The sequence below is a fragment of the Ligilactobacillus murinus genome, from assembly GCF_003288115.1.
Taxonomy (GTDB): domain Bacteria; phylum Bacillota; class Bacilli; order Lactobacillales; family Lactobacillaceae; genus Ligilactobacillus; species Ligilactobacillus murinus.
Genome location: NZ_CP023565.1, coordinates 1310172 through 1407500, shown reverse-complemented (window position 1 = coordinate 1407500; position 97329 = coordinate 1310172). Strand labels below are relative to the sequence as shown.

The 97329-nt window shown below is 40.3% G+C and carries 87 protein-coding genes, 3 tRNA genes, 2 pseudogenes, 1 riboswitch and 1 other annotated feature (2 of these 94 running past the window's edge); of the genes and pseudogenes, 53 read left to right on the top strand and 39 right to left on the bottom strand.

Going from position 1 to position 97329, the window contains the following annotated elements; translation table 11 throughout:
- The 6 genes from CPS94_RS07065 to CPS94_RS07040 all read left to right on the top strand — a co-directional run.
- On the top strand, positions 1 to 962 hold the 3' portion of the coding sequence (locus CPS94_RS07065) for a peptide MFS transporter (protein WP_112194332.1). It extends 508 nt beyond the left edge of the window; 962 of the gene's 1470 nt are visible here — the last part of the coding sequence; its start codon lies beyond the left edge, outside the window; the stop codon is at positions 960 to 962.
- 191 nt (positions 963 to 1153) lie between these two features.
- A tRNA-Tyr gene (locus tag CPS94_RS07060) sits at positions 1154 to 1239 on the top strand.
- Positions 1240 to 1242: 3 nt separating this feature from the next.
- Positions 1243 to 1314: transfer RNA gene (locus CPS94_RS07055), tRNA-Gln, on the top strand.
- Positions 1315 to 1379: 65 nt separating this feature from the next.
- Entirely contained in the window at positions 1380 to 2180 is an 801-nt protein-coding gene (proC, locus tag CPS94_RS07050) for a pyrroline-5-carboxylate reductase (protein WP_004051821.1), read from the top strand.
- A gap of 74 nt (positions 2181 to 2254) precedes the next feature.
- Positions 2255 to 3391 carry an N-acetylglucosamine-6-phosphate deacetylase gene (gene nagA / locus CPS94_RS07045; RefSeq protein WP_112194334.1) on the top strand — a complete coding sequence of 379 codons (1137 nt, stop codon included), beginning with the start codon at positions 2255 to 2257 and terminating at the stop codon, positions 3389 to 3391.
- Between the two features lie 24 nt (positions 3392 to 3415).
- Positions 3416 to 4114 (top strand): GntR family transcriptional regulator, encoded by a 699-nt coding sequence (locus tag CPS94_RS07040; protein WP_112194336.1) that lies wholly within the window; start codon positions 3416 to 3418, stop codon positions 4112 to 4114.
- 42 nt (positions 4115 to 4156) lie between these two features.
- Here CPS94_RS07040 and CPS94_RS07035 read toward each other — a convergent pair whose 3' ends face one another.
- From CPS94_RS07035 to CPS94_RS07025, 3 genes are all read right to left on the bottom strand, one after another.
- Positions 4157 to 4711, bottom strand: a complete 555-nt coding sequence (locus CPS94_RS07035; protein ID WP_112194339.1) for an ECF transporter S component — start codon at positions 4709 to 4711, stop codon at positions 4157 to 4159.
- A complete protein-coding gene (locus CPS94_RS07030) occupies positions 4711 to 5703 on the bottom strand; it encodes a nucleoside hydrolase (protein ID WP_112194341.1) in 993 nt (330 codons plus the stop codon). The genes CPS94_RS07035 and CPS94_RS07030 overlap by 1 nt, the downstream gene beginning before the upstream one ends.
- An 18-nt stretch (positions 5704 to 5721) precedes the next feature.
- Positions 5722 to 5766, bottom strand: a riboswitch (PreQ1 riboswitch).
- Positions 5767 to 5844: 78 nt separating this feature from the next.
- The gene (locus CPS94_RS07025; RefSeq protein ID WP_112194343.1) at positions 5845 to 6579 is read right to left on the bottom strand and encodes a WecB/TagA/CpsF family glycosyltransferase; all 735 of its coding nucleotides are present in this window, start codon (positions 6577 to 6579) and stop codon (positions 5845 to 5847) included.
- 145 nt (positions 6580 to 6724) lie between these two features.
- Here CPS94_RS07025 and CPS94_RS07020 point away from each other — a divergent pair, with 145 nt between their 5' ends.
- A complete protein-coding gene (locus CPS94_RS07020) occupies positions 6725 to 8194 on the top strand; it encodes a nicotinate phosphoribosyltransferase (protein WP_112194345.1) in 1470 nt (489 codons plus the stop codon).
- Between the two features lie 14 nt (positions 8195 to 8208).
- Positions 8209 to 9036, top strand: a complete 828-nt coding sequence (gene nadE / locus CPS94_RS07015; protein ID WP_112194347.1) for an ammonia-dependent NAD(+) synthetase — start codon at positions 8209 to 8211, stop codon at positions 9034 to 9036.
- 107 nt (positions 9037 to 9143) lie between these two features.
- Here nadE and recQ read toward each other — a convergent pair whose 3' ends face one another.
- A complete protein-coding gene (gene recQ, locus CPS94_RS07010; RefSeq protein WP_112194349.1) occupies positions 9144 to 10919 on the bottom strand; it encodes a DNA helicase RecQ in 1776 nt (591 codons plus the stop codon).
- A 126-nt stretch (positions 10920 to 11045) separates the two neighbouring features.
- Here recQ and CPS94_RS07005 point away from each other — a divergent pair, with 126 nt between their 5' ends.
- From CPS94_RS07005 to CPS94_RS06980, 6 genes are all read left to right on the top strand, one after another.
- The gene (locus CPS94_RS07005) at positions 11046 to 13229 is read left to right on the top strand and encodes a Tex family protein (protein ID WP_112194351.1); all 2184 of its coding nucleotides are present in this window, start codon (positions 11046 to 11048) and stop codon (positions 13227 to 13229) included.
- Positions 13222 to 13665 (top strand): SprT family protein, encoded by a 444-nt coding sequence (locus tag CPS94_RS07000; RefSeq protein ID WP_112194354.1) that lies wholly within the window; start codon positions 13222 to 13224, stop codon positions 13663 to 13665. The genes CPS94_RS07005 and CPS94_RS07000 overlap by 8 nt, the downstream gene beginning before the upstream one ends.
- 50 nt (positions 13666 to 13715) lie before the next feature.
- A tRNA-Leu gene (locus tag CPS94_RS06995) sits at positions 13716 to 13801 on the top strand.
- A 132-nt stretch (positions 13802 to 13933) separates the two neighbouring features.
- A complete protein-coding gene (locus CPS94_RS06990; RefSeq protein WP_112194356.1) occupies positions 13934 to 14914 on the top strand; it encodes a beta-ketoacyl-ACP synthase III in 981 nt (326 codons plus the stop codon).
- 182 nt (positions 14915 to 15096) lie between these two features.
- Positions 15097 to 16305, top strand: coding sequence for a CHAP domain-containing protein (locus CPS94_RS06985; protein WP_407936380.1), 1209 nt, complete (start codon positions 15097 to 15099; stop codon positions 16303 to 16305).
- Positions 16306 to 16859: 554 nt separating this feature from the next.
- Positions 16860 to 17822 carry an IS30 family transposase gene (locus CPS94_RS06980; RefSeq protein WP_004048827.1) on the top strand — a complete coding sequence of 321 codons (963 nt, stop codon included), beginning with the start codon at positions 16860 to 16862 and terminating at the stop codon, positions 17820 to 17822.
- Between the two features lie 21 nt (positions 17823 to 17843).
- Here CPS94_RS06980 and CPS94_RS06975 read toward each other — a convergent pair whose 3' ends face one another.
- On the bottom strand, positions 17844 to 18971 hold the full coding sequence (locus CPS94_RS06975; RefSeq protein WP_112194360.1) for an LCP family glycopolymer transferase: 1128 nt from the start codon (positions 18969 to 18971) through the stop codon (positions 17844 to 17846).
- Between the two features lie 228 nt (positions 18972 to 19199).
- On the opposite strand from CPS94_RS06975, the gene CPS94_RS06970 reads away from it, so the two are divergent.
- From CPS94_RS06970 to CPS94_RS06955, 4 genes are all read left to right on the top strand, one after another.
- Positions 19200 to 20570, top strand: a complete 1371-nt coding sequence (locus CPS94_RS06970) for a threonine/serine exporter family protein (protein WP_112194361.1) — start codon at positions 19200 to 19202, stop codon at positions 20568 to 20570.
- 97 nt (positions 20571 to 20667) lie between these two features.
- Positions 20668 to 21339 (top strand): 2,3-bisphosphoglycerate-dependent phosphoglycerate mutase, encoded by a 672-nt coding sequence (locus CPS94_RS06965; protein WP_112194363.1) that lies wholly within the window; start codon positions 20668 to 20670, stop codon positions 21337 to 21339.
- A gap of 82 nt (positions 21340 to 21421) precedes the next feature.
- Positions 21422 to 21949, top strand: coding sequence for a helix-turn-helix domain-containing protein (locus CPS94_RS06960; RefSeq protein WP_112286448.1), 528 nt, complete (start codon positions 21422 to 21424; stop codon positions 21947 to 21949).
- Positions 21874 to 22809 carry an IS3 family transposase gene (locus CPS94_RS06955; protein WP_112193146.1) on the top strand — a complete coding sequence of 312 codons (936 nt, stop codon included), beginning with the start codon at positions 21874 to 21876 and terminating at the stop codon, positions 22807 to 22809. Before CPS94_RS06960 ends, CPS94_RS06955 begins: the two co-directional genes overlap by 76 nt.
- Before the next feature lie 50 nt (positions 22810 to 22859).
- Here CPS94_RS06955 and CPS94_RS06950 read toward each other — a convergent pair whose 3' ends face one another.
- The 3 genes from CPS94_RS06950 to CPS94_RS06940 all read right to left on the bottom strand — a co-directional run bounded on the left by CPS94_RS06950 (position 22860) and on the right by CPS94_RS06940 (position 25329).
- Positions 22860 to 24194, bottom strand: coding sequence for a C1 family peptidase (locus tag CPS94_RS06950; RefSeq protein WP_112194367.1), 1335 nt, complete (start codon positions 24192 to 24194; stop codon positions 22860 to 22862).
- 136 nt (positions 24195 to 24330) lie between these two features.
- Positions 24331 to 25017, bottom strand: coding sequence for a ribose-5-phosphate isomerase RpiA (gene rpiA, locus CPS94_RS06945; RefSeq protein WP_004051776.1), 687 nt, complete (start codon positions 25015 to 25017; stop codon positions 24331 to 24333).
- 24 nt (positions 25018 to 25041) lie between these two features.
- Entirely contained in the window at positions 25042 to 25329 is a 288-nt protein-coding gene (locus CPS94_RS06940; RefSeq protein WP_112194371.1) for a GNAT family N-acetyltransferase, read from the bottom strand.
- Between the two features lie 136 nt (positions 25330 to 25465).
- Here CPS94_RS06940 and CPS94_RS06935 point away from each other — a divergent pair, with 136 nt between their 5' ends.
- The 8 genes from CPS94_RS06935 to CPS94_RS06900 all read left to right on the top strand — a co-directional run bounded on the left by CPS94_RS06935 (position 25466) and on the right by CPS94_RS06900 (position 33714).
- Complete coding sequence (locus CPS94_RS06935; RefSeq protein WP_004051774.1) at positions 25466 to 26002, top strand: dCTP deaminase/dUTPase family protein; 537 nt, start codon at positions 25466 to 25468, stop codon at positions 26000 to 26002.
- 76 nt (positions 26003 to 26078) lie between these two features.
- Positions 26079 to 27449 (top strand): DNA repair protein RadA, encoded by a 1371-nt coding sequence (gene radA / locus CPS94_RS06930; RefSeq protein ID WP_004051773.1) that lies wholly within the window; start codon positions 26079 to 26081, stop codon positions 27447 to 27449.
- An 18-nt stretch (positions 27450 to 27467) separates the two neighbouring features.
- On the top strand, positions 27468 to 28577 hold the full coding sequence (locus tag CPS94_RS06925) for a PIN/TRAM domain-containing protein (RefSeq protein ID WP_056960045.1): 1110 nt from the start codon (positions 27468 to 27470) through the stop codon (positions 28575 to 28577).
- A gap of 88 nt (positions 28578 to 28665) precedes the next feature.
- Entirely contained in the window at positions 28666 to 30156 is a 1491-nt protein-coding gene (gene gltX / locus CPS94_RS06920) for a glutamate--tRNA ligase (RefSeq protein ID WP_056960043.1), read from the top strand.
- A gap of 487 nt (positions 30157 to 30643) precedes the next feature.
- Complete coding sequence (gene cysS, locus CPS94_RS06915) at positions 30644 to 32053, top strand: cysteine--tRNA ligase (RefSeq protein ID WP_112286447.1); 1410 nt, start codon at positions 30644 to 30646, stop codon at positions 32051 to 32053.
- 1 nt (position 32054) lies between these two features.
- The gene (locus CPS94_RS06910) at positions 32055 to 32450 is read left to right on the top strand and encodes a Mini-ribonuclease 3 (RefSeq protein ID WP_004051767.1); all 396 of its coding nucleotides are present in this window, start codon (positions 32055 to 32057) and stop codon (positions 32448 to 32450) included.
- Entirely contained in the window at positions 32450 to 33190 is a 741-nt protein-coding gene (gene rlmB / locus CPS94_RS06905; protein ID WP_004051765.1) for a 23S rRNA (guanosine(2251)-2'-O)-methyltransferase RlmB, read from the top strand. Before CPS94_RS06910 ends, rlmB begins: the two co-directional genes overlap by 1 nt.
- A gap of 2 nt (positions 33191 to 33192) precedes the next feature.
- The gene (locus CPS94_RS06900; protein WP_076148975.1) at positions 33193 to 33714 is read left to right on the top strand and encodes an NYN domain-containing protein; all 522 of its coding nucleotides are present in this window, start codon (positions 33193 to 33195) and stop codon (positions 33712 to 33714) included.
- A 57-nt stretch (positions 33715 to 33771) separates the two neighbouring features.
- On the opposite strand, the gene CPS94_RS06895 is transcribed toward CPS94_RS06900, so the two are convergent.
- Positions 33772 to 34959: a YSIRK-targeted surface antigen transcriptional regulator gene (locus CPS94_RS06895; RefSeq protein ID WP_004051760.1), complete on the bottom strand. Its 1188-nt coding sequence runs from the start codon at positions 34957 to 34959 to the stop codon at positions 33772 to 33774.
- Between the two features lie 271 nt (positions 34960 to 35230).
- Here CPS94_RS06895 and CPS94_RS06890 point away from each other — a divergent pair, with 271 nt between their 5' ends.
- The 18 genes and pseudogenes from CPS94_RS06890 to mprF all read left to right on the top strand — a co-directional run bounded on the left by CPS94_RS06890 (position 35231) and on the right by mprF (position 61496).
- Positions 35231 to 44131, top strand: a complete 8901-nt coding sequence (locus tag CPS94_RS06890; RefSeq protein WP_112194375.1) for a MucBP domain-containing protein — start codon at positions 35231 to 35233, stop codon at positions 44129 to 44131.
- A 169-nt stretch (positions 44132 to 44300) separates the two neighbouring features.
- Positions 44301 to 44432, top strand: a complete 132-nt coding sequence (locus CPS94_RS11715) for a hypothetical protein (protein WP_255201211.1) — start codon at positions 44301 to 44303, stop codon at positions 44430 to 44432.
- Positions 44374 to 45735 carry an FAD-dependent oxidoreductase gene (locus CPS94_RS06885; protein ID WP_112286446.1) on the top strand — a complete coding sequence of 454 codons (1362 nt, stop codon included), beginning with the start codon at positions 44374 to 44376 and terminating at the stop codon, positions 45733 to 45735. Before CPS94_RS11715 ends, CPS94_RS06885 begins: the two co-directional genes overlap by 59 nt.
- Positions 45725 to 46426, top strand: coding sequence for an enhanced serine sensitivity protein SseB C-terminal domain-containing protein (locus tag CPS94_RS06880; RefSeq protein ID WP_112286445.1), 702 nt, complete (start codon positions 45725 to 45727; stop codon positions 46424 to 46426). The genes CPS94_RS06885 and CPS94_RS06880 overlap by 11 nt, the downstream gene beginning before the upstream one ends.
- 17 nt (positions 46427 to 46443) lie before the next feature.
- Entirely contained in the window at positions 46444 to 47109 is a 666-nt protein-coding gene (locus CPS94_RS06875) for a class A sortase (protein ID WP_112286444.1), read from the top strand.
- 59 nt (positions 47110 to 47168) lie between these two features.
- Positions 47169 to 47318 carry a 50S ribosomal protein L33 gene (rpmG, locus tag CPS94_RS06870; protein WP_005918839.1) on the top strand — a complete coding sequence of 50 codons (150 nt, stop codon included), beginning with the start codon at positions 47169 to 47171 and terminating at the stop codon, positions 47316 to 47318.
- 21 nt (positions 47319 to 47339) lie between these two features.
- Positions 47340 to 47507: a preprotein translocase subunit SecE gene (gene secE / locus CPS94_RS06865; RefSeq protein WP_004051387.1), complete on the top strand. Its 168-nt coding sequence runs from the start codon at positions 47340 to 47342 to the stop codon at positions 47505 to 47507.
- A gap of 122 nt (positions 47508 to 47629) precedes the next feature.
- Positions 47630 to 48181: a transcription termination/antitermination protein NusG gene (gene nusG, locus CPS94_RS06860; RefSeq protein ID WP_112194382.1), complete on the top strand. Its 552-nt coding sequence runs from the start codon at positions 47630 to 47632 to the stop codon at positions 48179 to 48181.
- A 54-nt stretch (positions 48182 to 48235) separates the two neighbouring features.
- The gene (locus tag CPS94_RS06855) at positions 48236 to 49114 is read left to right on the top strand and encodes an alpha/beta fold hydrolase (RefSeq protein ID WP_112286443.1); all 879 of its coding nucleotides are present in this window, start codon (positions 48236 to 48238) and stop codon (positions 49112 to 49114) included.
- A 146-nt stretch (positions 49115 to 49260) separates the two neighbouring features.
- Positions 49261 to 49686, top strand: coding sequence for a 50S ribosomal protein L11 (gene rplK / locus CPS94_RS06850; protein WP_004051392.1), 426 nt, complete (start codon positions 49261 to 49263; stop codon positions 49684 to 49686).
- Between the two features lie 102 nt (positions 49687 to 49788).
- A complete protein-coding gene (gene rplA, locus CPS94_RS06845) occupies positions 49789 to 50481 on the top strand; it encodes a 50S ribosomal protein L1 (protein WP_004051393.1) in 693 nt (230 codons plus the stop codon).
- A 119-nt stretch (positions 50482 to 50600) separates the two neighbouring features.
- Positions 50601 to 50720, top strand: a sequence feature (ribosomal protein L10 leader region).
- Positions 50721 to 50753: 33 nt separating this feature from the next.
- Positions 50754 to 51257, top strand: a complete 504-nt coding sequence (gene rplJ / locus CPS94_RS06840) for a 50S ribosomal protein L10 (RefSeq protein WP_056958288.1) — start codon at positions 50754 to 50756, stop codon at positions 51255 to 51257.
- A 64-nt stretch (positions 51258 to 51321) separates the two neighbouring features.
- A complete protein-coding gene (rplL, locus tag CPS94_RS06835; protein WP_004051402.1) occupies positions 51322 to 51687 on the top strand; it encodes a 50S ribosomal protein L7/L12 in 366 nt (121 codons plus the stop codon).
- Between the two features lie 258 nt (positions 51688 to 51945).
- Positions 51946 to 56658, top strand: a complete 4713-nt coding sequence (locus CPS94_RS06830) for a DEAD/DEAH box helicase (protein ID WP_112286442.1) — start codon at positions 51946 to 51948, stop codon at positions 56656 to 56658.
- Positions 56659 to 56967: 309 nt separating this feature from the next.
- Complete coding sequence (locus CPS94_RS11590) at positions 56968 to 57165, top strand: SDR family oxidoreductase (RefSeq protein ID WP_238145330.1); 198 nt, start codon at positions 56968 to 56970, stop codon at positions 57163 to 57165.
- A 32-nt stretch (positions 57166 to 57197) separates the two neighbouring features.
- Positions 57198 to 57796, top strand: a pseudogene (locus tag CPS94_RS11580) (SDR family NAD(P)-dependent oxidoreductase).
- Positions 57797 to 57865: 69 nt separating this feature from the next.
- The gene (locus tag CPS94_RS06820) at positions 57866 to 58819 is read left to right on the top strand and encodes a glutathione S-transferase family protein (protein WP_004051406.1); all 954 of its coding nucleotides are present in this window, start codon (positions 57866 to 57868) and stop codon (positions 58817 to 58819) included.
- Between the two features lie 91 nt (positions 58820 to 58910).
- Positions 58911 to 61496 (top strand): bifunctional lysylphosphatidylglycerol flippase/synthetase MprF, encoded by a 2586-nt coding sequence (gene mprF / locus CPS94_RS06815; protein ID WP_112286441.1) that lies wholly within the window; start codon positions 58911 to 58913, stop codon positions 61494 to 61496.
- Between the two features lie 132 nt (positions 61497 to 61628).
- Here the strand turns inward: mprF and nrdF are convergent, their stop codons facing one another.
- From nrdF to apf, 5 genes are all read right to left on the bottom strand, one after another.
- Positions 61629 to 62579: a class 1b ribonucleoside-diphosphate reductase subunit beta gene (nrdF, locus tag CPS94_RS06810; protein ID WP_089135273.1), complete on the bottom strand. Its 951-nt coding sequence runs from the start codon at positions 62577 to 62579 to the stop codon at positions 61629 to 61631.
- Positions 62580 to 62594: 15 nt separating this feature from the next.
- Entirely contained in the window at positions 62595 to 64766 is a 2172-nt protein-coding gene (gene nrdE, locus CPS94_RS06805; RefSeq protein ID WP_112286440.1) for a class 1b ribonucleoside-diphosphate reductase subunit alpha, read from the bottom strand.
- The gene (gene nrdI / locus CPS94_RS06800) at positions 64756 to 65130 is read right to left on the bottom strand and encodes a class Ib ribonucleoside-diphosphate reductase assembly flavoprotein NrdI (protein ID WP_004051412.1); all 375 of its coding nucleotides are present in this window, start codon (positions 65128 to 65130) and stop codon (positions 64756 to 64758) included. Before nrdI ends, nrdE begins: the two co-directional genes overlap by 11 nt.
- Entirely contained in the window at positions 65127 to 65357 is a 231-nt protein-coding gene (gene nrdH, locus CPS94_RS06795) for a glutaredoxin-like protein NrdH (RefSeq protein WP_004051414.1), read from the bottom strand. The genes nrdI and nrdH overlap by 4 nt, the downstream gene beginning before the upstream one ends.
- 168 nt (positions 65358 to 65525) lie before the next feature.
- Positions 65526 to 66116 carry an aggregation-promoting factor gene (gene apf, locus CPS94_RS06790; protein WP_089135271.1) on the bottom strand — a complete coding sequence of 197 codons (591 nt, stop codon included), beginning with the start codon at positions 66114 to 66116 and terminating at the stop codon, positions 65526 to 65528.
- A gap of 239 nt (positions 66117 to 66355) precedes the next feature.
- On the opposite strand from apf, the gene CPS94_RS06785 reads away from it, so the two are divergent.
- Complete coding sequence (locus CPS94_RS06785; RefSeq protein ID WP_112286439.1) at positions 66356 to 67531, top strand: acetate/propionate family kinase; 1176 nt, start codon at positions 66356 to 66358, stop codon at positions 67529 to 67531.
- A 534-nt stretch (positions 67532 to 68065) separates the two neighbouring features.
- Here CPS94_RS06785 and CPS94_RS06780 read toward each other — a convergent pair.
- The 20 genes and pseudogenes from CPS94_RS06780 to CPS94_RS06705 all read right to left on the bottom strand — a co-directional run bounded on the left by CPS94_RS06780 (position 68066) and on the right by CPS94_RS06705 (position 77881).
- The gene (locus CPS94_RS06780) at positions 68066 to 68260 is read right to left on the bottom strand and encodes a hypothetical protein (protein ID WP_112286438.1); all 195 of its coding nucleotides are present in this window, start codon (positions 68258 to 68260) and stop codon (positions 68066 to 68068) included.
- A gap of 620 nt (positions 68261 to 68880) precedes the next feature.
- The gene (locus CPS94_RS11710) at positions 68881 to 69015 is read right to left on the bottom strand and encodes a hypothetical protein (protein ID WP_010689400.1); all 135 of its coding nucleotides are present in this window, start codon (positions 69013 to 69015) and stop codon (positions 68881 to 68883) included.
- Between the two features lie 172 nt (positions 69016 to 69187).
- The gene (locus CPS94_RS06775) at positions 69188 to 69616 is read right to left on the bottom strand and encodes an ArpU family phage packaging/lysis transcriptional regulator (RefSeq protein WP_238145328.1); all 429 of its coding nucleotides are present in this window, start codon (positions 69614 to 69616) and stop codon (positions 69188 to 69190) included.
- Positions 69617 to 70211: 595 nt separating this feature from the next.
- The gene (locus CPS94_RS06770) at positions 70212 to 70400 is read right to left on the bottom strand and encodes a hypothetical protein (protein WP_025088098.1); all 189 of its coding nucleotides are present in this window, start codon (positions 70398 to 70400) and stop codon (positions 70212 to 70214) included.
- Positions 70401 to 70412: 12 nt separating this feature from the next.
- Positions 70413 to 70538 carry a hypothetical protein gene (locus CPS94_RS11705; protein WP_268870045.1) on the bottom strand — a complete coding sequence of 42 codons (126 nt, stop codon included), beginning with the start codon at positions 70536 to 70538 and terminating at the stop codon, positions 70413 to 70415.
- A 66-nt stretch (positions 70539 to 70604) separates the two neighbouring features.
- Complete coding sequence (locus tag CPS94_RS11340; protein ID WP_162626415.1) at positions 70605 to 70751, bottom strand: hypothetical protein; 147 nt, start codon at positions 70749 to 70751, stop codon at positions 70605 to 70607.
- A 1265-nt stretch (positions 70752 to 72016) separates the two neighbouring features.
- Positions 72017 to 72562: a hypothetical protein gene (locus CPS94_RS06765; protein ID WP_112286437.1), complete on the bottom strand. Its 546-nt coding sequence runs from the start codon at positions 72560 to 72562 to the stop codon at positions 72017 to 72019.
- Between the two features lie 24 nt (positions 72563 to 72586).
- Positions 72587 to 73096 carry a hypothetical protein gene (locus CPS94_RS06760; protein ID WP_112286436.1) on the bottom strand — a complete coding sequence of 170 codons (510 nt, stop codon included), beginning with the start codon at positions 73094 to 73096 and terminating at the stop codon, positions 72587 to 72589.
- A gap of 33 nt (positions 73097 to 73129) precedes the next feature.
- On the bottom strand, positions 73130 to 74047 hold the full coding sequence (locus tag CPS94_RS06755; protein ID WP_112286435.1) for a hypothetical protein: 918 nt from the start codon (positions 74045 to 74047) through the stop codon (positions 73130 to 73132).
- 13 nt (positions 74048 to 74060) lie between these two features.
- A complete protein-coding gene (locus CPS94_RS11575) occupies positions 74061 to 74408 on the bottom strand; it encodes a DNA replication protein (RefSeq protein ID WP_238145421.1) in 348 nt (115 codons plus the stop codon).
- Between the two features lie 147 nt (positions 74409 to 74555).
- A pseudogene (locus CPS94_RS11570) lies at positions 74556 to 74696 on the bottom strand (bifunctional DNA primase/polymerase); the annotation flags it as partial.
- Positions 74693 to 75055, bottom strand: coding sequence for a hypothetical protein (locus tag CPS94_RS06745; protein ID WP_112286433.1), 363 nt, complete (start codon positions 75053 to 75055; stop codon positions 74693 to 74695). The gene CPS94_RS06745 and the pseudogene CPS94_RS11570, both read right to left, overlap by 4 nt.
- Positions 75056 to 75075: 20 nt before the next feature.
- Entirely contained in the window at positions 75076 to 75330 is a 255-nt protein-coding gene (locus CPS94_RS06740) for a hypothetical protein (RefSeq protein WP_112286432.1), read from the bottom strand.
- Complete coding sequence (locus tag CPS94_RS06735; RefSeq protein ID WP_238145327.1) at positions 75330 to 75740, bottom strand: hypothetical protein; 411 nt, start codon at positions 75738 to 75740, stop codon at positions 75330 to 75332. Before CPS94_RS06735 ends, CPS94_RS06740 begins: the two co-directional genes overlap by 1 nt.
- Positions 75741 to 75806: 66 nt before the next feature.
- The gene (locus CPS94_RS06730; protein WP_112286430.1) at positions 75807 to 76091 is read right to left on the bottom strand and encodes a hypothetical protein; all 285 of its coding nucleotides are present in this window, start codon (positions 76089 to 76091) and stop codon (positions 75807 to 75809) included.
- Positions 76084 to 76440, bottom strand: a complete 357-nt coding sequence (locus tag CPS94_RS06725) for a hypothetical protein (protein ID WP_112286429.1) — start codon at positions 76438 to 76440, stop codon at positions 76084 to 76086. The genes CPS94_RS06730 and CPS94_RS06725 overlap by 8 nt, the downstream gene beginning before the upstream one ends.
- Positions 76440 to 76676: a hypothetical protein gene (locus tag CPS94_RS06720; RefSeq protein WP_112286428.1), complete on the bottom strand. Its 237-nt coding sequence runs from the start codon at positions 76674 to 76676 to the stop codon at positions 76440 to 76442. The genes CPS94_RS06725 and CPS94_RS06720 overlap by 1 nt, the downstream gene beginning before the upstream one ends.
- Positions 76677 to 76690: 14 nt before the next feature.
- On the bottom strand, positions 76691 to 76921 hold the full coding sequence (locus CPS94_RS06715; protein WP_112286427.1) for a nuclear hormone receptor family protein: 231 nt from the start codon (positions 76919 to 76921) through the stop codon (positions 76691 to 76693).
- 102 nt (positions 76922 to 77023) lie between these two features.
- Positions 77024 to 77680, bottom strand: coding sequence for a Rha family transcriptional regulator (locus CPS94_RS06710; protein ID WP_112286426.1), 657 nt, complete (start codon positions 77678 to 77680; stop codon positions 77024 to 77026).
- Positions 77681 to 77695: 15 nt separating this feature from the next.
- Positions 77696 to 77881: a helix-turn-helix domain-containing protein gene (locus CPS94_RS06705; protein WP_112286425.1), complete on the bottom strand. Its 186-nt coding sequence runs from the start codon at positions 77879 to 77881 to the stop codon at positions 77696 to 77698.
- A gap of 160 nt (positions 77882 to 78041) precedes the next feature.
- Between CPS94_RS06705 and CPS94_RS06700 the strand changes: the two genes are divergently transcribed.
- The 3 genes from CPS94_RS06700 (at position 78042) to CPS94_RS06685 (ending at position 81229) form a co-directional block, all read left to right on the top strand.
- Entirely contained in the window at positions 78042 to 78623 is a 582-nt protein-coding gene (locus CPS94_RS06700; RefSeq protein WP_112286424.1) for a helix-turn-helix domain-containing protein, read from the top strand.
- A 341-nt stretch (positions 78624 to 78964) separates the two neighbouring features.
- Complete coding sequence (locus tag CPS94_RS06690) at positions 78965 to 80101, top strand: site-specific integrase (protein ID WP_112286422.1); 1137 nt, start codon at positions 78965 to 78967, stop codon at positions 80099 to 80101.
- A 156-nt stretch (positions 80102 to 80257) separates the two neighbouring features.
- A complete protein-coding gene (locus tag CPS94_RS06685; RefSeq protein ID WP_056958266.1) occupies positions 80258 to 81229 on the top strand; it encodes a ribose-phosphate diphosphokinase in 972 nt (323 codons plus the stop codon).
- Positions 81230 to 81276: 47 nt separating this feature from the next.
- Here CPS94_RS06685 and CPS94_RS06680 read toward each other — a convergent pair whose 3' ends face one another.
- Complete coding sequence (locus tag CPS94_RS06680; RefSeq protein WP_039936034.1) at positions 81277 to 82152, bottom strand: IS3 family transposase; 876 nt, start codon at positions 82150 to 82152, stop codon at positions 81277 to 81279.
- On the bottom strand, positions 82137 to 82664 hold the full coding sequence (locus CPS94_RS06675) for a helix-turn-helix domain-containing protein (protein ID WP_112286318.1): 528 nt from the start codon (positions 82662 to 82664) through the stop codon (positions 82137 to 82139). The genes CPS94_RS06680 and CPS94_RS06675 overlap by 16 nt, the downstream gene beginning before the upstream one ends.
- A 126-nt stretch (positions 82665 to 82790) precedes the next feature.
- Between CPS94_RS06675 and CPS94_RS06670 the strand changes: the two genes are divergently transcribed.
- Together CPS94_RS06670 and addA are read left to right on the top strand one after the other, a co-directional pair.
- Complete coding sequence (locus CPS94_RS06670; RefSeq protein WP_112286421.1) at positions 82791 to 86324, top strand: PD-(D/E)XK nuclease family protein; 3534 nt, start codon at positions 82791 to 82793, stop codon at positions 86322 to 86324.
- Entirely contained in the window at positions 86324 to 90067 is a 3744-nt protein-coding gene (gene addA, locus CPS94_RS06665; protein ID WP_112286420.1) for a helicase-exonuclease AddAB subunit AddA, read from the top strand. The genes CPS94_RS06670 and addA overlap by 1 nt, the downstream gene beginning before the upstream one ends.
- 231 nt (positions 90068 to 90298) lie before the next feature.
- Here the strand turns inward: addA and CPS94_RS06660 are convergent, their stop codons facing one another.
- Both CPS94_RS06660 and CPS94_RS11430 read right to left on the bottom strand, forming a co-directional pair.
- Positions 90299 to 92953 (bottom strand): cation-translocating P-type ATPase, encoded by a 2655-nt coding sequence (locus CPS94_RS06660; protein ID WP_112286419.1) that lies wholly within the window; start codon positions 92951 to 92953, stop codon positions 90299 to 90301.
- 285 nt (positions 92954 to 93238) lie between these two features.
- Positions 93239 to 93379, bottom strand: a complete 141-nt coding sequence (locus CPS94_RS11430; protein WP_004051430.1) for a hypothetical protein — start codon at positions 93377 to 93379, stop codon at positions 93239 to 93241.
- 145 nt (positions 93380 to 93524) lie between these two features.
- Here CPS94_RS11430 and CPS94_RS06655 point away from each other — a divergent pair, with 145 nt between their 5' ends.
- Together CPS94_RS06655 and CPS94_RS06650 are read left to right on the top strand one after the other, a co-directional pair.
- Entirely contained in the window at positions 93525 to 95069 is a 1545-nt protein-coding gene (locus tag CPS94_RS06655) for an ABC-F family ATP-binding cassette domain-containing protein (protein ID WP_112194404.1), read from the top strand.
- 74 nt (positions 95070 to 95143) lie between these two features.
- Positions 95144 to 95878: a L,D-transpeptidase gene (locus CPS94_RS06650; protein ID WP_112194406.1), complete on the top strand. Its 735-nt coding sequence runs from the start codon at positions 95144 to 95146 to the stop codon at positions 95876 to 95878.
- 86 nt (positions 95879 to 95964) lie between these two features.
- Here CPS94_RS06650 and CPS94_RS06645 read toward each other — a convergent pair whose 3' ends face one another.
- Positions 95965 to 96633, bottom strand: a complete 669-nt coding sequence (locus CPS94_RS06645; RefSeq protein ID WP_112194408.1) for a L,D-transpeptidase — start codon at positions 96631 to 96633, stop codon at positions 95965 to 95967.
- A 130-nt stretch (positions 96634 to 96763) separates the two neighbouring features.
- On the opposite strand from CPS94_RS06645, the gene CPS94_RS06640 reads away from it, so the two are divergent.
- Positions 96764 to 97329, top strand: the 5' portion of a protein-coding gene (locus CPS94_RS06640) for a C69 family dipeptidase (protein WP_004051440.1). It continues 853 nt past the right edge of the window; only the first 566 of its 1419 coding nucleotides appear in the window; it begins with the start codon at positions 96764 to 96766; its stop codon lies off the right edge, out of view.

Genomic DNA, 97329 nt, shown 5'->3' with positions numbered 1-97329 from the left:
GGTTAGGTCAACAAGTCAACTTCCACCTTGGCTTTTCACTAGCAGCGATCGGGATGTTCTTTGGTTTGATCCAATACTTGATCGATGGTCGGAAGTATCTTTCTAAAGAAAGCTTATATCCAACTGATCCACTTGAACCAGATGAAATGAAGAGTTTGGGTAGAAAGACTGCTGTTTGGAGCGTCTTGATCGCCTTGATCATTGCCTTGATGTTGCTCTTTAATATGTTTACGATCATGAACATCATCAACTTATTGACGATCTTTGCGGTATGTATTCCGGTTTATTACTTCGTTAAGATCTTGGCAAGTAACAAGATCGATAAAGTTGAACGTTCACGTGTATTAGCCTATATCCCATTGTTCATCGCATCTGTGCTTTTCTGGTCGATCGAAGAACAAGGCTCAGTTGTTTTAGCATTATTTGCCAACGAACAAACACGGTTATCATTATTTGGCTTTAACTTCCCATCAAGCTGGTTCCAAAGTATGAACCCACTTTTCATCATGCTGTATGTTCCATTCTTTGCCAAATTATGGACTAAATTAGGGAAGAAACAACCATCATCACCAATGAAGTTCTCCTTTGGTCTGTTCTTTGCTGGGGTTTCCTTTATCTGGATGATGTTACCAGGGCTTTTATTTGGAACCGATACTAAAGTCAGTCCATTATGGTTGGTCATGAGTTGGGCTTTAGTTATCATCGGGGAAATGTTGATCTCACCGATCGGCCTTTCTGTGACGACTAAATTAGCTCCTAAAGCTTTCCAAGCTCAAATGATGAGTATTTGGTTCTTAGGTGACGCGGTGGCCCAAGCCTTCAATGCACAGATCGTACGTCTCTACAATGATGGAACTGAAGTAGTATACTTTGGAACGATCGGGATCGTTACCGTAGTCTTTGGTGGATTACTTTTAGTTTTAACACCACGTATCAAAAAACTAATGGAAAACGTTAATTAACATTTGACTGTATCGCAGATCACTTCAGATCAGCGGTACAGTTTTTTTATTGGAGATTAGTTTAAAGTTTTAAAAAGGGTCAGAAAAAAATTATTTAAAAAAGTTTTCAAAAAGTGTTGCATTTTGATCCTAAACAGGGTATTATAATTAAGTCGGATGCGTTAAGTCATCTGATATGAGATATGGAATACGGAAGGGTAGCGAAGTCTGGCTAAACGCGGCGGACTGTAAATCCGCTCCTTCGGGTTCGGTGGTTCGAATCCACTCCCTTCCACCATATTGGGCTATAGCCAAGCGGTAAGGCAACGGTTTTTGGTACCGTCATGCGCTGGTTCGAATCCAGCTAGCCCAATGACTGATAGGTCACGACTTAATTAGGTCGTGACCTTTTTTTAATTTAAAAAAGCAGGTGAGCAAATGAAATTAGGATTTATCGGTGCTGGAAATATGGCACGGGCAATTATCAATGGCTGGTCAAGTCAAGGGCAAAAAGCTGAGATCTATCTCCACAGCGCCCATAAAGCAAGCTATGAACCATATGCTAAAGAACATGGACTACACGCTTGTACTAGCAATACAGAGGTCGTTTCAAAGGCAGACATTATTTTCTTAGCAGTCAAACCGCTTGTGTTAGCTGAGGTCTTACACGAGATCAAAGAAACCGTCCAAGCCAAAAAGCCAGTCGTCGTTTCGATGGTGACGGGAGTATCTATCGCAGAGATCGCAGATTTGTTAGAGCTGACACCTAAAGAGCTAGAGGTCATTAGGATCATGCCAAATGTCAATGCAGAGATCGCAGCAGGAATGACAGCTTTGAATGCAAGTCCTGCTGTGACTGAGACTAATTTTTTACGCGTCAAAGGACTCTTTGAAATGATCGGCCAAACTGAGATCTTACCCGAAAAAGATTTTAGTACCTTTGTAGCTTTAGCGGGTAGTTCGCCAGCTTATGTTTACTTTTTCATTGATGCGATGTCACGAGCTGGAGTCAAATATGGCTTGAAAAAAGACCAAGCGACCAAGATCGCAGCCCAAGCTGTTTTAGGGAGTGCACAAAAAGTTTTAGCTGATCAAAAGACACCGATGCAACTAGTTGATGATGTTTGTTCACCTGGTGGGACGACGATCGCTGGCTTACTTGCCATGGAAGAAGCGGGCTTTATGACAGCTGTGATCAAGGGCATGGATGCGACGATCAATAAAGATCAAGGAAAATAAGCGTTTGTGCTTGTAATTTTGGTCTATACCTATTACTATTAAGATGTAATTAAAATAAGAAAGCGGGTCCAATTATGAGCAAAGTTATCAAGCATGCTGTTGTTTACACTGGGGAAGATAAGATAGATGACGCCTATATTCGATTTGATGAGCAGATCGAGGCGATCGGTCCAATGAGTGAGTATCGAGTTTCACCAGCTGATCAAGAGGTGATCGATGTTGAAGGTAAGCTCATCGTGCCGGGTTTTATCGATGTACATAGTCACGGTGGCTATAATTTTGATGCCATGGATGGTAATGCAAAAGAATTGAGTGAAATGGTCGATGATATGGTCTATGAAGGTGTCACGACTTATTTTCCAACGACAATGACCCAATCACCAGAAAATATTGCCCATGCGATGACAGCGATCAAAGAAGCGGCGGCTAAGAATCCAGTTATTCAAGGTATCCACTTAGAAGGTCCTTTTGTTTCACCAGTTTTTAAGGGAGCCCAACCAGAAGAATATATCCAAGCTCCAGATACAAAATTATTTGATCATTGGAACGAATTATCCGGTAATATGATCAAATTAGTGACCTATGCACCTGAGCATGAAACTTCGCCGGAATTTGAGCAATACTGTTTAGAACATGGGATCGTTCCTTCTGTTGGACACAGTAATGCGACTCGAGAACAGATGAAGCATTCTCGTGCCAGTCACGTAACGCATTTGTATAACGCACAACGCGAATTCAAACATCGTGAACCTGGTGTGACAGGTCACGCTTTGCTCGAAGATAATATCTATTGTGAATTGATCGCTGATGGTTTCCATGTGTGCCCTGATATGATCAAATTAGCGTATGAATTGAAGGGACCAGATAAGATCGAATTAGTAACTGATTCGATGCGAGCTAAGGGCATGCCAGAAGGAGTCTCTGAATTAGGTGGTCAAAAAGTTATCGTTAAAGACAAACAAGCTCGCCTTGAGAGTGGTAATTTGGCCGGAAGTGTTTTACAATATAAGGACGCTTTTGTAAATATTATGAAGTTTACTGGGTGTTCACTAGAAGATGCGATCAAGATGTCTTCCTTAAATCAAGCCAAAGAGTTTGGTTTGACTCAAAAAGGTGTGTTAGCAGTGGGAAAAGATGCTGATTTTAACGTCTTTGATCATGAGCTTGATCTAGTCGAAACATATAGTTTTGGACGCCGATTCAAAAAATAATTCCAAATATGGAAGGTGGTAGTCATGGGTTCACCAATTTACATTCAGATCCATAACAAAATCAAACAAGAGATCGAAGCCAATCACTGGGCAGTCGGTGATCGGATCCCCTCAGAGCGCGATCTAGCGGTGCAGTTTGGTGTCAGTCGAATGACCTTGCGTCAAGCGATCCAGACTTTAGTTGAAGAAGGGATCTTGGAGCGCCATATCGGGTCAGGCACTTATGTAGCGCGCAAAAAGGTCCAAGAAAAGATGTCTGGAGTCACGAGTTTTACGGAGTTGACAGAAGCGCAAGGAAAGACGCCTTCCAGTAAGACGGTCTCTTATTTGGTGACTGCCCCTTCGCTTAGTGAAAGTGAGCATTTAAAGTTAAAGCCTGGTCAAAAAGTCTTGCGAATGGAGCGAATCAGATATGCCGATGAAGTTCCGATCTGTTTTGAAGTGGCGACTTTGCCATATGATCTGATCAAAGATTATGCAAGAAAACAGATCACTAACTCACTTTACGGAACGCTACAAGAAAATGGTTTGACGATCGGCCATGCGCAACAAACGGTCAGCTCGATGTTGGCTTCTGAAAAGATCGCCGAATATCTTGACTTAAAACGTGGTTCAGCGATCTTGCGGTTGCGTCAGATCACTAGATTAGGGGATGGACGTCCCTTTGAATATGTTCGGACCCAGTATGCTGGTGAGCGGTTTGAATTTTATTTAGAAAAATAAAAAAGCGACGTACAGGCTAAGCTTGTACGTCGTTTAATTTTTTTAGGCAGTAAAAAGTTGGCGCTTTTTGAGCGCTGAAACGATCAGTAAGACCAAGTAAAAAGTCAACAGCCGGTCTAAATAATCAGTTCCTAGCTGAACTAAAAAGATCGCTAAAGCTTTTTGTAGTCCCAAACCACTTAAGAGTTGGACCAACATGCTAGAACCTGAACTAGTGATACCGTTAAATAAGAAGTAAGTGATCGCGGTACTCGTCAAAGTTCCAGGTAAAGAGATCACACCAGCTACGCTTAAGATCTGCCATTTTTTAGGGGAACGGAGATATTTGAAAAGCAGACCAACGATCGCCCCGATCAATAATTGGATCGGCGAATAATACAAGGAAAAGACATCAGTAGTCAGGCCAACAAAAAGGGCGGTACTTGCGCCAACAAGCATGCCTAAGAGTGGGCCAAGCAAAGCGGCACAAAGCATTGTTCCTAGGGTATCAAGGTAAAGTGGTAGATGTAAAAATAAGGCTAGATTACTACCAACGATATTTAAAGCGATCCCGAAAGCACAGAGCGTCAATGTTTTTGGTGTCATTTTTTTAAGCATTATTTTCCCTCCAGACTTGTGATCTGTGGTAAGACCTGGGCTAACATTTCAGGATCTAACCCACAAGTGCGTGCTAAAAAGAGTTGCATCGCTTTTAAGGCGTCGACTTTTACTAAGACGTGACTGTTAGGAGAACGGTGCCAAAAATTTTTCTCATCAACGATGCTTTGCCCAAGTGCGATCCCTGAAGTAACGATCTGAGTATTAGCATCAAAGCCAGCACAAAGCTCAGGAAAGATCGCATAGAGGACAGCTAAAGGATCATTTATGACACAACCGATGACTTTTTCATATTGCCAATGAAAATCAAAATAAAAGCGCGTGATTTTTTGAATGAATTCAGCTTCCTTAGGTGCATTTTGGTAGATCAATTCAAGTATGTTGGGGGTAAAAAGCATTTTGCGAGTAACGTCAAGGCCGATCATTTCGAGCTTGACAGGTAAGTGCTCAAAACAATAAGCTGCTGCCTCAGGATCACACCAATAATTGTATTCAGCTACGGGAGAACAATTGCCAAAGCTTTTAAAATTTCCCCCCATGGACACGAACCGCGTGCAATTTTGCCAAGCTTTAGGGTCTTTTTGGTGGGCTAAAGCGATATTGGTCAAAGGACCAAGTGCAATGAGCGTTACATCTTGCTCTTTTCTAAGCGTTTCATTGATAAATTCACAAGCATTTGAGTGATAGTTTTTATGTATTTCAGGCAGTTTGCTTTGACCTAAACCATCATTTCCATGGGTATCCTGGGCACTGACATAGTCACGCTTTAAAGGTCGATCTGCACCACGATAAACGGGGATCTTTAATTGATGACAATGAGCTAAAATTTTGAGTGCATTTTTAGCACCTAGATCTGAAGGGACATTACCAGCGACTGTGGTGATCCCGAGAACATCAAGTTCAGGCGATGCGAGCGCTAGCATCAAAGCTAGGCTATCATCGATACCAGGGTCACAGTCGATAATGACTTTTTTGCGAAGAGTTGCATTCATATTTCCTACCTCCTTATGAGATTCTTGGTTTTTTATCCTGGGAAGTTTACGAACCAGTCCAAGTTATCCTTGATTTTTATAAATGCATTTTCCATTATATAAAAAAATAAGCCGTTAAACAACAGCTAACGGCTCTAAAGCTCAATACTTAAGATATTTTTTGCGATAGACTAATAAGAGATATTTAGGCAAAGCCAACATGCGAAAAAAACGGCTCGGTTCTTTTAATAAACGATAAGCCCATTCGAGATGGTGATCGATCCACCATTTAGGCGCGCGCTTAGTTTGACCAGATAAAACATCAAAGCTTCCCCCCACGCCCATCCAGATCGCAGAAGCAAGGTCTTGGTATTTAGCGATAAAGAACTCTTGTTTAGGAAAACCTAAAGCGACAAAAACAAAGTCAGGCTCAGCTTGTTTGATCTGCTCAGCAACTTTGGCTTCATCTTTAAAGTAGCCATCACAACTTCCAGAGATCACTAGATTTGGATAGTTGGTAGCTACTTTAGTTAAAACTTGTTGTAAGACAGCTGGCCTAGCACCTAAGAAAAAGACGCGTTTTTGATGTTTGTTGGCAAAAGAAAGTAAGGCGACCAGCGTATCATAGCCAGTCACACGCTCAGGTAAAGGATCACCTAAGATCTTAGCTCCTTTGATGATCCCGATCCCATCAGCTGTGACATAATCGGCACTACGAATAGTTTTAGCGTAGGCAAGATCAGCTTTAGATGCTAAGACGATCTCAGGGTTAGCAGTCACGATAAAACGGTTAGCTTTAGTTTGGCTATCGCGTTTTAGTTGTTCCAAAAATTCAGTTTGGGTGGCTTTGATAAAATCAAGCCCCAAAACATTTACAGTCTCAAAATTATTTTGCATGATATACCTCATTTAACTCTAAGGATCTGTTATTATTATAGCAGTTAGATTGGTGTTTTGGCTCAAAAGTGATAAAATTAGACTCATATAGTCAAATCCGCTAAAAAATTTTCGGAAAAACAATTGATTAATGAAGAGGAAAGAAATGGTTAAATTATATCCAGACGACAGTTATACATTGCATACTGATGCTTATCAGATCAATATGATGCAGACATATTGGCGCCAGGGTCTGGCAGAGCGTAAGGCAATTTTTGAAGTTTATTTTCGTAAGCTGCCGTTTCAAAATGGGTATGCGATTTTTGCAGGCTTAGAGCGTATTGTTGATTATATTCAAAATTTGCGCTTTACAAAACATGATCTCGCCTACTTAAAAGAGATCGGCGACTATCCGGATGATTTTATCGAATATCTCCGCAATTTTAAATTTAAAGCGACGATCCGTTCAGTTGTTGAAGGGGAAGTCGTCTTCAACAATGAACCTTTGCTCCAAGTGGAAGGCCCATTGGTAGATTGCCAATTAGTCGAAACAGCGATCTTGAATATCGTTAATTATCAAACTTTGATCGCAACCAAAGCAGCCCGTGTCCGTTCAGCTTGTGGGGAGGATGCCTTGCTTGAATTTGGAACACGGCGCGCACAAGAATTTGATGCAGCTTTGTGGGGGACGCGGGCAGCCTATATTGGAGGCTTTGATGCGACCAGCAATGTACGGGCAGCTAAGATCTTTGGGATCCCAGCTAGTGGAACACATGCTCATGCCTTAGTGCAAGCTTACCGCAATGATTATGATGCTTTTATGGCATATGCTAAAACGCATAAAGATTGTGTCTTTTTAGTTGATACTTATGACACTTTGCGTTCAGGTGTGCCAAATGCGATCAAAGTAGCTAAAGAACTAGGCGATCAGATCAATTTCTTAGGGGTCCGGATCGATTCTGGCGATATGGCTTATATTTCAAAACGTGTTCGGGAACAACTAGATGAAGCAGGTTTTCCTAATGCTAAGATCTATGCGTCAAACGATCTAGATGAAAAGACGATCACCAACTTGAAGATGCAAGGGGCTAAGATCGACGTTTGGGGTGTGGGCACTAAGCTTATCACGGCCTATGATCAACCTGCTTTAGGTGCGGTCTACAAGATGGTAGCGATCGAGGACGAAAATGGTGTGTTAGAAGATACGATCAAGATCTCAAGTAATGCCGAAAAAGTATCGACTCCAGGACGTAAGCAAGTCTGGCGGATCACTAAAAAGACCGATGGTAAATCTGAAGGTGATTACATTACGATCGGGGATGAAGATCCGCGCAAGGAAAAATCACTGTATATGTTCCATCCACAATATACCTATATCAATAAAGATGTGACTGATTTTAATGCACGACCTTTATTGCGTGATATTTTCAAAGCAGGTGAGTTAGTCTATGAGCTGCCGACTTTAGAGAAGATCAAAGAATATTCCAAATTGCATTTAGATAGTCTTTGGGAAGAATATAAGCGCGATCTAAACCCGCAAGATTATCCAGTCGACCTTTCACAGAAATGTTACGACAATAAGATGAAGATCATTAAAGCGGTTCGTGAAAGTATCAATCAAAAACTTGAAAAGTAAGAAGGTCAAAGTTAATGAGAACATTACAACAAGAGATCATTACTGAATTAAAAGTCCAACCAACGATCGATCCTGAAGTTGAGATCAGACGCTCGATCGATTTTATAAAAGCTTACCTGTGCAAGCATCCATTTTTAAAGACCCTTGTATTAGGGATCTCTGGGGGCCAAGATTCAACGTTATGTGGCAAGTTATGTCAAATGGCGATCACTGAATTGCGTGAAAAGACAGGTGATGACAGTTATAAATTTATCGCTGTGCGCTTACCTTATGGGACCCAGGCCGATGAAAGTGATGCTTTGGATGCGATCGAATTTATGCAAGCTGATGAAATGATGCGAGTCAACATCAAAGAAGCTGCCGATGCAATGGTAGTAGCAGTTCAAGCTAATGATGTGACGGTAAGTGACTTTAACAAGGGTAATATCAAGGCACGCCAACGCATGATCGCCCAATATGCGATCGCAGGTGCAAACAGTGGGGCGGTTGTAGGTACTGACCACGCTGCTGAAGCGATCACTGGCTTTTACACCAAATTTGGGGATGGCGGTGCTGATATCATGCCATTATGGCGGTTAAACAAACGCCAAGGTAGAGCAATGCTAGAAGTCTTAGGTGCGCCTGAACATCTTTATCAAAAGACACCGACAGCTGATCTAGAAGAAGATCGTCCAGCTTTACCAGATGAAGTAGCCTTAGGTGTGACCTATGATGACATCGATGACTATTTAGAGGGTAAAGAAGTGCGTGCTGATGCGGCTGAAAAGATCGAAAATTGGTTTGTCAAGACAAAACATAAACGCCATTTGCCGATCACGGTCTACGATACATTTTGGAAATGAGCTTAAATAAATATGCGCAGACAAAAAAGACTGTGATATTTAGCAGATAACAAAAATCCATCGAGATGCAAAAAACATCTTGATGGATTTTTGTTATTTGTACGAAATTACTCGAGCTGTTTGTCATGCTTATATTCTTTGATGGCGTCTAAAAAGATCGTCCCGTATTTTTCAAGTTTACTATGCCCGACACCTTTGACTTCTAAGAATTCCATCTCATTTGACGGTAAGAGCACACACATGTCTTGTAAGGCCTGATCGGAGAAGATGACAAATGGTGGTACATGTTGGGCTTCAGCCAGCTGACGGCGCAACTTACGGAGATGTTCAAATAAGCCACTTTCCACTCGTTGTTTGCTGTTGCGCTCAGCTTTTTCGCTGCGTGCGTAAACTTTTGCTTGGTTGCGTAAGACGGCTAGCCCTGTTTGGGTCACATGGAGCGTGGGGAATTGCCCACTGCTTGTTTTGAGATAACCACTGGCAGTCAAAAAGTCGATCAAAGTTTCGATCTCTTTAGTTTTTTGGTGCATGATACCATAAGTTGAAAGCTGATCGAAATTTAATTCAAGGATCCGTTTAGCCTTAGAACCGGCTAAAACTTGGGCAACGATCTTTTTGCCAAAGCGCGATTGCATCCGCACGATACACGACATGATCATCTGAGCTTCTTTAGTGATGTCTTGTTTTTCACGGGTATCAGTACAGTTTGTACATTTTTGACAATCAGGACAATCTTGGCCGAAGTATTGGACTAAGAAGCGTTGTAAACATTCTTCGGTATTAGCGTAGCGGGTCAAGGCTTGGAGTTTTTGGTAATCAAATTCACGGTGTTGTTCGTCGGCTTGGGAATTGTCGATAAAGAAACGTTGGACTTGCAAGTCAGCATCTTTGTAAAATAAGATCGCTTCGCTTGGTAGTCCGTCACGTCCGGCGCGACCAGCTTCTTGATAATAGGCCTCTAGACTACCGGGAACTTGGGCATGGATCACAAAGCGTACGTTACTTTTATCGATCCCCATTCCAAAAGCATTGGTAGCGACCATGATGGGGGTACGATCGTAAAGAAAATCTTCTTGGCTTTCACGCCGTTGTAATTCACTTAAGCCCGCATGGTAAATGCCCGCTTTGATCCCCATTTTATTTAACATGATGCCTAACTGTTCGACTTTTTTGCGAGTCGAGGCGTAGATGATACCAGAATCATTGGGATTTTGTTTGAGATAGCTGAGAAGATAATGTTCAAAATCAGTGCCTTTGATAAGCTTGAAGGTCAAATTATCGCGGGCAAAGCTCGTTTTGACTTCATTTTCAGCGGGGATCATAAGTAATTCTTTGATATCTTGGGCAACTTGTGGGGTAGCGGTAGCGGTCAAGGCAACTAGCGTAGGAGAGACCGGCAGTTGAGCTAATAAAGCTGGTAATTTTAAATAACTGGGACGAAAATCATGGCCCCATTGAGAGATACAGTGTGCTTCATCAACTGCGACTAAAGAAACCGGTAAGGTCTGTAGTAACTCTAAGAAAAATTGATTTTCTAAGCGCTCAGGAGCGATATAGAGCAATTTTAATTCATGCCGGCGGGCTCTTGTTAAGACCGCTTTAGCAGTTTCAAATTCCTGGGAACTGTTGATAAAGGCGGCGGGGATCCCATTTTGTTGTAAACTATCGACTTGGTCTTTCATCAGTGAGATCAAAGGTGAGATGACTAAGGTCAAACCATCTTCTAAGAGTGCCGGGATCTGATAGCACAGAGATTTCCCGCCCCCAGTTGGTAAGAGTGCAAGAGTATTTTTATGTTCTAAGAGTAAGTCGATCACTTTTTTTTGGCCGGCTTTAAATTCGGTATAACCAAAGTAATGTTTAAGTGCTGCTTTCGGTGTCAAAAAATGCTGCCCCCTTAAAATAGTGTCACGTATGATTTTAGTCTTTTATTGACCGAAGCGCAAACTTGTTCATTTATCAAAAAATCACTATAATCTAGTTAAATCATAGAATGTGAGGGGAAAAATGTGGAAGCAGATTACTTACAATTAGTTGAGCAACAGTTAGCCTATCGTCCTGATCAGATCAAGCAAGTTCTAAAATTAGTTGAAGAGGGCAATACGATCCCATTTATCGCCCGTTATCGTAAAGAAGCAACGGGAAGCTTAGATGAAGTTCAATTGCGTGAGATCACCGCGACTTACCAGCAAGTTGAAAAACTTGAAAAAAGACGAGCTGATGTTACAGCTAAAATAGCTGAGCAAAAGAAATTAACACCTAAACTAGAGCAACAGTTAGCTCAAGCCAAAACATTACAACATCTCGAAGACCTTTACCTACCGTTCAAGCAAAAACGGCAGACAAAAGCTCAGATCGCACGTCAACGAGGCTTAGAAGGTCTAGCTAAATTTTTACTGACAGATAGCCCAGAAGATGTTATTAGCCAAGCTCAAAAATATGTCGATCCCAAAAAAGGGCTCAAGACGCCAAAAGAAGCTTTGGCAGGTGCGCATGAGATCTTAGCTGAAGCTTTTGGTGAGGATGCAAGTCTACGGGCTTGGGTCAGAAAGCATGCTCAAACTAAAGGAAAGTTAGTAGCAAAAGTCAAAGATGAAAGTTTAGATGAAAAGGGAATCTATCAGGACTATTATAGTTTTGAAGAAGGGCTCAAAACGATCTTAGACCATCGGATCTTGGCCCTTGACCGGGGAGAAAAGGAAAAGATCTTACAAGTCAAAGTCAAACTCGATGATGAGTATGTACTGCGCTATTTTCATGCACGGATCATCGGGCAAAAGTCAGGGCCAAGTATGCAATACGTGGAACAAGCGTATACCGATGCCTATCGCCGCTTTATCCGGCCAGCGATCGAACGCGAATTGCGTAAAGAACTAACAGCGCGGGCGGCGGCTAGTGCGATCGCAGTCTTTGGTGATAATCTTTACCACTTATTGATGCAAGCGCCTTTGAAAGGCAAGACTGTTTTAGGACTTGATCCTGCTTTTAGAACAGGGTGTAAATTAGCTATCGTTGATCCAACTGGAAAATTTTTAGCTAAAGCAGTGATCTATCCCCATGAAAAAGCTAAAGGCAAGCGCCCAGATCCTAAAAAACGAGCTCAAGCAAAGCAAATTTTGCTTGAATTACTTGAAAAATATCAAGTTGAAATGATCGCGATCGGTAATGGGACAGCGAGTCGGGAATCGGAAAGTTTTGTGGCCGAAGTTTTAAGCGAGCTAAAGCACAAGCAAGTCTATTATGTGATCGTCAACGAAGCTGGAGCATCAGTTTATTCTGCCAGTGCCCAAGCGCGTGAAGAATTTCCTGACTTTAATGTCGAAGAGCGTTCAGCGGTAAGTATTGCTCGGCGGTTACAAGATCCGTTAGCGGAATTGATCAAGATCGATCCTAAAGCGATCGGGGTCGGCCAATATCAACACGATCTGCCCGAAAAAGAATTAGATGATAAACTCCAAACGGTGATCGAAACTGGGGTCAATCAAGCCGGGGTCAATTTGAATACCGCTAGTGCCGCTTTATTGCAACATATTTCGGGACTAAATAAGACGACTGCCAAAAATATCGTCGCTTATCGGGATGAAAATGGGCGCTTTACCACGCGGACCCAGCTCAAAAAAGTTGCCCGATTAGGCCAAAAAGCCTACGAGCAAGCTGCTGGTTTCTTGCGGATCATTGGGGGAAAAAATGTTTTTGATAACACTGATATTCACCCGGAAAGCTATCCTTTAGCGAAAGCGATCTTAGCTAAAGTAAAGATCGACCCAGCTCAGATTGGGACTACTTGGGCGGAAGAAAAGTTAGCACATTTTGATGCTAAAGCTTTTGCTAAAGCCAATCAAGCGGGACTAGCCACGGTCAAAGATATCGTAGCAAGCTTAAAGAAACCGGGCCGTACCTTACGTGATTCCATGCCAGCACCACTACTAAAAGCCGATGTCTTACACTTAGAAGATCTTAAGGTAGGGATGAATTTACAGGGGACGGTGCGTAATGTGGTCGATTTTGGCGCTTTTGTAGATATTGGGGTCAAGCAAGATGGTTTAGTTCACGTCTCTAAGATGAGTCAAAAATTTATCAAACATCCAAGTCAAGTCGTCGCTGTCGGTGATATCGTTGATGTTTATGTGACGGATGTCGATCTTAAGCGTGGGCGCATCCAGTTGAGCATGTTAGCACCAGCTGATGAATGATCAACAACTTCAAGCATTAGTCGAAGAGCTCTCATTGCGGTATTTCAAACGTCCTTTTATCCACCGCGCTTACTTCAATCGACGTTTGAAAACCACTGGGGGCCGTTATTTATTGATGAGTCATGACATCGAGATCAATGAAAAGATGTTGACTAAACATGGCAAAGCTACCCTTATCGGAACGATCAAGCATGAGCTTTGTCACTACCATCTACATTTAACAGGACAGGGATATCGGCATCGTGATCAGGATTTTAAACAATTATTGCGTCAGGTCGGAGGTTTACGGTATGCCCCAGCTAGTAGTAAGAATTACCGATACACTTACTGTTGTCAAAAGTGCGGGCAAAGTTATCTACGCCAACGTCAAATCGATATCAAACGTTTTGTCTGTAGTCGCTGTCACGGAAAGTTGCGCCTTTTGAAAAAAGTCTAAAAAAATGGTTGCAGGGGTCTGGTTTGTCTGCTATAATTAACTCTGTTGTCGCGGGTATGGCGGAATTGGCAGACGCGTCAGACTAAGGATCTGGTGAGCAATTGAGCTCGTGATGGTTCGAATCCATTTACCCGCATCACTAAGCAGGGCTGTGAATATTCACAGTCCTGCTTTTTCATTTGTGGATAAAAGCTAAAGAGGTAGTTTATCCACAAAGCGATATGTTATCATAAAGCTAATGATAAATCTTTTGAAAAGAGGGCCTACTATGACAGCCGTAAAAATTACCGCAAGTGCGGGATATCTTCCTGAAAAGGTAGTGACTAATGATGAATTGAGTCAGTTGATGGATACGTCCGATGAATGGATCGTGTCCCATACTGGGATCAAAAAACGGCACTATGCGATCGCTGAAAATACGTCAGATCTAGCTACAAAGGTCGCCCAAAAGTTATTACAGCAAGCTAAGTTAGCTGCGACAAAAATCGATCTGATCATCGTATCAACGATCACCCCCGATGCTTTAACACCCGCGACAGCTGCGATCGTCCAAAAAAATATCCAAGCTAGCAATGCTTTTGCGTATGACTTATCCGCCGCATGTGCGGGCTTTATCTTTGCGCTGGCAACTGCTGAAAAATTTATCCACAGTGGGATGTATCAGCGGGCAATGGTCATCAGTGCGGAAACTAATTCCAAGATGATGGACTTTACCGATCGGACCTCAGCAGTCTTTTTTGGAGATGGTGCTGCGGGGGTGATCTTAGAAAAAAGTGCCGGCAATACAGCGTATTTAGCGGAAAAGATCGCCACCCAAGGTAACACTGAAGTTATCCACAGTGGACGGGTGGCCCCGCTACAAAAAGTGGCTGCCGATAATTATCCACAATTGGATGCATTTTACCAAGATGGACGGGCAGTTTACAATTTTGTAACAAATGACGTTAATGCTCATATCGCTGAATTTTTGGCAGATAATGGTGTCAAACCAACTGACCTTGATCTTGTGATCACGCACCAAGCTAATTTGCGGTTGATCGAAAATATCGCGCAACATTTGGCTTTGGATATCGACAAGTTTGCGATCAATGTCACGGAAGCGGGAAACACTTCATCAGTAGGGATCCCGTTAGCTTTGGCACAAGCTTTAGAGCAAGGAAAACGACCGAAAAAAGTCTTGTTGACCGGTTTTGGTGCCGGGTTAGCCTATGGTAGTATTTTGTTAGATCTAAGTGAATTTGGAAAATAAAATATAATTTGTCCCGTGGATGTAAGTGTTACAAACACGGGTTTTTTCGTATTTCTAAGTAACATACCTAGATAAATAAGTACAAATATGTAATTTAAGAGTAACATTTTTGTAATCTTACTAGTGTATACTATGAAAAGTAAATAAATCGACGAGGTATCCAAATTATGTTTTTAAAGAAAATGATCACAAGTACAGTCGCACTTAGTATGTTGGCTGTATCTGTTTTAAATACAACAACAGCAGTGAGTGCAGATGCTGTGTCTGATACTCAAAATGCGATCAATACTAATAAAAGTGAAACAGATAAATTATTAAAAGATATCGCCTCAGCAAACGCTGATAACATTAAATTACAAGAACAAATTTCTGATAACACTGAAAAGATCGAAAAATTGAAGACTGATATCGACCAATCAAATGAAAAAATCGACAAGTTAAATGGGCAGATCGAAGGTGCTAAGGTCGAAGTTGAAAAACGCACCGAAGCACTTAAGGGGCAATTAGTTGCTCTACAAAAGAAATCTGGTGATACAGTTAGTGGTAACATCTACCTTGATTTCGTGATCAACTCAGAAAACTTCTCTGACTTGGTCTCACGTACTTTTACGGTCAATAAGTTGAACCAAGCTAATAAAGAAGCTTTGAATGATGTTAAAGAAGCTAAAGATCAATATACATCATTATTGAATGAACAAGAAAAGACAAAAGCTAACTTGCAATCAGATAAATCTGAGCTTGAAACAAAGCAAAATGATTTAAAATCAATGAAAGAAAAATCAGATCAACAACAAGCTGATCTGAACAAGAAGATCGAAGATAATAAGGCTACTTTAGTTGCTTTACAATCTCAATATGAAGAAGCTGCAAATGCAGTTAAACTTGCTCAAGATAAAGCAAATGCAACTGCACAAGTTGCTGACGCTAAGAAAGAGAACAAAAATGATAATAAAGCTACTGAAAACAAAACAAGATCAGAAGACACAAGCTCTTCTAACGCTGGTAGCATCAGCCAAGGTGATGGTAGCGCACATGGTATCGTAGCAGGTAACACATATCCATGGGGTCAATGTACATGGTACGTAAAACAAGTTGCTCCTTGGGCTGGTAATAACTGGGGTAATGGTGGCCAATGGGGTTCCTCTGCAGCAGCTGCTGGCTTTAGAGTAGACCATTCACCAGCTGCGGGTTCGATCATCGTCTTCTTACCAGGTCAATCCGTTGGTGGTCAATGGACAGCTGATGGTGCTTACGGACACGTTGCTTATGTTGAATCTGTTAATGGCAACTCTGTAACGATCAGCCAAGGCGGTATGGGCTTTAGCAATCCAGCTGGTCCTAACACCCAAACTATTTCTGGTGCAGGTAGCTACATCTACATCCATCGTTAAGATAAGTTTCAAAAGCTCATTGAAGATGACAAGTTCATTTTTTCAATGAGCTTTTTTATTTTGAGAATAATAGTACTGATCCAGAATGTGTCTTACAGCATAAAAGCTTGTATGCAGATGGCTATCATTTTAAAAACATATAAAAAAGACATGCCAATTAAGGAAAGAAACTTATCAACTGATCACTAGTTAATAACGCTTCTCCAACGAAAAATGTAGAAATCCGACAAGCATCCGCGCAAAGACTTGAAACTATGAGAAATGATATTGATAAAGCTCACCACAAGGGAAGATCTCTTAGGCGAAGTTACAACACTTGAGCCGATAGCCCAAAAAGCCACGTTTAGTAAGTTCACCAGCAAATTTTAAATTTACTCCGTTTTAATACTGAAATAAACCCCCTAAGTTAGCTTCTTTTGTCCAACTTAGGGGGTACTTTAGTAATTTAGCGTGTCTTTATTATATCGCAGTTTGTAAAATTAAGTTAGAAAAATAAAAAGCCATTTGTGATAGACTTTTGAGTACCAACAAACAAAAGTAAAGGAAAATCACAAATGACCTATAATCATCTTACCATAAGCGAACTGTCCTTCATACAAAATTTTTGGAATCAAGGTGTTAAAGCCTATATTGTAGCTAAAACCTTAAAACGTAGTGCTGAAACTATTTATCGAGTATATCGTTTTTTAGATGCTGGGAATTCGATCTCTGAATACTATGAAAACTATCGGGCTAATAAATCTAAATCCGGCCGTAAACTCATCGTATTACCTAATGATGAGCTTGAGTACATCAAGGAAAAAGTTAGTCTAGGTTGGACTCCTGATACGATCATCGGACGTAATGAAAAACATATCAGTTGCTCAATGCGTACGCTTTATCGCATCTTCAAGCGTTCTAACGTTTTAGATGTGACCTCGCTCCCAATGAAAGGAAAAAGACATCCAAATGGTTACGTTGAACGCCGTGGAAAAGCTGGACGACTAGGTCGGGCTCTTTCAGAGCGGCATCAGGACTATCCCAACTACCATAATGAATTTGGACATCTTGAAGCTGATACGATCCAAGGTAAAAAACATCGTGGTGCAGTAATGACATTAGTTGAACGAAAGTCTAAGGCTGTCATCATTTTGAATACACGCCATAAGACGGATAAAGCTATCTTTGAGAAACTTGATGCTTTACTTTCTGTTACTCCTAAAGGACTCTTTAAATCGATCACTTTTGATAATGGTAAGGAATTTTCTAAGTGGAAAGATATCGCTAATAAGCATGATATCAGTACCTACTTTGCCGATGTAGGTGCTCCTAACCAACGTGCACTAAATGAACATACGAATGGATTACTTAGGAAAGACGGACTAGGAAAAGATATGAATCTCAGTGATCTCCCCACTGACTATGTCCAACAAGTAGCTAGCTATAGAAACAATATTCCACGTAAAAGTTTAAACTACAAAACCCCACTAGAAGTATTCATGAAGTACATTACAAATGAGCATGTAGTTTTTTTCTAACTTAATTTGACAATTCAGGTATTAATAAGCATAATTTCCAGTATGATCGGAAGTGCCGTCATAGTCAGGAGTATAGGTATTTGTTTTATCATCAGTGGTCTGATAAGTAGAGCCACCAGTTGGATCAGTGAGTGACGAGTCATCGTCAAAGCTCTTAGTTGAAGCATCTAAGCCAAGTTGCTTACGGATCGCATCTGAGACTTTTTTCTTTTCAGAAGCAGATGCGACTTGGTATGAAAGCCCATCTAGCAAAGTATCTTGTCCTTGTAGCACGTTAGATTCGATCGTTTGCCCAGCATCTTTGTAGCTAGTTGCGATCGTGATCATATCACCATAAGTTAGGTCGGTCTGCATGTTGCTTCCGATCGATTTAAGTAATTTTTGATAGTTAGAAACTGCAGAAACAGAAAGTGATTTATTAACGATCGCTTCGATAACTTGCTTTTGCCGTTTTTGCCGACCGTAATCGCCTTCTGGATCATCATAACGCATTCGTGAGTAGGATAAGGCTTGCTTTCCATTCATCGTTACGGTTTTGTCTTTAGTCACATCGGCATCTTCGTACTTGAAGGTAAGTAGCGGTTTGATCGTGATTCCCCCCACAGCATCAACTATCTGTGTTAAACCACGCATATTGACTAGCACGTAGTAATCGATCGGAATATCAAGTGTATCTTGGATCGTTTCGATCGCAGTTGAGACACCACCGATCGTATAGGCTGAGTTGACTTTATCATATGAATTGACCGAGTCTGGAACTTTGACTTTAGTATCGCGTGGGATACTTGTTAGCGTAGTTGTCTTAGTTTCTGGATTTAAAGTGGCGACAATGATCGTATCGGTTCGCCCAGTATCATCGCGCCCTAGATCACCTGTATCGGTCCCAAGCAGTAAGATCGAGATCGGACGCTTATCTTTTAGGACGGAGGAAACGTTGCGACTCTTAGTTATATTTGAACCGTTGTAGGTCTTGTCTAACGTATCTTTAGCTGAATTTAGAATGTGATGTATGTACGTTCCAACTCCCCAAAAAACGATCAAGGTGAGTGCCAGTAAAGTCCAACAGATGCGTTTGCGTAATTTGGGGTCACGCTTTTTGACATGCGAGGGCGAACTTTTTCTTGATCGCGGTTCATTTTCATTATTCATATATGGTGCTCCTTATTTTTATGCTCTCTTATTGAATTATACACGTTTGGACATGAAATATAAGGTTTAGGAAGGAATTTTAATTTAAATTAAGATTTAAGTCAAATATTTCTTTTCGTAAAAAGCCCGAAAATACAGGGATTTTGTGCTATAATCGGTAATGTTACATATTGTTTACAAAACCGTAAAAATAACACGGTAATTTATATTGATAGTTTGGAGGCAAAAATGGAACAGCAGAAAAATTTTAGTAAGAAAGCTACTAAAAGAAAACGTGCGCCATTATCCAAGCATCACCATATGACTATCCGATGGGACGAATTTATCGGAGATGCCGGCGATGAATTGGCAATTGATGCAAGTTTAAAGGAGCGAGCAGCGATCGTTGGACGGATCGGGATCTTGATGCTTGCCTGTGGAACTGGAGCTTGGCGCGTTAGAAATTCAATGAATAGTATTGCCCGAGTTCTAGGCTTGACCTGTACGGCTGATGTTGGGTTAGTCTCGATCGAATACACTTGTGTCGAACTTGATGAAAGTTACACCCAAACTTTGGCATTAGCGACTTCAGGGGTCAATACGAGTAAGTTGACTGATCTTGAGTGGTTTGTGCGCGAATTTGAACGCCACGGCCGGCAGATGACGATCTCAGATATCCATTATTTGATCGATCAGATCCGAGCTAAATCAGGCTTATATAAACCGCCTGTTTTAGGTTTAGCAGCTGCCCTTGCTTGCAGTGCTTTTGTTTTTTTGCTCGGTGGTGGTTTGATCGAAATGATCTGTGCCTTTATAGGGGCGGGCTTTGGTAATTATGTGCGCGCTAAGATGAATCAGCACAAGATCACATTATTTGCAGGGATCTTCGTCAGTGTGGCGGTAGCCTGTTTGATGTATATGGTCTCTTTTCGGGGACTCGAAGCATTATTTTTGGTTTCTAGTCGACACGAAGCAGGCTATATAGGGGCGATGCTATTTGTGATCCCAGGTTTTCCATTTATCACGAGTGGATTAGATATCGCTAAACTTGATATGCGTTCAGGATTGGAACGCATGGCACATGCCTTGACGATCATCATCGTTGCTACTATGGTCGGCTGGTTGACTGCGATGAGCATCAACTTCAAGCCTGAAGATTTTATCCCCTTACAACTGACTTCTTGGCAGTTGCTTGCTTTAAGGTTACCAGCTAGTTTTTGTGGTGTCTTTGGCTTTTCTTTGATGTTCAATAGCTCACCTAAACTAGCTTCAACAGCAGGAGTTATCGGTGCTTTGGCAAATACGTTACGTTTGGAATTGGTCGATTTTACCAATGTTCCCCCTGTAGCCGCCGCGTTTGTTGGCGCCTTGTTGGCGGGGTTATTGGCTTCGATCTTAGGGAGAAAAGCCGGTTACCCCCGCATTTCTTTGACAGTACCTGCGATCGTGATCATGGTTCCTGGGCTTTATATGTATCGGGCGGTGTACAACATTGGTTTAAATTCTATCAGTGTGGGGGCATATTGGTTGACCCAAGCAACATTGATCGTCTTGGCTTTACCTTTGGGCTTGATCGCAGCTCGGATCTTGACGGATCCAAAATGGCGGTATAGTGATTGATATTTTAATAAAAAAGAAGCGACAGACCTTTTTTGACGCTTCTTTTTTCGTTATAGTAGTAGAAGTAAGAGCAATTGGAAAGGAAACGAAACGACGGATGACAAAGTTAGTATTGATCCGGCACGGCCAAAGTTTAGCTAATCAAGAAAATGAATATACTGGCTGGTCGGATTCGCCTTTGACCGCTCAGGGTATCAGAGAAGCTAAAATAGCTGGTGAAAAATTACGTCAAACAGGGATCGTGTTTGAGCACGTACATACATCAGTTTTGCAACGTGCGATCAAAACAGCCGATATCGTGTTAGCTGAGTTAGGGCAAGAGTATTTACCGCTCATCAAAACTTGGCGGTTAAATGAACGACATTATGGCGCATTGCGGGGACTAAATAAAGACTATACCCGTAAACTTTATGGTAAAAAGCAAGTGGCTTTGTGGCGCCGGTCATTTGAAGCCGTCCCACCTTTGTTGGAAAAACCACAAAGCGATCGCCGTTATCAAAAGTATCCTAAAACGATCGTTCCACGAGCCGAGAGCTTAAAACAGGCTTCAGCTCGGATCATCCCTTACTGGGTCGATCAGGTCGCTCCAAAAGTACTGCAAGGAAAAGCGCAGTTGATCGTAGCTCATGGTAGTACTTTACGGGCGTTGATCAAATACTTAGAAGCGATCTCAGATACAGGGATCGATGGGGTCGAAGTTGCTAATGCAGCGCCGATCATCTATGAATTAGACGAGAAATTACAGATCATCTCTAAAACAACATTATAAAAAAATCTCACTGAAGTTATCAAACCTCAGTGAAGTGAACCCCCTAAGTTGGACAAAGGAATCTAACTTAGGGGGTTTTACTATGACTAAATTTTCTTTTGAGGATAAGTTGCAGGCTGTAAATATGTATCTAAGAGGCTATGGAAGTAACACAGTAGCTAAAGTTTATAAAGTGAAGAATCACTCAAATATCCTTATGTGGGTCAAACGATATCAAAAATATGGTATTGATGGGTTAAAAGTTCGCCGCCCTAAATACGATTACGATGGAAATTTTAAGCTCAACGTTTTAAACTGGAGAAAAAGGCATAAGGCTTCCTATCCGGAAACAGCACTTCAGTTTGATATAAGTAATCCTGGGACGATCGCGACTTGGCAACGTAAATTGGATACTAAAGGTGTTGATGTCTTATTTACTAGAAGAGGACGGGCTAAACACATGACGACCAACAATAATAAACAAGCAGAAAAATCAGAATTATCTGAATTAGAACGTTTACGAGCTGAGAATCGTGCTTTACGGGTTGAAAATGAATACTTAAAAAAACTCGATGCCTTGGTTCAGAAGCGCGGACATCGCAAGAAAAATATCAAATCATCCAAGAATTAAGGCAAAAATTTAAATATACATTGGATGAAATACTACCTTACACTAGTCTTAAACGTAGTACATTTTACTATCAAGCCCAACGAATAAACAGGCGAAAAAATAAAGATGAGGAGCTATTAAAGCTTATAAAGGAGGTCAAATCAAAGCACCCGTGTTTTGGTTATCGTACAGTAACACTGAAATTACGATCTCAAGGCATAAAAGTAAATCATAAGCGTGTTAGTCGCATCATGCGAGAAAATGATCTATCAGCGCATATGTATAATAAACAAAGGCGAAAATATAATTCTGCCCTTGGACCACAAGGTAAGAAAGCTAAGAACTTATTACATCGACGTTTTGATACACATTTACCATTTCAAAAAATGGTGACCGACGTAAGTGAATTTAGGTATGGAAATAAGACACAAGAAGAACGTGTCTATCTTTCACCTATCAAAGATCTATGTACAGATGAAATAGTAAGCTATAGTATCAGTAAGCATCCAACAACAGACTTCGTGGTAAAACCGTTGGATGCATTGATAAAACTTAGACCTAAATTAAACTATCGTATGACTCTCCATAGCGATCAAGGTGTCCAATATCAGAGTGTCCAATGGCGAAAGAAGCTAAAAGAAAATAGGATCTTTCAAAGCATGTCTCGTAGGGCAACGTGCTTAGATAATGCACCCATGGAAAGTTTTTTCCACACAATGAAAGTAGAGCTATATCACAATAAAGAATATACAACACAAGAAGAGTTGGTCAAAGCAATGATCAGCTGGATCAGCTATTACAATAACGAACGGATAAAGGTCAAACTAAAAGGCAAGACACCGGTAGAATACCGACATCTTGCCTTAAGAAATATAGTCTAAATAGAGTGTCCAACTTTATGGGTTCACTTCAAGTGAGATTTTTTATGATGTCAAGCTAACGAACCCATAGGATCCCAAGGTGCTAGGACTTTAGGTTCTTCTTTTAGAACTTCTTTTAATTCATCAGGTAAGAAGTTCTTGTTGATAACGATCTGGTAGCAGTATTCATTCATCCAGTCATCTGTCATCACAAAGAAGCCCTTTGTCCCGACTTTATCACCCCAAGAGTTTTCAACTTTCCATTTCGTAGGTTGCCCGTCAAGAAGATCGACCCCGGTCAAGACCATGGCATGTGTCATCAAGCTTTCGCCGTAATCTAAGCGTTCTGCTTTTGACATTGAAAGATCAACATCAAAGAGTTGATCGCGGTGATAGAGTTCAGTATCCATGATCCCTTGTTTGCGGTCAGAAGCTTGGCCAACATCACACCCAAACCAAACGCTTTCGCCCGCTTCTAATTGCTTGATAGCTAATTTTTTGAAGGTGTCCATATCAACGTTTAGATGTCGAACTTCACGCCCACCAACGACATTGCCTAACATATCAACTGTATACATGTGGTTGAAAGGCTTATCATCTGTTGGGCCGTTGATCACGGAGATGTAATCCTTGGTTTCCCAACCGAGATATTTATCGAAGAATTCTTTTGGTGTCAAGTTACGATCAAGGTGATAATTGTTAGCTTGATCACGATATTCAAAATCAAATGTTGCCGGTGGTTCACCAAAGCTGTAAGCTGCCATGCGATAAACTTCAGCTAACATTTTTTCTTTTTTGGCTTCGATCTGAGCTTTGGTTGCCTTATTTTGAACTAATTCGCGCAACAAAACGGCATCTTTACGCAATTTAAGGTTCAAAAGTGAGTTGAATTCACTTGAAGCTGAGGAGTTGTGGGTCTCTGGCATAGCCGACTTAGGCACAACGCCATATTTTTCGATCAAGCCCATGATCATATCCCATTGTCCACCATCTTGTTGTGGAGTTGCTAACAACCATGAAACTTTCCGGTCAGAAGTTGGGAAGTCAGCTGTTTGTAAGATGTTTTCATAAAAATAATTTGCTTTTTCGAGTTTATCCCAGAAGAATGTAAAGTTTTGTGATAACTCAAACTCATCTGGTAGATTTAAGCGATTGCGTAGATCGTGACGCAAAGTATTCAAGGCTGCAAACATCCAGCAACGCCCGGATCGTTTTTGGTCAGCGACCTTACCTGTATCAAGATCGATCGAGAAAACAGGTGTTGTGTTTACTTTTGCACGATAGTCACAGCTGGAAGCTAAGATCCCATTTTGGGTCACAGTCCGTTCAAGAACACGGTGATCATTACGTTTTTCAAGTAAATTTTTAAAATTTTTGAGTTGTGCAGTGCTGATTGATTTAGTCACTGAAAATCATCCCCCTTTAATGAACTACTAATAGTGTAGTCCTCTTTTAGCTATAAGTAAATAATGAATTAGTTTTAAATTATTAAATCTATTTTTTTAAATATTAGTCTATGGTGATAAAAGTTACAAGTTTTGGCTAATTACGAGCATGTAAGACTACAGGCCCAACTTGTTTGCCGACGATCACATCGTTTACCATGTCTAAGAAAAGACCGTGTTCAACGACTCCGACTTGGTGGATGAGATATTCGGCTAAAGCATGTGGATCATCGATCTGTTCGAGGTGAAGATCGATGATGTAATTATCTGAGTCGGTCAATAAGAGACTACCATTTTCTTGTTTGCGGAAAGTGGGATTTAAGCCCTTAGCGGCAAAACGGTCAAATAATTTCTGGCTACCATATGGGATGACCTCAACTGGTAATGGGAAAGCGCCTAATTTATCGACCATCTTGCTTTCATCCACGATCCAGAGAACTTTAGTGGAGTTGACGGCAACGATCTTTTCAAATAAAAGAGCAGCGCCACCACCCTTGATACCTTGAAAATCGCTTGAGATCTCATCGGCACCGTCGATCACGATATCGATATGATCAGCCTCATCGACTGAGATCAAAGGAATGCCTAACGCTTCAGCCTGTTTAGCCGTAACACTTGAAGTAGTTACGCCAGTTATTTGGAGATCTTCTTCAGCGATCCGGCGTCCCAAAGCATCGACCATATAGCGGACTGTCGAGCCGGTACCTAAGCCGACGATCATCCCATTTTTGACCCATTCAACTGATTTTTCGCCTACCAGACGTTTTAGTTCATTTTGATTCATGTAAAAGACCCTTTCAGATTTAACTTATTTATTTTGCTTGAATAATAAGTGTTCAAGTTCAGGATTGGCTGCAAAATATTTTTGCGTGTAAGAGCACAGAGGCAGGATCGTCTTATTTTGCGCCTTTGCGTGCTCTAAAAAGAAGACGGTCATCTTTTTTGCAAGTCCTTGGCCGCGTGCTTGTTCAGCGACAAAAGTACGTTCGATAACATAAGTTTGGTCATCATTGATCATTTTAAAGCCAATATTACCGAGCATTTCTTGCTGCTCGTTTTGACAAATTAGCTGGTCGTCTTGCCAGATGAAATCCATATCTATCACCCCAAATTAAATAATTATCAGCGGTAAAAAACATAACATTAAATAATGTGAAATGCTGTTTGCCTTCAAAATTAATGGTATCATAAATATAGTACTGACAACTACTAAAATGAATGGGGTTTGAGAAATGAAAAGAGGATTTGAGATCGTTTCAAAATATCAAGGTGAGGACTTGACGTTGCCAGTTAGAGCAACACAAAATGCAGCGGGCTATGATTTTTGTGCCGCTAAAGATTTTGTCTTGCCAAGTATTTGGAAGCGTAACTTTTTGCAGATCTTACATGCATTACGTAAACAAAAAGAGCACACAGCTAAAGAGTTAGTAGCTGCTAATAAGGTCTTAAAACCATACCTTGTACCGACGGGGATCAAGGCTTATATGCAACCGGATGAGTTCTTGATGCTGGCTAACCGTTCTAGCAATCCGCTAAAACACGGCTTGATCTTACCAAATGGGGTCGGGATCGTTGATGCTGATTATTATGGAAATGATAATAATGAAGGTGAGATCTTTTTCCAATTGGTCAATTTTGGGCTAACGGACAAAGTGATCAAAAAAGGTGAAAGATTAGGCCAAGGCATCTTTTTACCATACCTTTTGGCTGATGATGAAGCCACGCCTCTAGCTAAGAGAACCGGTGGTTTTGGCTCATCAGGACGTTAGGAATTTAAAGATATCTTATAAAATTTTTTAATAATTTTCGGGTATACTTATATTTTATAAGTAGAGGGGGGCAATTATGGCAAAAGTCAAAACTAGATATGTATGTCAAAATTGTGGCTATGTATCACCACGTTATTTGGGGCGGTGTCCTAACTGTAGCGAATGGAACACTTTAGTTGAAGAAGTTGAACAAAAAAGTGCAGCGGTTAAAGCTACCCCACGCGTTACTTTGACAGGAACAACGAATGCCCCACAAAAGATCGATACGATCAAGATCTCACAAACACCTAGAGTCGATACGAAAAATGGTGAATTGAATCGGGTCTTAGGTGGGGGCGTTGTTCCTGGTTCAATGGTCTTGATCGGGGGCGATCCTGGGATCGGTAAATCAACGTTACTTTTACAAGTTTCGGGAAGTTTATCAGATCAAGGGGGAAAGTTGCTCTACGTTTCGGGTGAAGAAAGTGCAAACCAGATCAAGATGCGGGCCCAACGCTTGGGAGTCTCAGGCAGTGAATTTTACCTTTACCCTGAGACCGATATGGGCAGTATTTTACAAAATATCGAAGACTTAAAACCAGACTATGTCATCATTGACTCAGTTCAAACGATGCAGATGCCAGAAGTTACTTCGGCGGTCGGAAGTGTGGCGCAGATCCGCGAGGTGACTGCTGCTTTGATGCAAGTTGCTAAGACCAATGGGATCACGATCTTTATCGTTGGTCATGTGACCAAAGGTGGCGCGATCGCTGGGCCCAAGATCTTAGAGCATATGGTCGATACGGTGTTGTACTTTGAAGGTGACATGCATCGCACCTACCGGATCTTACGTGCAGTCAAAAATCGTTTTGGTTCGACCAATGAGATCGGCGTGTTTGAGATGCGAGATGGCGGGCTAGTTGAAGTTCCTAATCCATCTGAGATCTTCTTAGAAGAGCGTTTAAGTGGTGCGACCGGTTCGGCTGTCGTGGTCTCAATGGAAGGAACACGGCCGATCTTAGCAGAGATCCAAGCTTTAGTCACTCCAACAGCCTTTGGCAACGCTAAGCGGACCACGACAGGACTAGATCACAATCGGGTCTCGTTGATCATGGCAGTGCTCGAAAAGCGGGCGGGGCTACTTTTACAAAATCAAGATGCTTACTTAAAAGCCGCTGGGGGCGTTAAATTAGATGAACCAGCGATCGATCTAGCGATCGCGATGAGTTTGGTATCGAGTTATCGTGACCAACAGACCGCACCAGATGACTGTTTTATTGGTGAATTAGGTTTGACCGGTGAGATCAGACGGGTGACTCGGATCGACCAAAGAATAGCTGAAGCAGCTAAATTAGGCTTTAAACGGGTCTTTATCCCCCAAAATAATTTAAATGGTCTGGAATTGCCAACTAATATCGATGTAGTTGGCGTTAAGACGATCAGTGAAGCTTTACGGCATGTTTTTTAAGAAAGGGGTCATTAATACATGCGCAAACGAATAATCCAATTGATCTTTGCGTTCCTTGGTATCGGGGCGGGGTATTCCTTTTTACCCGGTCTGTGGAACCTATTAAATATCCAATTACAAGTTTTATATAATCCGATCGTAAATATGTTTATCGGGTTAATTTTAATGATGCTATGCTCATTTATTTTAGCGGAACCACTTGAAGGTGCGCTAAAAAAAGTCGAAGAGACACTGGCTAAACAAAAGACCGAAGCGATCATTTCTGAGAGTATTGCAATTATTGTATCACTTGTGATCGCAGTCTTGATCTCAACGCTTTTCTGGCAATCACCACTGTTCTTTATCAATACGATCTTGCCAGTGATCGTGATGATCTTATTTGCCTATCTCGGCTGGTTCGTAGGCCGGACGCGTTTGGGGGATCTGCCTAAGTTATTTTCGGCACGGTCTAAGAAAAAAGAAGTCGAAGAAAATAATGTTTTAGAACGTAAAGTAGGCGACAATTTCTATAAATATAAATTGTTAGATACTAACATTTTGATCGATGGACGGATCTATGATCTCGCCAAGACTGGCTTTTTAGAAGGGACCTTAGTCGTACCTAACTTTGTCTTATATGAATTGCAATATATCGCTGATTCAGGTGATAGTATCAAACGTGTTCGCGGGCGCCGTGGGCTGGATATTTTGAATAAGTTGCAAAATGAAAATATCGTACCAGTTGAGATGTATGAAGGCGATTTTGATGACATCCAAGAAGTTGATTCAAAATTGATCAAGCTCGCTAAGATGTTAGATGCAGTGATCGTAACTAATGACTATAATTTGAATAAAGTCAGCGAATTTCAAAATGTGAAGGTCTTAAACGTCAATGCTTTGGCTAAATCCCTCAAGCCTCGAGTGATCCCTGGTGAACGCTTGAACGTCATGGTGATCAAGAACGGGACTGAGCGGCAACAAGGGGTCGCTTATCTTGATGATGGCACGATGATCGTGGTTGAAGATGGACGTTATTACATGAATAAGACGCTCGAAGTTGAAGTTACTTCAGCGATCCAGACCGATGCGGGGCGGATGATTTTTGCGAAACCCTATCATTCTAAGAAGAAGTTACGGGAAAAAAACTAAGGAATTAGCCTAGAGTAGTTTATTTTTTACCTTATTCATTGTAAAATTGTAGGGTATGTAAAGTAATAACAAGAAAGAGGCGCTTAAATTGGCAAAAGATAAGATTCGCGTTCGTTATGCACCAAGTCCAACGGGGCATTTGCATATCGGTAATGCACGAACCGCGTTATTTAACTATTTATTTGCACGTCACAATAAAGGGACATTCGTTTTACGAATTGAAGATACGGATACTAAACGTAATATTGCAGACGGCGAAAAAAGCCAGCTCGACAACCTTAAATGGTTAGGGATCGACTGGGATGAAGGTCCAGATAAACCAGGTAAATATGGTCCTTACCGTCAATCTGAACGTAAAGATATCTACCAACCATTGATCCAAGAATTATTGGACAAGGGTCTAGCGTATGAATCTTATATGACAGAAGAAGAATTACAAGCGCAACGTGAAGAACAAAAAGCTAACGGTGAAGCACCACGTTATATCTACGAATACGAAGGTATGACAGCTGATCAGATCAAGGCTTCACAAGAAGAAGCTAAAGCAAAAGGCTTAAAACCAGTTATCCGGATCCGTTTACCACATGATAAGGTCTACGAATGGGATGATATCGTTAAAGGTAAAGTTAGCTTCAATTCCGACACTATCGGGGGCGACTTTGTGATCCAAAAACGCGATGGGATGCCAACTTACAATTTTGCGGTAGTTGTAGATGATCATTTGATGAACATCACACACGTTTTACGTGGGGATGATCACGTGGCTAACACACCAAAACAATTGGCGGTTTACGATGCTTTTGGCTGGGAAGCGCCAGTCTTTGGGCATATGTCACTTATCATCAACTCCGAAACAGGTAAGAAGCTTTCCAAGCGTGATGAATCTGTCTTGCAATTTATCGAACAATATCGTTCATTAGGTTACTTGCCAGAAGCAATGTTTAACTTCATCACCCTGCTTGGCTGGTCTCCAGTGGGTGAATCTGAGATCTTCTCACAAAAAGACTTTGTCAAGATGTTTGATCCAAAACGTTTAAGTAAATCACCAGCAGCTTTTGATGGTAAGAAACTTGAATGGATCAACAACCAATATGTCAAATCAGCTGATAGCGATGAGATCACAGATTCATCTTTGAAGCAATTGATCAAAGCAGGCAAGATCAAAGCAGATCCAGATACGCTGAAGATCCAATGGGTCCGCCAATTAGTTAACTTGTATAAGCGTCAAATGTCTTATACGGGTCAATTAGCTGAAATGGCTGAGATCTTCTTCACTGAACCACCAATGCTAGATGAAGAAGCTAAAGCCGAATTAGCAGATGAGTCAGCAACGATCGTGCTAGAAGAATTTGCTAAGCAAGCAAAGCAATTACCGATTTTTGATGCTGTCTCGATCCAAAACATGATCCGTCAGATCCAAAAAGATACTGGTGTGCGTGGGCGTAAGCTTTACATGCCTATCCGGATCGCAACGACGCGTGAAATGCACGGACCAGAATTAGCTCCTTCGATCGAGCTTTTAGGTCGCCAAAAAGTTTTGGAACATTTGGATAAGACTTTAGCTGAAATGAAAGCTTAGAATATAATAACAAGCTGCGATAAAAAGACATTAGTCTGCGCAAAGGCAGCTTAATCAGGGCTGTGACAAAAGTTGCAGCCCTTTTGTTTACATCCTTTGCGCCTAATAACGTGTTACGCAAGTTTAAGGCTAGTGAATAACTGCGCTTTAAGCCAGATGCAAAAAGCGCATCAGCCTTAAAGCGCAGTTATTCATACGCCTTAACCCAACTTGCTCCACACTCAAGATAACGTGTTGCGCAAGTTTAAGGCTAGTGAATAACAGTGCTTCAAGTCAGATACAAAAAGCGCATCAGCCTTAAAGCGCAGTTATTCATACGCCTTAACCCAACTTGCTCCACACTCAAGATAACGTGTTGCGCAAGTTTAAGGCTAGTGAATAACAGTGCTTCAAGTCAGATGCAAAAAGCGCATCAGCCTTAAAGCGCAGTTGTTCATACGCCTTAGCCCAACTTGCTCCACACTCAAGATAAAAGGGGGTTTACAAGATGATCCAGATCTATAATACTTTAACAAAAGAAAAAGAAGCATTTGAACCGCTTGTTGCAGGTAAAGTCAGCATGTATGTCTGCGGGCCAACTGTCTATAATTATATTCATATCGGTAATGCCCGCTCAGCGATCGCTTTTGATACTGTTCGACGCTACCTTGAATATCGAGGATATGAAGTAAATTATGTTTCTAACTTTACCGATGTTGATGATAAGATCATCAAAGCTAGTCAAGAAACGGGGCTGTCGGTTCAAGAAGTAACAACTAAATTTATTGCGGCTTTTTATGAAGATATTGCTGCATTGAACATCAAAAAGGCAAGCAAAAATCCGCGAGTCATGGAAAATATGCCAGAGATAATCGATTTTATCGCTACTTTAGTGGATAAAGGCTATGCCTATGAGACGCAAGGTGACGTCTATTATCGTGCCCGCAAATTTAAAGACTACGGAAAACTTTCGGGTCAATCGATCGATGCCTTAGAACAAGGGGCCAGTGAACGTGTCCAAGCAAGTGATCAAGGCAAAAAAGAAGATCCATTAGATTTTGCCCTTTGGAAGAGTGCTAAGCCTGGGGAGATCGCCTGGGATTCTCCTTGGGGCAAAGGGCGTCCCGGGTGGCATATCGAATGTTCCGTGATGGCTGGTAAATATCTCGGTAAGACGATCGATATTCACGCTGGCGGTCAAGACCTGGAATTTCCCCACCATGAAAATGAGATCGCTCAAAGTGAGGCTAAAAATGGTCAAAAATTTGCCAACTATTGGATGCACAATGGCTTTGTGACGATCGGTCAAGACGATGAAAAGATGAGTAAGTCACTAGGCAATTTCGTAACAGTCCATGAATTAGTCAAAAAACTCGATCCACAGATCGTCCGCTTTTTGATGGCAACGACACAATACCGCCATCCGATCCGCTATAGCCAAGCTAATTTAGATGATGCTAAGACTAACTTGAACAAACTAAAGACAGCGGCGCAAAATGTGCGCTATCGCTTGGAAGATGCTGGGGAGGGTGCGCTCGAAACTTGGGTCCAAACCAAGGTCGAAGCATTAGTGGCGAAATTCAAAGTAGCGATGGATGATGACTTCAATACGCAAAATGGGATCACGGTGGTCTATGAATTAGCACGTGAATTAAATGTTTATGCAGCTAGAGAAGAGGTCAACCGTGCAACTTTGGAATATCTTTTACAAAATTTTGCAACTTTAGTCGAAATTTTTGGGATCGAATTTGAAAATGAAGAGCTCGGTGATGAAAAAATCGAAGCATTGATCAAAAAACGTGATGAAGCACGAGCAAACCGTGATTTTGCCACAAGTGATGAGATCAGAGATACTTTGAAAGATCAAGGTATCATTTTAGAAGATACCCCACAAGGGACACGATGGAAGAGAGGCTAAAATGGCAGATTACAAACAAGTAAATGGGATCGCACTTGCTTATATGGGAGATGCGATCTATGAAGTCTATATCAGAAAGCATTTATTAGATGAAGGGATGACCAAACCAACACGTTTGCATCATCGCGCAACGCATTATGTGTCGGCTAAAGCCCAAGCAATGCTCATCAAGAAAATGGAAGAACAAGAACTGTTGACCCCAGAAGAACAAGAGTATTTCCGCCGCGGGAGAAATGCGAAGAGTTATACTTCGGCTAAGAACACTTCCGTTGTGACTTATCGGATCTCGACTGGTTTTGAAGCTTTGTTTGGTTATCTTTATCTAAGTGGACAGACAAAGCGTCTAGATGAATTAGCAGCTTGGTGTATCAAAACAGTTGAAGCGGAGGGGAAATAATGGCAACAAATGAAGATTTTGTGATCGGACGCCACCCAGCTGTGGCAGCTTTGAAGAGCAAACAAGCGGTCAATAAAGTATTTTTGCAAGCAGGTTTAAAAGCTGATGCCTTAAAAGAAGTGGCTAGTTTGGCCAAGAAAAAAGGTGTGATCGTCAACCAAGTTCCAAAAGCTAAGTTAGATCTATTAGCTGATGGCCAAAACCACCAAGGAGTCGTATTGGCGGTAGCGGCTTATGAATATGCGAGTTTAGATGATCTATTTGCTAAAGCCCAAGCTAAAGCTGAAGATCCATTTTTCATCATCTTAGATGGTATCGAAGACCCGCATAATTTAGGATCGATCATGCGAACGGCTGATGCTGCGGGAGTACATGGGATCATTATTCCTAAGCGACGCGCTGTGCAATTGACTTCGACAGTAGCCAAGACCTCAACTGGTGCGATCGAATATGTGCCAGTATGTCGCGTGACTAATCTCGTGCAAACGGTCGAAGAGCTTAAAAAACGTGGTGTTTGGGTCTTTGGAACTGATATGCATGGGACTGATTTTAGAAAGTGGAGTGCCAAGGGGCCGACTGCTTTGGTGATCGGCAATGAAGGTAAAGGGATCGCACCATTACTTAAGAAAAATTGTGATGAGATGTTGACGATCCCAATGGTCGGACATGTTCAAAGTTTAAATGCTAGTGTTGCCGCAAGTCTTTTGATCTACCAAGGCTTTACTTCACGGGGCAACTAACGATGAAGAAGCGAATTTTGATCGTTGATGCCTACAATATGATCGGGCATTGGCCAGAATTAGAGAAGTTAAAAAAGGCCGATCGTTTAGAAGAAGCCCGTGATAAACTATTATATATTCTCTCAGATTATTATAAGCAAAGTAATGCAGAGATCATCGTAGTTTTTGATGCGATGTATGTGCCAGGATTATCAAAAAGTTATGAACAGTACGGTCTGCAAGTTGTTTGGACTGATGAAGGTCAAACAGCTGATAGTTATATTGAAGCTTTAGCTGGAAAATTACAGACACGTTTGACCCAAGTAGAAGTTGCGACCAGCGATGGGGCTGAACAGTGGACGATCTTTTCCCAAGGTGCTTTGCGCAAGCCCGCTTGGGAATTGTACCAAGATATAAAACGCGCCAAGCGTGAAGTGCACGTGGCCGCAAGACAATATCAAGATCAAGCGTTAGTTAGACGCTCGCCGTTTAGTGATGAGCAGTTGGATGCTTTAGCTAAGTTGCGTGATGATCTTTCTAAATAAGCGTTATACAAGAAGCCCCCTTGAATTTTTTCAAAAAATTCGAGGGGGCTTCTTGTATCAATCGATCAAAGTAGCTGATTGCTGATAGTGTTTTGGTGTCTTGCCCACGATCTTTTTAAAGACCCGTGAGAAGTGGGATGCATCTGCAAAACCAAGAGTATAGGCTGCTTCATTAGTTGTAACGTTTGACTTGAGCATGAGTTTTGCTTCTTCGATTTTACGCTCGATGATATAATCTTGGACTGTTGAGCCTAATTCAGTCTTAAAGAGTGTCCGCAGTTTAGATTCACTGATATTAAAATGACTAGCTAACTCTTTGACTTTCAAAGGGCGATACATATTAGTGTTGATATATTGAATGATCGAAGTTGTCAGTGGTGACAAGTGTAAGGTGATGACCTTATTTACTTCGCTCGTGTAATAAACGATCGCCGAATCTCTGACCTGCAAGATCTCATCTAAAGTATTACTTAGTTCAGTCTTTTTGATAAAAAGATCACGACTACCATAAGCAGTGATGATATCCATGCCTAACTCGATCCCAGCCTGAGATAGTTTTTCAAAAACCACGATCGAATAATTTTTTTCTGAACGTAGGGTATCACCTGTAACCGCAGGGATGACACCATTGCTTAGTTTGAAGACCATATCGCGTAATTTGTTGACATCGCCACTACGGACATAGTCCAATATCTTGTGTTCATAGAGATAGAGATACATATTTGAATCGAAGTTTTGAGAAACCAAATATTCGATCCGTTCATCGGTGATCTCAGTTGAGTATTTCTTTGTTTCAAGGTGGATCTTATCAGACATTAGATCTTTTATTTCACCAGAAAAGAAGTAGTGGACCATGATCAAAATATCACGGAGATCACTAGTTGAAAATAACGGTAGGTCATTTAAATAACTATAGAGGATCTCTTGATCTTTAGCGTTGATCTTTAAAACTTTCATTTCTTTATAGAAGAAAGTTTTGTCAACGATATTGCATTTAAAGGGACCAAATAGGATATGAAAATTCTCAAAATTATAGAGTAAAAACATGTCGTTTAGTTTCCCGCTAATGAAACTGAATAACTCGTGTGAATTCAAAGCTTCATTTAGGATATTTTCATAGTCGTTAAAGAGCACCGGTGTCTGATTAGAACGATACTCTTCGATGATCTCTAGATTTTCGTCAAAGACAATAATGGGAAGTCTAAGGCAAACATGCAGAGATTTTATCATTTTTAGCCTTTTCATATAAATCGTGACCTCTTTACATAATATAAATTAAAATAGATACATGAACTTTTTAATAATTTATCAACTCAATTATCATTATAACTTTTTTCAGTCTAATCTAGTCAAGAGATAGAACACTTTTACAAATTTTATTGAAAAATACAATTATTTATATAAAATTCATAACATTTTTTACAATTTTTGTTGAATTGTCCATTTTTAAAATATTGAACAGTATTTATAATCAATAGAATTCTAAAATTTAAGTTAAAGGAGAGAAACATAGACAATGGTCTCAAGAAATAATCGAGATCTATATTTGCGAAAATCTGCCAATAAAGTTTCCAAATATACGATCAAAAAGCTCAGTGTAGGTGTAACATCGGTTTTAGTAGGTACGGCCTTCTTCCTTGGACAAGCCACAGGTGCTAGTGCAGCTGAACAAAATACTGATACCGATAAGCAACCAGAGATCGCAACTCAAGATGATTCTTCCACAAACATCAATGAGCAAACGGTCAAGTTGAAAGCTGCATCATCAACTTCTTCCACCTCTTCCACTAATGATGATGTGACAACAGCTGATAATACTTCTGAAACAGCAGAAACTAACGAAAATACTCAAACACAAGCATCAGCTTCTACTTCCACCAACGATGCTACAACAGCAATAACTTCCTCCACTAAAGAAGAACAAAATACGCAAGTAGACAACAGTAAACAAGAAAATTCAGTAACAAACGAATCAACAAAAGAATCTACATTATCCAATAATGATGAAACAAAAACAGCTGTAAGTCAAGTAAATGAAGCGGCAGCAGTTGATAAAGCTCAAGGTGTTGAAACAAATCCTGTTTTCCGCGCTGCAACAACAGCCGATGACAACAGTACGTCTATCACTGTCAACAACTGGATGGGGCTTGTCAATGCTTTAAATAGCTCACAATATGATACGATCAACGTTAACGGGACGATCACAGCTGGTTCAGGTTCAGTTTATGCTAACAGACGCAACGTTGTGATCAAAGGGACTAACAATAATTCTGGTATCAACTTTGGTACTAACCCATTAAAAGTAAATGGTAACTTGAACCTTACTTTTGACAATTTGAACTTGATCACTTCAAGTGCAAATGGTGCGGTAACATTTACAGGTAATAACTCAACAGTTACTTTTAAAGATGTAAGACATTCCGGTGCTTCCCTTTACGGTGGTAGCGGAAATGGTGATGTTGTGATCGATGGTGCGACGACATCGACAGTTTCAACTTCAAGCAAACCAACAGTTAACACCTATAAAGCTAACGGTAACGATGCTAACATTTGGGGTGCTAAGTCAGTAACTGTTAAGGATGGGGCTAACTTTACCCTTAACCGTTCTGCGATCGGTGATGGTATCAACTTACCAGACGGTTCCACGGTTCGTGTTGGTGACAATGCTACAATGACGATCAACATGAACACTAACAATGCAACTGATAGTGCTCGTTATCATGATGCCGGGATCTTCATGTTAAATGGTGGTAATTTCTTAACAGGTAAGAACTCCACTGTCAATATGAACACAAGCATCGGTCAAGCTGTTTCGATCGGGGCAACTCGTCCAGCGATCGGGATCACAGATAGAGATCGCTTTGGTGGTTATACGACAGCTCGATCACGTAATGCTGGCCCTACAACCGTAACATTCGGGGATTATTCAAACTTCAATTTCGCCGGTCGTGATGGTTTTATCTTAGGTAACAACGCTAATTTTACTTCCGGTGAATATTCAAATGTTCATTTCCAAAATAAAGGTCGGGGTGTGGCGTTAGATCTAGCAAATAACTCAAACATCTTGATCTCTAAGCATTCCAATACATTGTTTGAATCAAATGGTAAGACTGGGGTATCTGGTAGTTATGATGGTTATAACTATATCGGGGTCAATGAAGGCGGTAATATCACGATCGATGAATACGCTACTTTCCGCGTTATTTTGACCGGTCGTGGAGATAATCCGTGGGATGACGTTATTTCTTTAGATTCACAAAATGCTAACACACATGCAGCCTTTACATCTAAGAAAGGTGCCGTTGTTGATATCCGTGATGACAACACGAACTTCTACGCTGAATTGATCTCATTTCCGTTAGGTGCAGCACAATCGGTGATCGACATTCAAGATCCGTTGTACCTTAACTTGCAACGTTACTCTGCTGGCGGTGCCACAACAGGTTGGATGCCTGTTGGTGGTGTAAGTATCAATACTACAAATGAAAAGTACACGGCTAACTTGATCTACATGGGAGGCACAAAAGGTGTACTTAAGATCGGTGGTACAGATTACGTTGTTTACCAACAGATCAAGTCTGATAGCGCACAGCAAATTTGGTTGAACGTTAACTCAGTAGAATTTGATAAAAATGGATTTGCAGCTAAAAATATTTGGGATAACGGTGCAAATCCTGATTCATCGATCAGTGGTATAGGATTAACAGCTGGTGTTCTTGCAAATGATATCAAGGATAATCAGACTTCTCCAACAGTCAAAGGTGCAAAAGGTACAGCACCATATTATGGTATCTCTACGATGCGTGCTTCCCACCAGATCTGGTTCCCACACTCAACAGAAACACAAGCATCTGGACAACATCAAAATGTGATCAAGTATGTTTATGAAGATGGCACTGAAGCTGCTCCAACAGTTACACAAACAGTTGATGTAACTCGTGATCTCATCCTTGATCTAACGGCTGATCAGATCAATGAAGTTAAGGCTTATGCAGCTAGACACACAGCTGATCAGATTTTAGATTACATCAAAAGCTTATATGTAGTTACTAAAGATTCAGGTTGGAAAGTCGTTAATGGCTCTAACACTAAGACAGCTTATGATGCAGTAGCAACACCAGAGATCGCTGGTTATACTGCAAGTATCAAATCAACTAATGCAAATGGTGTGACAGTCGGGGGTAATGCTGCTTCGATCCACGCTACTTTAGATATGCCAAATGATACTGTCGTTAAAAATGGTAAGTTGACTGAAGCTTTCAAAAATAATAACGGTGTGGCACCAATGCCAGCTAACTACGAAACAGTTATTGTTTATAAGAAGGTAGTTCAACAACAACCTGTAACGATCATTTATCAAGACAAGACAGAAAACAACAAGGTTCTTGAAACTAAAGAACTTAAGGGGACACCAGGTGATTCTTTAGGATATACGACTAAAGATACGATCGCTAGCTATGTTGCTAAGGGTTACAAATTAGTCAGTGATGGTGTACCAGCAAATGCTACATTTGGTGATGCACCAGAAACATACTATGTAACATTAGAACATGATACTGCTCCAGTTGGACCAACAGACCCACATGAACCGGGCACACCGATCAACCCTAATGATCCAGATGGTCCAAAATGGCCTGAAAAAGACAATTATGAAAAGGAATATACTTCAACCGTTGAATTTGTTGATGAACAAGGCAATAAGATGCCTAATATTCCTGATGATAAGCAAATATCTACTTGGACACGTACTTTAAATGTAGATAAAGTTACAGGCGAGATCTTAAATCCAAATGAAGCTTGGACTCCAGATAAGCCAAATTACTCTAAAGTAAACGTTCCAGTAGTTCCAGGGTACTATGCTGACAAGTCAGTTGTTCCTGAAAAGCCAACTGAACAAAAAGATCTGGTCGAAAAAGTTGTTTACAAGCCAATGGGTAAGGTAACACCAGTTGATCCAAAAGGAAATCCAATTCCAGATGCACCAACGCCACAATATCCAAATGATCCAACAGATCCAACCAAGGGTGGAAAAACGCCAGTACCTGATATCCCAGGATGGCATGTCGTGCCAAATCAAGACACACCAGGTTTGACACCAGATGGTAACGCGGTCGTTCCAAATAAACCAGGTGAAGATACACCAGTTAAATACGAAAAAGACGAAGTTGCCAAGTATAGCTTAGTTGAAAAATTTGTTGACGAAGATGGTAAAGAACTAGCACCAAACGTAACAAAGGGTACGGATTATGAAGCAGGATCTGCTTACGATGTAACAGGCGACGCTAAAGTGATCGATGGCTACTACTTGAAGACTGTTTCCGATAACGCTAAAGGGACATTTGGTAAGGACAACGTAACTGTAACGTTCACTTACGCTAAGTTAGGTAAGATCATTCCAGTTGATCCAGAAGGAAATCCAATTCCAGATGCGCCAACGCCACAATATCCAAATGATCCAACAGATCCAACCAAGGGTGGAAAAACGCCAGTACCTGATATCCCAGGATGGCATGTCGTACCAAATCAAGATACACCAGGTTTGACACCAGATGGTAACACGGTCGTTCCAAATAAACCAGGTGAAGATACACCAGTTAAATACGAAAAAGACGAAGTTGCCAAGTATAGCTTAGTTGAAAAATTTGTTGACGAAGATGGTAAAGAACTAGCACCAAACGTAACAAAGGGTACGGATTATGAAGCAGGATCTGCTTACGATGTAACAGGCGATGCTAAAGTGATCGATGGCTACTACTTGAAGACTGTTTCTGATAACGCTAAAGGGACATTTGGTAAGGATAACGTAACTGTAACGTTCACTTACGCTAAGTTAGGCAAGATCATTCCAGTTGATCCAGAAGGAAACCCAATTCCAGATGCGCCAACGCCACAATATCCAAATGATCCAACAGATCCAACCAAGGGTGGAAAAACGCCAGTACCTGATATCCCAGGATGGCATGTCGTGCCAAATCAAGATACACCAGGTTTGACACCAGATGGTAACGCGGTCGTTCCAAATAAACCAGGTGAAGATACACCAGTTAAATACGAAAAAGACGAAGTTGCCAAGTATAGCTTAGTTGAAAAATTTGTTGACGAAGATGGTAAAGAACTAGCACCAAACGTAACAAAGGGTACGGATTATGAAGCAGGATCTGCTTACGATGTAACAGGTGACGCTAAAGTGATCGATGGCTACTACTTGAAGACTGTTTCCGATAACGCTAAAGGGACATTTGGTAAGGATAACGTAACTGTAACGTTCACTTACGCTAAGTTAGGCAAGATCATTCCAGTTGATCCAGAAGGAAACCCAATTCCAGATGCGCCAACGCCACAATATCCAAATGATCCAACAGATCCAAGTAAGACGACACCAGACCAACCAGTACCAGAGATCCCAGGAATGACACCAGAAGTACCAAGTGTCACACCAACAGATCCGGGTAAGGATACAGAGGTCGTTTACAACTATGATGATCAAAAAGCAACGATCAACTATATCGATGAAACGACGGGTCAAACGATCACGTCTGATAATGTGACAGGTAAGAGTTCAACTAAGATCGCTTATTCGACGGCAGCTAAGATCAAAGAATTGACTGACAAGGGTTATGTCTTGGTAAGTGATGGTTTCCCAGCTGATGCAACATTTGATAACGATAAGAACACTGACCAAGTCTTTGACGTTATCTTAAAGCACGGTGAAAAACCAGTTGGTCCAACAGACCCACATGAACCAGACACACCGATCAATCCTAATGATCCAGATGGTCCAAAATGGCCAGCTAAAGATCAATACAGTAAGGATTACACATCAACGATCACATATGTTGATGATAAAGGTAATAAAGTTGCTGATGACAATGTTCAAACATCTACTTGGACACGGACATTGCTTGTTGATACAGTAACTGGTGAAGTTAAGAATCCTAATGAAGCTTGGACAGCGGATAAGGCACAATACGATGCTGTAAAATCACCACTTGTAGATGGTTATTATGCTGATAAGGCAACTGTTGCAGCTAAGGATACAAAACAAGAAAACTTGACTGAAGAAGTTGTTTACCGTCCATTAGGCAAGATCATTCCAGTTGATCCAGAAGGAAATCCAATTCCAGATGCACCAACGCCACAATATCCAAATGATCCAACAGATCCAACCAAGGGTGGAAAAACGCCAGTACCAGAGATCCCAGGATGGCATGTCGTACCAAATCAAGATACACCAGGTTTGACACCAGATGGTAACACGGTCGTTCCAAATAAACCAGGTGAAGATACACCAGTTAAATACGAAAAAGACGAAGTTGCCAAGTATAGCTTAGTTGAAAAATTTGTTGACGAAGATGGTAAAGAACTAGCACCAAACGTAACAAAGGGTACGGATTATGAAGCAGGATCTGCTTACGATGTAACAGGCGACGCTAAAGTGATCGATGGCTACTACTTGAAGACTGTTTCCGATAACGCTAAAGGGACATTTGGTAAGGATAACGTAACTGTAACGTTCACTTACGCTAAGTTAGGTAAGATCATTCCAGTTGATCCAGAAGGAAACCCAATTCCAGATGCGCCAACACCACAGTATCCAAATGATCCAACAGATCCAGGTAAGACGACACCAGATCAACCAGTACCAGAGATCCCAGGCTACCGTCCAGAAGTACCAAGTGTGACACCAACAGATCCAGGTAAAGACACACCAGTCAAATATGTACCGATCGAAAACGCTAAGTACACCTTGACTGAACGTTTCGTAGATGAAGATGGAAACGAGATCTCACCATCAGTCATCAAGGGTACAGACTACGAAGAAGGGTCTGAATACGATGTAACAGGCGACGCTAAAGTGATCGATGGTTACTATTTGAAAGAAACTTCAAATACAACAGGTAAGTTTGGTAAGGGCGACATGACAGCAACGTTCACTTACGCTAAGTTAGGTAAGATCATTCCAGTTGATCCAGAAGGAAACCCAATTCCAGATGCACCAACACCACAGTATCCAAATGATCCAACAGATCCAGGTAAGACGACACCAGATCAACCAGTACCAGAGATCCCAGGCTACCGTCCAGAAGTACCAAGTGTGACACCAACAGATCCAGGTAAAGACACACCAGTCAAATATGTACCGATCGAAAACGCTAAGTACACCTTGACTGAACGTTTCGTAGATGAAGATGGAAACGAGATCTCACCATCAGTCATCAAGGGTACAGACTACGAAGAAGGGTCTGAATACGATGTAACAGGCGACGCTAAAGTGATCGATGGTTACTATTTGAAAGAAACTTCAAATACAACAGGTAAGTTTGGTAAGGGCGACATGACAGCAACGTTCACTTACGCTAAGTTAGGTAAGATCATTCCAGTTGATCCAGAAGGAAACCCAATTCCAGATGCACCAACACCACAGTATCCAAATGATCCAACAGATCCAGGTAAGACGACACCAGATCAACCAGTACCAGAGATCCCAGGCTACCGTCCAGAAGTACCAAGTGTGACACCAACAGATCCAGGTAAAGACACACCAGTCAAATATGTACCGATCGAAAACGCTAAGTACACCTTGACTGAACGTTTCGTAGATGAAGATGGAAACGAGATCTCACCATCAGTCATCAAGGGTACAGACTACGAAGAAGGTTCTGAATATGATGTAACAGGCGACGCTAAAGTGATCGATGGTTACTATTTGAAAGAAACTTCAAATACAACAGGTAAGTTTGGTAAGGGCGACATGACAGCAACGTTCACTTACGCTAAGTTAGGTAAGATCATTCCGGTCGACCCAGAAGGAAACCCAATTCCAGATGCACCAACACCACAGTATCCAAATGATCCAACAGATCCAGGTAAGACGACACCAGATCAACCAGTACCAGAGATCCCAGGCTACCGTCCAGAAGTACCAAGTGTGACACCAACAGATCCAGGTAAAGACACACCAGTCAAATATGTACCGATCGAAAACGCTAAGTACACCTTGACTGAACGTTTCGTAGATGAAGAAGGTAATGAAATTTCACCATCAGTCGTTAAGGGTACAGACTATGAAGAAGGTTCTGAATATGATGTAACAGGCGACGCTAAAGTGATCGACGGTTACTATTTGAAAGAAACTTCAAATACAACAGGTAAGTTTGGTAAGGGCGACATGACAGCAACATTCACTTACGCTAAGTTAGGTAAGATCATTCCGGTCGACCCAGAAGGAAACCCAATTCCAGATGCACCAACACCACAGTATCCAAATGATCCAACAGATCCAGGTAAGACGACACCAGATCAACCAGTACCAGAGATCCCAGGCTACCGTCCAGAAGTACCAAGTGTGACACCAACAGATCCAGGTGAAGATACACCAGTTAAATATGTTCCAGTAACACCTGAAAAGCATGTGCAAACAGCTAAGATCGTTTATGTTGATACTAAGACAGGCACAACGATCGAATCTGATTCCGTGACAGGTAATGTTGGTGACAAGATCGATTACTCGACTACATCTCGGATCACTGAATTGACCAAGAAGGGCTATGTCTTGATCGAAGATGGGTTTACTAATGCTGGTACTCCAGTCTACAATGACAACGGAACAGAACAAGTCTTTGTTGTTAAATTAGGTCATGGTACTGAACCAGTTGGGCCAAATAACCCACATGAACCAGGTACACCGATCAATCCAGATGATCCAAATGGTCCAAAATGGCCAACTAAGGATGATTACACGAAACAATATACTTCAACTGTTCACTTTGTTGACGGTAACGGTAATAAGTTACGTGATGATGACATCCAAACATCTACTTGGACACGCACATTGATCGTTGATAAGGTAACTGGCGAAGTCTTGAATCCAAGTGAACCATGGAAGTCTGATATCGATGACTATGCAACAGTCAAAGTTCCAGTTATCGAAGGCTACTATGCAGATCGTGCAACTGTACCTGGTGAAACTGCACAACAACGTGATCTTGAGACAACAGTGACCTACAACAAGATCGGTAAGATCGTTCCAGTTGATCCAAATGGAAATCCAATTCCAAATGTTCCAACACCTCAATACAGAAACGATCCAAACGATCCAACTAAGGTGATCGTGACAGATACACCTGATATTCCTGGTATGATCCCTGAAACAAGAAGTGTGACACCGGGTGAACCAGGTGTTGATACTCCTGTGGTCTACCACAAGGTCGAAACACCGGAACAAAAACCAGAACAACCAGCGCAACCAGAAGTGACACCAGTGGTCAATAATCCAGTTCAAACCCCAGCAACTGAATTACCACAAACTGGTGATAAGCAAGGCAATGCGTTAGCAGCTGTCGGAGCTTCGATCGTTGCAGGTATGTTAGGTTTGATGGGCTTTACAAAGAAAAAGAAAGATGAAAAAGATTTCTAATCTAGTAAGGTAAAAAAGAAGAGTCGTTAAGGCTCTTCTTTTTTGTATATTTAAAACTTTCGCCAAAGTTAATGTCGGAGAGTTTTTGCGTTGTGCAATGGATTTCTCGGTTCATCTAGTGGTCAGCGTATCTTGATTTTAGTATAATTAGAACATGAGAGAGTGCTCGTTGATCAAAGAAGATCTTAAAGTTGATGGGCGTTTATATTGCGATAAAGATAAATTTGGAAAGGAAAAAGAAAATGTCGTCAGAAAAGATCGTGATCGTGGGAGCAAACCACGCTGGTTTAGCGGTGGCTAGGAATTTGATAGATAGCGGAAAAGAATTTGAGATCACAATGATCGATAAGAGTGATGATCTAGGATATCTCAGCTGTGGTACACCGTTATTATTAGGTAATGAAGTCAATTCATATCGAAATTTTTTCTACATTAAAAATGATGAGTTACGTAAGCAGATCGCAGCGCTACACACTAAAGCGCAAGTCAAATCGATCGATTTTAGAAATAAAAAAGTGATCTTTAGGGATAAACAAGGGTTACAGGGAGTTAAGTATGATAAGCTAGTGTTAGCAACGGGAGCGTCGCAAGTTAGTTTAGGGATCAGTGGTAGTGATCTGCGTGGGATCTATCGTATCAAGAATTTAAATGAAGCCCTTGAAGTAAATCAACGTTTGGATCTAAACAATGTAAAAAATGTTGCGATCATTGGTGGTGGATATATCGGGATCGAAGTGGCTGAAGCGATCCAAAAACGTGGCAAGCATGTAACGATCTACGATGCTAATCCGTATCTGATGTCAGCCCATTATGATGAGCAATTTGGGCATTTGGTAGAAGAGCGTTTACGTGAAAAAGGGATCGACCTTTGTTTGGCAGAAGAAGTTCAAAGTTATGTCGGTAAAGCTGGCAAGATTGCCCAGATCATTACTGATCGAGGCAAATATTTGACAGATATGGTCATTTTAACGATGGGCTTTTTACCAAATACGTCACTGGGACGATTTCATTTAGAGTTATACACTAACGGAGCCTATATCGTAAATGAATATCAACAAACGTCGGACCCTGATGTTTATGCAGTTGGTGATTGTTCAACATCATATTCAAATATTTTAAAAGAATTAGTCGTTAATTTTTCTGTCTCAGATGCGATGCGTGGAGCCTACGTGGCTGCTAAAAATATCGCAGGTGAGACTATTTCATCTAATGGAACGCAGACGTCAAATGCAGTCCAAGTTTTTGGCTTAAATTTATTTTCAACGGGAATAACCGTTAACCAGGCTGAACGGTATAATATTCCATGTGAGTATGTTGATTATGAAACTTGGCAAAGACCAAAGTTCATGCTTAAAAACGATCGCGTAAAGTTGCGCTTGGTGTATCATAAACAAACGCATCGGCTCTTAGGAGCGCAGATAGCAACTGAGTCAGATCAAGCGGGTACGTTACACATGCTTTCATTAGCGATCCAAAAAGAAGTTACGATAGATGAATTGAAGGTTTCGGATTTCTTCTTTTATCCGTATTTCAATCAACCAGAAAACTTTGTGATTGAAGCGACACGCAAAATGAAAAAAGAAAGTGGTGGAAGTGTTGACTGAGCAAAAAACGACAGAATTTTTAGCAGCTTTAGATGATTTTGTAGCTGATATAGCAGATCAAACTAAAGCATTAAGATTCTACACTTGTTTAGGAAATGTCAAACTGTATGTTCTTTTGGAATATGGTTACCCTAAAGTGAAGATAAATGGTGATAAAAAAGAGCTTTTAGTTTATACTTCAGAACCAACTGAGCTACTAAAAGTAGATGGATTAAGTACAGTTGCCCTAGGGCTAGACCGTTTGGCGCAAGAATTAAAAAATTTAGCTGCGAGTGGCTTATTAGTTGATGAAGCGACTCGCAATATAAGTATTCCGGCGGACAACGTTTTTTATGTCCAAAATTTGCAAAAAAAGGCGGCTACTTTTAAGCTGAAAACGCTACCTGAACAAGGGACGCTGATACTAGAAAATGAGATCAGACGGATCGTAAAGGCGCATCCAGAAGTCACTAGTGCTTGGCTTTTAGGAATATTATTGCCAGGAAAAAATAATTATCAATATATGGTCACTTTGGAATATTCTTTGACGGCAACTAATGAAGTCAAGCAAGTAACACCAAAACAAATTGCTGAAAATGTCACGCCGCTGTTAGCGGATGGACAAGAGCTATTTATCGGTACGACAGAAGAATTGGCAGGAAAAAAAGCTAAACAAGAATTTGCTCCATTTTATATCAAGTTGAATTTTTAGTGAGGTGCTAAATACTAATGAAAAAATTTTTAAAGTATTGTCTGATAGTAGTTTTGTTGGTGGTCGGCTTAGCTTTGATCTTTAACCAACAGATCAAAAATGCCTTAGTCGATCATATGACTAATTCAGCTGTCAGCACGACAGTTGTTAAAGCTGATCAAAACTCCAAAAAGGCAAATTTTGATTTTAAAAAGATCAAAGCTGTTGATAGTCAAATGGTTGTTAGTGCAGCCACGAGTGCAAAAAATGCTGCTATCGGGAAAATCGCGATGCCAAGTGTTGGGTTAAAACTTCCGATTTTTGAGGGATTAAATAATGAAGATCTCGTACGAGGCGCTGGTACGATGAAGAAAGGCGAACAGATGGGAGCTGAAGGTAATTATGCCTTAGCTGGTCACCATATGAAAGACGCCAAATTGCTTTTTGGTCCACTAGCTGATGCCAAGCTAGGCGATAAGATCTATGTGACCGATGAAAAAAAGGTCTATGTTTATACGACGACGCTCAAAACAGTCGTTAATAAAAGTGAAGTTCAATATATTTATGATGAACCAGGCAAAAAGATGATAACTTTGGTGACCTGTGCTTCAGGTGAAGATGGAGAAGTCGACCGAACGATCATCCAAGGTGAACTAGCTGAGGTTTTAGATGCAACAAAGGAAAATCTTAAGTATTTCAACTAATTGACAGCAACATACTTTACTGATAGAGTTATAATGATAAAGATCTAAGGAGTAAAAGAATGTCGAAGAAAAAAGTGGCACTTGCTTGCTCAGAATGTGGTTCACGAAACTATTCGATCACCGAAAATGTTAACCGCGCAGAACGCTTAGAAGTTAAAAAGTTTTGCAAGTACTGTGGCAAACATACGATCCATCGTGAGACCAAGTAGTTCATGGAGGCGTAATATAAGATGAAATTCATTAAAAGTGTTATCAAAACAATGAAGGATACGACTTGGTTGACAGCTAAGGAGACAAGACGTGATACGACCACAGTAGTAGTCATGTCGTTAGCATTTGCGGTCTTCTTTGGGTTAGTTGATTATGCGGCTCAAGCTGTGATCAATTTGTTAGTCTAATTTTTAAAAGGCTGGTATTATCGGCCTTTTTTTGTTACAATTAGTTAAGGACAGGGCCTTCGAACATATTCGGGGGTTTTTATTTTGCAGTTTAAATGATAAGCATAATTAAGGAGAAAAACATGGCAGAATCATTTGAAAAGAAATGGTATGTATTACACACATACGCAGGTTATGAAAATAAAGTCAAAACTAACTTGGAATCACGGGCACAATCAATGGGGATGGAAGACTACATTTTCCGCGTAGTCGTTCCAGAAGAAGAAAAAGTTGAAACAACTAAGACGGGTAAAGAAAAAGTTGAAACTTTAAAAACTTTCCCAGGCTATGTGTTAGTTGAAATGGTGATGACTGATCAATCATGGTACGTTGTACGTAATACACCAGGCGTAACCGGCTTTGTTGGTTCACATGGTGCTGGTAGTAAGCCAGCTCCATTGCTTGATGAAGAGATCGATCACATTTTGAACCAACTTCAAGGTAGTCAACACCAAGCTGATTTTGATGCTGAAGTGGGCGATGCCGTGACGATCATCGATGGTGCGTTTGCAAGCATGGTCGGTAAGATCACTGAGATCGATGCTGAAAAGTCAAAAGTCAAAGTTATGATCGATATGTTTGGTCGTGAAACAATGGCTGAATTGAACTTTGACCAAGTTGAGCGTCTAGTTTAGGATCTAGGACTACAGTGTGATACTGTAGTCTTTTTTAAATGAGGTGAATGCGATATGCTTAAAGATGCTAATAAATTGGTCCAGACAACGGTTCTAGCGGCTAGCGGGTTAGCTTTGGGAGTGGCACTTGAGTGGTATAAATTAGCAGAACCGAGTAAAAATCGCGAAGTGACGCTCCAAAATCAGGTCCCGACATTATTTATTCATGGATACGCTGGGACTCGCTTGTCTTCGGGCTTGATGATCAAACGGTTTGAACACTACGGATGGGGGCAAAAAAGCACAGTGATCGTGGTGAAAGCTGACGGCCGTTTGAAGATCAAGGGTGACCCTGGTATCCCTGGTGGGTTTATCCAAGTATTATTTGATAAGAATCGGATGTCGATCATCCATCAGACTGACTGGTTATGGCGTTTGATGAGTTATTTGAAAAATAACTATGATATCGAAAAGATAAATATCATTGCGCATTCGATGGGAGGTGTGACCGTCTTGAACTTTTTGAGCAAGTTTGGGATCGCAGATCGTGTTCCCCATGTAGAAAAAGTCGTGACTTTAGGGGTACCATTCAACGATACCGAAGTTGGCAAAGATGGTAAAGAGATCGAATATCGCCCCTTGACGCAGTACGGACCGCTTACGATGGCACCACTATTTAGTAAGATCAAAAAGCACCGCTATATCATCTCACCTGATACGAAATTTTTGAATATTGCTGGTGATCTGGAAAATGGGACGGCTTCAGATGGCTCAGTCTCGTTAGATTCGGTCTTGAGTTTACGCTATTTGTTGCCACGTCAAGTCTACCATGAAGTGATCGTGAAAGATAAAAAGGCATCGCATTCACGGCTTCATGAAAATCGCCAAGTTGATAAGATGATTGGTCAATTTTTATTTGGTAAGCAAGCCTTGCAGGCATTTACGGATATGTAGATCTCAGCTCAGAAAAAATTTCGGGCAAAATATTGTTTTTTGAAAAAAAGCGTGTTATATTGTATAAGTATGCTTTTAGCATATTGAAGTGGGAGGTCAAATATGCTGACCATCCGTACCACACACGGAATAAGGAGGAATGACCCGTGGCAAAAAACGTAATCAACGTTGTTAAATTACAAATTCCTGCTGGTAAAGCAACTCCAGCTCCACCTGTAGGTCCTGCTTTAGGTCAAGCAGGTATCAACATCATGGGATTCACAAAGGAATTCAATGCTCGTACAGCTGACCAAGCTGGTATGATCATCCCAGTTGTTATCAGTGTTTATGAAGATCGTTCATTTGACTTCATTACAAAGACACCGCCTGCTGCAGTTTTACTTAAGAAAGCTGCTGGTGTAGAAAAAGGCTCCGGCGAACCTAACACAAACAAAGTTGCTACAGTTACAAAAGCACAAGTTAAGGAAATCGCTGAATCAAAAATGCAAGATCTAAACGCTGCAGACGTAGAAGCTGCTATGCGCATGATTGAAGGTACTGCACGAAGCATGGGCTTTGTTGTAGAAGACTAATTTTCTACGGCCATGCTTCTCAGACGGACACTTCTGTGAAAGCAGATCTGTCAAGTGGGAGGTATATCCGATAGACCACATTTTGCAAGGAGGAACTCACTAATGGCTAAAAAGAAAAGCAAGAAATATTTAGAAGCTGCTAAAAAAGTCGAAGCAGACAAAGCTTACACAGCTAACGAAGCGGTTGCTTTGGTTAAAGAAATCGACTTTGCAAACTTCGACGCAACAGTTGAAGTTGCATTTAACTTAAACTTAGATACAAAACAAGCAGACCAACAATTACGTGGTGCTTTAGTTTTACCAAACGGTACAGGTAAAGAACAAACAGTTGTTGTCTTTGCTAAAGGTCCTAAAGCTCAAGAAGCTAAGGATGCAGGTGCAGACGTTGTCGGTGACGATGACTTAGTTGCACGTATCCAAGATGGCTGGTTGGACTTTGACGTTGCGATCGCAACACCAGACATGATGGCACAAGTTGGTCGTTTAGGTCGTGTACTTGGACCTAAAGGCTTAATGCCAAACCCTAAGACTGGTACAGTTACAATGGACGTTGCTAAAGCTGTTTCTGACGCTAAGAGCGGTCAAGTAACATACCGTACAGACCGTGACGGTAACGTACACGTGCCAGTTGGTAAAGTATCATTTGACGAAGCTGCTTTAGTTGGCAACTTCCAAGCGATCTACGATACAATTGCTAAATTACGTCCAGCTGCTGTTAAAGGAACATACATCAAGCATGTTTCCTTGGCATCAACATTTGGACCAAGTGTTACACTTGATACAAACTCATTATAAGAATAAGTTTGTCGCTTAAAAGCCATGGTCATTGACCATGGCTTTTTTGTAGCGATAAATATATAATTTATTTTGCAAAAGTACTTGACGTATATTTGATAGCATGATAATATACTAAAGGTCAATATATGATTCTACCTAAGACTCAGGTGGCGTTTGCCTTAATATCCTGCCGAGGAGTAATTGTTACGGTTATTCTCTCTGTGTCTTGGTGGACATGGAGCTTTTTTATTTTAAAAGAGTTTCGACACAATGACTAGGAGGTGAATCAATTGAGTAAAGAAATTATCGCTAAAAAAGCTGCGATCGTTGAAGAAGTTGTTGAAAAATTTGAAAAGGCAAGTTCTGTTGTCGTAGTTGACTACCGTGGTCTAACAGTTGAAGAAGTAACTAACTTACGTAAAGAATTACGTGAAGCTGGCGTTGAAATGCGTGTTATCAAGAACACATACTTGAAGCGTGCTGCTGATAAGGCTGGTTACGAAGGTCTTGATGAAACATTCTCAGGTCCTACAGCTGTTGCTTTTGCTGATGAAGATGTTACAGCTCCTGCTCGTATCTTATCTAAATTCGCAGAAGATCATGAAGCTTTGGAAATCAAGGGTGGTATGATCGAAGGCAAGGTCGTTTCCTTGGAAGAGATCCACGCTCTTGCAAAATTACCAAACCGCGAAGGTATGCTTTCTATGTTGCTTTCTGTATTGCAAGCACCAGTTCGCAACTTCGCATACGCTGTCAAGGCAGTTGCCGACAGCAAAGAAGAAGATGCAGCTTAATGCGCGCATCCTGATTGCTTAATTAAAATATATAATTATTATCTATAAAATGGAGGATTTTAAAATGGCCTTAGATACAGAAAAGATCATTGCTGACTTAAAAGAAGCTAGCATTCTTGAATTAAACGACTTAGTAAAAGCTATCGAAGAAGAATTCGGTGTTTCCGCTGCTGCTCCAGTTGCAGCTGCAGGTGCTGCTGCAGGCGCTGCAGAAGAAAAGAGCGAATTTGATGTTGAATTAACAGATCCAGGTGCTGGTAAAGTTAAAGTTATCAAAGCAGTTAAGGATATCACAGGTCTTGGCTTGAAAGATGCTAAGGGCTTAGTTGATGGCGCTCCTTCCGTTATCAAAGAAGGCGTTGCTAAAGAAGAAGCAGAAGAAATCCAAGCTAAACTTGAAGAAGTTGGCGCTAAAGTTACTCTTAAATAATAAGGGTACGCAATTACATTGCGAAATCCCAGCATAGCAAGGTTTTTGCAATGTCGAAGAGCGAAAATAAGGTGGAAAATGTTTTCATTCCCCACCAACACCCCACCAAACGAAAGTTTGGTGGGGTGTTTTTTATTTTCTTAAAAAACATGATATAATAGAAAAAATATTTTGGGTAAGGGACCCTTAGTGTATTACTATGTAATATACTAACACCATCAGTCCCTTACTGATCAATAGAGAAAAGGGATTTTTAAAATGACTTTTGATAATCTAATTTCACAAATCAATGAAGTGGCTGAAACACAACGAGATAGAGGAACTTATTTTGAATGTTTAGTTAAGGCATATCTAAAAAATGAGCCAACTTATCAAAATGAGTTTACAAATGTTTGGTTGTTATCTGAAGTACCTGAAGAATTTGGTATTCCAAAAGCTGACATTGGAGTTGATCTTGTTGCAGAGAAAACAACAGGAGAGTTAGTTGCCGTCCAAGCTAAGTTTCATAACCATGCCATCCAAAAATCTAATATTGATTCATTTTTGAGTGAACTTGGTAAGGATTATTACGAATCAGGTATCATTATAGCTTCTACTGATAAATGGGGGAAAAATGCCGAAAAAGCATTAGCAAATCGTTCAGATGTTATTCGCATAGGTTTATCCGATTTAAGGCATTCTCAAATTGACTGGGAGCAGTTTTCATTTGATAGACCAGATTCAGTTGTTATCAAGAAAAAGAAAATACCGAGATACTATCAAAAAGATGTTATCAAAAGTGCTTTAGACCATTTTAGAGAGAATGACCGTGGTCAATTAGTCATGGCACCTGGTACAGGTAAGACGTTTACGAGCTTGAAAGTTACTGAAGCACTAGCTAAAGAATCCAATAAAGAACAGTATATTGTCCTTTATCTTGTGCCAAGCATTCAATTACTCACTCAAACTTTGCGTGGTTGGAATAACGACACCGAAATGACAATGTCATCTATGGCAGTCACAAGTGACAGAAATGCTAGTAGGAATAGCGTCAAGCAAGATGAATCAAATTTTGTTGTAAAGGCAAGTGATATCGGTTATCCTGCTACAACTTCTGCTAAAAAAGTGGTTGAAAATTATCAAGAGTTGATGACGCAACCCAAAAAAGAGTTGCTGGTTGTGTTTAGTACTTATCAATCTATCGATGTCCTTGGAAAGGCTCAAAAAGACGGTTTTCCTGAGTTTGACCTTATTATTGGAGACGAGGCTCATCGAACAACAGGGGCTAAGGCACTAGGAGAGGAAGTTTCTGTTTTTACTAAAGTACATAGCAATTTAAATGTTAAGGGCAAAAAGCGACTTTATCAAACAGCGACTCCAAAACTATATGGTATGGATGCTAAGAAAAAAGCTAAAGATAATTCAATAGTTATTTCAAGTATGGATGATGAGAGCTTATATGGTAAAGTTTTTTATCGTTTAGGGTTTGGTGATGCTATCAGTCATGATATTTTGACAGATTATAAACTAATGGTGTTAGCCGTAGATGAAACAGTTGTCCAAAAAGATATGCAAAAATCATTAGCTGACTCAGAAAATGGTTTAAATATTGATGATGTCGGTCGTATTATTGGTGTTTGGAATGGAATGATTAAGCGAGAAAGTTTTACAAATAAAGTTTCTGGTGAACCTATGAAGCGTGCCATTGCTTTCTCACGCACTATCAAGGATAGTCAACGTCTTTCTGAGCAGTTTGAAAGTGTTGTGAATGATTATCTTGATAGTGAAGAAGGTTATTCTGTAAATGTTCGGCATGTTGACGGTGGTATGAATGCACTTGAAAAAAATGAAGCATTAGACTGGTTGGCAAGCGATGATATCCCAGAAAATTCAGCACGCATTTTATCGAATGTACGTTTCTTAACCGAAGGGATTGATGTTCCTAATCTAGATGCTATTATTTTCCTATCACCACGCAAATCACAAGTTGATATTGTTCAAGCCGTCGGTCGTATTATTCGCAAATTTGAAGGTAAAGAATATGGCTATATTATTCTTCCAATTGTAGTTCCTGCGGGAGAAACAGCAGAAACGATCTTGGACAACAATAAATCGTATGATGTCGTTTGGCAAGTTCTTAATGCCTTGCGTTCAGTAGATGAACGTTTTGAAGCTACTATTAATAAGTTGGAATTGAACAAGTCTAAGCCTAAAAATATCCAAGTTATTGGGGTTGGTGGTGCACCTGATGATCCTGAGTTTAATATAAATGGTGATGGAACGGTTATTGAAGAATCATTTAAACCTTATCAAACTGAATTAGAACTAGAATGGGAAGCTGTAGAAGGTGCTATTTACGGTAAAATTGTTCAAAAAGTGGGTGATAGACGTTATCTGGAAGACTGGTCTAAAGATGTTGCTGATATTGCACGCCGCCACATTCAGGGAATTAAGATTATTTTAGAGCAAAACCCAGATAGCAAGGTAGCTTTTGAGCGTTTTCTACGTAGTTTACAGCATAATATCAATGAATCCATTGACCAAGAACAAGCTATTGAAATGTTGGCTCAACACTTGATTACCTTACCAGTATTTGATGCTTTATTTGGTGAGTATAGTTTTGTTAAGAATAATCCTGTTAGCTCAGCCATGGAAAAAATTATTGACGAACTCTCTCAATATGGCTTTGAGAAAGAACAAAAAGAATTGCAACCATTTTATGAATCTGTTCGTTTACGTGCTGAAGGGATTGATAATGCACAAGCTAAACAAAAAATTATTATCACTCTTTATGATAAATTCTTTTCTACTGGTTTCAAGTCAACAACAGAACGTCTAGGAATTGTCTTTACACCAGTTGAAGTAGTTGATTTTATCGTTAGATCTGTTGATGTAGTCTTACGTAAACATTTTGGTAAAACATTAGCAAGCGAAAGTGTTCATATTCTTGATCCATTTACAGGAACAGGTACTTTTATTACGCGCACGCTACAATATCTTAAAACTCTTATGGATAAGGGTGAAATCACTTATAGTGATATTCTAAGAAAATATACGCAAGAACTTCACGCGAATGAAATAGTTCTTTTAAGTTATTATATCGCTGCTATCAATATCGAGGCGGTATTTGATGATATTAATGGCGAGGAACCATATGCACCATTTGAAGGAATTGTCCTTACAGATACCTTTGAATCTACAGAACAAGAAGACACACTTGATGATTCGTTCTTTGGGACAAATGATGAGCGTCTCAAACGCCAACAAGAAAAGCCGATTACAGCGATTATTGGTAACCCTCCCTACTCTATTGGTCAAAGCAGTCAGAATGATAATAATCAAAATATTTCTTATCCGAAGTTGGATAAACGCTTGGCGGATACCTATGTGGCAAAATCAAATGCAGGATCAACAAGAGGGCTTTATGATTCATATGTAAAAGCTTTCCGTTGGGCGTCTGACCGACTCAAAGACAACGGAGTGATTGGTTTTGTAACCAATGGTAATTATTTGAATACCAACTCAGCAGACGGCTTACGTGCTGGGCTTTATGAAGAATTTAACCATCTCTATATCTTTAACCTTCGTGGTGACCAACGCACTCTTGGTGAACAATCTCGAAGGGAAGGTGGAAAAATATTTGGCTCAGGTAGTCGAACACCAGTAGCCATTTCTATTCTTGTTAAAGATGGTTCTGACAGCCATGAACTTCACTATCATGATATTGGCGACTACTTATCACAGAAGGAAAAACTCAACATTATTTCTGATTTTGGGGACATTTCAGCTATTGATTGGCAAGAGATTACACCTGATAACAATAACGACTGGCTTAATCAACGAGATCCGAATTATCAGAAGTATGCTGTTCTAGCTGGTGAGCGGGATTCTGTTTTCTTAAAGAATTCTATGGGTATTTTAACAAGTCGTGATTCATGGGTGTATGGTTACTCAAAGGAAAGAGTAACTAAAAATACAGAAAGACTTGTTCAAAATTATAATAGCGAGTTGAAAAGATTAGAGAATATATCTGGTGACGAAAGGAAAGAACTGTTAAATAGAGATAACTCTTATGTTAATTGGTCTTTTAGACTTGAAGAAAGGATTAGACAAAACAAAGATATTGTATTTAATAGTTCAAAAATCGTTAAGTCACTTTATAGACCATTTACTAAAAAGTGGCTTTACTATGATGATCCAGTAATTGAAAGGACTCGTCTTTACTACAATAAATTCGGTCAAGATAATCTTGTTATCAATACAACTGGACGTGGAGTATCAAGAGATTTCTCAGTTCTTGTGAGTAATCTAATACCAAATCAGCATACAATGGATACAGGTCAAGGTTTCATGCGTTATGATAATGAAATCGATGAAACAGCACTTTTTCAGTCTAATGATAATATGAATCAAGCTTTTGCTGCTAAGCTTGGATTAAGTTTAGATGATACTTTTGCCTATGTTTATGGTCTGCTTAATTCTCGTGAATATCAGGAAAAATATGCTAATGATTTAAAAAAAGACTTAGCACGTATTCCGATTGTCAAAAACAAAGAAAAATATGTTGAAATTGGTAGAGCACTCATGGATTTGCATCTCAACTATGAGGAAGTTCCAGTTTATAAAGGTGTGGATATTCAATTATCAGAGCAGACATCTTATAAGGTAACTAAGATGAAATTTGCTAAAAAACGTGATAAGAACGGTAAATCAGTCAATGACAGTTCAACTATTATTTATAATAGTGATATTACTATCAGCAATATTCCAGAAAAAGCTTACCAATATGTTGTTAATGGACGTTCAGCAATTGAATGGATTATGGATCAGTATCAAGTCAAGACAGACAAAAAATCAGGTATTATTGATGATCCAAATGATTATAGTAATGATGAAAAATATATCTTTAATCTATTGTTAAGAATTATTAACGTCTCAATTCAAACGATCGATCTAATCAACAGCTTACCAAAATTTGAAGTAGAGGATTAATATGTATGCCCTTATTTAATTTTGAAAAAGAACTTATCGGATCCCTCTCAACTTGCTGTAAGAATTTCCGAAAAGCAACTAGTTTTAGATAGGGAGATATTACTCAATTTGTTAAGAATTTAACTAAGGAAATGAAACAGGAAAAATTAATCAAAAGTTAGTTGATTCATTGAATGAAAAGATTGATGAATTAGTCATATAAATATTTATTGTGTGCGATTTTTGTTGACAGTTTGTGATGTGTGGGCTAAAATATACAAAAAATATTTTAGGATAAGCTGTGATGTATTTATAAATGGAACAAAAAGTATGGTTAGTGACGGGGCTTCTAAGGGGATCGGGCTTCAGATCGTACTTGCGACTCTTAAAGAGGGAAATATAGTCGTTGGGACTTCACGCGATGCCCAAAAAGTATCTCAAGCCGTGGCGACAGAGCTTGGAAAAACAAGTAAAAACTTCTGGGCAGTTGAGATGGCTTTGATGAAACGAGTATTGATACGACTGTAGCGCAAGTTATTGCAAAGTATGGTCGCATAGATGTGTTAGTCAATAATGCTGGTTATGCATTGTTAGGTGCGGTCGAAGAAGTTGAGTTGTCAGCGGTCAAAAAAACTTTGATGTTAATTTCTTTGGCTTACTCAGTATGACGCAAGCCGTGTTACCTCAGATGCGAAAGCAAAAGGCAGGAAACATCATCAACCTAGCTTCGATCTCAGGTACAGTTACGGGGCCAACGCAAGGGATCTATTCGGCAACTAAGGCAGGAGTGATCATGTTAAGTGAAGCTTTGGCAGCTGAAGTAGAACCATTTGGGATCAAAGTGACAGCGATCGCTCCAGGGGGCGTTAGAACAGACTTTTTAGACCAAACCTCATTGAGAGAGCCAGCTAAAACGACTAGTGATTATCAAGTCGTACGTGACACGATGGCTGGTCTAAAACGCCTCAATCACAACCAAAGTGGCGCTCCTAAACGGGTAGCCGAAGCGATCGTTAAAGTCGCTCAAATGAAACGACCACCGGTGCGCTTATATTTGGGGAGTGGAGCGATTCAAGCACTGCAAGCTAAGTTAAATGAGGTCGTAACTGAAGTAAATGCACACCTAGATCTGAGTCAAAGTACAGATTTTAGAGACTAAGCAAATAAGTTAAGCATTTGTCGAGAAAAGGCTACAATAAGACTATGAGTGAAGAAAAGAGGTCAAAATATGGGTACTTTAGTTAACGGTAAATGGACACAAAAAAGTTTAGCCCAACTGCGAGCTGAGGGAAAAGATATTCAAGTCGATCCTGGTTTTCGTAATTGGATCACGCCAGATGGCTCAGCCGGCCCAACTGGCAAAGGTGGTTTCAAGGCTGAGAAGGGTCGCTACCATCTGTATGTCTCTTACGGTTGTCCGTGGGCAAATCGGGCTTTATTGATGCGTGGTCTCAAGGGTTTACAAGACTATATCGGCCTATCAGTCGTTGATCCGGTATTGGGGGCTGATGGGTGGCAATTCAGTGATTTTCCAGGTACGATCGCTGATCCGATCTTTGGTGCCAGATCATTGCCAGAAGTTTATACCAAAGCAAAAGCTGATTATACTGGGATCGCTAGTGTACCGGTCTTATTTGATAAACAGACGGGGCAGATCGTCAATAATGAATCAGCGGACATCATGCGGATGCTAGAGTCTGCTTTTGATGAACTGACGGGAGATCACACCGCTTACTATCCTAAGGCTTTACGTGCCCAGATCGATGAATTAAATGTTTACTGCGATTCATTTTATGCTAAGGTCAATGCGACTAAAGATGCTAAAACCCAAGCTGAATATGAAAAAGCAGTCGCACAAGTGTTTACGATGCTAGATGATTTAGAACAGCGCTTAAAAGACCAGGCGTATTTACTGGGTGATGCACCCGTTGAGACTGACTGGAAACTCTTTACTTTCTTAGTACGCTTTGATATCGTCTTTTATGGGCTATACAAATGTAACCTCAAACTTTTGAGTGCTTATCCTAATTTATGGCGCTATGTTCGGCAATTGTATAATACACCAGGCGTAGCAGAGACAGTTAACTTTGAGCATATCAAAGTTCATCATTATCGCGGACAATTAGACTTAAATCCATCGGGGATCGTACCGATAGGACCAAAAGAAGACTGGAGTTTATAACTTCTCAAGGTCACCTGTTATGGGTGGCCTTTTTTTAGTGGGGCATATGGTATAATTAAGAAAGTATAAATTACAAGGGGGTCTTACAAAAATGAAGCAAGCATTTCAGCAGGTGAAAAGCTTCGTTGAAAAAAGAGCAACTATTCTGAAATTAATTTTTGTCCTTTCAGTATTGATTTTTGTAACTTTTGAAATCGGAAAAATTTTTCGCGAGGTCGATTGGTATCAAGTAAAACAAGGGCTCGCAGATCAATCATTGTTTAGCATTATTTTAATGCTTGGTGCTGGTATTATTGCGGTCAGTCCTATGCTGTTGTATGATTTTTCGATCGTTAAATTTTTACCAGATAAATACAGTCCGTGGTATATCTTACGCAGTGGGTGGATCACCAATACCGCGACAAACATTGCTGGCTTTGGTGGCTTTTTAGGAGCAGCTTTACGGGCTGATTTTTATCACAAAAATGCTAGTAAAAAGCAGGTCATCTATGCATTATCTAAGATCGCCTTATTTTTATTAGCAGGTCTATCGCTATACTGTTGGGTCTCACTAGGCTTGATCTTTTGGTTTGATCTAGGACCACATTTAAAGGGATATTGGCCTTGGCTGATCGGTGGTGGCTTGTATTTTCCGCTCTTGTTTTTAACGACTAAATTCAAGCAAGGTGATTTCTTTAAGGATCTGACTTTAAAAAGAGAACTGATCTTGATCTTAGCTTCATTATTAGAATGGGGTTTTGCAGCGTTATTTTTCATCTTTATCGGTGAACAACTCGGAATACATGCGAATTATGCTGCTGTCTTAGCGTTGTATTTTACAGGATCGGTATTAGGGATCATCTCTATGGTGCCAGGGGGCCTAGGCTCATTTGATGTTTTCATGATGATCGGATTACTACCATTTGGCGTCACGACGGAACAAGCCGTGATCTGGCTCTTGTTTTTCCGTTTGTTTTATTACATCATTCCTTTTGGGATCGGCTTGAGCTTTTTTGTCCACTATGCAGGCAGTCAAGTCAATCATAAGTTAAATGGGATCCCTAAGTTGATCTTGCAAAAGACGGCCCATATGTTATTGACCGCTTTTTTATATGTTTCTGGGATCTTATTATTATTAGAAGCAGCTATTCCTAATTGGGCATATTCAAATTCATTTTTAGCAAAACTATATCCGTACACCTTTTTATTTATTAACCAGTTGACTGATATCGTATTTGCATTTGCCTTGATCGGGATGGCGCGTGGGATCGAAGCTAAGGTCAAAAAAGCATATTGGCCGACCTTGATCGTTTTAGTGATCGGGATCGTTAATACTTTGTGGCGCGTTTATACCCCAACTTTAGCTATTTTTTTAGGTGTGATCTTAGTGATGGTCGCCTTGTCACGTAAAGAGCTCTACCGTAAGCAACTACGCTATTCGATCACTAAAAAGATCGTGGACGGCTCGATCTTTGCTGGGATCTTTTTCTTGTATGCGATCGTTGGGTTTATCAACTCACCAAGTTATATCAATCATCATCGTGTGCCAACGATCTTTTTATTTCCGGCGCAAAGTATCTGGCTTTCTGGCTTTTTAGGTCTTTTACTTGCAGCGTGTGTTTTATTATTGATCAGTAACTATTTGTGCAGTGGGAAAGATATTTTTGCAAATGTTGGTTTTGATAAAAAACGGGTGCGTGCGGTGATCGAAAAATTTGGCGGTAATGAAGTTAGTCACCTAGCCTTTTTGCAGGATAAAGAGTTATATTTTTACACAGAAGACGGCGAAGATAAACTCTTTTTCATGTACCGGATCAAGACCGATAAATTGATCATCATGGGTGAACCGGTGGGAGATCATGCTTATCTCCAAGAAGCTGTTCAAGCGTTCATGCAAGAAGCGGATAATTATGACTATCAGTTGGTCTTTTATGAGATCAATGAGAGCTTTACGATGTTATTACATGAATACGGCTTTGACTTTATCAAGACGGGTGAAGAAGGCTTAGTCAAGCTCAGTGAATTTACGCTCCAAGGTAAAAAACGGCGGGCGCAACGTGCTTTGATGAACAAATTTGAACGTGAAGGCTATGAATTTAGCTTTATTGAACCACCATTTACTGATGAGTTGATGGCTGAACTTCAAGCTGTCTCGGATAGTTGGTTAGGTAAACAAGTAGAAAAGGGCTTTTCACTAGGCTTCTTTGATGAAGATTATTTGAATGAAGCTCCAGTCTGTTTGATCCGTGATGCTTCAGGTAAACTGGTCGCATTTGCGTCGATGATGCCAATGGATGAAAAGACATTATCGATCGATCTGATGCGTCACAGTCAAGATGCACCCTCTGGGATCATGGATAAGATCTTTATCAGTTTATTCGAGTATGGAAAAGAACAGGGCTATGAATACTTTGATATGGGGATGGCGCCGTTATCAAATGTTGGTGAATCACGCTTTAGCTTTATCGGTGAACGAGTTGCGCGCTTTGTCTTTGAATATGGTGATCGTTTCTATGCTTTTCAAGGTTTACGTTCCTATAAGAACAAATATGTTACGAAATGGAGCGCCAAATATACGGCTTATCGGAAACGGACTTCGCTAGTCGATGCGATGATCTTGGTGACGATGACTGTCAACCAAAAACATCTCAAAAAGGACAACAGACGTAATTTGCTCTTACCGAGATTTTTACAATAGACATTGAGCATTCAGGTGTATGCCTGGATGTTTTTTACTTTTGGTGATAATTGCAAATTACAGTAAATAACAAAGTTCCCATCATGAGGCGTAGTTTCACCTCATGATGGGAACTTTGTTATTTATAGGGTATTAAAATTCATAGTCACTGTCTTGCATAGCTTCAACGTTACCAAGTAAGTAACCATTACCAACTTGGGAGAAGAAGTCATGATTGGAAGTCGAAGTTGAGATCCCGTTCATAACGACAGGATTAACATCTTCGGCGGTATCAGGGAAGAGCGGATCCATCCCTAGATTCATCAAAGCCTTATTAGCATTGTAACGTAAAAAGACCAAAACATCATCGCTCCAGCCGACTTGATCATAGAGTAAATGGGTGTATTTTTCTTCATTTTCGTAGAGATCATACAAAAGTTCATACATCCAGCCTTTGAATTCTTCTTGTTCTTCTTCGGATAATTCGTTAAAGCCCAATTGGAACTTGTAGCCGATATAAGTTCCGTGTACAGATTCGTCACGCAAGATCAACTTGATGATCTCCGCTACGTTAGCGAGTTTATTATGCCCTAACCAGTAGAGTGGAGTGTAGAAACCAGAGTAAAAGAGAAATGTTTCCAAGAATACGGAAGCAACTTTCTTTTGTAAAGGTGTTCCGTTTTGATAGATATCATTGATCTTTTGTGCTTTGTATTGCAAGATCTCATTTGAATCAGTCCAAGCAAAGATCTCTGCGATCTCTTTAGGCGTATTCAAAGTTGAAAAGATCGAGGAGTAACTCTTAGCGTGCACTGATTCCATAAATTCGATATTGTTGAAGACGGCTTCTTCTTGTTGCGTCCGGATATCTTTTTTAAGCGCTGCGATCCCATCTTGAGATTGCAAAGTATCTAATAATGTTAAGCCCCCAAAGACTTTAGCCACAACATCTTTATCAGCAGCGGAAAATTCCCGCCAATCGGCTAAGTCATTTGAAAGAGGGATCCGAGTATCTAACCAAAATTGTTCGGTCAATTTTTCCCAAGTTGCTTTATCGATCTGGTCTTCTAAATTGTTCCAGTTGATTGCCTTATAGTTTTCCATTTTTCAAATACCTCACTAAATTACACAGCTTTCGCATTCGTTGACTCCGACTTCATCTTGTGTATCAGTGAACGTGCGGACATAATAGATCGACTTGATCTGTTTATGGTGAGCATAGTTACGAAGGATCGAGAGGTCACGAGTCGTCATCTTATCAGTTCGGCCATCTTTCCATTCATAGAGTCCAGCTGGGATCGAAGAACGCATAAAGAGCGTTAAACTCATTCCTTGATCAACATGTTGTTGTGCGGATGCATAAGTATCGATCACTTTACGCATGTCTAGATCGTAAGCCGAAGTGTAGTATGGTAAAGTCTCGTTTGAAAGATATGGTGCAGGATAATAAATCTTACCGATCTTTCTTTCCTGGCGTTCTTCGATCTTGTTGATGATCGGTTGAAGGGATGCAGTCGTATCATTGATATATGAGATCGAACCATTTGGTGCTACGGCTAAGCGGTTTTGATGGTAGAGTCCATCTTGTTTGACTGCTTGACTCAATTTTTCCCAATCGGCTTTAGTTGGAATGAAGATATCTTTGAAGAGTGCTTTGACTTTTTCAAAATGTGGTGTAAAGTCTTTTGTCAAATACTTAGTGAAGTATTTACCATTAGCATAATCACTTTCTTCAAAACCAACAAAGCTAGTTTGGCGTTCTTTGGCGAGCTTGTTGGAAGCAACTAAGGTCCAGTAGTTGAGCAACATAAAGTATAAGCTGGTAAATTCCAAAGCTTCTGGTGAACCATAGTGCATTTGATTTTTAGCTAAAAAGGCATGTAAGCCCATAGCGCCTAGACCGATCGTGTGAGCTTGGCGGTTGCCGTGTTGCACAGATGGGACAACATCGATATCTGAATGATCGGTCACAAAGGTCAAAGCGCGTGTCATGGCTTCGACAGAGCGCCCAAAATCAGGGGAGTCCATCAAATTAGTGATATTAGTCGAGCCCAAGTTACAGCTGATATCAGTTCCTAAGACATCATAGCCTTGTTGATTATTAACTAAAGATGGTGTTTGAACTTGCAAGATCTCAGAGCAAAGATTGCTGGTGATGATCTTACCTTTGATCGGGTTGGCTTTATTAGCTGTATCGACATTGACGATATAAGGATAGCCAGATTCTTGTTGTAATTTTGAGATCTCTTCTTCGAGCAAGCGAGCAGAGATCTTCTTTTTAGCGATATCAGGGTCGTTGACTAAGTTATCGTATTGCGCTGTAATATCGACATAAGAGAAAGGTGTGCCATATTTTCTTTCGACATCGTATGGATCAAAGAGATACATATCAGCATTTTGCTTGGCTAATTCGTAGAACTTATCGGGTACAAGCACCCCTAAAGATAATGTCTTGACCCGGATCTTTTCATCGGCATTTTCTTTTTTAGAAGCTAAAAAGTCGATGATATCGGGATGGAAAACATTTAGATAAACGACACCAGCCCCTTGACGTTGGCCTAACTGATTGGAGTAAGAAAAACTATCTTCGAGTAATTTCATGACAGGCACGACCCCAGAAGCAGCCCCCTTGATCCCTTTGATCGGTGCTCCAGCTGAACGAAGATTACTCAAGGTGATCCCGACGCCACCTCCGATCCGTGAGAGTTGAAGTGCGGAGTTGATCACTCGGCCGATCGAATTCATATCATCGGTAACTTGTAAAACAAAACAAGAAACTAATTCACCACGTCTGGCCCGCCCAGCATTCAAAAAGCTTGGAGTTGCTGGTTGATAACGTTGGTGAACGATCTCATCAGCTAGTTGAAGTGCTAAGCTTTCATCACCGTCAGCAAAGTACAAAGCATTGATCGCAGCTCGGTCGATGAAACTTTCCAAGTAATAACTACCATCATCGGTTTTTAGCGCATATTGGGTATAAAACTTGTAAGCTGCCATAAAGGTCTTGAAACGAAAATCAGCTGCTTCTAACTGCGCATAGAGCTTTTCAATAAAGGCAAAATCGTATTTTTGGATAAATTGTGTTTCAAGATAGTTATTGTCTAGCAAATAGTCAAAGCGTTCCTTAAGTGAAGCAAAGGTCATCGTATTAGGAATGACATTTTCCTTGAAAAAGGCGCTTAAAGCTGCTTTGTCTTGGTCGAGTTGGATCTGACCGTTTAAGGGAATGTTGACCCGGTTGTTTAGATCGTAGTACGTAACGTTGTTGATATCGATATCTTTAAGACTCAAGTTTATTCACCGCTTCCTTGAAATTTTGGACATCTGTGGGTGTTCCATTGAATTCAAATGAATAGAGCACAGGAACATTAAATTTTTTAGCCAAGTTTTTAGCTGTAAAAATAAATAACTCTGCAAAATTACGGTTGCCGGTCCCGACGATCCCTTTTAATGATGCAGCGTTATTTGCGTATTCTAAAAATTCAGTTACAGGGTAAGTGATCTCATCTTCATAGGTCGGTACGATCAAGACGAAAGGTTCATTTACCATAAAAAGTGGGTCCACCGGATCGATCTCAGTGGCATCGACGGTAGGTCCAAGTTTTTTGATGAAGCGTCGGGTCTGCCCGGTGACGCTAAAATAAATTATTTTCATTGAGCTGCCAGCTTCTTTAAGAGATCAGGCCGGAAACCATTGATGATCGGTGCATGATCTTGTTCTAAAACTGGAACTGTGCGTAAACCTTTTTCTTTTAGGTAGTTGATATATTCTGGATGATCGGAGATATTATGTTCTCCAAATTCAATATTATTCTCCATTAAAAACTTCTTGGTCATCTTGCATTGGATGCAGTTATCTTTTGTATATAGATCTAAAGCCATCAGAATAAAACCCCTTCTAATTTGATTGTGATATCAGTATACCACAATTTACACAACATGTAGTATAAATTTTACTCTGCTAATCGCTAGATATTGTGTTATTGGCTTAACCACGCAAAAAACGGACTCAAAATTTTTTTGAGTCCGTAAAGTTATATTTAACTGATATTAGTACCAGCCGTTAGCAAGCCAAAATGACTTAGCTGCTTGCCAAGAACCGTAACGATTGGCAACATAGTTATCGGCTACACGTTCTTGGTTTTCTGGGGAGTAATCTCCGCCAAGGTAAGAATTAGTCAATTGATACTTACCGTAGTAACGGCCGTTTTGAGCGGTATAAGAACCACCTGATTCAACGTTAGCGATCCAAGCTTTAGCACTTGCTTCAGCATCGTTTACTGGCGTTTGTGGAGTCGTTGTTTGCACTTGTTGTGTTTGTTGTTGTGCAGGTTGTGCTTCTTGGACTTGAGTTTGAGCTTGTGGAGCTGCTTGTGCAGGTTGAGCTTGTTGTTGTGCAGCTTGTGAAGCTTCAGCTAAAACGTTGCTACCAACTTCTAAGCGTTGACCAACGAAGATCAAGTTTACATCTTGTAATTTGTTAGCTTGTTGGATCGCATCGATCGTTGTGTTGTATTTAAGGGCTAATTCAGATACTGTATCGCCGGCTTTAACGACAACTTCATCAGCATTTGCTGTTTGGCCCAATGCAACTAAACCAGATAACGCGGCAGCTCCCGTAATAACTTTCTTCATTTCCATAAGTAAACTCTCCTTAAAAAAATATTTAATATTTACTTGTTTTTCATTTATCTACACTAGCAGTATACATTTTTTATATAACATACATATTCCGATAAAATTACAATTTGTCACGTTTATGTAACAAACAGATTAATTATTGTCAAATTCCACAAAAATAGAATACATATAGGAAAATAAAGTATCTTTTTGAATTTTACTTTTTAAGTTATACTTAAAAGTATCGGAGGTGCGCAGAAATGCCAAAAATTTTGTTAATGAATGCCGGAAGTTCATCAGTTAAATGGAAATTATTTGAATTGACCGATGAATCAGTCGTCGCTAAAGGCTTAGTGGAGCGAATGTTAGCCCCAGGTTCAAAGTTTGAGATCAAATATGGAGATCAGACGTATCAAGAAACACAAGATGGCCTATCTTATGAAAAAGCAGCTGAAATGATCATTGAAAAGATCCAAGAGTTAAAGATCACCTCTTTAGCTGATATTAAATGTGTTGGGCATCGTGTCGTAGCTGGGGGAACTAAATTCACGCAAGCTACTAAGATGGATCAAGCAGCGATCAAAGAAGTCTTAGCCTTGAGTGACCATGCTCCATTACATAATCCAATGGAAGCAAAATACATCGAATTGATGCAACAAGTCATGCCGGATACCCCACAATATGCGGTCTTTGACAGCCAGTTCTTTACCCAAATGCCAGAAGAAAATGCGATCTTTAGTTTACCATATGAGCTAACGCAAAAATATGGGATCAGACGCTATGGCGAACACGGGATCAGTCATGAATATTTAGCGCAAAAGACAGCTGAGCTTTTGGAAAAACCATTGGCTGACCTCAAATTGATCACTTTGCACTTGGGTAGTGGGTCATCTGTTTCAGCGGTCAAAGATGGAAAATCTTTTGCCAGTTCAATGGGCTTTACGCCTTTGACAGGCCTAACGATGGGGACTCGGGCTGGTGATGTTGATCCTTCGATCGTGCCATTTTTAATGAAGAAACTCGATAAAACAGCTGATGAAGTTCTTGAGCTCTTTAACCAAAAGTCAGGACTATTAGGCTTGTCAGGCTATTCGGATGATATGCGTGATATCAAAGCTAATCAAGCCGATCAACGTTGCAAGTTAGCCTTAGATGTTTATTTAAATAAGATCGTGTCCTATGTCGGAAGTTATTTTGCCCAATTAGGTGGCGCCGATGTGTTGGTCTTTGCCGGTGGGATCGGGGAAAACAACCCGTGGTTACGGGCTGATGTTTGCCAACGCTTAGCTTGTTTAGGTGTTCAATTAGACCAAGAGCTAAATGAAGCTGGCCATGAAGGTGTGATCTCAACTGAAAACTCAAAAGTCAAAGTGATGTTAGTGCCAACTAACGAAGAACTCGCAATGGTCCAACAGATCAAGGTCCAACTAGACTGATAATTATGTTATAAGATAGCTAACCCTTGTTATATCGCCTTTTTGACGGTTTAAAAGGCTTTTTAGGGTCTCCCTTTAAAGTAACGTGTCTAAAAAGCGATTAAAAATGATTTAAAAGAGACCCTGAGAGAGACCCCGGAAGAGTCGGGCTAGGTGGTTTAGAATAGTGCAAGATGTCAAGCGTTGGAAGTTCCAGCGCTTTTTTATTTTTACTTGGGTATGATATACTGAAAACAATCAAACAAGGCTAGCCAATTCCTAGATCGTCTACGGGCGCTAGGAAGCTTTTTTATTTTCTGATATATGCTATAATGTTGTTAGGGTTTCTCAATCGATTATAAATTTACCAATGTTTATAAAACAGTTCTTTGACGTCTTGCGATCATGCAAGGCGTTTTTATTTGCACCGTTGGGATGTGATCGCCCACAATTGGACAACGTGCATCCCTGAAACGTGATATAATACGTTTAACATGAGTTCCAAAGGTGGAACTTGCTAAGAAGTCTCTTGCAATCGTGCAGGGGGCTTTTTGCTTATTTGGGAAAGCGTTCGGCTAGTTTCTCATTAGCAAATGTGATCAACGCTTCTAAGTCTTCCTTGGTGGCTACTCTGCAGTAACTGCGTGCCATGGATCTTTTAGCAAGATAGTATTTGCGTGCTTTGTTCTTTTCGTTCCAGCGGTTGGAAGCGTCAAGCTGTGCTTTGCTGGTCTTCTTTTTCTCTGTCATTGGTGTAACTCCTTACTTGTAACGTTCGTCTGCGTCTTTGGTCATCTTATAGCCTATATAGGTCGTAAAACCTGAGTAGATGAGCAAGCCTATAAATGCGATCAGTTCAAATAAACTCATTTTATCACTTCCTTACTTGCGTTCTTATATTAAATATAATATACTTAGATACGAATAAGGGACTGATAGCCACCAACTACCAGCCCCCGAACGTGGATATTGAAACAGTGTTTTAGCTAGTCGCTACTTACGGCGATTAGCTTTTTTTATTGCCTTGTATGCTTCGGTACTTGCTAGGATAATCTTATCCAGCTTGTACGCTAGCACTAAGAGCAACGAAAGCAAAACGCTGTTCCTTTCTGTATTGAATTCCATAAACTCACCGCCTAACGTGTATTGATTAGTTGAATAGGCGTGCTTTATGTTTCAATACTCCACTAGACCAATTCAAAAGGTAGCTAGCCTTTATCCTTGACCATGTCCATATTATGTATTAAATTTCATATAAAAACAAGTATTTTATAGCATTTTTTTCAAACGATTTCATCATATAGCCATTCAGTAGAATGATCAATAAGGGATGTACCAGCAACTAAGCTAGTGCATCCCTTTTAATGTATTTAGATAGCTTCCAGCACTTTGAATAATAGCCAAAGTATCCCGATCATGATAAATGGCTCTGCAAAGTCTAACAACTCAGTTAGTAGCTCGGCTACCTTGTCCCGTAACTGTTCAACTGGTGACTTATCTTTCATCGTCTAACTCCTCAAGTCTTTTATCGATCATCAAGCTAAGGCGTTGCAAGTCGTGCCTGCTGGATAGATGCATGATGTAAAACCTAGAATACCAATGACGGCGTTTTAAATAAACGTTGATCGCTGTAACAATCGCAAGAATGATAATAAATTTTAACAAGTGGGATCACTCCTAATCTTTGTAGGCTGTGAGCCGTGTGCCTGCTGTCATGTCCATGGTTTGAGCAAATAGGGCACAGGCTTTTCTAATCCTATTTTGCGTTTGAGAATGTCCAAAACCTAAGCGTTCTTCAATTTGCCACGCTTGTAACTTCTTGATGTATCGTGCTTCTAAAAAAGGTTTATAATCGCCTAGACTGTTAATCACGGCTTCCACGAACTCTAAAACTTGCTTGGCGTTGGCTCGGGTAACTGTTAAATCTTCGATCCCGTTAGCGTGTACGGTACTCTTTGGGGCTAGGCTCATTCTAACGCTGGAAATCTCCGGGATGTTTGCCAATCTCTGATACTTGCTATACTCTGTATCAAACCAGTTAGTAACGTTATTGCGTGTTTTGCTGTAGTCTACTTCTCTGTTATCTGGTGGGTCAAGTCTCATCATGTCCAACGCTCCTAACTGTATCAAGCTGTTACAAGCTCTATAATTTGGGGTATTACTCTATCACGCTATAAAAAGCGTTCTAAGGCGTTTAATACTATTCTAGTACAATTCTACTGATTATATCAAATGGAGCTTATAACATGCTTAAAATAGCTTTTACTGTGGTTATAAGTTAAGGTCGTTTAGAACGACCCAAAGCAATTTAAAAAACAGGTCGTTCAGAACGACTTGTTAAAAACAAGTGATTTTAAACCACCTGTTTTGTGGTCAATCTGGTTGACTCACTTTTAAGCTGGTGTCCTAGTCGTTTGAAACGACCACGGATAATTTGCCGTTTCGCTATCATTTTGAACGACTGCGGACTAAAACGGGGGCTATTGCAGATCATGCAACTGCCACAATGTGGATCTATTTATTTACTCGTGAGACGCTTACACAAGCCACTCTGTGAGTTTTTAAATGCTGTCTAGTGTAATTATACTCGGGCGGTATTTGATGTCTGTAAACTGTGTCTGTGTGCTTATTTTTGACGCTTGAAATCGATCGTGTGGGATGTTATACGAAAAAGGGACGCCTTGAGCATCCCTAAGGTTGGTTATTCCATTTCATCAAGTCTAACTTGGATCATCTCAGATAATTCTTTTAGGTCGTCAGCCGTTGCGATGTCTCTAACGTACTTGCGAGCATAAGACCTATAGCGGTAAATGCGTTGTTTGTCTTTGTTCTTGTCGCCCCATTTCTTTGTTGCTCTATTTTGGGCGTCTGTCGTTTTCTTCTCTGTCATCGTGTCAGCTCCCTACTTACCTAGTAACTTTAAAATTAATTCCAGTAATAGCCAAAGAGTAGCAATAACACCAACGATCGCAAAAGTAGCTTTGTTAAGCTTTGCTAGTTTTTTATTAAACTTTTCCACTTTATTCATGACTTTCATTCCTTTCTTGGTTATACTGAAATAAAGGGGCAACCACCCCCTTTATAATTTCAGCTTTTAGAACCGTCCTAGCGACTTGATAAATCTTATAAGGTACTCAATACCTGAGGCGATTGCTCCGAACTCTGCTAAAATTCTAGCAATTGCTTTGATTATCGACCACGCTAACGGTTCTTTTTTGTGGTCTTCCTTTCTTGGTCTCACTGTTTCACCTCCTTAACTTTATATATTTATTATACATTATTAACCTATATAAATCAACTGTTTTTACTAGAAAAATGCTACTTTTTCGACAATAAATAATCAATAAACCAGCCAGTATTATAGGTTTCTTGGTCAATTGGCGTCAATACTTCATCGATAAGCACCCAATATCCTGTATTTGGCGTCAATATAGGTTTTTATTCCGACAAATTCCGACAATTTACCTAATCACTTCCGAACAATCAAGGCGGACCAAGTTTGTAATACACCTTGAAAGAATTCCACCGTTTTTTTAGTAGTTGTTGTAATGGTTATTGTTATATTTGCAGGAACTTATATATTTTTCAACAATCAGGGTTAACAAAAGTTAACATTTTCCGACTTCATAAAATCACGCTCGCAATTAGTCAGATAACCACCACTAAGCCCAGCTATAGTAATGAATAGGGGCTAGGGATGTCATTGCTATTTAAAGTGTGTTTCCTGCAATTTTCTGCAATTCTAGCAACCGGAGGGAACAATTACCCCCAATCAGTCTAAAATACCACCACGGCGCTTATATTAGCTTATTTCAGCAATCGAAAAAGTAGCCATTTACTCCGATTTTCTCCGATAGTTAGGAAGTAAACTAGTTATAGCGCCAATCGTGGCGCTGGCTAACAAGCGTAACTATAACTACGGTTGTGATTTGCTGTGTAACTGAAATTTCATAGCTCTATACTTTCTACGACGTTGCCACTTGTGGTAAAGAAAGACGTTAGCAAATGCTAGCATTTGACCTCAGCAATTCTCAGCATTTTATGTCAGCATTTGTCAGCAATTCACCTTAACAATTCTTAGCATTTTATCTTAGGTTTTCTTAGGTTTTTTGCACCTTTCCCGTCACTCTAATAGGTTTTAGAATGGCGTTTTTTTGCTTTAAAAAGGTGTGCATACAAAAAGCCAAAAAGGGTGCACACAAAAACTTAAAAAGTACGCACACTTTTTGGCGTAATACCTAGTATATTGCTAGTGGCTAATAACTTTTTGATGTTACCATTTGCTACCATTTGACCTGAGCAAATCTGAGCAATTTACTCCAACAATTTGGGATAGGTCCACGTTTGAATTTTCGGCGCTTGCATGAGTGTAGTTATAACTACGCCCTTAATGTGTGCAACCGTAGTTACGGTCATCTTTGGCGATCGTTCCCATTTGTGGGATCGTGACTTTTTCGCTATAAACTAAAAGGGATGCCAGCATTTCGCCAGTGCATCCCTTGCGTTCTATTTGATTGGTGCTATTACTGATTTGATGTATTCAATCACCGTCAAGCATTCGATTTTGAGCATATTACGCAACGCCTTAAGACTTGGATAGCCTTTAAATGTGATGTTTCCACTCAAGCGGTTCATGTAATAGATCGTATACGGATCAACGGTGTGTCCGTTCGCTAACGATTCTAGCCGGTGGCTCATGATCGTTCTAAAACCGTGGCGATTTACTAGCATGACGGACGGCAATAATTTTACTTTCTTAGCGAATTTACCGTTATATTTTTCATTCAAGGCAAACTCTAGCCCCGTTTTGGCTACTTCTGCACACTCACGATCAAAGTAGTAGCCTAGCTGGTCCATCTCAAGTAAAAATAGATCGTTGATGATCTTATTAGCAGCGTTGATCTTATCTTCTGTTGATCCTTTCACGCCGTCATATACTGAAATAAATGCGGTGTAGGCTTCTAGTTGGATCTGATACGATCGCAAACGTGATGGGCTTGCGTGTCTGATGTCTTCCTTGAGATCGTTTAAGTTTGTGGGTATTACATTCATGTTTGAACTTCCTTTCTGGGATGTCTATTTAAAATCTTTGGCTAGTTGCTCCGTGATGTCTTGTATCATGATAAATTGGTAGTCATTAAGCCCGTACTTGTCCAAGTCCTCGGCTGTGAGCTTATCCATTTGAACAAGTAAGCCCCTTAATCGCTCGCCAATCTCATGTCTGAGCATTTTGCGAGTTTCTAGCATTTGGTTGTATTGTCTCACTGCTTGGGTCTGTTCTTTCATTTTCGAGATAGCAAGCGGACCGCCTACAAAAGTTTTATTTAATTCTTTATCTGTCATCACCGCCATTTTTCTCAGTCCCGTTTTGAATAGGTGAAATGGTGCGAGATCTTGGGCTTCTTGGGTCGTATATACACCGTCTAAGGCGTACGGCTTCTTATTTGTTGGCAATTCGTCAAGCTCTTTATATAATTTGTCTGATGTCTTGCCGATTTCTAGTAATAAAGTATCGTACTTGTTTAATTCGGTGATTGCGTCTAGGATATGGTTTAATTGTAAATGCGGTGCGTCTGTGATATTCATTTTAAACTTCCTTTCTGTTATCAGTGATGTGGGTTATTTAGCTTCTTCGATGGCCTTGCGTAATCTGTCACCAATGTCTTTAGTGATCTTATAACCATAGTCAGCAAGTAAAGCAACTGATGCAGTTAGATCATAACCACTCCGCTTAGCGATCGCGTTTAAGTTCTCATCTGTCAATTTTGGTAAGTGTGAGTTTACCGTTTGCGGTTTTTCCTCGTTGTCCGATTTAGACAATTGCGTCATATCAACGTTTTTAGAGTGCTTTGAGTCAGTTTTTCCGTCATCAGTAACATCATCTTGCAAGGGGGTAGGGTCTAGAAATGTTGATTTATCAGCATTTCCACCACTAACCCCCTTGGCATCACTACTGTTACTATTTACACTAGTATAGATAGCTGTAGTATTATTCTTATCTAATCTATTCTTATCTAATCTATTCTGCGTTAACGGTTTGTTAACAGGTTGTTTACACGATGTTAACGGTTTGTTAACAGATTCGGCGTTTTTGTTAACATCTTGTATTTTTTTGGTACTACCACTTGTTAACGCTTTGTCACAATCTGTTAACGAATGGTCAACCAAAGTAGATTGTAAACTTCCTTCTTTGACTTGGTATACATTAACTTCATCAATTTCAACCATTGATAAAAATTTTTGATGTATCGTTGACTTGTATCGATCACCTTGGATCTTATTGTTATTTACACGCCAATGACGTATCAAGTAGGTAGTAGGGTTCTTAAACTCGATAAGGAAACCGTTTGTTATAAGTTCTCTGATTTCGTCAATACTGCCACCTAGCGCCCTGGAAGTCATTAAAACACGATCTGTGAACCCGTCATCATCTGCCGTCATATTGATGTGCATGTATAGCGCTTGGGCTTTGACCGACAATGTATAAAAAGCATCAGACTCAACGACTGCCTGCGCTAGCATTCTTTTATTTGCCATTTTTACCGCCTCCTTAGCGCAAGTAGTAGCGCTTGTTGTTTAGCCCAAGTTTTGCCAGTTCTTCGCCGTGTATCGTTGGTTTATAACGATCTTTGCGGATCGTGTTATTTATCAGCCAATCAGTGAGTACATAGAGTTTTTTGCTCTCCGAGATTTTGAGTAAGTAGCCTCGATTGATGAGTGCATCAATGTCGTTGATATCTGCACCTAAGTAATTTGCTAGCGAATGTACCCGATCCACTACGCCGTCATCGTCTGCGATCATCCCAAGATGAAAGTAAAGCGCTTGGGCGGTTAGTGGTAGATTATGGAACTTGATTTCTTCTGTGATACTTGGCGAGAAACTTCTTTTTTTAGTCATGGTTTGGCTTCCTTTCTGTCTTATGAGTCTTGCTGTATTGATTGCAATGCTACTCCTGTAACCATTCCCGTTTAATGCACTTGGATCACGATTGATAAAATAAGCAAGTAGCTTTACTTGCGAATTTTGAATTATAGGCAGATTATCGAACCACTTCGCCACTGTCTGCGGATCGTTAGACGCTGTTAAATAGCTCTGGTCTTTGATAGGGCGCTTAGTATTTGGAACTAGTGGGAAAACCTTATAACCACGCTTCACAAGCTCTAAGGTGTATTGTTTCGGTGTCATTTGTGAACCCCCTTAAATGATCCCTCGTGCGTTTGCAACTGGTTATACAACTCAGGTTCAAAAAGTTTAATAGTTGGACCAAAGTTCTTTAAAATTACTTGGATCTCATTCAACGTAATAAGTTCCTGTTTGATCCTAATCTTTGTAGCTTCCATGATTACATAGGTGCTAGCTAGACTACTGAGATCAGAATATAAGTCGGGATCTGTTTTGGATAATTTTTTACCGTACACTTTTTCTAAAAGGTGAGCTGTTTCAGGTTTAAGATCGTTACTCTTGATCATGCTTGTTAGCCCCGATTTTAAATTTTCAAATGAAGCTAATTTTTCTTGATTTTTGATTGTGCTTTCGTGTAACATGTAATTACTTCCTTTCATGATTAATCTTTGCGGTTTTGTCGTGATTGGGATGTGGGTGGACCACTGATAGGGATGTCAGTGGTCTTTTTCTTTACCCTCGATCTCGATCGTAACCACTCAATGACAAACGGTGTAACTAGCCCAGCAACTCCAAAGATCAACGTAAATACTCCGATCGCCAATAAATACATAGTCATTGCATATTTAACGCCGTCTTTGTCGGATCGTTCTTCTTCAAACAAGTAGCAAGCGTCTAATTTGATCTGTTCTAACATTATGCGTACACTCCTTTGATCATTTGATTTTTTACTTTGATGACGTCACCGATATTCAAGATGTGCCAGTCTGTTACTTCGTACTTACAAAAGCCGATACTTTGAACGATAGGGACGATGTAACCCAATTTATTCAAGCGTTCCAGGTCCTTAGCCACTCCATCAGTCAAACCACCTAGGATATAAACAAGGTGCGTACCGTTTGCCACAACTCCCGATGTGCTAGCCTGCATACATAACAAGCCATAAAGCTGTTTTTGTTCAAACGTCAACTTGTCGGCTTGCATCACTCTAGGCGGGATATAGATGTCGTCCTCTCCTGCGATGACTCGTTCCAAGCAAGTATTTAATTGCGATCGCTCTTTCTTGGTAAATGTCTTCATGTCGTCAATTCCTTTCTTGTGATCCATAAAGCTGACCTTTAAACCACCTAGCCCAGTGCTTATTTATCGTTATAGCTCTATGGATCGTGTGCATTATTCTGTTGTCTCGTGTTCTGCTAGCCAATCAATAAGCGTTTGCCGTTTGATGAGTAGATTCATCCCGTCGATCTTAACAACTGGCAAGCCTTTCTTTATCCATTTATCAACTGATGTCACTGACTTAAGCCCCATGAACCTAGCCACTTCGCTTTTAGTCATGTATGGAGCACTAGGGATGTTAGTAGCAGCTTTTAGCATAGTTACCAGTTGGCCAACGCTTTTAAAATCTTCTGCCAAAGTCATGTCTTCGGTGTCTAGTGTGATCGTTACTTTAGCCATTGTCTTGATCTCCTTTGCTTAGATATTCCAGCCAATCGGTGCGGATCTGTGCAAACATTAGCGCTCGATTTCTTAAGGCTAACTGTTTGATCTCGTTCTTGAGTGGCTCGGTCGCTCTGATAAGTTCGTCTTGATCAGTTGCGATATAATAGCCAGTCTTTGCGCCATTTCGTACGCCTACGATCGGTACACCGTGAGCAATTACTAGATCACGAATAACCTTTCTTACTGATCGCTTGCTTAGGGATGTCATACTTGCTAGATAAGCAGTAGGGCGGGTGTTATCTGCTCCATAGCCTAGAAGTGATAAGATTGTCCGCTCGTCTGATGTTAGCTGTCTTCGTTTCATTAGTGCACCTCCTGTTGATTTTGAGCTAATGAGTTGCTGACGCCTGCCATACCGTCACAAATAAAGTCTAGGCTATCTGTAATGAGTGGCATTACTGTAGTAACTAAGTAAAGCTTGTCTGCTGGTTTCATCTCGCCGTTTTCTGATACGTATGCTTTTAGCAACTCGTTTAATGTCCGTGCTCTGATTTGTAGTTCATCTAATTTATTGATCTCTGTTTCATTTGTATATTGCATTGTGCTCACTCCTATTAATCTTCTGGACAAACGGTGTCCGATAATTTGTATAGATCCTTGCTGTGGCTACTCAAAGCATCCCTTAGCTTTGGAAGTAGTTTAATCAAGTAAGCTTGTGCGGTAGGTTCGCCACGTCTTAGATCCATGATATAGGCGTCTAAAAGATCAGCGTACAAGTCAGCTTGATTTGCTAACTCGCCTAATTCTATTGAGATATCTAATAGCTTTTCTTGTTCTTCTGTCATGTTAAAGATCTCCTTTGGTGTATTTTGGGTTTGGGATGTGGGTTGACCATTGGCGGGGTGTTTAAGTTGGGATGATCGCATCCCGTTAGCTTGTTTCTGTAATTATTTAACTTCTCTCCATTCTGTAACTTGTAATGTGCCACCGTTTAACATTGCTTTGATCTGGCTAAAGGTCATTTGTGCCAATAAATAGCCAATTACACGAGTTTCAAGTTTCTTATACTGTTCTTGTTCTTCACTTGTTAAAACGTCAAGGGATGCCTTAGATTGCGGGTTTCTAGCTTTTTTAAGCTGTTTGGCGTTCATCCCTGTAACTGCTTTATATAGCAAGTTTGAAATATGGTTATAGCTCCAGTCGGTTCGGTGTTCCCATTCTTTTACTGCGTCCGTCAATGTCTTTCGCAACGGTTTTTCTTCAATACGGTTGATTTTTCGCTTGGTTAGTTCATCTCTCATCTTAAAGAACTCAGAGACTAGGGCTACTTTGAAAGCTTTAACCTGTGGTGTGTTATCTAAAAACGTAATAAGTGTTGTTGCTTGTTGCTCGTTCAAGTGATAAATCTTTTTAGGTCGTCCACCTTTTTTACTGGTAGGTTTTACGATTTCAAATCGCAAAACTCCAAAGTACTCTAAGTCTGCTTTATTACGTCTGATCAGATCCGAAATGCTACGGTATTCAATTCCTGTATGTTCTGCAATGATTTCGGGTGTCGTATACGGTTCATCTTTCAACGATTGTAAAAATACTAGTTCTTGCATGATCCGTGCTCCTTTCTATTTGCTAACTTGCTTGTGTGCCTCCATAAATTCGATGATGTCGCTCTTTTTGATACGCTTGGACTTGCCGACAATGTAGACGGGTAAACCTGCATCGATGTAGCGGTATAGCGTGTTGTGTGTCTTTAGGCCTAAAAAGTCCATAGCGTCTTTATAACTCAAATATTCTGGTTGTTTTTTCATAAAAACCACCTTTCTTTTTTTGATTATTGTTAAATATTAGTCAGTTAACTAACAATTAACAATTTACACTAATCTATTTTTACTGTCAATAAATTGTTATATATTTTTGTAAGTTGTTATTTTTAACAATAGACTGTAAAATATGGTTGAGGTGAATAGAATGTTAAAAAGTAATTTAGCTGTCCTTATGGCAGAAAGAGGCTTAAAAATTGCGGATGTTTATGAGCAAACCGGTATATCAAAAACCACTCTGATGTCTTTGGCGGATAATAAAAGCAAGGGTGTTCAATTTGAAACAATTGATAAATTATGTAATTTTTTTGGTATAGATGTGAGCCAGTTTTTTGTATATTCTCCGTATTTAATAAAATATATTGATAAAGTTGATGGACAAGTTATGCGGATAACTTCAGGGGGAGAAGTAAATAATTTTTATTTTCGATATTTTGAAATTTCAAGCGATGAAGATTTAACGGATGACGATAAATTTGGAGATCCTCAAAAAGAATACGATTATTATATTTCTATAATGTTGGATACGCTTGGGGAATATGATAACTTTGATAAAATCTATAATAATTTAAATATTTGGTTTCAAAAAAATGTTACAGAAGAACTTTTTAAAAGAACAATAGATATTTTTAAAGAGGGCCACCAATCAAAAAAAGGTAAATATTTATGTGCTTTTAACATAGGTGTAAACAGAAAATGCGTATACAGAGAAAAAGAGATACAAGTTTAGCAAATATTAGCGCCACGCCTAAAAATGTAGGGTTTTGTTGGGTAGTAGCCATTTTGACGTCGATATAGGATTTTAGTTCAGGTTTTCTCAGGTTTTCGCCACAAGTGGAGAAAGTAGTATTTTGTAGTACTTCGGTTGTGGTTGGTGGCTAAAATTCCTACATTTTCCACCATTTTTACAGCATGAGCGATCTGAGCCAGTGCATCCCTAAGCATTCCAATTCTAGGGATGTTATAGATCCCATACATATACAATCGAATAGATACCAGTGATAAAGCTGTCCTATCGTGCATTACTTTAAGCCACCTAGCCCGTGCAATAAAGATAAAGGACTGATAAACATGGCTAAAATTACAGAGTATCAAACGAGCAAAGGGAAGTTTTACCGCTTCCGTGTATATGCTGGGATCGATGAGACGACTGGCAAAAAGAAATATATCAAGCGTGCAGGTTTCAAGACTAAGGCAGAGGCTAAAAAAGAACTGGTCAAGTTAGAGTATGATGTTTCAAGTGGCAATTACTTCAAGCCGTCCGAGATTAAAACCGTTAGGGATGTCTATAAACTGTGGTTTGAACAGCATAGTTTAACGGTCAAAGGCTCGACGTGTTACCTGATAAAAGGTTATTTCAATAACCATATACTACCGCTTATCGGATCTTATAACGTTGATAGCCTAACACTTGCGATCTGCCAACGTGCTGTAAATGAGTGGTATAAAACACGTCCTAGCAGTTACAAGAATACACTTGCTTACGCTTCGGCAGTAGTAGAATACGCAATAAAATTAGAGCTTACAAACGTCAATTACTTCAAACTGGTAAATAGACCTAAGAGCAAGCCAAAGCGCTCAGAGCGTAATTATTTAGACGTTGACGAGCTAAAACGGTTCTTAGCGATTGCAGAAAAAAAGAGCCTACAACGTTATACATTGTTTAGGGTTCTGGCTTATAGCGGTATGCGAATAGGTGAACTTTTAGCCTTGACCTGGGATGATGTCAGCTTTTCAGATAACACGATCAGCATTAATAAGACACTGTCTAAGAATGTAAAAGGTAGCCCCGCTATATATGATCCTAAGACCGAAACAAGTAAAAGGGTGTTAGATATGGATAGCGAAACAATGCAGGTCTTGAGACGTTGGCAAGTCCAACAAGCCAGTTACTTGTTAAAGCGTGGTATCAATGCAATGGCTGGCGATCAACTAGTTTTTAGTAATCGAGCTAACGACTTGATGCGTTTGGAAGTTATTCGCGAATGGTGTTATAGAATTTTAAAGGCGGGTAATTTGCCTAATGTAACACTCCACGGCTTCAGACACACACACGCCACGTTATTATTTTCTGGCGGTGCTAGCGTCAAGGAAGTTCAGACCCGTTTAGGTCATAGCAAAGTACAAACAACGCTTGATATTTACACTCACTTGACTAAGCAAGATCAAAAGGAAACAATTAATAAATTTGTACGTCTAATGGGATGAGAGAGACCCTAAGAGAGACCCTGAGAGTGTTAATAGCTTAAAAAGTCTTTATTATCAAGGGATTTAGCGTGGATATGATAATTATGTTATAATCAACATATACTGTGTCTCTAATAATCAAGCTGAACGGTAATTAGACAAAATCTGGAGGAATTTATGGAAAAGATGCAAGAAAATGCAAATATCAAATTATTTGCATTAAATTCCAATCAAGCGTTGGCACAAAAAATCGCAGCTGAACTGGGGATCAAGTTATGTGATGCTTCAGTCAAACATTTCAGTGATGGTGAGATCCAAATCAACATCAATGAAAGTGTGCGAGGAGATGATGTGTTCATCGTGCAATCAGTCGCTGATCCGGTCAATGAAAACTTTATGGAATTGATGGTCATGATGGACGCGTTACGACGCTCCAGTGCTGGTTCGATCAATGCAGTTATTCCTTATTATGGTTATGCACGTGCTGACCGTAAAGCACGTTCGCGTGAACCGATCACAGCTAAGATGATCGCTAATTTCATCACATTAGCTGGGGCAGATCGAGTTGTGACAATGGACCTACATGCAGGTCAGTTACAAGGTTTCTTTGACATCCCAGTGGATCATTTATTAGCGATCTACGAACAAGCCGCTTACTTTAAGCAAAAGGGCATTTGTGAAGATGTCGTTGTTGTAGCGCCTGACCATAATAGTGTTAAAGGGGCAAGAAATCTAGCTGATCTCTTGAAAGCACCGATCGCGATCGTTGATAAACGCGATGATACTCGGTTAGATATCGAAAATTCTTCGATCATTGGTGATGTCAGTGGGCATAACTGCATCGTCTTTGATGATATGATCGATACTGGGGGCAAGATGGCTGATGCAGCGGCCGCTTTGGACAAGGCAGGCGCACGTGAGATCTATGCTTGTGCAACGCATCCGGTCTTTTCAGGAAGTGCCGTCGAAGAGTTAGAGGAATCACCATATAAAGAAGTTGTGGTGACAGATACGATCGCGATCCCAGAAAACAAGCAATTCTCCAAGCTAAAAGTTTTATCGATCGCACCGATCTTTGCTAAAGCAATTTCTTTGATCTATCACAATCGTTCGGTAGATAGTTTGTTCAATAACAACGATAATATTTAAAGTAAAGAGGTTCTGTTGAAGTGAACCCATAAAGTTGGACACTCTATTTAGACTATATTTCTTAAGGCAAGATGTCGGTATTCTACCGGTGTCTTGCCTTTTAATTTGACCTTTATCCGTTCGTTATTGTAATAGCTGATCCAGCTGATCATTGCGTTGACCAACTCTTCTTGTGTTGTATATTCTTTATTGTGATATAGCTCTACTTTCATTGTGTGGAAAAAACTTTCCATGGGTGCATTATCTAAGCACGTTGCCCTACGAGACATGCTTTGAAAGATCCTATTTTCTTTTAGCTTCTTTCGCCATTGGACACTCTGATATTGGACACCTTGATCGCTATGGAGAGTCATACGATAGTTTAATTTAGGTCTAAGTTTTATCAATGCATCCAACGGTTTTACCACGAAGTCTGTTGTTGGATGCTTACTGATACTATAGCTCACTATTTCATCTGTACATAGATCTTTGATAGGTGAAAGATAGACACGTTCTTCTTGTGTCTTATTTCCATACCTAAATTCACTTACGTCAGTCACCATTTTTTGAAATGGTAAATGTGTATCAAAACGTCGATGTAATAAGTTCTTAGCTTTCTTACCTTGTGGTCCAAGGGCAGAATTATATTTTCGCCTTTGTTTATTATACATATGCGCTGATAGGTCATTTTCTCGCATGATGCGACTAACACGCTTATGATTTACTTTTATGCCTTGAGATCGTAATTTCAGTGTTACTGTACGATAACCAAAACACGGGTGCTTTGATTTGACCTCCTTTATAAGCTTTAATAGCTCCTCATCTTTATTTTTTCGCCTGTTTATTCGTTGGGCTTGATAGTAAAATGTACTACGTTTAAGACTAGTGTAAGGTAGTATTTCATCCAATGTATATTTAAATTCCTGCCTTAATTCTTGGATGATTTGATATTTTTCTTGCGATGTCCGCGCTTCTGAACCAAGGCATCGAGTTTTTTTAAGTATTCATTTTCAACCCGTAAAGCACGATTCTCAGCTCGTAAACGTTCTAATTCAGATAATTCTGATTTTTCTGCTTGTTTATTATTGTTGGTCGTCATGTGTTTAGCCCGTCCTCTTCTAGTAAATAAGGCATCAACACCTTTAGTATCCAATTTACGTTGCCAAGTCGCGATCGTCCCAGGATTACTTATATCAAACTGAAGTGCTGTTTGCGGATAGGAAGCCTTATGTCTTTTTCTCCAGTTTAAAACGTTGAGCTTAAAATTTCCATCGTAATCGTATTTAGGGTAGCGAACTTTTAACCCATCAATACCATATTTTTGATATCGTTTGACCCACATAAGGATATTTGAGTGATTCTTCACTTTATAAACTTTAGCTACTGTGTTACTTCCATAGCCTCTTAGATACATATTTACAGCCCGCAACTTATCCTCAAAAGAAAATTTAGTCATAGTAAAACCCCCTAAGTTAGATTCCTTTGTCCAACTTAGGGGGTTCACTTCATGTTTTAAACAGAGCCTTTTTTGTTTTGCTTTGATATAATTGGTGTAAATTACATTTAGGAAGGGAAAAAAGTTATGAGTTTGAAATTTGTGCTAGGCACAGCGGCTAAAGACCATCAAGCGTCATTGTTAGAGCAGATAAAAACTATCAGTCAAACAGACCCGCAAGCCAAAATATATTATATCGTCCCCAATCATATAAAGTTTGCGACTGAAGTTTCTGTCTTAGATCACTTACGAAAAAGTAGTGGCCAAGACTTATTGGCTGCTACGGACATCCAAGTCCTGTCTTTTTCACGGTTAGCTTGGTATTTTATGAAAAATGAGCCTAGCTATCAGTTACCGCGGCTATCGGCAGCTGGGGCTAATATGTTGGTCCATAAGATCTTGCGGACTAAAAATGATGAATTGACGATCTTTAAAAGTGAGCAGACCCAGCCAGGCTTTGTGTCACAATTAGCTGGGCAATTGGTCGAATTGAGTTTAGCTTTGATCACAAGCGCTGATCTGTGGCATAGTTATGAAATGTTAGAACAGAGTAAAGATACCGATCTAGTAGCTAAGTTACACGATCTAAGCATCGTTTATCGAGAATTTGAGCAACATATCCAAGGAAAATACCTAGGCACAGCTAATATGTTAGAAGCCTTGGCTAAAAAGTTGGCACAAAGTGATCTTAGTCACAGTTATTTTATCTTGGATGGTTTTTCACAGTTCAACGCTGGCGAATATCAGATCATTACTAGTTTGTTGCAAACGGCAAAACAAGTGACCGTTTCTTTAGTCTTAGATCGCCCGTATGTCCATCATGCTCCAGAAGCAAGTGAGCTTTTTTATCGCTCAGGGCAAGTGTATTATCGCTTGTATCAATTAGCACGGCACGAACATGTTAAAGTTTTAGTCGATAGCTTTGCTAAACAAGATCGTGTCAGTGCTGACTTAGTTACGTTAGAAAACTATTGGATCGCTTCAAATGATCTAAAACCATTTACGTTGACCGCTAAGTTGCAAGGTGATCTACAAGTCATCGAGGCCACTGATCGTTTAGAAGAGGTTAAATGTTTAGCAACTAAGATCCGCCAGATGGTTTTGCTTGAAGGATATCGTTACCAAGATTTTCTATTATTGACACGTCATTTAGATCCGTATAAAAATATTTTGCAACCGACATTTGAGCAATTTGAGATCCCATTTTTTACCGACCTGCAAAAAAAGATGTCCGATCATCCCCTAGTTGAATTGATCCAAGCACTATTTTTGGTCGATCAGCGTAACTATCGCTATGAAGATATGATGCGCTTGTTAAAGACAGAGTTGTTATTACCAAAACATGAAGGTGAATTCATGCCATTAGCTGAGTATCGCCAAGCCCTTGATCTAGCCGAAAATCAAGTCCTTAAATTTGGTTATCGTAAAAAAGGCTGGCTAGGTGAAGCTTGGGTCTATTATCGGTTTGGAACTAGTGATTTTGGAGCTCGAACTAAAAATGAAGATGCGATCACAGTAAAGATCAATTTGATCAAAAATTATGTAAAAGAACTCTTGCCACCATTTTATGAAAAGCTTGCTAAAGCTAATACCGGAAAAGCAGCGGCTAGCTTATTGTATGAATTTTTAGTCGCTGCAGGGGTGGTCGAACAGTTAGATGCTTGGCGTAAACAAGCTTTAAAAGTAGGGGCTGTCGATGCTTCAACGCGGGAAGAACAGGTCTGGGGGACTTTTTGTGATCTTTTAGATGAGTATGTAGAGATCTTAGGGGAGCAGCCATTTGAGCCCCAAGATTTCTTAGATCTACTTCAAGCCGGTTTTGAGGGGGCGACCTATAGTCAGGTGCCAACGACTTTAGATCAAGTTGTCATCTCTGAAAGCGGGATGGTCCAACCAAATGACAAAAAAATCGTCATGCTTTTAGGTGCTACAGACTTAGTGATGCCTGATGTTGCTGTTAGTGAAGGCTTATTTTCCGATCATGATAAGGAAATGTTGCAGCCAACCCTAAGCGAAAAAAGTTATCTTCCCGATGATACTGAACATGTTTTAGCCAATGAGCCTTTTTTGAATTACCTTGCTTTTTTGACGCCGACTCAAAAGCTCTTTTTGAGCTATCCGCGTAGTGATAATGATCAGCTCGAGCTTAAATGTTCACCATATGTTGAGCGGCTCAAACAAGCTTTAGCGCTTCCGTTAAGCTATGCCCATAAAAATGATGGGGCAAGTGATGCTTTGAATTATATCGGTACTAAACGGACCACAATGAGCGAACTTATCAAGGTCGAACGCCAAGCGCTCACTGAACAACAAGAGTTGCCAACAGTTTGGGATCATCTATTTCAAAGGTTTCAACAAGATCCTGCAACTAAACCGTTATTTGAGCAGTTAAATCAGAGTTTGGACTATAAAAACATTCCTGAACAACTGACCCCTGAAAGTGTTAAAGGCTTGTATGGCAAAGAATTAAAGACTTCGATCTCACGGCTAGAAGATTTTTATGCTAATCCGTATGAATATTTCCTAAAATATGGTTTGGGCTTAAAAGAACGTGAGATATTTGAAATGAATGCGGCCAATACAGGGGAATACTTCCATACTTTGCTTGATACATTTTTCAAATTGCTCTTAAAAAATGGCCAAGATCTCAAATTATTGAAGGGTCCCGAATTTGATGCCTACTTTAAAGAAAGTGTCGAGTTGACTAAACGTTTGCCGCAATTTAAGATCTTGGATAGTTCTAACCGAATGCGTTTTTTGGCGCGACAGTTAAATGCAGCTGCTAAACAAGTTGGGGGAGCGATCCACAAACAGCGACAATTTAACAATTTAAAGACGATCCAAACCGAAGCTTTATTTGGACACGTGGGCGAATTGTCTGGTCTAGCTGGGTTGCAATTCACAACGCCAAATGATCGTTTAGTGACAGTACGCGGTAAGATCGATCGGATCGACGAATTAGTTTTAGGAGATAAACATTATCTAAGTTTGGTCGATTACAAGTCAAGTGCAAAGAAGTTTGATCATGTAAAAGCTTATTTTGGCTTAGCCCTACAATTGTTGACGTATTTGGATGCTTTACTTAAAAATAAGACGACTTTAGTTAAAGGTGCGACTAAAGAGCAGATCGCTACAGCTGGAGCGATGTATATGCATCTTTACAATCCAACATTCAAACAAAAAGAGATCTATCAGACGATCTATGCAGATGAAGTACTCAAAAAGAACAAATATAATGGGTTATTGTTAGATCAGGCCGATGTTTTAGAGGGGCTAGATGAAAGTTTGCGTGAAAGTTCAGGAAATTCATTGATCTATCCGTTTAGACGAAACAAAAATGGTAGTTATAAAGCATCAGGCGCCCAATTAGTGACAGAAGCTCAGTTGGAAGCGTTGTTGTTACACAATGAAGAATTGATCAAACAAGCAACGGATATGATCTTTAGTGGACGGATCGACTTGATGCCAGCCTTGTTCAAAGATGGCTCGGCGTTACAATACACACCATATGAAGCGATCATGCAGTTTGATCCGATGTTGCCCGAAAATAATTATTACCGGCTTCCAGCAGAAAAGCCAGCCGATATTTTAAAACTTTTACAGGTTAAGGAGGAAAAATAATGGCTGAGATCGAATTTACACCTGGTCAGCTCCAGGCGATCAATGATGAAGGCAAAAATATTTTGGTTGCTGCTTCAGCCGGCTCGGGGAAGACCCGGGTGTTGGTCGAACGTGTTATCAGAAAAATCAAAGAAAAAACCGCAGTAGACGAGATGTTGATCTTGACCTTTACTGAAGCAGCAGCGCGGGAAATGAAAGAACGGATCCAAGGCGCTTTACGCCAAGCGATCAATGCTGAATCTGAGCCTGAGACTAAGCGATTTTACCTACAACAACTGACAAAACTCAATGTTGCCGATATCAGTACGATCGATGCATTTTGTTTGCGCATGGTCCAAAAATATTACTATTTAGCCCAGATCGATCCTGATTTTCGATTGTTGACTGATGAAACTGAGCGGGCTTTACTACGCGAAAGTGTTTGGGAAGATCTCCGAGAAGAACTTTATGGGAAGTTAGATCCCTTGTTTGAACAACTGACATTGAATTTTTCTAATGACCGCAGTGATGATGGTCTGACTGAACTTGTGATGGAATTATTTGATTTTGCAAATGTCAATCCTGATCCTAAAGCTTGGCTTGAAAATTTGGCTAAAAATTATCATTTGGAAGCTGGAAATTTAGAACAAAGTGAGTTTTATCGCACTGAATTTCTTCCGTATATCAATGAGCAATTGCAAAAATTCGCTGACTATATGGAGCAAGCAACGCTGAACTTAGAGGATATCGCTGATCCAGAAGATAAGTTAGCCAAATTAAAAGCTCTCTATCGCACAGAAGCAAAAGAGTTGTGTCAACTAGCTAAACTTGATCTGACAAAGATCTCCTATAATGAGCTAAAAGTGACTTTAGAGGCAGTAAAATTCAAACGCGCCCCTGCAGCACGCTTAGATGATGAGCAAAAAGTGCTAAAAAATCAAGCTCAAGCTCTGCGTGATGAGACGAAAAAACAGTTGAACGAACTTTTAGTCAATTATTTTAATGCCCAAGAAAGTGAGGTCATTGAGCTATTTAAACAAGCTGAGATCTTAGCTAAGAAGGCAGCTGAAGTGGTCTTACGCTTCATGCGTCGCTATCAAGCGGAGAAAAAGCGCCGACATGTCTTAGAATTTAGTGATTTAGAACACCTGACTTTAAAGATCTTACGTCAACAAGAAGATACAAGTGTCAAAGAACTCTTAAAAGCGCGCTACCAAGAGATCATGGTCGACGAGTATCAAGATACTAATCAGCTTCAAGAAGCGATCTTGACGACTTTGGCGCAGGATAATATGTTTATGGTAGGGGATGTCAAGCAGTCGATCTATGCGTTTCGGTTGGCCGATCCGACACTGTTTTTAGGTAAATATCATAAATTTGGACGCTCAGATGATCCAAATGAACGGATCATCTTAGCGGAGAATTTCCGCTCGGCTGAAAATATCACAGCAACGACGAACTTTATCTTTTCACAGATCATGGATCAAAAGATCGGGGAAATGGATTATGATAAAAATGCACAGTTAGTTTATGGAGCTAAAGATTATCCTAAAATGTCGCTTGTAACCGAGATCTTGTTATACACCTCGGAAGCAGATCCTTTAAATGATCCTGCTAAAAAACCATTAAAAATGCGGTGGGATCAAGAACCAGAAGCGATGGGACCTGATTTTGAGATCAATTCCAACCAAGAAGGTCAGATCGCTTTAGTGGCAAAGAAGATCAAAGAATTGTATGACCAAAAGTTTGGGATCTATGACCGTGGATCAGGCCAGATGCGTCCGATCACATACGGCGATATTGCTATTTTATCAGAGACACGAACCAATCATTTATTATTATCTGAAGAGTTAAAGCGCCTAGGGATCCCATTTTATGTGCAAAAGTCGCAAAATTATTTTCAAACGACAGAATTGCGGATCATGTTGGCACTTTTAGCTTTGATCGACAATCCTTATCAAGATATCGAGTTGGCTGCAGTTTTGCGTTCGCCGATCGTGGGGCTAAAGGAAAATGAGTTAGCTTATCTGCGGATCAATGACAAGAGTGGTGATTATTTCCAAGCGTTAGAAAAATTCTATCAAGACTCAAGCAATCAGAGAAAAGAACCATTTGTTCAAGCACTCTATGCTAAGATCACACGTTTTATGGAGCAGCTGCAAGGTTTTAGAGATCTCGCGCATCAAAATGAATTAGCTACCTTGATCCTGGCGATCTATGAACAGACTGGCTTTTTAGATTATGTCGGGGGTATGCCTGGGGGAGCACAACGGCAAGCCAATCTGCACGCACTTTATGAAAGAGCTGCGATGTATGAACAAAGTAGTTTTAAGGGGCTATTTCAGTTCATTGGTTTTATCAAAAAGATGCAAGAAAAACAAGATGATCTCTCAGAGGCTGTCTTAAAGACAAGTGATGATACGGTCAATATCATGACGATCCACGGCAGTAAGGGGCTCGAGTTTCCGGTCGTGTTTTTGATTGATGCGGCTAAAAAATTCAATATGCGCTCATTAGATAAAAAGTATATTTTAAGTGAAAAAGCTGGTCTAGCGATGAATTACTTAGATCAAGAGCGCCGGATCGAACATGAAACGTTGGTCAAAAATCTTGCTAAACAAACCGCTAGAAATAAGAGTGCTGCTGAAAAGATGCGCTTATTGTATGTTGCCTTGACACGGGCTAAAGAAAAACTCTTTATCGTAGCAGGCTATGATTCACGTGAACAGGTGGAAAAATTGGTGAATAAGGCTCAAACTTCTGAATTGTTATTACCAGATGATGTGCGCGCAAATGCCAAAAACTTCATGGATTGGATCTTGCCAGCAGTTGCACGTCGAAAAAATATTGCTCAAGCATTTGAGCTCTTAGTAAACCCACCTGCAACTTTAGATGAGATACCAGCAGAATTTGAAGTGAATTTTGCTAATTACAACGATATTTTTGATGAACAACGGTTAGCGCAAGTAGATCTAACTAAGTGGTTTGATGAGCAAACAACAGCTCAAGTCAAACTTACCCCTGAGATGGTAACTAAGATCGATCAGATCCTAGCAGGAAAGTATCAACATGAAGCAGCAACTAGAACGGCTGCCTATCAAGCCGTTTCAGATATCAAGCGTTTGTTTGACGATCCTGACCTTGAGAAAATGGCCAAGATCACGCCAGAGACGACCGCTAATCGTGAAGTCGGCGATTTTAGAAAACCGCGCTTTATGACCGAAGAAGTGCGGGTGACACCTGCTGCCATCGGGACAGCTGTTCACTTGCTCTTCCAAGAATTGGATCTGACTCAGACGCCAACGGTCACGCTGATAGATGATTTATTACAACGTTTGATCGCTGATGATCTGATCACACCTGAAGTAGCTAAACAGATCGATGTTACTAAGCTCGTAGCCTTTTATGCGTCACCGTTAGGCAAAGATCTCTTAAAAAATCATATGCGAGCCAAGCGTGAAGTAGCTTTCTCAATGGTTTTGCCAGCGGGTAAAGTCTTTGACGACTTGGATGACACATTGAATGATCCGATCTTAGTCCACGGGATCATGGATGGTTATTTTATCACTGAAAATGATGAGGTCATTCTCTTTGATTACAAGACTGATCATATTTATGGTGAAGATGGGGTCGAAAAGATCAAGCAGCGCTATCAGGGACAGTTAAATTTATATCAAACGGCTTTAGAACAGATCTTAAATAAGCCTGTGACCCATAAATATCTTTATTTAGTTGAACTTGATCAAGCGATCGAATTACCGTGATGTAACAAAAGAAAAGCGCCTAATGTAGTCAGCGCTAGATAAATAACAAGGGACCTACTATGATACATATTTGCATCATAATAGGTCCCTTGTTTGCCTCATTTCTATGTCTTGATAATGTCGTGTCCAAAAGCGGATCTAGTAAATAATAAAACCCCAAGCTAGCTGCAAAAACGCATCTAACTTGAGGTTTTGTTATTTATTGAGTGCTAGCGTTTTTCTACGCTTAGATCAGTCTTTGTAGATGAATTTTCTTTGGAAGAACTTCACAACTTCGACGATGATGATCATTAAAGAACCAGCGCCTAAAACGATCCCCCATTGTTCTAACGCAAGTGTTGTAACATGGAAGGTGCTGTTAAAGGCTGGTACAAAAATCGTCATTGCTAATAACACAGCTGAAGCCAGGACAGCAATGTTGAAGTATTTGTTGTTGAATGTCTCCTTGGAAAAGATCGTTCCGTGGATCGATTTGGAGTTAAAGGCATGGAACAATTGGATCACACCTAGAGTTGCATACGCCATGGTCAACGCATCAGCATGGATCAGAGCTGACGATTCATGGAATGGATAGTTGATCGCGATCCAATAGACCCCAAGCGTTAGAACACCTTCTAAGATACCTTGGTAAATGATGCTTGAACCGACCCCATTAGAGAGAAAGTTCGAGCGACTACCGCGTGGTTTCTTTTTCATGATGTCTTTTTCGCCTTTTTCGATCCCTAAAGCGATCGCAGGGAAAGTATCTGTGACTAAGTTGATCCATAAGATCTGTACCGGAGCAAAGATCGACCAGTTGAGCATGGTCATCATAAAGAGTGTCAAGACTTCACCTAAGTTAGCAGACAAGAGGTATTGGATCGCTTTTTGGATGTTAGAAAAGACCTTTCTACCTTCACGAACAGCTAAAATGATCGTGGCAAAGTTATCATCAGCTAAGACGATATCAGAAGCATTCTTAGATACTTCAGTTCCAGTGATCCCCATACCGACCCCGATATCCGCGGTCTTTAAGGCTGGCGCATCGTTAACACCGTCACCAGTCATCGCTACGATCTTGCCATGTGCTTGCCAAGCTTTAACTATCCGCACTTTATGTTCAGGCGCAACCCGAGCATAAACTGAGTATTTAGCAACATTTTGCTTCAATTCTTCATCAGACATTGCATCTAGATCACGCCCAGTGATCACGCCACTTTCATCGTCTGGTTGGATGATACCTAGGCGGATCGCGATCGCTCTAGCTGTATCTTTGTGGTCACCGGTGATCATAAGTGGACGGATACCAGCTGATTTAGCTTCAGCGACTGCATCTTTGACTTCGGGTCTTTGGGGATCGATCATCCCGATCATTCCGGCAAAGATCAAGTCATTTTCAAAATTATCAGATGTTGCTTCGCGCTTTTCTTCTTCTTCAGTCAAAGGCTTATAGGCAAAGCCTAAAACACGTAAAGCTTCAAGCGCTAATTCTTGATTAGTGTTTAAGATCTTATCTTTATCAGCTTGAGTGATCGGTCTTATTTCACCGTTATCTTCGATCCTAGTCGTTCGTTGCAAGATCTCATCAACGGCCCCTTTGGTCATCAAATAACGTTGGCCAGCATGAGAAACGATCGCTGACATCATTTTACGTTCAGAGTCAAAGGGGATCGAGTTGGTTCGCAAAAAATCATTTTGGACTTGCTTAACGTCCATTTGACGATCCAAATAATATTGGATCAAGGCCGTTTCAGTCGGATCACCTACTAAGCCATCAGGTGTTTCTTGACTATCGTTAGCTAAGATCATGATCTGGGCTAGCCGTTTTTTGGGTGAGACTTGAAAAGCATCGGCCGATATCAAGTTATGATCAGTATAGAGCTGTTCAACTGTCATCTTATTTTGGGTCAAAGTCCCAGTCTTATCGGAGGCAATGATCTCAGTTGTTCCTAAAGTTTCGACTGCGGGTAATTTACGGACCAGCGCATTGCGTTTGGCCATCGTCTGAGTACCTAAGGCAAGCGTGATCGTTACGATCGCAGGTAGGCCTTCAGGGATCGCAGCTACAGCAAGTGAGATCGCTGTTAATAACATATCTAAGACGGATTCACGCCCCGTCATGACCCCAAAGACAAAGATCACGACCGCGATGATCAAGATCAAAACAGTCAAGACCTTGCTCAAATGGGTGATATTTTTTTGCAGGGGAGTTACGGAGTTGTCAACTTCATCTAACATGGTAGCGATATGCCCAACTTGAGTCTGCATGCCTGTGGCAAAGACGACTGCTTCAGCGGTACCATATGTGACGCTAGTGTTCATAAAGCACAAGTTGCTTTGCTCGCCTAAAGGAGGTTCTTTTTCATTCAAGACGTTACTGTCCTTTTCGACGGGAACTGATTCACCCGTTAAAGCAGCTTCTTCGATCTTGAGCGAAGAAGATTCGAGGATCCGCATATCGGCTGGGACGATATCGCCAGCTTCGAGCAAGACGATATCTCCTAAAACGATCTCATCACTTTTAACTTGCATGACCACACCATTGCGTTTGACACGTGAATAAGGGGTCGTCATTTCTTGTAAAGCATCGATCGCATTTTCAGCCTTGGCTTCTTGAAAGACCCCAAAGACCGCATTTAAGATCACCACTAAAAAGATGATCAAAGCATCGGATACTTCACCTGCAAGCATGGCAACTAGGGCAGCGACCATCAAGATCACGATCATCAAGTCTTTGAATTGAGCGATGAACTTTTGAAGTAAAGTTGTATGCTTCTTTGATTCTAAAACGTTAGGACCGTATTTTTCTTGACGTATTTTGACTTCAGCATCAGTCAAACCATTAGCTGAACTGTTTAATTCAGCAAGTGCCTGTTCTCCAGTAAGTTGATAATATTTCGTTTTCAATCACGAAATTCCTCCTTTGATATGATTATTAGGTTACAGGCTTATCGTATCACACTTACTCATTAAAAAGAAATTATCCGCTAGTAAATTAATTGTAAATTTTATGTAAAATATTATAAATTAGGGCAAAATAAATCCACATGTGCACACCTGACAGGGGCCCATGTGGAGCTATTTGTATTCAATTAATTGAACTTTTCCCGGGTTATCAGCAAAATCTCGCGAGTGATCCTGCAGTTAAGATATCCCGGTCAGAGCTCCACTAGTATGTCATGTGGTGCTCAATTATTTAGCAGCTTTTTCAGCTTCTTCGCGTTCCTTTAAGAAACTCAATACAGCTTGATGTTCTGCACGACGCTTCTTAACGTTTTTGTTGTTAACTGGGCGGCGGTCGTTACCAACGCCTACGTGTGTATTTTGTGACATGGTAGTCCCTCCCTTCATTACTCATGCAACTTTATATTTTAGCGAAAAACTTCTTAAATATCAAGGGTAAATTATAGTAGTTCTTTAAAAATAAGGGTTCTATGGTATAATTAGCGAAAGATTTGAGTAGAAAGAATGAATTGAAATGAGTATTTTAGAAGTAACAGATCTCTCGATGAGTTATGCAGATAAACAACTTTATGATCAAGCTTCATTTGTCTTGAACAAAGAAGATCATATGGGAGTTATCGGCCAAAACGGTGCCGGGAAATCGACCTTGATCCGTTTGATAACAGGTCAGACACTACCAGATGCATGCCAGATCAAATGGCAACGTGGCAAAAAGATCGGTTATCTCGATCAATATGCTGAATCAGCGCATGATCTGACTATTGGGGCCTTTTTGCAAAGTGCTTTTAAGAAATTATACGAGATCGAAGCTAAACAAGCTAAGTGCTATGCTGATTATGCCACTACTTTGGATGATGCTTTATTGACTAAAGCAGGTAAATATCAAGAACAGTTAGAAGCTGCTGATTTTTATGGCTTAGATGTCAAGATCGATCAAGTCATGACCGGACTAGGGATCGATGTCTTGGGAAAAGAGCGTCAAGTCAGCAGTTGTTCTGGCGGGCAACGTTCTAAGATAATTTTAGCTAAATTATTATTGGAAGAACCGGATGTCTTGTTACTAGACGAACCGACAAACTATTTGGATACGGAACATATCGAATGGTTGATCGGTTATCTAAATGAATTTTCTGGCTGCTTTATGGTCATCTCCCACGATTATGACTTTTTAGAAGCGATCACCAATACGATCATTGATGTAGCATTTGGCAAGATCACGAAATATACAGGTAGTTTCCAAGCTGCGATCAAACAAAAAGAAGTCAAAAAAGAAGTTCAGCTCAAAGCGTATGAAAAACAACGGCGACAGATCGAAAAAGATGAAGCGTATATTCGTAAAAATAAAGCGGGAACACGAGCTGCAATGGCCAAGTCACGGCAAAAAAGACTAGATAAATTAGAGCGCTTGACGCCACCAAGTGATAATCTCCAAGCTCATTTCAACTTCCCATATCTAGAACTGCTTTCAAGTGCGACTTTGCGAGTCAAAAAATTATCAGTGGGGTATAACAAACCATTGCTCGAACCAGTGACATTTTCAATGAGTCACGGGGAAAAAGTCGTGCTTAAGGGATTTAATGGGGTCGGAAAATCAACGTTGATCAAATCGATCTTAGGCAAGATCAAAACTTTTGGCGGGACAGCTCAATTTGTTGACGCTGCTGTGATCAATTATTTTACTCAGGAATTAACATGGCAAGATCCAAACCAAACTCCGCTCCAAGTCTTACAAGATGCCTATCCTAAGCTTGAGCCCAAAACGATCCGGCAACGCTTAGCTCGTGCAGGGATCAATGCAGCTAATACACTCAAACCGATGAAATTGTTGAGTGGAGGCGAACAGACCAAGGTCAAACTGTGTTTATTGGAATTAAAGCCAAGTAATTTCTTGATCTTAGATGAACCGACAAACCACCTTGATGATGAGACGAAGCAAGCGTTGAAACAAGCCTTGATGAATTTCCCAGGAAATGTTTTGCTAGTTACCCACGAAGCTTCATTTTATGCTGGCTGGGTCGATAAGATATTTGATGTGGAAAATATTCAACTAAAGCGCTGATAAAGTTGACATTTTACAGGCTTATCCTTATATTGAATTAAGGTCAATTAGTTAAGAAAGGATCACTTTAAATTATGAAAAAAGCAAGTTGGATCCATTGGGCAGTTGCAATTATTTTAGTTGGACTTGCGGGATATAGTGCGGTATATATTCACCGTGCCGAAGAAAAAAACGCGCTAAAAGTTGAGCGTCAAGCAAAACTTGATAAGCAAGAAGAAAAACGAAAAAAAGAGCTTTTACGGGAACAAAAAAAGCATATGCAAACACCGATCGATTGGCAAAAGCCTTCAGAGACGCTGCCATATCCTGAGGTGAGTCAAGCTATCAAATCTAAAAAGCTCGATCAAAAGATCTGGCTATTGGTCTCACCAAATAAACAACGCGTTTACGTGCGTCAGGGGCCATATACTTTATACACGATGTATGCTTCGATCGGGAAAAATTTTGAAAATGTTAAGAATTATCAGGAAACACCGACTGGGGATTTTAAGCTCCAAAAGGAACGCGGTGAAGAATTCTACGATGCAACGAAGGGCTATGGGGCTAAATACTGGACATCATTTAGAGGACATGGTGCCTATCGCTTTGAGTCAGTACCGTTTGATCAGGCGGGGAAAGTTATTGAAAGTCAAGCTAAATTGTTAGGCCAAAAGGTGACCAAAAAACACAATATCAAAGCGTATGGGAGTATTCGTTTGAGTGTAGCTGATGCTAAATGGATCATGGATAATCTTCCGGCTAAAACAAAAGTCGTGGTCGAAGATAATGAGCCCAAGCATGATGCCTGGGAGTATATGAAAGATCAATAAATTTGATATATTTAGTTAGATCGATCTGAGATCTGGTAGCTAAAAAGAGGCTAACATCGATATTTTTTCGATGTTAGCCTCTTTTATTAGCCGTTGATCACGACTTTAGTACCAGTTTTTAAGTTTTCTGACATCCATTTTGAATCAGGCACGCTCAGACGAATACAACCGTGTGAAGCTGCCGTTTTCCCTAGCTTTTTAGCTTCCTTGACATTGTAATTGCCTGAAGCATCGGTTGGGACCGAATGGAAGAGATAGATCCCATGGTCTTTAAAAGAGACCCAATTATTAGCTCCTTCATTTAGAGATGCATTGTAAAATGAATCGCCCCGCTCTGGTTCGATGTAAAAAGTTCCAGTCGGAGTGTAGCTTTCGTATTTGCCAGTTTCTTCATCATGATGATAGCTTCCACCAGACGAATACATTGTGTAGATCACTTTATCGCCTGACATTAGGTAAGTCCGATTCTTTTTGAGATCGACTTTGACCCAAAAATCATTGACTTGATCCAGATCAGGATAAGGTTTGGTTTCAGAAGACTTTTGCCAATCGATCGGAGTTTGCATGGTCGTACTCTCAGAATCAGTTGTTTTTTTGGCAGTTGTAGCTTTAGTTGCTTGATTTTTTTCAGTTATTTGTGCTTGAGTCGTTGTTGAAGCAGGGGCTTGCTTAGTTACACGGTAGATCAAAAAGGCATCGCAGATGATCACTGCAATAGCAAGGCTCAAATAAAAGCGAGAACTTTGTGGTTTCATAGTTTAGTCTATCCTATTCTTTAGTAAGTATTGTCATTGTCTATTATACTGGTTTCTTTAATTAAATGTAGTAGCATTAGGAAAATTTAAGGTGTAAACTTTTAAAGTGTCAGGAAGGATATGATAAATTATGAATGAACAAGCATGTACGACGATCTTAGTAGGAAAGAAGGCCACGATCGATGGGTCGACGATGATCGCGCGTAATGACGATACGTTTTTACCACTGACACCACAGCGCTTTATCATGCAGAAAGCAGTGCATGGACGTCATGAAATGTGGCGCTCAACGCAAAATGGGTTTGAAGCTCCACTGCCAGCTGATGGTTATCGGACGACGATGACACCAAATGTTGATGTTAAAGGTTTAGGCTATTTTGGTGAAAGTTCGATCAATGAAAAAAATGTTGCAATGTCAGCGACTGAGTCTGTCTATGGCAACCCGCTAGCTCTAGCCCACGATCCTTTTGTCGTAGATGGTCTAGCGGAGGATTCTTTACAATCAATGGTCGCACCATTTATCACTTCAGCTAGGGAAGGTGTTTTATATTTAGGCGAATTGATCAAAAAATATGGTTCACCTGAAGGAAACGGCGTCTTGTTCGCTGATAAAGATGAAGTTTGGTACATGGAGATCGTAACGGGACATCATTGGGCAGCCACGAGGATCCCTGATGATGCATATGCGATCGCTGC

Coding starts and splice junctions, on each gene's coding strand:
- proC (WP_004051821.1), top strand. CDS start 1,380: ATGAAATTAGGATTTATCGGTGCTGGAAATATGGCACGGGCAATTATC.
- nagA (WP_112194334.1), top strand. CDS start 2,255: ATGAGCAAAGTTATCAAGCATGCTGTTGTTTACACTGGGGAAGATAAG.
- CPS94_RS07040 (WP_112194336.1), top strand. CDS start 3,416: ATGGGTTCACCAATTTACATTCAGATCCATAACAAAATCAAACAAGAG.
- CPS94_RS07035 (WP_112194339.1), bottom strand. CDS start 4,711: ATGCTTAAAAAAATGACACCAAAAACATTGACGCTCTGTGCTTTCGGG.
- CPS94_RS07030 (WP_112194341.1), bottom strand. CDS start 5,703: ATGAATGCAACTCTTCGCAAAAAAGTCATTATCGACTGTGACCCTGGT.
- CPS94_RS07025 (WP_112194343.1), bottom strand. CDS start 6,579: ATGCAAAATAATTTTGAGACTGTAAATGTTTTGGGGCTTGATTTTATC.
- CPS94_RS07020 (WP_112194345.1), top strand. CDS start 6,725: ATGGTTAAATTATATCCAGACGACAGTTATACATTGCATACTGATGCT.
- nadE (WP_112194347.1), top strand. CDS start 8,209: ATGAGAACATTACAACAAGAGATCATTACTGAATTAAAAGTCCAACCA.
- CPS94_RS07000 (WP_112194354.1), top strand. CDS start 13,222: ATGAATGATCAACAACTTCAAGCATTAGTCGAAGAGCTCTCATTGCGG.
- CPS94_RS06990 (WP_112194356.1), top strand. CDS start 13,934: ATGACAGCCGTAAAAATTACCGCAAGTGCGGGATATCTTCCTGAAAAG.
- CPS94_RS06985 (WP_407936380.1), top strand. CDS start 15,097: ATGATCACAAGTACAGTCGCACTTAGTATGTTGGCTGTATCTGTTTTA.
- CPS94_RS06980 (WP_004048827.1), top strand. CDS start 16,860: ATGACCTATAATCATCTTACCATAAGCGAACTGTCCTTCATACAAAAT.
- CPS94_RS06975 (WP_112194360.1), bottom strand. CDS start 18,971: ATGAATAATGAAAATGAACCGCGATCAAGAAAAAGTTCGCCCTCGCAT.
- CPS94_RS06970 (WP_112194361.1), top strand. CDS start 19,200: ATGGAACAGCAGAAAAATTTTAGTAAGAAAGCTACTAAAAGAAAACGT.
- CPS94_RS06965 (WP_112194363.1), top strand. CDS start 20,668: ATGACAAAGTTAGTATTGATCCGGCACGGCCAAAGTTTAGCTAATCAA.
- CPS94_RS06960 (WP_112286448.1), top strand. CDS start 21,422: ATGACTAAATTTTCTTTTGAGGATAAGTTGCAGGCTGTAAATATGTAT.
- rpiA (WP_004051776.1), bottom strand. CDS start 25,017: ATGAATCAAAATGAACTAAAACGTCTGGTAGGCGAAAAATCAGTTGAA.
- CPS94_RS06940 (WP_112194371.1), bottom strand. CDS start 25,329: ATGGATTTCATCTGGCAAGACGACCAGCTAATTTGTCAAAACGAGCAG.
- CPS94_RS06935 (WP_004051774.1), top strand. CDS start 25,466: ATGAAAAGAGGATTTGAGATCGTTTCAAAATATCAAGGTGAGGACTTG.
- radA (WP_004051773.1), top strand. CDS start 26,079: ATGGCAAAAGTCAAAACTAGATATGTATGTCAAAATTGTGGCTATGTA.
- CPS94_RS06925 (WP_056960045.1), top strand. CDS start 27,468: ATGCGCAAACGAATAATCCAATTGATCTTTGCGTTCCTTGGTATCGGG.
- cysS (WP_112286447.1), top strand. CDS start 30,644: ATGATCCAGATCTATAATACTTTAACAAAAGAAAAAGAAGCATTTGAA.
- CPS94_RS06910 (WP_004051767.1), top strand. CDS start 32,055: ATGGCAGATTACAAACAAGTAAATGGGATCGCACTTGCTTATATGGGA.
- rlmB (WP_004051765.1), top strand. CDS start 32,450: ATGGCAACAAATGAAGATTTTGTGATCGGACGCCACCCAGCTGTGGCA.
- CPS94_RS06900 (WP_076148975.1), top strand. CDS start 33,193: ATGAAGAAGCGAATTTTGATCGTTGATGCCTACAATATGATCGGGCAT.
- CPS94_RS06895 (WP_004051760.1), bottom strand. CDS start 34,959: ATGAAAAGGCTAAAAATGATAAAATCTCTGCATGTTTGCCTTAGACTT.
- CPS94_RS06890 (WP_112194375.1), top strand. CDS start 35,231: ATGGTCTCAAGAAATAATCGAGATCTATATTTGCGAAAATCTGCCAAT.
- CPS94_RS06885 (WP_112286446.1), top strand. CDS start 44,374: ATGTCGTCAGAAAAGATCGTGATCGTGGGAGCAAACCACGCTGGTTTA.
- CPS94_RS06875 (WP_112286444.1), top strand. CDS start 46,444: ATGAAAAAATTTTTAAAGTATTGTCTGATAGTAGTTTTGTTGGTGGTC.
- rpmG (WP_005918839.1), top strand. CDS start 47,169: ATGTCGAAGAAAAAAGTGGCACTTGCTTGCTCAGAATGTGGTTCACGA.
- secE (WP_004051387.1), top strand. CDS start 47,340: ATGAAATTCATTAAAAGTGTTATCAAAACAATGAAGGATACGACTTGG.
- nusG (WP_112194382.1), top strand. CDS start 47,630: ATGGCAGAATCATTTGAAAAGAAATGGTATGTATTACACACATACGCA.
- CPS94_RS06855 (WP_112286443.1), top strand. CDS start 48,236: ATGCTTAAAGATGCTAATAAATTGGTCCAGACAACGGTTCTAGCGGCT.
- rplA (WP_004051393.1), top strand. CDS start 49,789: ATGGCTAAAAAGAAAAGCAAGAAATATTTAGAAGCTGCTAAAAAAGTC.
- rplL (WP_004051402.1), top strand. CDS start 51,322: ATGGCCTTAGATACAGAAAAGATCATTGCTGACTTAAAAGAAGCTAGC.
- CPS94_RS06830 (WP_112286442.1), top strand. CDS start 51,946: ATGACTTTTGATAATCTAATTTCACAAATCAATGAAGTGGCTGAAACA.
- CPS94_RS11590 (WP_238145330.1), top strand. CDS start 56,968: ATGGTTAGTGACGGGGCTTCTAAGGGGATCGGGCTTCAGATCGTACTT.
- CPS94_RS06820 (WP_004051406.1), top strand. CDS start 57,866: ATGGGTACTTTAGTTAACGGTAAATGGACACAAAAAAGTTTAGCCCAA.
- mprF (WP_112286441.1), top strand. CDS start 58,911: ATGAAGCAAGCATTTCAGCAGGTGAAAAGCTTCGTTGAAAAAAGAGCA.
- nrdF (WP_089135273.1), bottom strand. CDS start 62,579: ATGGAAAACTATAAGGCAATCAACTGGAACAATTTAGAAGACCAGATC.
- nrdI (WP_004051412.1), bottom strand. CDS start 65,130: ATGAAAATAATTTATTTTAGCGTCACCGGGCAGACCCGACGCTTCATC.
- nrdH (WP_004051414.1), bottom strand. CDS start 65,357: ATGGCTTTAGATCTATATACAAAAGATAACTGCATCCAATGCAAGATG.
- apf (WP_089135271.1), bottom strand. CDS start 66,116: ATGGAAATGAAGAAAGTTATTACGGGAGCTGCCGCGTTATCTGGTTTA.
- CPS94_RS06785 (WP_112286439.1), top strand. CDS start 66,356: ATGCCAAAAATTTTGTTAATGAATGCCGGAAGTTCATCAGTTAAATGG.
- CPS94_RS06780 (WP_112286438.1), bottom strand. CDS start 68,260: ATGACAGAGAAAAAGAAGACCAGCAAAGCACAGCTTGACGCTTCCAAC.
- CPS94_RS11710 (WP_010689400.1), bottom strand. CDS start 69,015: ATGAAAGATAAGTCACCAGTTGAACAGTTACGGGACAAGGTAGCCGAG.
- CPS94_RS06775 (WP_238145328.1), bottom strand. CDS start 69,616: ATGATGAGACTTGACCCACCAGATAACAGAGAAGTAGACTACAGCAAA.
- CPS94_RS06770 (WP_025088098.1), bottom strand. CDS start 70,400: ATGACAGAGAAGAAAACGACAGACGCCCAAAATAGAGCAACAAAGAAA.
- CPS94_RS11705 (WP_268870045.1), bottom strand. CDS start 70,538: ATGAATAAAGTGGAAAAGTTTAATAAAAAACTAGCAAAGCTTAACAAA.
- CPS94_RS06765 (WP_112286437.1), bottom strand. CDS start 72,562: ATGAATGTAATACCCACAAACTTAAACGATCTCAAGGAAGACATCAGA.
- CPS94_RS06760 (WP_112286436.1), bottom strand. CDS start 73,096: ATGAATATCACAGACGCACCGCATTTACAATTAAACCATATCCTAGAC.
- CPS94_RS06755 (WP_112286435.1), bottom strand. CDS start 74,047: ATGGCAAATAAAAGAATGCTAGCGCAGGCAGTCGTTGAGTCTGATGCT.
- CPS94_RS11575 (WP_238145421.1), bottom strand. CDS start 74,408: ATGACTAAAAAAAGAAGTTTCTCGCCAAGTATCACAGAAGAAATCAAG.
- CPS94_RS06745 (WP_112286433.1), bottom strand. CDS start 75,055: ATGTTACACGAAAGCACAATCAAAAATCAAGAAAAATTAGCTTCATTT.
- CPS94_RS06740 (WP_112286432.1), bottom strand. CDS start 75,330: ATGTTAGAACAGATCAAATTAGACGCTTGCTACTTGTTTGAAGAAGAA.
- CPS94_RS06735 (WP_238145327.1), bottom strand. CDS start 75,740: ATGGATCACAAGAAAGGAATTGACGACATGAAGACATTTACCAAGAAA.
- CPS94_RS06730 (WP_112286430.1), bottom strand. CDS start 76,091: ATGGCTAAAGTAACGATCACACTAGACACCGAAGACATGACTTTGGCA.
- CPS94_RS06725 (WP_112286429.1), bottom strand. CDS start 76,440: ATGAAACGAAGACAGCTAACATCAGACGAGCGGACAATCTTATCACTT.
- CPS94_RS06720 (WP_112286428.1), bottom strand. CDS start 76,676: ATGCAATATACAAATGAAACAGAGATCAATAAATTAGATGAACTACAA.
- CPS94_RS06715 (WP_112286427.1), bottom strand. CDS start 76,921: ATGACAGAAGAACAAGAAAAGCTATTAGATATCTCAATAGAATTAGGC.
- CPS94_RS06710 (WP_112286426.1), bottom strand. CDS start 77,680: ATGCAAGAACTAGTATTTTTACAATCGTTGAAAGATGAACCGTATACG.
- CPS94_RS06705 (WP_112286425.1), bottom strand. CDS start 77,881: ATGAAAAAACAACCAGAATATTTGAGTTATAAAGACGCTATGGACTTT.
- CPS94_RS06700 (WP_112286424.1), top strand. CDS start 78,042: ATGTTAAAAAGTAATTTAGCTGTCCTTATGGCAGAAAGAGGCTTAAAA.
- CPS94_RS06690 (WP_112286422.1), top strand. CDS start 78,965: ATGGCTAAAATTACAGAGTATCAAACGAGCAAAGGGAAGTTTTACCGC.
- CPS94_RS06685 (WP_056958266.1), top strand. CDS start 80,258: ATGGAAAAGATGCAAGAAAATGCAAATATCAAATTATTTGCATTAAAT.
- CPS94_RS06675 (WP_112286318.1), bottom strand. CDS start 82,664: ATGACTAAATTTTCTTTTGAGGATAAGTTGCGGGCTGTAAATATGTAT.
- CPS94_RS06670 (WP_112286421.1), top strand. CDS start 82,791: ATGAGTTTGAAATTTGTGCTAGGCACAGCGGCTAAAGACCATCAAGCG.
- addA (WP_112286420.1), top strand. CDS start 86,324: ATGGCTGAGATCGAATTTACACCTGGTCAGCTCCAGGCGATCAATGAT.
- CPS94_RS11430 (WP_004051430.1), bottom strand. CDS start 93,379: ATGTCACAAAATACACACGTAGGCGTTGGTAACGACCGCCGCCCAGTT.
- CPS94_RS06655 (WP_112194404.1), top strand. CDS start 93,525: ATGAGTATTTTAGAAGTAACAGATCTCTCGATGAGTTATGCAGATAAA.
- CPS94_RS06650 (WP_112194406.1), top strand. CDS start 95,144: ATGAAAAAAGCAAGTTGGATCCATTGGGCAGTTGCAATTATTTTAGTT.
- CPS94_RS06645 (WP_112194408.1), bottom strand. CDS start 96,633: ATGAAACCACAAAGTTCTCGCTTTTATTTGAGCCTTGCTATTGCAGTG.